Genomic DNA, 112429 nt, shown 5'->3' on the forward strand with positions numbered 1-112429 from the left:
CGCCATGGACGGCTTCGAGATCCACGACCCGCGCTTTCGCGCCTTCGTGCTGCCGAACGCTCCGTTGGAGACCCTCGCGGAAGGGTTTCGCTGGTGCGAGGGCCCGGTCTGGTTCGGCGACCGGGACGAACTCCTGTTCAGTGACCTGCCCAACGACCGGGTGATGCGCTGGAGCGAGCACGGCGGCCTCAGCGTCTTCCGCGCGCCGAGCGGCTTCGAGAACGGGCATGCCCGCGACCGCGAGGGGCGGCTGCTGTCGTGCTCGCACCGCGGGCGCTGCATCACCCGGACCGAACTCGACGGCACCGTCACGATGCTGGCCGACCGGTACGAGGGACGGCGCCTGAATTCGCCCAACGACATCGTCTGCCGGTCCGACGGGACGATCTGGTTCACCGATCCGCCCTACGGCATCCAGACGGATTACGAGGGCGGCAAGCAGGTCTCCGAACTGCCGGCACGGGTCTACCGCCTCGACCCGACAACGGGCGACCTCACCATCGTGGCCGACGATTTCGAAGGGCCGAACGGCCTGTGCTTCTCGCCCGACGAGACCCGGCTGTACATCGCCGAAAGCGGCCTGCAATTCGCCGATGCGCCGACGCGGCACCTGCGGGTGTTCGTGGTCGGCGCAGGCGGCAGCCTCTCCGGCGGGCGGGTGTTCCATACGGTCGAGCCCGGCTTCGCCGATGGGTTCCGTTGCGATACGGACGGGAACCTATGGTCGAGCGCCGGCGACGGGGTCCACTGCATCGACCCGTCCGGTGCGCTGCTCGGCAAGATCCTGACGCCCGGCCCCGTCGCCAATCTCGCCTTCGGCGGTCGCGAACGGTCGCGCCTGTTCCTCTGCGCCGGCCAGCGCCTCCAAGCGATCTACCTCAACCAGCGCGGAGCGCGCCTGCTGTGAGGCCCCGCGTCACCCGTCTCCTCGGCCTCAGTCGCACGGTGGCGGATCTCGCCCGAACGGAGGCGTTCTACCGCGACGGGCTCGATTTCCGCCGCCTCGGCCCCGTCGAACGTATCCCGAGCGCCGTACTGGATGCGCTCGGCCTTCCCGAGGCCAGCGGGGGGCGGTTGCGTATGGGGCTTGGGGACCAGAGCATCGAGTTCCTGGCCTTCGATACGCCCGGTCAGCGCTACCCCATCGGTGCCCTGGCCAACGATCCGTGGTTCCAGCACGCCGCCATCGTGGTCGCGGACATGAACCGCGCCGTCGCGCGCCTCGACGCCTTCGCACCCGTGCCGATCTCGCGCGGCGGTCCGCAGCGCCTGCCGCCCACCTCCGGAGGCGTCACAGCCTGGAAGTTTCGCGATCCCGACGGACATCCCCTGGAGCTCCTGGCCTTTCCGGAGGGTGCGGGCGCCCGGCGTTGGGTCGAAGCCCCCGGCCTGTTTCGCGGCATCGATCATTCCGCCATCACGGTCGCGGACGCGGAATCCGCCATCGCATTCTTCCGCGACGCCCTCGGGCTGCACCTCGACGGACGGAGCCGTAACAGCGGGCACGAGCAGGCCGCCCTCGACGGCTTGGACGAGCCCGTGGTCGACGTGATCGCGCTCCGGCCCGACGCGGAGGCGGTGCCGCACGTCGAACTCCTGCATTACCGCGCGCCCGTTCCCACCGCCGCCCGCCGGCCCTTCACGGCCCGCGACCGGTTCACCTCCCGGCTCCGCTTCGGCCTCCGCGACCTGCCGGCCCTTCGCGACCGGCTCGCGCGCGACTGGCCGCACGTTCCGCTTCACGCCGCACGCGACGGCAGCGTGATCGGTCTCGCGGGGCCCGACGCCCACGGAATCCTGCTCATCGCGGAGGGCTGAGGCTGCCCCACATCACATGAGCCCCGTGCAGGGCTCGGCCTTGACGCGCCCGGCCCCACGCGTCCAATGCCCGGCTTCGGAGTCCCTCGCGGAACTCCTCGGGGCTACCCGCCCCAATCCGGGCCCGTGAGGGGCCGCGGGAGGTCCGCGAGAGCCGCTCAGATCGGGACGCCCGCCGATGCCACCGCTCCTCGCCCTGCCGTTTCCCGCCATCGATCCGGTGGCGGTGGCCATCGGGCCGCTCACCATCAAGTGGTACGCGCTATCCTACATCGCGGGCCTGCTTGGCGGCTGGTTCTACGCCCGCCGGCTCGTGGCCATCGACCGGCTCTGGGGGGCCGGCAAGCGGCCGAGCCTCGACGACATCGACGATCTCATCGTCTGGGTGGCGCTCGGCGTCGTACTCGGCGGGCGCATCGGCTACGTGCTGTTCTACAACCTGCCCCTCTACCTGAACGACCCCCTGGAGATCCTCGCCATCCGCAACGGCGGCATGTCGTTCCATGGCGGGTTCCTCGGGGCGGTGCTGGCCATGGGTCTGTTCGCGCGCTCGCGGAATCTTGCGCCCTTCAACCTGTTCGATCTCGCCGCCGTCACCGTCCCCATCGGGCTGTTCTTCGGCCGCATCGCGAATTTCGTGAACGGCGAGCTGTGGGGCCGTATCGCCCCGGACTTCGATTATGCCGTGGTGTTTCCCTCCGGCGGCCTTCTGCCCCGCCACCCGAGTCAGCTCTACGAGGCGGCCACGGAAGGCGCCCTGCTGTTCGGGGTGATGGCTGTGGCGGTACGGGTGTTCGGCTTCCGCAGGCCGGGGCTTCTCAGCGGGATCTTCGTCCTCGGCTACGCCCTCGCCCGGACGTTCTGCGAGTTCTTCCGCGAGCCCGACCGGCAGCTCGGCTACCTCTTCGGCACCGAGGGCTGGCGCACCGGCGGAATCACCATGGGGATGCTGCTCTGCGTGCCCATGGCGCTGGTCGGCATCGCCACCATTCTGCTCGCCGCCCGTGGCGTGACCGCACCGCGGGAATCCGTTTCCAAGCGGCCCGATCCGACGTGACGACGCCGCTCTTCGCAATTCTGCGCGACGAGATCCTCGCCACGGGGCCGATGCCGCTGGCGCGCTACATGGACGTCTGCCTCAGCCATCCGGTCCATGGCTATTATCGCACGCGCGATCCCCTCGGCGCGGCCGGGGATTTCACCACCGCGCCGGAAATCTCGCAGATGTTCGGCGAACTCGTCGGCATCTGGATCGCCGCCACCTGGGGTGCCCTCGGCGCGCCCGCCGACCTCGCACTGGTGGAACTCGGCCCCGGGCGCGGCACCCTGATGCAGGACGCGCTCCGGGCCCTCGCCCGCGCCGCCCCGGATCTTCGCCCCCACCTCCACCTCGTCGAGACGAGTCCGGTGTTGCGGGCGGCGCAGGCCGAACGTCTCGCCGCCGTCCGGCCGACCTGGCACGAGACGGTGGAGACCGTGCCGCCGGGGCCCGCCCTGGTGGTGGCCAACGAATTCTTCGACGCCCTGCCGGTGCGCCAGTTCCAGCGTACGGAGCGTGGCTGGTTCGAGCGCTGCATCGGCCTGACACCCGAGGGGGAGCGCCTCGCCTTCGGGCTCGGCGCGGAGCCCGATCCGCGCATCGTGCATCAAGCCCCTGTCGGCGTGATCCTCACCCTGCCGGGCGCCGCCCTCGACACCGTCCGCATCCTCGCCCGGCGCCTCGTGCGCGACCGGGGCGCCCTGCTGTCCATTGATTACGGTCATACGCAGCCGGCCTTCGGCGATTCGCTCCAGGCGGTGGCGCAGCACCGCTTCGTCGATCCCCTGGCGGCACCGGGGGAAGCCGACCTCACCACTCACGTGGATTTCTCCGCCCTGGCTCGGGCCGCCTCGGCCGAAGGCGCCCGGGTGCACGGACCGGTCGACCAGCGTGATTTCCTCCAGGCCCTTGGCCTCGGCGCGCGTGCCGAGCGCCTGGGAGCCGGCGCAACGCCGCAGCAGGCGGTTCGGATCGCCGCAGCCGTCTCGCGCCTCACCGATCCGGCCCGGCGCGGCATGGGCAGCCTGTTCAAGGCGATGGCGGTCTCCGATCCCGCCTTGGCCGCCCTGCCCGGACTTCCGACGCCCGACCGTTGACGCCCGCGTCCGAGGCCGCGGCTTCGCGAACCCTGCGTTTCCGGCAGCCGCCCGCCACCGTCGGATGTGATCAAGCCCCGCCTTGCAGGGACGGTAACCCGCGCTTCACCGATCCGTACGGCCGGGCTGGGAGGGAGATCGCACGACGCCCGGGTGGCCCCGGGCGCCGCGCGTCCACCGAGCCCGTTTCAGAAACTCACGGCGCGAACCCGGCGCACCTGCGGGATCGCGTCGATCTGCTTCAGCACCGCATCCGACACCGGCGCATCCACGGCGCACAGGCAGATGGCGCTGCCACCTTCCTCCTCGCGGCCAAGGTTGAACGTCGCCACGTTGACGTTCGCTTCGCCCAGGATGCTGCCCAGCCGCCCGATGAAGCCCGGCTTGTCGTGATTGCGCACGTAGAGCATGTGGCGCGCGAAGGCCGCGTCGATGGCGATGGAGCGGATCTCGATCACCCGGGGCTTGCCGTCGTGGAACACGGTCCCGGCCGCGTCGCGCGGCATGTCCTCGGCGTCGACAGTGATGCGGATCACCGATTCGAAATCCGTGACCGCGCCCTCGCGCTTGATCTCGTCGACGACGATCCCCCGCTCCCGGGCGAGCGCCGGGGCCGACACCATGTTGATGTCCTGCAGGAACGGCCGCAGCACACCCGTGATGGCGGCGGAGGTCAGCGCACGGGTGTTCATGGAGGCCACCGCCCCCTCGTAGATGATGCGGATGCCCTTGATCGGCGCCTCCGTGAGCTGCCCGAGGAACGAGCCGAGCTTTTCGGCGAGGGCCACGAACGGCTTCAGGCGCGGCGCCTCGTCGGCGGAGATGGAGGGGAAGTTGATGGCGTTGGTGATGGCGCCCTGGAGCAGGTAGTCGGACATCTGCTCGGCCACCTGCAGGGCGACGTTCTCCTGGGCCTCGTTGGTGGAGGCGCCGAGATGCGGCGTGCAGATGACGTTCGGATGCCCGAACAGCGGGTTCTGCTTGGCGGGTTCGGTGACGAACACGTCGAGGGCCGCGCCGGCGACATGACCGGAATCGAGGGCGGCCCGCAGGGCGACCTCGTCGACGAGGCCGCCGCGTGCGCAGTTGACGATCCGCACGCCGCGCTTGGTCTTGGCGATGGCCTCGGCCGACAGGATGTTGCGGGTCTTGTCCGTCATCGGCACGTGCAGGGTGATGATGTCGGCCCGGGCCAGCAGGGCGTCGAGCTCGACTTTCTCGACGCCGAGCTCCACGGCACGCTCCGGCGACAGGTAGGGATCGTACGCCACCACCTTGAGCTTGAGGCCGATGGCCCGGTCGGCCACGATGGCCCCGATGTTGCCGCAGCCGATGATGCCCAGGGTCTTGGCCGTCAGCTCCACGCCCATGAAGCGGTTCTTCTCCCACTTGCCGGCCTGGGTCGAGGCGTCGGCCTGGGGCAGCTGGCGGGCCAGGGCGAACATCAGCGCGATGGCGTGCTCGGCCGTCGTGATGGAATTGCCGAAGGGCGTGTTCATCACGATGATGCCGCGGGCGGTCGCCGCCGCCACGTCGACATTGTCGACGCCGATGCCGGCCCGGCCGATCACCTTGAGGCGACCCGCCTCGGCGATGACCTTGCTGGTGACCTTGGAGGCCGAGCGGATGGCGAGCCCGTCGTAATGGCCGATGATCGCCGTGAAGGCGTCCTTGTCCTTGCCGAGGTCGGGAATGAAGTCGACGTCGATGCCGCGGTCGCGAAAGATCTGCACGGCCGCATCGGAGAGAGCGTCGGAAATGAGCACCTTGGGAGCAGCCATGATGGCCTCCGGGTTCTAGGAAAAGGGATTTTGGGGTTTGGCGCAGGGCACCTCGCCCCTTTCCTGCGGATGACCGTTTTCACACGGATCGCGGGCAGCGCGGGCCCCCACACATTCCAGGAGAGGGACAGGGTGAGGTGTGTGACCTTTTCGGATGGTTCGCACACCTCACCCCAACCCTCTCCTTCCAGGAGAGGGGGCCGGCCGCGCCTTTCATGAACCCCTTCGGGCCTTCAGAACGGCGACGGTGCGGGTGTACGAATCCGGCATCCTCCCCCGCAGAGGGGGGGGCGGCCCTACGCGGCCTGCGCGAGCTTCGCCTTCTCGGCGGCGAACGCCCAGTCGAGCCACGGCATCAGCGCTTCGAGGTCCGAGGCCTCCACCGTGCCACCGCACCAGATGCGCAGGCCCGCCGGGGCATCGCGATAGGCGCCGATGTCGTAGGCGATGCCCTCGCGGTCGAGGGTGTCGGCGATCCCCTTGGCCACGGCCTCGACGGCCTTTTCACCCTTCGCCAGCACGTCCGGATCGGTGATCACGAGGCACACGCCGGTGTTGGTGTAGGTGGCGGCATCGGCGGCGAGATGGCCGATCCATGGGGTGCGGGCGACCCAGTCGTGGACCACCTTCGCGTTGGCGTCGGCACGGGCGAAGAGCGCCTCGAGGCCGCCGATGCTCTTGGCCCAGTTCAGCGTGTCGAGGTAATCCTCCACTGCCAGCATCGAGGGCGTGTTGATGGTGTCGCCCTTGAAGATGCCCTCGATGAGCTTGCCGTCCTTGGCCATGCGGAAGACCTTCGGCACGGGCCAGGCCGGCGTATTGCCCTCGATGCGCGCGACGGCACGGGGCGAGAGCACGATCATGCCGTGCGCGGCCTCGCCGCCCATGACTTTCTGCCAGGAGAAGGTCACGACATCGAGCTTGTCCCAGGCGAGCGGCATGGCGAAGGCGGCCGAGGTGGCGTCGCAGATGGTGACGCCCTCGCGGTCGGCCGCGATCCAGTCGCCGTCGGGCACGCGGACGCCGGCGGCGGTGCCGTTCCAGGTGAAGATCACGTCGTTGTGCCGGGTATCGACGGCGGACAGATCCGGCAGGATGCCGTAATCCCCCACATGGACCTTCGGAGAAATCTTGAGTTCCTTGAGGGCGTCCGTGACCCATTCGAGGCCGAACGCCTCCCAGGCCACGACCTCGACGGTGCGCGTCCCCAGCATCGACCACATGGCCATCTCGACGGCACCGGTGTCGGAAGCCGGAACGATGCCGATGCGGTAATCGGCCGGCACCTGCAGCACGGTGCGGGTGAGGTCGATGGCTTCCTTGAGCTTGGCCTTGCCGATCACCGAGCGGTGGGAGCGCCCGAGGGCGGCGCCTTCGAGGGCCTGGAGGCTCCAGCCGGGGCGCTTGGTGCAGGGACCGGACGAGAAATTCGGCACGCGGGGGCGCGTGGTGGGTCGGCTCATGGTGGTCATCCTTACAGATGAAAGCTCCTCGTTGGGGAGGAGTGGCCCGCCCGGAGCAGTGAACCGCGCGCGGCGTCGGGGCAAGTTTCTTTTTATGAAACTCAGTTGGCTTTCGATAAAAGCCGTTTGAGGCAGCCTACAGACGGCTTATTCGCCCCACCATGACTTGTGTCTCACCGCTCGGACGGGTCGAGCAGGTCCGGCCGGCGTTCGCGGGTGAGGCGGAGGGCCTCCTCGCCGCGCCAGCGCGCGATGGCACCGTGATTGCCGCCGGTGAGCACGTCCGGGATGGTTCGCCCCTCCCAGTCCCGGGGCCGGGTGTAGTGCGGGTATTCGAGGCGCCCGCCCTCGAAGCTCTCCTCGACGCCCGAGGCTAGCTTGCCCATGACGCCGGGGAGCAGGCGCACGCAGGCATCGAGCAGGGTCAGGGCTGCGATTTCGCCGCCGGACAGGATGTAGTCGCCGATGGAGACCTCCTCCAGGCCGCGTCCGGCGATGACCCGCTCGTCGACGCCCTCGAACCGGCCGCAGACGACGACGACGCCCGGCCCCGCGCTCAGGGCGCGCACGCGGGCTTGGGTCAGGGGTTTTCCGCGCGGGCTCATGAGCAGGCGCGGGCGCGGATCGTCCCCCGGGGCCGCCGCGTCGAGGGCCGCCGCCAGCACGTCGCAGCGCAGCACCATGCCGGCCCCGCCCCCGGCGGGGGTGTCGTCCACGGCGCGGTGGCGGCCGAGGCCGTGCTCGCGAATCTGGCGAGCCTCCAGGGTCCAGGTGCCCCGCGCCAGGGCTTCGCCCGAGAGGGAATGGCCCAGCGGCCCGGGAAACATCTCGGGGTAGAGGGTGAGGAGGGTGGCGCGCCAGGCCGTGCGGTCTTGAGCCGTGCTGTCTTGGTCTGCGGGGTCCTGAGTCGTGCTGTCTTGAGCAGTGCGGTCTTGAGTCATGATGCTCCATGACGCGGGCTGGGGCGGCGGGTCAACGCACGACGGGCGGGCACCTTTGCCGGCCGGGGCCGGTTGTCCCGGCATGATGCGCTTCGCTCCGCTTGCCGCCGCTCTCCTCGGCCTCCTTCCCGTGCCGGCGCACGCCGCCGAGCCCCTCGGGCCGCCGGGTCTCCCGGCCGCCGCCTTCCCGAAACCCGACCGGCCGGTGGCGGAGATCATCGCGCCGCTCTGGGCCCAGGAAGGGCAGCGCGACCGGGTCGACGAGGTCGGGCAGGTCGCGCGCCTCATGGGGATCGGGCCGGGCCAGACCGTGGCCGATATCGGTGCGGGCAGCGGCTACTACACCGTGCGGCTTGCGACGCGGGTCGGCCCGCAGGGCCGCGTGCTCGCCGAGGACGTGACCCCGGATTACCTCGCGGGCCTCGAACGCCGCGTGGCGACGCTCCCCAACGTCACGGTGGTGCGGGGCGAGGCGCACGACCCCCGTCTGCCCCCGGTCTCCGTCGATGCCGCGGTTCTCGTTCACATGTACCACGAGATCACCCAGCCCTTCGGCCTGCTGCACAATCTGGCGGCGGCGATGAAGCCCGGCGGCCGGGTCGGCATCGTCGACGCCGACGCGATTCCCTCCCGCCACGGCACGCCGCCGGCCCTGCTGCGCTGCGAACTCGCCGCCGCGGGCTACCGGGAGACCGGCTTGCAGGTTCTCGACGGGGGCGTCGGCTACCTGGCGATCTTCGCGGCCCCCGCCGCCGCGGACCGGCCGGAGCCCGCCGCGATCCGGCCCTGCCGGGACACGGCGACCCGCACCGCCCCGACGCCGCGCTGAGGGCGGTTCACCCTTCGGTAGCGGGCTTGGCGCTACGGTCCCGACGAACTTTTCGACGGGAGGCGCGGCGTGATCCTCGGCCTGTGGCTCGACTTTCCGGTCTGGCTGATCTTCACCAGCCTGGGCGGTGTCTTCGCGGGAGCCACCGGGCTCCTCGTGCTCCTGACCAACTCGCGCCGGACCCGGCCAATCCTGTTGCGCCTCGGCACCGGCATGGTGCCGGCCTATTTCACCGCGATCTCGGTGCTGCTCGCCCTGCTCACGGGTACCGTCGCCAACGATGCGTGGGAGCGCCAGCGTCAGGCGGGGCGGGTGGTGCAGAACGAGCGCTCGAACCTCCTGGCAGCCCACGATCTCAGCCTCGCCACGGTGTCGGACATGAGCGAGATCCGCGCCGCCCTCGTGACCTACGCCAACGCCCTGATCCTGGACGAATGGCCGAAGATGACGGACGGGCTGTCGTCGCCCGTGGCGGGGGCCGCCCTGGGTCGCCTGATGGCGGTGTCGGCCGACCCCAAGCACGAGGCGGCGGGCCGGGCCGCCCATGCCCTCCTGCTCGACGCCGTGATGAACCTGCGTACGGCCCGGGGTGAACGCCTCGCGCTCAGCGACGCCCAGGGGGATCAATCGAAATGGCTGACCCTGATGGTTCTGGCCGGGCTGACCCTCGTCGCCATCGGCCTCGTCCACCTCGAACGCCCCGTGGCGCAGGCGACGACGCTCATCATGTTCTCCATCGCCATGGTTACGACTTTGGGGGTCGTCGCCCTACACGAGCGCCCGTTCGACGGCCCCATGGCGCGGGGCTCGGCGCCCATCGAGCGGGCGCGGGCGGTGATGATCGAGGGGCGGGGTTAGGGCGGGCGCCTCAGGGCTGGTGTGCCCGTCGCGATGTTGTTCGCGCTGTCCTGCCCTTCATCGAAGGACCAGGAACAGAGTGGCATGACAGGAAGCGAGATCGCCCGGATTCATGCGATCGAGGATCGCCGCTGTGCGGGAGCGCCGTTCCGGCCCTAGACGGGCTCCTCCGGCGGGCGCGGCCCGGCCGGAGCGAACAGGTCGTCGGGGGGATCGATCACGACCCGGCCGCCGGCGATGTCGAGTTCCGGCACGAAGGCCTTGGTGAAGGGCAGCAGCGCCGTCGCGCCGCCGAGCGCCGGCTTGATCTCCAGGAGATCGCCGCCGCCGTAATTCGGCACGTCCGCGACGGTGCCGAGGCGGGTGCCGGCGGTATCGACCACGTCGAGGCCCACGAGGTCGGCGGTGAAGAACTCGTCCGCGTCCGCCACGGTGCCGAGACGCTCGCGGGGGAGGTAAAGGGCGAGGCGGTTGAGGCTTTCCGCCCCCGTGCGGTCGGTCACACCCTTGACCCGCACCACGAGGAGGTCGGGCGCGGCACCGCCGGCCTGGCGCACGTCGGTGAGTTCGATGCGGCGGCCGTCGGCGCCGAGGAGCGGGCCGTAGGACGCGATGGCCTGCGGGTCGCCGGTGTAGGATTTCAGGCGGATCTCGCCGTTGAGCCCATGCGCCCGGCCGAACTCGCCCATCTGGACGAGGCTCGGATCGGTGGCGGGCAGGGGCGCATCGGCATCGGGCCTCAGTCGGTGGGCCGAAGTCGGTACGCTCTCGCCGATGCGTCCGGGACGCGCGCGGCGTCCGCCGTCCCCGTGGGGCGTGTGACCGGGGGGACGGCGGGCCATCGCTGGCGCCTCAGGCCGCGGCGTCTTCGGCCGGGGCAGCGGCCTTCTCGGCGCGCTTGGCGGCGCGCTCCTTGGCCTTCTCGCCCGGCTCGGCCTTCTGCGGGTTGTTGCGCACGGGGCGCTTGGCGAGGCCGGCGGCGTCGAGGAAGCGCAGGACGCGGTCGGTGGGCTGGGCGCCCTTGGCGAGCCAGGCCTGGATCTTGTCGGACTCCAGCACGATGCGGGCCGGATCGTCCTTGGCCTTCATGGGATCGTACACGCCGACCTTCTCGATGAAGCGGCCGTCGCGGGGCGCGCGGGCGTCGGCGACGACGATGCGGTAGTACGGGCGCTTCTTGGCGCCGCCACGGGTGAGACGGATCTTGAGGGACATGGTGTCTACTTTCTCTCTTCGATTGCGTTGTGATTGGCCGCAATCGTCTGGTGGTGCCGGATGACTTCCTTGACCACGAAGGTCAGGAAGGTCTCGGCGAAATCGGGATCGAGCTTGGCGTCGATCGCGAGTTTGCGCAGGCGGGCGATCTGCATCGACTCCCGCCCGGGATCGGAAGCGGGCAGGCCCTTGCGGGCCTTCAGTTCGCCGACCCGCTGGGTGCAGCGGAACCGCTCGGCGAGCAGGTAGATCAGGGCGGCATCGAAATTGTCGATGCTCTCGCGCAGGCGCACGAGTTCGGGGTCGATCCCCTGCGCCGCCATGGTCTCGGGGCCGCTCATCTCTTTTTCCCCGGCAGAAAGCCGCCGAGGCCGGGCAGGCCCTTGCCGCCGAGCCCCGGAAGGCCCGGCATCTTGCCCCCACCGCCGAGGCCCGGGGGCATCGGGGGCAGCTTGCCGCCGAACTGCTTCTGCATGTCGGCGATCATCTCGGGCGTCGGCTCCGGCATGCCCGGAGGCAGGCCCGGCATCCCGCCGCCGCCCATTCCGCCACCCATGCCGAACATGGAGCCGAGGGCCTGGCCGATGCCGCGCTTGCCCGAACCCATGGCCTTCATCATGTCGGCCATGGTCCGGTGCATCTTGAGGAGCTTGTTCAGCTCCTCGACCTTCGTCCCCGAACCCGCCGCGATGCGCTTCTTGCGGGAGTTCTTGAGGAGGTCGGGATTCTTGCGCTCCTGCGCGGTCATCGACGAGATGATGGCCCGCTGGCGGGCGAACATCTTCTCGTCGAGGTTGGCGTTCTCGACCTGCTTCTTGATCTGACCCATGCCCGGAAGCATGCCCATCAGGCCGCCGATGCCGCCCATCTTCTCCATCTGGGCGAGCTGCATCGACAGGTCGTCGAGGTCGAACTTGCCCTTGCGCATTTTCTCCGCGGTGCGGAGCGCCTGCTCGTGGTCGATGGTCTCGGCCGCCTTCTCCACGAGGGAGACGATGTCGCCCATGCCGAGGATGCGGTTGGCGACGCGGGAGGGGTGGAACTCCTCGAGCGCATCGACCTTCTCGCCGGTGCCCACGAGCTTGATCGGCTTGCCGGTGACGGCGCGCATGGACAGCGCCGCGCCGCCGCGCGAATCGCCGTCCATGCGGGTGAGCACGATGCCGGTGACGCCGAGGCGCTGGTCGAAGGCCCGCGCGGTGACGACCGCGTCCTGGCCGGTCAGGGCGTCGGCCACCAGCAGGACTTCGTGCGGGTTGGTGGCGGCCTTGACCTCGGCCGCCTCCTGCATCAGCGCCTCGTCGAGGGTGGTGCGGCCGGCGGTGTCGAGCATCACCACGTCGAAGCCGCCGAGGCGGGCCGCGTCCATGGCGCGCCGGGCGATCTGCACGGCCGACTGGCCGGCGACGATGGGCAGGCTCTCGACCTCGACCTGACGCGCCAGGATCGCCAGCTGCTCCATGGCGGCCGGGCGCCGGGTGTCGAGGGACGCGAGCAGCACCTTGCGCTTGTCGCGCGAGGCCAGCCGGCGGGCGATCTTGGCCGTCGTGGTGGTCTTGCCCGAGCCCTGGAGGCCGACCATCAGGATGGCGACGGGGGCGGGCGCGTTGAGGTCGATGAGCCCGACATCCGAGCCCAGCATCGCCGTCAGCTCGTCGTTGACGATCTTGACGACCATCTGGCCGGGGGTGACCGATTTGACGACGACGGCACCGACAGCCTTCTCGCGCACCTTCTCGGTGAAGTCGCGCACCACTTCGAGGGCGACGTCGGCCTCGAGCAGGGCGCGCCGGACCTCCCGCAGGGCGGCCGTGACGTCGGCCTCCGTGAGGGCGCCGCGGCGCGTCAGCCCCGAGAGAATGCCGGACAGGCGATCGGACAGGCCTTCGAACATGCGTCAGGCTCCCTGGACCAGGATCGTCACGGCGAATCCCGTTCCGTCACGTCTCGTCACGCCGTCGCGCATCACTGGTTGACGCCTGCGCTCGCCGCCCGGCGTGCCTGGAGGGCGTTCTCGAAGCTGCGCACCGCACGGGCGAACTTGTCCCGGCATTCGGGATTGCAGAAGCCCACGACGGCGCCGTTGTAGAGGGTCAATGCATCGGCCGAAATCGGCTTGCCCGACCAGGGGCAGACGTCGTTGACCGCGTCCGCGAGGCGCAGCGGTGTGTTCGACGTGTCGGGCGTGGCGTTGGGCATGCGGCTTTCGAACGAACGAGGGATCGACGCCCTCTACCCCAACGCGAATCTCGCCCGAGGGCGCATCGCGCTGTCGGGCGTTGACCTCCGGCCTCATGGGGCCGGTCGGCGTTCGTGCTGACGATCGGATCGTCGGAATCGATTGGGCTCGGTTAGGACGCCGACACCCGCGAGTCAAGTTTCTCAAACGGTGAAGCGGGTTCCGACCGTGAACGGATCGGCTTCCTACGGTCCGCAGAATGCATGCCCCCTCCCCCGAAGCCCCGGCGAACATGGTACGTGCGCCGGCATCGCGCTCGCACAGGCTGGCCTCGCCGAGGCGTTCTGACGTAAAGGCTCGGCCTCCCGCCCGGCCCCTCACCTCTCGGACGCGCGCCATGAAGATCGACGGCCAGCCCTACCGCACCATCTTCCCCGATGCCGACGGCGCCGCCGTGCAGGTGATCGACCAGACCCGACTGCCCTTCGCGTTCGAACTGAAGCGTCTCGCCTCCATGCACGAGGCCGGCACCGCCATCCGCACCATGGTGGTGCGCGGCGCGCCCCTCATCGGCGTGGCGGCGGCCTACGGCCTGGCGCTCGGCCTCGCCGAGGATTCGTCCGATGCCGGCATCGAGCGGGCGGTGGAGTTCCTCGCCGACACGCGCCCCACGGCCATCAACCTGCGCTGGGCGCTCGACCGGGTCGCGGCCAAGCTGCGCACGGTGCCGGAGACCGAGCGTGCCGCCTTCGCGTTCGCCGAGGCCGGGCGCATCGCCGAGGAGGATGTGGAGAGCTGCCACGCCATCGGGGTGCACGGCGCCAAGATCCTGGCCGATCTCCACGCCAGGACCGGCCGCACCGTCAACGTCCTGACCCATTGCAACGCCGGCTGGCTCGCCACCGTCGATTGGGGCACGGCGCTCGCCCCCATCTACGTCGCGCACGATGCCGGCGTGCCGGTCCACGTGTTCGTGGACGAGACCCGGCCGCGCAACCAGGGCGCGGCGCTCACGGCCTTCGAGCTCAACGCCCACGGCGTGCCCCACACGGTCATCGCCGACAATGCCGGCGGCCACCTCATGCAGCACGGCCGCATCGATCTCTGCATCGTCGGCTCCGACCGCACCACGGCCTCGGGCGATGTCTGCAACAAGATCGGCACCTACCTGAAGTCCCTGGCGGCCTCGGACAACGGCATCCCGTTCTACGCCGCCCTGCCGTTCTCGACCATCGACTGGACCCTCGACGACGGCGTGGCCCAGATCCCCATCGAGGAGCGCGACGGCCGCGAGGTCTCGCACCTCACCGGCCGCCTCCCCGACGGCGCCTTCGCGACCATCGAGGTGGTGTCCCCCGGCAGCCCCGTGGCCAACCCCGCCTTCGACGTCACCCCGGCCCGCCTGGTGACGGGCATCATCACCGAGCGCGGCGTGGCGCGCGCGAGCGCGGACGGGTTGCTGTCGCTGTATCCGGAGCGGCGGGCGGCGGCGTAGACGCCCTCAACTCTCGTCTTCGGCCTGATTTCTGGGCGTCAGACCAAGAAAAACGACGAGCGCACGATCGAGCCGAACGCTGTCCACGGCGTCGAGCGTCCCGCGACGCCGTCCAAGCTTCGATTTCGGAACGGTCGTGATTTTGTCGACCATCAGACGGGATACAGCGCGCAGGCCGTTGCTGGGATTCGGCATCACGGCGAGACGGATAAGGGGCACATCTGTCGGGTCGGTCGTGAACGCACAGATCGTGATGGAGTCGGTCGCGTCGAACCGATCCTCTTGAAGGATGACGACGGGTCGGGGTTTTCCAGCATAGTCCTTTCCGCCCGAGACGGTCCAGATCTCGCCGCGTTTCACGCATCGTCCCAGCGCGAGACCGAATCGATGAAATCCTGGTCGTCGGCTGCCTCCGCACTCGATGCAACGGCCGCGGCCTGCCGATGGGCTTCCGCTTCGAAGGCGGCCGCACGCGGATCGGGGACCCAGATCCGCACCGGCCGCAACCCCTGACGGCGGAGCCGATCGTGACGCTCCCGGATCGTCTCCGTGGTGCGTTCGGTCTTCGAAGCAACACTCACGTTCCATCTCCCCTGAAGACATCGAGTGTGCGCCGCCTCGACGTGAATGCCAAGGCACACGATTGGTCGGAGAGACACACGACGCAACAGGCCGCCTCCGCGCTCAGTGAACGGGCGCCCACTGCCAGAACACCGACCCGGTGAACTCGAACACCTTGGTGCCGTGCTGGTTCACCGCCGTGTTGTGGTGGGTCGCGAGGCCCCAGCCGGGGCGGGAGGCCGATCGGCGCTTGGCCGTGAGGGCGCAGGCATACCGCAGGGTGTCGCCGGCATAGACCGGGGCGAGCCAGCGCATGTCGCGGAATCCCGGCGAGGGTCCGAGCTGCGGCACCGGGCCCGACCGGGCGGAGAGCGCCATGTCGCGGGCGCGGGTGATGTGGAGGCGCTTCATCCAGACGGCGGCCGTGTGCCAGCCGGATGCGCAGAGCGCGCCGAAATGGGTCTCCCGAGCCGCGGCCGGATCGAGGTGGAAGGCCTGCGGATCGTAGGCCTTCGCATAGGCCACAATTGCTTCGGGCGTGAAGAGGTGATGCCCGAGGTCGCGGGCGACCCCGATGGGGGCATCCGCGAGGAAATCGAGCTGCACCGCGTCGGTCCCCTCCGCGGGTGCGCTCGGCTCGATGGGATTGACCACACGCGGCGGCAGCGGCGTGGCCCCCCGGCGGGCGAACATCACCGTGAAGGCCTGGGTCATCACCGCCTCGTCGCGGCCGTTGCGCAGGGTCAGGTCGAACCGCACGAAGCCGCGGTCGGGCTTGGTGTTCGAGGCCCGGCAACTGTCGACCTTCACGGAGATGCCGAGGGTATCCCCTGGCAGCACCGGCCGCAGCCAGCGCAGCTGCAGGACACCGGGCGAGCCCATGGAGGTCGCGCCCCGGAAGACGTGCTTCTGCAGGAGCCGCATGCCGAAGCCGGCGCTCTGCCAGCCCGAGCCGATGAGCTGCCCGACGAAAGTCGCCTCGGCCGCCGTCTCGTCGAGGTGGAACGGCTGCGGATCGAACTCGCGCGCGAAGGCGACGAGCTCCTCGCGGGTCACGGTGATCGGCCCGCCCTCGATGACGGCGCCGGGGGTGAAATCCTCGAAAGCGATACCGGTCATGCGCCCGCTCAGTTGGCGAAGCGGAAGTGCAGCACGTCGCCGTCCTGAACCACGTACTCCTTGCCCTCGAGACGAAACTTGCCGGCCTCCTTGGCGCCGCTCTCGCCCTTGAGGGCGACGTAGTCGGCGAACGCGATGGTCTCGGAACGGATGAAGCCCTTCTCGAAGTCCGTGTGAATCACGCCCGCCGCCGCCGGCGCCCGCGTGCCCTTCTCGATGGTCCAGGCGCGGGCCTCCTTCGGGCCGACCGTGAAGTAGGTGATGAGGCCGAGAAGCTCGTAGCCGGCGCGGATGACGCGGTTGAGGCCGGGCTCGGCCAGACCCACCGCCTCGAGAAAGTCGCCCTGATCGGCGACCGGCATCACCGCGATCTCGCTCTCGATCTTGGCCGAGACCACGACCGCCTTGGCGCCCTCGGCCTTGGCCTGCGCCAGCACCGCGTCGGAATAGGCGTTGCCCTTGTCGGCGTCGCCCTCGTCGACGTTGCAGACATAGAGGACGGGCTTGGCCGTCATCAGCCCGAGGGTCTGGAACAGGGCCTCCTCCTCGGGCTTGCGGGGAACGAGGCGCGCCGGCTTGCCCTCGCGCAGGAGCGGCAGGGCGCGGTTCACGAGGTCGAGGGCCTCCTTGGCTTCCTTGTCGGCGCCCTTGGCCTTCTTCTCCAGGGCGAACAGGCGCTTCTCCAGGCTGTCGAGGTCGGCGAGCATCAGTTCGGTCTCGATGGTCTCGATGTCGGCCTTCGGATCGACCTTGCCCTCCACATGGGTCACGTCGCCGTCGGTGAAGCACCGCACCACGTGGGCGATGGCATCGACTTCGCGAATGTTGGCGAGGAACTGGTTGCCGAGGCCCTCGCCCTTCGAGGCGCCGCGCACGAGGCCGGCGATGTCCACGAAGGTGAGCCGCGTCGGGATGATCTCCTTCGAGGCGGCGATCTTCGCCAGATCGTCGAGGCGCGGATCCGGCACCGCCACCTCGCCGACATTCGGCTCGATGGTGCAGAACGGATAGTTCGCCGCCTGCGCCGCCGCCGTCTGCGTCAGCGCGTTGAACAGGGTCGACTTGCCGACGTTCGGCAGGCCGACGATACCGCACTTGAAGCCCATGATGTCAGTTCCGTTGAAACACGTCGTTTGGCGACGCTTGAAAGGGATCGATGAGGGTCAGCCCCTCGAAAACCGTGCCGTGTCCCATATCCTCGGTGAGGAAGAACCGGCAGCCGGCCAGCGAAGCACCTGCCACGAGCAGGCAGTCGAACCATTGATATCCAAGCCGGTTTCGGACGGACCATGCCAATTCCACGTCCTCCTCCGAGATCGGACGATCGCCCCAGCTTCGCAGGGCCGCGATGTCCGAGCGAATGTCGTCCGCTGAGCGATGGCTCTCCTTCTTCAGGAGCCACCGAGTCAGTTCGTTGAGAACCTGAAGATTGGTGCGCGCCCGCCCGCTCGCTCCGACCGTTCCAAGCCAGGAGCGAGCCCGCTCGCGCTTCGTCGCATTGCGGTCGTCTCGTGCGTAGATGAGAACGTTCGTATCGATGAAAACGAGATCAGTCGTAGAGATCATCGCGTGAAGGAGCCTTCCCGTTCTCATCGGTGAGGGGGAGAAGGGGCCCGGCCAGGAATTGCTCGAGCGCTTCGAGCTGATTGAGCGGACGTCCAACTCGGACTTCGACCGTCTCGGCGATGAATTTCGACAAGCTCTTACCGTCCCGCGCCGCCGCCACACGAGCGCGTTGCAGAACCGCGTCGTCCATTGTCACCGTGACATTCTTCATCGCCCGCTCCCCAGTTCCGCACCCGATATCGTGTCCCCGTGTTTTCGTGTCAATTCGCAGCCTCAAGCGGGCTTGCCCGAACTCGCCCGTTCGCCGACGCCCTTGACGTCGTCCCAGCCGCGCCCCGCCATGGCGAGGTGAACCTTGTTCTGGAAGCTCGCATCCTCGCCCGCCGCCAGCAGGGCGATGTGGTCGGCGATGGCCCGGTTGAGATCGTCGAGCCAGGGCCCCTCGTCCTTGGCGAAATCGTTGAGCACGTAGGCGTGGACCAGGGCCTTGTCGCCCGGATGCCCGATGCCGAGGCGGACCCGGTGATAGTCGTTGCCGCATTGGGCCGTGATCGAGCGCAGGCCGTTATGCCCGGCATTGCCGCCGCCGAGCTTCACCCGGACCTTGGCCGGGGCGAGGTCGAGTTCATCGTGCAGCACGATCACGCTGCCGAGGGGGATCTTGAAGAAGCGCTGCACCTCGGCGACGGACCGGCCCGAGTCGTTCATGAAGGTCTGCGGCTTGAGCAGGACCGCGCGCTCGGTTCCCAGGACCGCCTCGGCGATCTCACCCTGGAACTTCTTCCGCCACGGACCGGCCCGGTGCACCCGCGCGATCTCGTCGAGGGCGAGGAAGCCGATGTTGTGGCGGTTGCGGGCGTAGCGGGCGCCCGGATTTCCGAGGCCGACGATCAGGCGCATGGCGCGACGTTTCCTGCCGAACGAGGGAGAACCGGACCAGCGAGGGAGTCTGGGAACAGGTGAAAAGGGTCTGTAAACAGGAATGCCCCGACCTCGCGGCCGGGGCATCCTCAGGGACGTGAAACCGGGGGGAGCCCCAGTTTCAGTCCTCCTTCTTCTCGTCCTCGGCGGCCTCGGCGGCCTCCTCGATCTTCTCTTCGGCGGCTTCGGCCGACTGGGCCTCGGCAATGGCGGCCTCTTCGGCCTCCACCTCGGCGCCGAGCACCGTCGGCGGCACGACGTTGGCGACGGTGGCGTCGGGTTCACCCGTAAAGGTGGCGCCAGCCGGCAGCTTGACGTCGGCGATGTGGATGGCGTCGCCGATCTCGCGGCCGGTCAGGTCGATCTCGACGGCCTCGGGGATCGCATCGGGGGCGACTTCGAGGGCCAGGGTGTGCAGCACGATGTTGAGGGTGCCGCCGCGCTGTTTGATGCCGGGGGCCGCGTCCTCGTTGATGAAGTGCACCGGCACCTCGACGGTGATGGACTGGCCGGCGACGACGCGCAGGAAGTCGACATGCAGCGGCACGCCGTTGACCGGGTCGAGCTGGAAGTCGCGCGGGATCGCACGGGTCTTCTTGCCGCCGGCGTTGATCTCGAACAGCGTGGTCTTGAAACCGCCGGCGTAGATCAGGGTGCGGGTGCGGATGAGGTCGATGGCGATGGCCTGCGGGGCCTGGCCGCCGCCGTAGATGACGGCGGGAACTTGGCCCTGGCGACGAACGGCCCGGGCGGCCCCCTTGCCGACCCGGTCGCGTGCCACGGCCTCAAGCGTCTTGACTGCGCTCATGGCGTGATCCTTCAAAGATTGAAACAAGCCGGGGAACAACGAAAGGCCGCCCGAAACGGACGGCCAAACCGAACCCCGATTCGCGCCCGTGCCTCCAAGGGTGTCTGGCGGGCGCGGGTCGCCTATAGCCTGGGGGGCGCCCGGGTTCAAGGACCCGCCCCGCACGACGCCGGAGGGACAGTGGCCCCCGGATGGACGCGAACGCGTCGGCTTCAGGCGAAGGTGCCGGGGGCAGCGCCGCCCGGACTTCTTCTGTCGACGCCGTTCGGATAAGCCTCATCGAGATCCTGGAGAGGCCCCGCGATGTTCCCCAAGCCCCACGCCGCGCTCGTGCCGAACACCTTCGCGTTCGAGGAACTGCCGCTGGTCAAGCCGACGGGGTTTCGCGAATACGATGCACGCTGGCTGTTCCCGCAGGACATCAACCTGATGGGCGTGCAGGCGCTGGGCCTCGGCATCGGCACCCTCGTGCACGAGATGGGCGTGCGCCCCGACATCGTCACGGGCCACGATTTCCGGGCCTACTCGTCCTCCATCAAGCTCGCCCTCATCGCCGGCATGCAGGCGGCGGGCCTGCGGGTGAAGGATGTCGGCCTCGCCCTGTCCCCCATGGCGTATTTCGGGCAGTTCGCCCTCGATTGCCCGTGCGTGGCCATGGTCACCGCCTCGCACAACGACAACGGCTGGACCGGCGTGAAGATGGGCGCCAACCGGCCCATGACCTTCGGCCCCGAGGAGATGGGCCGCCTGAAGAAGATCGTGCTGGGTGGAACCTACCGCTACCGGGATGGGGGCGCCTACGAGTTCGTCGAGGGGTTTTCGCAGGTCTACCTCGCCGATCTGAAGGCGCGGGCGAAACCGATCTCGCGAAAACTCAAAGTGGTGGCCGCCTGCGGCAACGGCACGGCCGGAGCCTTCGCGCCGCAACTTCTCGAGGCCCTGGGCGTCGAGGTGATCCCCCTCGATGTCGACCCGGACTACACCTTCCCACGCTACAATCCGAACCCCGAGGACATGGCGATGCTGCACGCCATCGCGGCGCGCGTGAAGGAGACGGGGGCGGATGTCGGACTCGGCTTCGACGGCGACGGCGACCGCTGCGGCGTGGTCGACGACGAGGGCGCGGAGATCTTCGCCGACAAGATCGGCGTCATGCTCGCCCGCGACCTCGGCAAGCTGCATCCCGGCGCCACCTTCGTGGTCGACGTGAAGTCGACGGGGCTCTACCACACCGACCCCGAGCTCCAGGCCCTGGCGATCCGGACGGATTACTGGAAGACGGGGCATTCCTACATCAAGCGCCGGGTCAACGAGCTCGGGGCGCTTGCCGGCTTCGAGAAGTCGGGGCATTTCTTCTTCAACGAACCGATCGGGCGAGGCTACGACGACGGGCTGCTCACCGCCATCGCGGTGATCGAGATGCTCGACCGCAATCCAGAGCGTTCCATGGCCGACCTCTACCGGGCGCTGCCGAAGACCTGGGGCTCGCCGACCATGTCGCCCCATTGCGCCGACGAGGTGAAGTACGGGGTGGTCGAGGCCGTGACCGCGCGGTTCCGGGCGATGTTGGACGCGGGCGAGACCCTCGCGGGCGCCAGGATCACGGACCTCGTCACCGTCAACGGCGTCCGTGTCGCGACCGAGGACGGCACCTGGGGACTGGTGCGGGCCTCGTCGAACAAACCCGAACTCGTGGTGGTGATCGAGAGCCCGATCTCGGAGGACCGCCTCCACGCCATGTTCGCGGCGGTGGACGGGGTGCTGCGCGAGAACGACGGGGTCGGTGCCTACAACCAGACCCTCTGAGGAAGCGAAGGGGGAAGGCGGTCTACTTCCCGCCGACTGCCATGGCACGGCGGGCTTCGGCCTGGCCGCTGACTTCGCCGAAATAGCGCGTCGAGTCGCCGAGCTGCGCCGAGGGCTGGCAATTGGGCGTGCACGAATACGATTCGCGCTCCAGGCCACGCTGCACCGTGACGACGGCGGCCTGGGGCGCCTGCACGCTGATGGTGGATTCGGCCAGCATGTTGCCGCCGCGGTCGAGGGCGATGAGGTTGGTCGAGCCGAAGCTCTTGCCCGTGAGGATGAGGACGCCGTTCTTCTGAAGGGACACGTCGGCGATGATCGGATTGCCGACGATGACCGTCTGTGTGTTCTCCGGCAAGCGGATCACCTTGGCGTTGTCCACCGTCACCGTCACCAAAGTCGGCGCCTGCGCGGCGGCCGGTCTGAGGGCGGCGGCGAGCAGAAGGGCGGCGAGCAACGGAACCACCGCACGGGACGCGGTGGATCGGAAAGCTGGGGAACGGTCGTCCATGGGGATCACTCGTGCCTGGGGACCGCACCCGCGCGGATTGGGAGCGGCGGTCGACCGCGTTCGTCGAGCCGACGGATCACCAAAACACAGGGAGGGTAAACAGGCCCCTAAGGACGGGCCGTGACCGGGCACGACACCGGCGAACCGCCTCCTCCATCATCTTCGCAGACGGTCTAGTCTTTACGATAGCTTTACCATGCTGCGATCGGACCGGACGAGCCCAGGTTTCGGCGAGTCGTTTAACCGATTTGCAACGTGGGACGGGCAATGTCGTTTCTGTCGCCGGACGAAACGTGACGATCTTCGACGGCACCTGATTTCCTCTCGGTCGAACAAGGATCCTGCGTCATGACGAACATCTTCAAGCGTTTTGCCTCCGACGAGTCCGGCGCCACCGCCATCGAGTACGGCCTCATCGCCTCGCTCATCGCCGTCGCGATCATCGCCGCCCTCAACGTGCTCTCGACCAAGATCAGCGGAACCTTCCAGTACGTCGGCAACAATCTCAAGCAGAGCTGAAGCCGAAGCGGCGATCGGCACGACGGGGCCCCGCATCCGCTCCAGCGGACGATGCGCGGAAGAGATCCGAAAAGGAGGCGCGTTCCCGAGTTCGCGCCTCCTTTCGTTGTCAAACCCCCATTCTACTTCTGACTACTTCTGAAAGCCCCACCATGGGTACAGCGAGCATGGGTACGGCGAGCGTTCTGTTCGTCTTCCCGTTCCTGATGGTCTACGCTGCCGCCAACGATCTCCTGACGATGCTGATTCCGAACCGGATCACCCTCGCGCTGATCGCGGGCTTTGCCATCCTCGCCGCGAGCTTCGGGTTCGGATGGACCGAATTGGCGGTGCATGCCGGCGCCGGGGCCCTCGTGCTGGCCATCACCTTCACCCTGTTCGCCCTCGGGCATATCGGTGGGGGCGACGCAAAGCTCGCGGCGGGCACCGCCCTTTGGATCGGCTTCGACCATCTGCTCGATTACTTCACCCTCACGGCCCTTGCGGGCGGCGTGCTCACGGTGGCAATTCTCGCCCTGCGCTCGCAGCCCCTGCCGGTGTTCGTCGGGTCGACCCTGTCGCGCATGCCGTTCCTCCTCCACCTCCACGACAAGCGCACGGGCGTGCCCTACGGTATCGCGCTGGCCTTCGCGGCGGTGATGGTCCTGCCCGAGACGGCGATCTGGACGCGGGCCCTCGGTCTCTGATCGACGCGGACGAACGGCATCGCCTTCGCGGTGACCGGCGGACCATGCAATTCATCAGGAATTCTTAACCCTAATTTGAGGAATCCGGGACCATCGTGACGGGGCGCGGCACTCGGCCGTCCCACAGGTTCATCCCCGGCAATGAAACCCGCTCGCCTTGCCGTCCTCGCCATCGCCCTGGTCACCGGCGGCCTCGCCGCCTACCTGATGAGCGGCGACGACAAACCCCCGGCTCCCGTGATCCTGGCGGCGCCGCCGCCGCCGGTCCTGCCGACGACCGACGTGCTCGTGGCCGCGGCCGAGCTGTCGATGGGGCAAAGCCTCCAGGCAGCGGATCTGCGCTGGCAGCCCTGGCCCGATCAGGCCATCACGCCCGGCTACATCACCCGCACCAGCCAGCCCAAGGGCCTGGAAGACATCACAGGTTCCATCGCCCGCTCCGGGTTCCTCTCCGGCGAGCCGATCCGGCCCCAGAAGCTCGCCCGCTCGGACGGTGGGTTCATGGCCGCCATCCTGCCATCCGGCATGCGCGCCGTGGCCATCGTCACCGATTCGCGGGGATCGAGTTCCGCCGGCGGCTTCATCCTGCCCAACGACCACGTCGACCTCATCCGAACCTACCGCGACGAGGAGGCCATGCAGGCCGGTGGGTCCGAGACACAGATCTCGGAGACCATCCTCACGGACATCCGCGTGCTCGCCGTCGGCCAGATCGTCCAGGAAAAGAACGGCAGCAACGTCGTGACCGGCGAGACCACGACCCTCGCCCTGACGCCGGCGCAAGCCGAGATCGTCACCCTGGCCCAGAAGGTCGGCCAGCTCTCCCTGTCCCTGCGCAGCCTCGTCGATTCCGGGCGCGCCACCGAAGTGGCACCGGACACCCGCGGCGAGGGTGGCGTGACGGTCGTGCGCTTCGGCGTCTCCAAGCAACAGTCGCGGCGCTGATGGCTCCGGCGAACGCGATGACAGGGGTTTCACCGATGATTGTCCGATCCCGGAGCGCCACCCGCCAACTGCCGATCCTGGTGGTGCCGGTCCTTGCGAGCCTCCTCGCCGGTCCGGTCACGGCTCGGCCGGTGCCCGACCTCGCTCCGGCGCCCGTGCTCGCCGTCGGCTCGAACGAGGCCGCGACCTCGCGCAAGATCGAGCTGACCATGGGCCGCTCCATCGTCATCGACCTGCCGCGCGACGCCAAGGAGGTGTTCGTCGCCAACCCGAAGGTCGCCAACGCCGTCGTGCGCTCGACCCGCAAAGTGTTCGTCATCGGCATGGAGGACGGCGCCACCTCGATCTTCATCATGGACGGCGAAGGCCGACAGATCACCGCCCTCGACGTCACCGTGGCGCGCGACCTCCAGCTCGGCGCCCTGCGCCAGATCCTGACGCAGAGCATCGCGAATGCCCGGTTCGACATCCGCACCGCCGGCAGCTCGATCATCCTGTCCGGCAGCGTCAACTCCGCGGCGGAAGCCTCCCAGGCCATCGACATCGCCAACGCCTTCGTGGGCCAGTCCGGCTCTGCGGGCGCGGGCGGCGCCTCGGCGGGCGCCGCCGCAGGCAGCACCCCGACCCGGGGCACGGTGATCAACAACATCACCATCCGGGGCCGTGATCAGGTGATGCTGCGCGTGACCGTGGTCGAGGTCGCCCGCACGGTGCTGAAGCAGTTCGGCATCAACATCAGCGGCAACTGGTCGGGGCTGAACCTCGTCAACAATGCACCGTTCGCCCTCAACGGCAGCGCCTTTCCCAACGGCAACGCCCTCAGTGGCACCGTCACCGGTACGGGTGGCGCGAGTCTCACGGCGACCCTCAGGGCGTTTGAGCAGGCCGGCGTCTCCCGTGTGCTCGCCGAGCCCACCCTGACGGCAATTTCCGGCGAAGCGGCGAAGTTCACTGCGGGCGGTCAGATTCCGGTACCGTCCACCCTCTCGTGCGTTCAGAACGTTGGCGTACAGACCTGCACACCTTCCATTGCGTTCAAGCCTTACGGCGTCAGCCTGACTTTCACCCCCGTGGTACTCGCCGAGAACCGAATTTCGATCCGGGTCGGCACCGATGTTACCGAGATCGATCAAACGAACTCGATCAACCTCGGCCAGGGTGGCACGAGCTTTCCCGTACCGGGCTTCACGGTGCGCAGCTCCGAGACCACCGTCGAACTCGCCTCCGGCGCCAGCATGATGACCGCCGGCCTGATCCAGCAGCGCAACAAAGCCACCATCTCGGGGCTGCCGGGGCTGATCAACCTGCCGATCATCGGTGCCCTGTTCCGGTCGCGCGACTATCAGCGCCAGGAGACGGAGCTGATGATCATGGTCACCCCCTACATCGCCAAGCCCATGGAGGCGCGCCAGCCCGCGCGGCCCGACGACGGCTTCGTCGACGCCCAGGACGCGCAGGGCATCCTGCTCGGACGCCTGAACCGCCTCTACGGCGTCGCGGGCGCAAGTCCGCTCGGACCGGCCTATCGCGGCCGGGTCGGCTTCATCACCGACTAGTCCTACCCGCTCAAAGACCCGGCCCCCGTTCCGCCAGGACCCCTTCCATGCCCGCGTCTCCCACGCCAAAGTCTTCCACGCTCAAAGCCCTGGCCGCAATCAGCGCCCTGACGGCGCTCCTCGGCGCGTGCCAGAACCGTGCTCCGGCGACGACGGGCTCGCTCTATCCCACGGACTACCGGGCACGGCACCCCATCGCCCTCACGGATGCCGGCCGCAGCCTCGACGTGTTCGTCACCGGCACCGGCCACATCGATCCGCGCCAGGCCGCCGACATCGACGCGTTCTTCGTCGACTTCCGGCGCTACGGCCGCGGCACCCTCGTCCTCGACATGCCGCGGGGCGTCGCCCCCGCCATGGGGGCCGCCGTCGAACGCACGGGCGCGGCCATCCGCCGAATGAGCGCCGAGGGCGGCTTGGCCCCCGGACAACTCGTGGTGACGAGTTACGCGGTCGCAACTCCGACCCTCGTCGCCCCCTTGCGCCTCAGCTTCCAGCGGATGGAGGCCAAGGTCGCGGGCCAGTGCGGATTGTGGCCGCAGGATCTCGGGGTCGGCGACGCCGCCTTCAACGGGCGCAACGAGGCCCATTGGAATTTCGGTTGCTCGACGCAGTCGAACATCGCCGCTCAAGTCGCCGATCCCATCGATCTCGTGCGCGGCCGTCCCGAGGGGCGCATCGACACCGTCCGCCGCACCAAGAACATCGAGAAATTGCGGACCGGCAATGATCCGTCAATTCCCTGGCGCCAGGATGGCAAGGCCGACGTGAAATCCCAGGTCTCGCAGTAGCCCCCGGGCGCGGCGCCTGCTCCGGGGTGCCGCGGCCGAAGACGTGCCGATCGACCGAAACCCGCGACTCCCGAATGCGCCCTTCGGGGCAACCTGAACCGGAACCAGAGCCATGGTGGACCCGAACCAGACACCCGAGCGCCTCATCGCCCCGGTGCCGCGGATCACGATCCAGGCCTTTTGCGAGACCCAGGACACGGCCGTCGTGATCGAAGCCGCGAGCTCCGACCGGCGGATGCAGAAGGCTCACGTGAAGGTGCAGATGGGCGGCGGCGCCGCAGCCGTCGAAGCCTATCGCCATGCGCCGACCCCGAACGTCATCGTCATCGAGACGCAAGGGGCCAAATCACGCCCGATCGAATGCCTCGATTCCCTCGCCGAAGTCTGCGACGCCGGCACCAAGGTCATCGTCATCGGCCACGTCAACGACGTGATGCTCTACCGCCAGTTCCTTCAGCGCGGGGTGAGCGAGTACCTCATGGCGCCCGTGGATCCGATCATGCTGATCCAGGCGGTGTCGGACCTGTTCTCGGCCCCGGGCGCCAAACCCGTCGGCCGCACCATCGCGGTGGTGGGTGCCAAGGGCGGCGTCGGCGCGTCCACCCTCGCCCACAACCTCGCCTGGACCATCGCCCGGGAGCAGGACACCGCGACGGTGATCGCCGACCTCGATATCGCCTTCGGCACCGCGAGCCTGAACTTCAACCAGGATCCGCCCCAGGGCATCGCCGAAGCGGTGTTCTCGCCCGAGCGCCTCGACGCGAACCTCCTCGACCGCCTGCTGTCGAAATGCGCCGACAACCTCACCCTTCTCGCCGCGCCCGCGACCCTCGACCGGACCATCGACCTGTCGGAGCAGGCCATGGACGCGGTCATCGACCTCCTGCGCAACACGGTCCCGTGCGTCGTCCTCGACGTGCCGCATGTCTGGACCGCCTGGTCGAAACGGCTCCTCGTCTCGGCCGACGAGATCCTGATCGTGAGCGCACCCGAACTCGCGTCCCTGCGCAACACCAAGAACCTTCTGACCTTGCTCCAGCAGAACCGCCCGAACGACGCCAAGGCGCGCGTCGTCCTCAACGGCGTCGGCATGTCGAAGCGCCCCGAGATCAGCGTCGCCGAGTTCGCCAAGGCCCTCGACGCCCCGATCACCGCGAGCCTGCCCTTCGAGCCCGCCCTGTTCGGAACGGCGGCGAACAACGGCCAGATGATCGCCGAAGTGCAGGCCGGGGCCAAGGTCACGGACGTGTTCTCGGCACTGGCCGCCACCCTCGTGGGGCGTTCCGAGACGCGACGCCCGCGCGCGAACCTTCTCGAGCCGCTCCTGGCGCGGCTGCAGCGCCGCAAGGCGTCGTGATGCGCGATCCGCATCGTCGCCCGGTCCCAGCTCCCTCGACCGGAGACATCCCCCATGTTCGGTAGGCGACACGGCTCGGCGGCCGCTCAGGTCGCCCCCATGCACCTCGCCCCGCGTCCAGTCGCGACCCAGCCGATCCACCAGGAACCGGCGGGGCGCCCGCGCGTCGAGGTGCCGGTGCCCGTCCAGCCCGTGGTCGAGGCGGCAAAATCCGAGGATTACTTCCGCACCAAGAGCATGATCTTCGGCGCGCTGATCGAGGCCATCGATCTGGCTCAGCTCGCTCGCCTCGATGCCGAATCCGCCCGTGAGGAAATCCGCGACATCGTCTCGGAGATCATCGGTCTCAAGAACATCGTCCTGTCGATCAACGAGCAGGAAGACCTGCTCGACGACATCTGCAACGACGTCCTCGGCTACGGTCCGCTCGAGCCGCTTCTGATGCGCGACGACATCGCCGACATCATGGTGAACGGCGCCAACCGGGCCTTCATCGAAGTCGGCGGCAAGATCCAGCTCACGGGCGTGCGGTTCCGCGACAATCAGCAGCTCATGAACATCTGCCAGCGGATCGTCAGCCAGGTCGGCCGACGCGTCGATGAGGCCTCGCCGATCTGCGACGCGCGTCTCCCGGACGGCTCGCGCGTCAATATCATCGCGCCGCCGCTGGCCATCGACGGACCGGTTCTGACCATTCGTAAATTCAAGAAGGACAAGCTCACCCTCGACCAGCTCGTCACCTTCGGGGCGATTTCGCCGGAGGGCGCGCGCATCCTGCAGATCATCGGCCGGGTGCGCTGCAACGTCGTCATCTCGGGCGGCACGGGCTCGGGCAAGACCACCCTGCTGAACTGCCTCACGGCCTACATCGACCACGACGAGCGCATCATCACCTGCGAGGACGCGGCCGAGCTGCAGCTCCAGCAGGCCCACGTGGTGCGCCTCGAGACCCGGCCGGCCAACATGGAGGGCTCGGGCCAGGTCACCATGCGCGATCTCGTGAAGAACTGCCTGCGCATGCGGCCGGAACGGATCATCGTCGGCGAGGTTCGCGGCCCGGAGGCCTTCGATCTGCTCCAGGCCATGAACACCGGCCACGACGGCTCGATGGGCACGCTACACGCCAACTCGCCCCGCGAGGCCCTGAGCCGCCTCGAATCGATGATCACCATGGGCGGGTTCACCCTACCGTCGCGGACCCTGCGCGAGATGATCTGCGGCTCCATCGACATCATCGTTCAGGCCACCCGCCTGCGTGACGGTTCGCGGCGCATCACGCACATCACCGAGGTGATGGGGATGGAGGGCGACGTGATCATCACCCAGGATCTGCTCCTCTACGACATCCTCGGCGAGGATCAGAACGGCAAGCTCATCGGGCGGCATCGCTCCACCGGTATCGGACGGCCGCGTTTCTGGGAACGGGCGCGGTACTACGGCGAGGAGAAGGCCCTGGCTGCGGCCCTCGACGCCGCCGCCGTACTGGAGGAGGGCAGCCTGTGAGGCACCCGTTCTTGAGCGACGGGGTCCGTCGCATCCCCACGGTGACGCCTTGAACGCCAACCTGCCCCTCGCCGCCGGGCTCGCCGCCCTGGCCGCCGGCGCAGTCGCCTGGGTCATGCTGACCCCGCTCATGACGGGCGAGAAGCGCGCGAGCCAGCGCCGCCGGGCGATCAGCGTGGTGACGCCGGGGGCGAGCGCGCGCGCGGTCACCACCAGCCGGCGCGAGCAGGTGGCGAAGAGCCTCAAGGAGATCGAGGCCAAGAAGGCCGGCACCCGCGCCAGCCTGGAGCTCAGAATCGCCCAGGCCGGCCTGACCTGGAGCCGGGAGCAGTACTACGTCGTCTCGGGCGTGCTCGCCTTCCTGTTGGGCCTCGTCGCCTATCTGACCATCAGCAGCATTCCGGCGACCCTCGCGGCGATCTTCGCGGGTGGACTCGGTCTGCCGATGTGGTTTCTCGCCCATTGGCGCAAGCGCAGGGTCGCGCGCTTCATCGCTGAGTTGCCAACCGCCATCGACATCATCACGCGCGGCGTGCGCGCCGGTATTCCCGTGAGCGACTGCTTCCGCATCATCTCGCGCGAGGCCGAGGAGCCGATCCGCTCCGAGTTCCGGATCGTGGTCGAGTCGCAGACCCTCGGCCTGTCCCTGGGCGAAGCCCTGGTGAAGATGCACGAGCGCGTCCCCGTCTCGGACGTGAACTTCTTCGCCATCGTCATCGGGATCCAGGCGAAATCCGGCGGCAACCTTTCGGAGGCCCTGGCCAACCTTTCCCGGGTGCTGCGCGAACGCAAGAAGATGGCCGGCAAGATCCAGGCGATGAGCATGGAGGCCAAGGCGTCGGGCGGCATCATCGCGGCGCTGCCGTTCGTGGTCGCGACCCTGACCTACATCGCCAGCCCGGACTACATCGCCCTGCTGTGGACGACGGATATCGGCAAGATCGGCCTCGTCGCCTCGGCGATCTGGATGTCGCTCGGCATCTTCACCATGAAGAAGATGATCAGCTTCGACTTCTGACGGGAGCGCGACCGCGCGAAAGCCTGAAAACCATGCTGGACGTCCTCGCCCACAAGCTCATCGATCCGCGCTTCCTCGGAATGGCGCTCGCCGGAATCGCGGCGGCAGCCACCGCCTTCGCCCTGCTCCAGCCCCTGATCGAGCCCGATCGCCTGGGCAAGCGCATGAAGATGGTCGGGGAGGAGCGCGACGAGCTGCGCCAGCGCGAGCGCGAACGCCTGTCGAACACCGCCGCCAAGGCGACCCTTCGGGTGGCGCCGAAAGCCTACATGAAGCGCGTGGTCGAGCAGTTCAACCTCAGCCGCTGGCTCGGAACCGAGACGGCGCGACAGCAGCTCCTTATGGCCGGCTACCGCTCCCCAGGCGCCGAGACCGGGTTCCTGTTCTTCCGCATGGTGACGCCCATCGCGATGCTCGTGGCGTCGATCCTCTACCTGTTCGTCCTCAACGTCATCGACCAGCCCGTGGCGATCCGCGCCATGATGGTGATCGCCGCCGTGCTTCTCGGCATCAAGATGCCCGAGCTCTACCTCCACAACGCCACCAAGAAGCGCCAGACCGAGATCCGGAAGGCCTGGCCCGACGCCCTCGACCTCAGCCTGATCTGTGTCGAATCCGGCATGTCGGTCGAGCACGCTTTCCGGCGGGTGAGCACGGAGATCGCGACCCAGTCCATCGTGCTCGCCGAGGAGCTCGCGGTGATGACCGCCGAACTGTCGTTCCTGCCCGACCGGCGCCAAGCCTTCGAGAATCTCGCCAATCGCACGGGCCTCGACCCGGTCAAGGCGGTGACCACCGCCCTCATCCAGGCCGAGCGCTACGGCACGCCCGTCGGCCAGGCCCTGCGTGTGCTCTCCCAGGAGAGCCGCGACACCCGGATGAACGAGGCCGAGAAGAAAGCCGCGGCCCTGCCGCCGAAGCTCACCGTGCCGATGATCCTGTTCTTCCTGCCGGTGCTGTTCGTGGTGATCCTCACCCCGGCGATGATCCAGGTGTTCAAGTAAGCGTCGGACGGGGGGCCGCAGGCGGCCCGTCGCTTCCGGAACGCGATCGCTCGATAGTTCCGTGAGGGCGCCGATCTCAAGTGTCGATCGGTCACCAAATCTCCGGTTCCGATCTGTTACGTGACGAGTCGGACCGGAGGAGTCCACACCCGTTCGTCGAGGTCCGGACAAGCGATGCCCGAGCCGTCGAGGCATCACGGGCAAGAGCCCGCGGCTTTCGTCGTTCTCATCCAGCCGGATCGCGACGTGACCCTATTCGATCCGGCTGGCATCGTCGAAAGGTCCGACCGTCGGGATCCCTCATCGCGTAGGTCGCCGCTCGACGGACGATTTCCGCAAGGACCGCACGTCTCGATCTCCGCCAGTCTCGATCCTGGTTCGGCTCGCGCTTCCTCGAACGAACGCGAGCGTGGGAGCCGGTCCGACCGGCTGCGAGACGGACAATGATGTCATTATCCGCCTTGTCGCACTCATCGACGACGTCATCAGCCGGGGTAGGCTGTGTGGGGGATACACCGAGCCCACGCCGACTTGGCCGTGGGGCATTCGATCGGGGGGAGACAGAGAAACGATTTTTGGTTCAATACTGAGATATTGCAGCAATCGTGAGGGTGATTGCTTTTTCCGACACAGCGTCTTCGGTCAGCCGCAAACACAAACTCATCCTGAAATATCCCATCAATCACCGAACAATGGAGAACGGAGTTCAATTCCGATTTGTTTAACAACTATAGGTTATCGATGGTGGTGCACCACCAGCGAGTAGCGATCGACCCAATGATCAGCAGCAAGCCCGTCCTCGACGATCGTACCGCTCGCCTGCAGCAACATCTGGTTTCCATTTCCGAAGCCATCGTGCGCACTCGCCGGGAAATCGCCGAACTGCAACAGGAGCATGAGGCCGGTCGAGCCTGCGACGAACTGCAAGCCGTGGTTCTCGGCACGGAGCAGGCCACCGACAGCATCCTCACCGCCTCCGAGACCGTGGACGGCCTCGCCCGTGGGATTGCCAGACGGACGCAGGACGTTGCGACCCGGGCGGACGCCGAGGCCATCCAGCGCCAGATGCAGGCCATCTTCGAGGCCTGCAATTTTCAGGATCTCACGGGGCAGCGGATCTCGAAGGTCGTTCGCACCATCGCCTATGTCGAGGAGCGGGTCGGTGAGATGCTGCGCCTCTGGACGGGTCAAGCCGGGACAACGGGGTCGGCCAGACCGGCAGCCCGCAAGGCGGTCGGCGCTAGGCCGGACGAAGAACAATCGCTGCTGAACGGTCCCGCACTGCCCGGCACGGCTGCCGTCAGCCAGGACGCCGTCGACGCGATGTTCCCGTAAGACCACCACACGAGGACTTGCCGATGGGCCGGATGCCGCAGATCGCCGGCATGACAACGCGGATCGCTCCCGCGATTGCGCGGGTGGTCAAGCCGGTGGCAGCATCCGTCGCACCCGGTTTCCGGTCCGCCCGGGTCTGGATCGGGCTCGGAATCCTGGCACCTCTCGGCATGCTCGGCGTCTGCGTCGTGATGCTGATGGAACTTCGTCAGGACGCTTGGGACAAGGCGGAGCAAACCTCCCGAAACCTGCTGCAGGTGATCGAGCGCGACATCGATCGCAACATCGAGATCATCGACTTGGCGTTGCTCGGCATCGTCGACAATCTCAAGCTGCCGGGCTTGAGCGAGATTGCGCCGCAGTTCCGCCAACGCATCCTGTTCGACCGCGCCGTCAATGCCAAGGACCTCGGCGTGATGCTGGTGCTCGACGAGAACGGCGATGTGGCCTTCGACGCCGCGAGTTGGCCAGTGCGCCGCCTCAACAGCGCCGAACGCCCCTACTTCCAGGCCCACAAGGCCAACCCCCACCTGGGCCTCCAGATCAGCCGGCCGCTGATCTCACAGCTCAGCGGCACACCGATCGTCGTGCTCAGCCGGCGGATCGACAAGGCCGACGGCTCCTTCGGCGGCGTCGTGCTCGGCAGCCTGTCGCTGCACTACTTCAACCGCCTGTTCGACCGGATCAAACTCGGACGGGCAGGGACGATCAACCTATTCCTGCACGACGGCACGCGCCTCGTGCGCCATCCCGAGCCCAATTCGGTGCTCGCCCCGAACTTCGCGGATTCGCCGAACGTCCAACGCTTCCTGCGCGAGATTCGCGGAAGCTTCGTCGGCATCACTCCGAGCGACGGGCTCGAGCGATTGTACACCTTCACGCAGGTGGCCGACTTACCGCTGATCCTGAACGTCGCCCTCCACACGCAGGAAATAGAGGGCGAGTGGCGGGCGAAGGCTCTTGTGATCGGCGCCCTCGTACTGGTCCTGTGCGGCCTCACGGTCGGGCTGTCGCTCCTGGTCGGATGGGAACTCAGGCGCCGCGCTGCCGCGGAAGCCGAGTTGGCCTGCCTTTCCCGCACCGATGCGCTCACGGCGCTGCACAACCGGCGCAGCTTCGAGGAGTCGTCGGAACGGATCTGGGACGAGGCGCGCCGTCGCGGCGGCGCTGTGGCCTTGCTCGCCATCGATGCCGATCACTTCAAGCGCTACAACGACCGTTACGGGCACGCCGTCGGCGATCGAGTTCTGCAGGCGCTCGCCCGCGCCCTGGAGCGGAGCGCACGTCGCCCGAACGATCTCGTCGCCCGCGTCGGTGGCGAGGAATTCTCCATACTCCTGGCGGACATCGAACCGGAGGGAGCCGCCTGGATCGCCGACCGGGTACACGCGGCAGTCGGCGAGCTCGTCGTCTGGGCTGATGGCGTCGATGTCGGACCGGTCACCGTGAGCATCGGCCTCGCCTTCAGCCTGCCATGGAAGGGCGGTACGCCCGAAGACCTGTTCGGTCTGGCCGACGCAGCCCTTTACGAAGCGAAGGCGAACGGCCGCAACCGGACCTGCTACACGGTGATGGGCATCAAGAGCAGGCATGCGGCCTAGGCCGAACAAAGCGTACCCGCCTGTTACCCGGTCGCACATAAGATCAGTAGCCACCGAAAAACGACCGGACTAGCTATAGCCCCAGCCCGTCTCGATACTTGAGACGCAGCGTGCGAGAGCGAAAATTGCTCTCGCCAGACAAGCGCGGAGTGCATCTGTGGCCTTGTACTATTTCGACATTCACGATGGCACATCACATTTCGATGCGGTCGGCATCGAGTGCTCCGGCCTCGACGAGGTGAAATCGCAAGCGATGCGAGTCCTGCCCGAAATCGCGCGCGAGCAGGCCTGCAACAGCAATGATCGGCTCGCCTATACGATTCTGGTGAGTGATGAGGATCACAAGGCCGTCTATTCGGCGACCCTGGTGCTTGTCGGACAGTGGTTGATCCACTGACGTTCGTGCTGAACGGGGGCGATATCGCTTGGTCCGGCTGCGGAACGGTTCGAGCCGGCAGGGTGCCTTTGGGGGGAAGTACTACGGCAGTCCATGTCGTGATCGGCAACAGCTGTTCTCGGGCTATATGTGGAACACAACGCGCGTTCCGCCCAGTATGAGTGGCATGCCGAGCGTCGAACCTATCGGAAGCCCATCACATGCCCGCGCTTCCTTTGCCGAGGCGACGCGCATGACGATGGCGAGTGCCGGGGCGCCCGCCCTGAAGACCAATGTCCAGGCCTCGCATCGTCAACGCCTTACATCGCATGGATCTCCCGGGGACGACCGAACGAGTCGACGCGCAGACAACGTATGGGACACACACCGAACCCGGGACGTACAGTCAATGCCGGAATCCGCAATGGCATGAGACGTTTAGGGACCGAGCCGTCCAGCGGGAAAACCTCGATTGAAACGCGTGTCGCCACCGCGATGGCGGCTTTCCAGCACAACGGCTTTTCCCGCTGATGCCACCGCCTGCATCCACTTCGCCGAGGCCATGCACCTGCGGGGTGGGCGCGGGATCGACCGCCCGATCAGTCGGTGAACCCGCCGGCGATGGGCGCGAACGCCCGCACCAGCACGGGGTCCAGGCGCCCGTCCATCTCCGTCAGGATCGCGTAGGCCTTTGCCGCCGGCATCGGCGGCTTGTAGGACCGCCGCTCGATCAGCGCCGCGTAGATGTCGCAGACCGTGATCAGGCGCACCAGGTCGGGGATCTCCGCATCCTTCAGCCCGTCCGGGTAGCCCGACCCGTCCAGCAATTCGTGATGTGAGCGCACCACGCTCAACATCTCCGCTTCGAACCCCTCCCCGGCAAGCATGGCGTGCCCCTGCCCGGGGTGGAGCCGCATCACCGCCAACTCGGCGTCGTCGAGGCGGCCGGGCTTGTTCAGGATCGCGGGTGGCACATGGATCTTGCCGACATCGTGCACGAGTGCGGCCTTGGTCAGGCGGTGCCGCTCGTGGGCGCCGAAGCCGAGATGCGTGGCGAAGGCCGCCGCGACGCCGGCAACCAGCAGGCAGTGCTGGTGGGTGGCGTCGTCGAAGCGATGCATCGCCCCGATCCAGTCCCGGATGCCGGTTTCCCCGATCGCGCGCGCAACGAGCTCCGTGCCGTTGTCGATCAGGGTCGGCGTGATCGGGCGATCGGCGACGAACACGTCGGTGTAGAACGCGCTGACCCGTGCCGCCTGTGCGGCGATATGCGGAGCGAGCGGCGTCGGCGGCGCTTCCGCCACCCCGAGGGCGGCGCGGATGCGCTGCACGTCGACGGGGGCCGGCAGGATGTGCGTGGACCCCAACTCGACGGCCTGGAGGCGGGTACGGCGGCTTTCGTGTGTCTGGACGACGATCAACGGCCCTTTGATCCGCGAGAGGGCGCGCAGGGCGCGCAGGCGGATCATGGCGCCTTCATCGAGATCGACGACGTCGCAGATCAACGTCGCATACGGCTCAGCCGGAGCCGGATCGGCGTAGAGATCGTGCATCCGGCAGGCCAAAGCCGGCGCGAGCTGGGGGATCAGCGCGGCGTTGCGGCCCGGATCGTCCGTGACCCAGAGGACGCGCTTCGCGCGGTCGGCCGGCGCCGTGCCGATGGCCTCAACCACGACGCAGACCGCGCCGGGTTCCCAAGGACTGATGCGGCGCCCGGTCGGCGGCCTCGGCCTGCTGCTGCGGCGTCAGCGGCTTCGGGGGCAACTTGGCGAGTTGGAGGATCCGCACGCCCGCAAGGCTTCCGGCGCGCCACGCGAGGTTGACCGAGCAGACGTAATCCATGCCGATGATCTTCAGCATGAAATCGTTCGGAAGCTCGATGTGCGCCGGCACGCCGATCTTGGCGCCCGTGCTTGAAACATCCTTCACCGTACAGGGCGTCTCGGCCCCATCGGGGGTCCGAATGAGGCCAATCCAGTTCGTTGTGTTCCGGGGCGCCCGCTGGCGCTCGATCGATCTGTTGGGATTTTCGGGCAACGATCTGCTTCCGACACCAAGTTTCAGACTGGATAGCCATCGCAGAATATGTACACCCCGATTCGTTACTCAATATTTATGCAGTAACGGTCGTCACTTCAGTCCCAGGTATACCCTTGCCAGTCGGCAATCTCAGATTGATTCGCCCAAGGCTCATCTGGGCCGAGGCTTCCTGCCCAACCGACCGCAACCGGGAGTCCAGCCAGATCGGCCCACGCTTCGCTGCGCCTGCAGATGCGCTGTGGCGCCCAGGGGCTAGCCCACATCCCACCGCCGTTGGATCGTGCCGAGCGTAGCCAAGCTTTCGCACCGAGACGGGCCGCAAAGCTCAGGGATGCCGAAGACCGGCGGGCTCGCTTGACCGACCTACTCTCGATCGTGCGATGAACTGGATGGGCAATCCGGAAAATCGGAACGCTCAGACAATAGACAATAGCGCGCCATCCGCTGCCAGCGGAGGTTAAGTGCGCCGAACCTCCCGTCGGACGGGACCGACGGGATCGGTCGGGCGTCAAAGGTCGGGTTATGACAGGCAGCAACATCACGGTCGGGTCGGCCCGCCTCCGGGCGCGCGATCTCCTGCTGGCCTCGACAGCCCTTGTCGGGTTTAGCGTTCAGCCGTGCCAGACCCCGACGGTGCCGCCCGTGGCCGCGACGCTCCTGCGCGAGCGGATCGCCCGCTGGCTGGCCCTCGCCGTCGAGACTCCGGCCGCCCTCGTCGCCCGGCTGAACCCCCTGCGCATCCGGAAGGTGCGCCCGGCGGCGCGGATCGGGCGGCGGCAATTGCGGGAGACCCTACGGGCGGTTGCGGTGTTGGCCGTCCGGGCGCGTGGCGTGCTCGCCCGTTCCGGGCTGGTGGTCCGCGTCCCTCGCCGTCGGGACCGGCATGACCCACGCGCAATCGTCGATTTGGAAAGGGCACAGGCGCCACCACGACGACCGGCGATTACAGCCCCGGAACCAATCGGAATAACGGGACGGCTCCGATCGAAGCGGGCCGGTCTGCCGTTTTCACCGACACGGGCGCCACCGCCATCAACGTACCGGTCGGCCCGATCACGCCGGATAGCTGGACTTTCAGCACCGTTGCTCAGAGCTAGACGATTACCGGCGGAGGCGTGAATTTCGGCGTTGCCGGCCTCGTCAACATCGCCACGAGCGGGGCCATCTGCATCGCCAACGCCATTGGTGTCCAGCCAAACGGCATAGTTGTTTAGGATCGCGTTGACGATCTTGCCCGCCGTTTCCGCCGCCTCGACTGCATTAAGGAAGCGGATAAACTCCTGCGGTGGCGCTTGTAGTCGTGGGTGCGGGTCGTCGGCTTGCCCGGCTTCATCGGCAACGGGTCCTGCGGGCGGGCGGGTCGACGTAGAGCCCAACGACGTCACGCAACTTGGCGGCGAAGGCCGGATCGGTGGAGAGCTTGAACTACCGGACCCGATGCGGCTGCAGACCGTGCCCGCTCCAGCATCCGCTGCACCGACGAAACGCTGATGGCCGCGACCTTGCTCATGGCAGCGGATCGCCTTGCGTCAGAGCCACCACGCGCGCCGCCACCTCCGGCCCCAGCGGCGGGATGCGCGTCGACCGCGTCTTATCCCGCAACCGCCCCCCCGAACGGACTGAACCGTCAGGGCTCAACCACCAGGACAGGCTGACGCGCGCGGTCTTCGGGTACGCGGCGACGCGGGCTCTACGGTCGATCGTCAAAGGCCGAACCGAGCGCTTGCCTTCTCCCTCGAGCCCGAATGCCTCGATCGAGCGGCGCGATCAGCGTCGCTGCCGCGAAGCTCCCGTGGCCGCCCGGCTCACGGCCCGCCGCAGGATTCGCGACAGATCCTCCACCGAATAGGGCTTCTTCAAGAACGGGAAGCCGTGTGTGCCCTCCTCGGCCAGGACATGGCTGTAGCCAGACGCGAGCACCACCGGCATTCCCGGATGGCGATGCCGGATCTCGCGGGCCATATCGATGCCGTTCATCCCCGGCATCACGACATCGGAAAAGATCACGTCGAAGCCCGGGGGGGCCTGCAGCATCTCCAGGGCCTTCTCGGCGTTCATCGCCCAGGCGGTCTCGTAGCCGAGTTCGCGCAAGGCCTGGGTAGCGAAAGCGCCGACCTCCTCGTTGTCCTCGACCACGAGAACCCGCGTCCCATGGCCGTCGGCGAGGGGCTCGGGCTCGTCGTCCGTCTCTTCGGCCATGTGCCGCCCCATCGCGCGGGGCAGGTAGAGGGTGAAGGTGGTGCCGCTACCGGGCGCGCTTTCGACCAGAACTTCGCCACCCGACTGCTTGGCGAAACCGAACACCTGGGACAAGCCGAGACCTGTGCCCTGGCCGACGCCCTTGGTGGTGAAGAACGGCTCGAAGATCCGGTCGAGGTCGCCCTCAGCGATTCCGGTTCCCGTGTCGCGGACCGACACCGCGACGAAGTCGCCCGGGATGCGCGGGTGAGCCCGGACCGCCGGAATGCCGGAGGCGCGCCGCACGCCGATATCGAGGCGACCCTCGCCGCCCATGGCATCGCGTGCATTGATGGCCATGTTGACCAGGGCCGTATCGAACTGGCTCGGGTCGGCATCGATGAGGTGGGGGACGTCCTCGCCCTCGGCGTTCCGGACCGGGGTGACGTCGGTGACGACCCGGATGCGCGCACCCGTCAGGGTTCCGACCATGTCGGCGACGGAAGCGACGCTGCGGCCGACGTCGAACACCTCCGGCGTCAGGGCCTGACGCCGCGCGAAGGCGAGGAGCTGGCCCGTGAGCTTGGCGGCGCGCGTGACCGTGTCGGAGATGGCTCCGATGTAGCGCTGCCGGCGTTCCTCGGACAGGTCCGGACGCTTCAGGAGGTCGGTCGAGGACCGGATCACCGTCAGCAGATTGTTGAAGTCGTGCGCGACGCCGCCCGTGAGCTGACCCACGGCCTCCAGCTTCTGGGACTGACGGAGCTGCTCTTCCAGGGCGCGACGCTCGGTGACGTCGCGGCCGGCTGCATAGAAGTGATCGCCTTGGGGGATCGCGTTCCACGACACCCAGCGATAGCTGCCATCCGCCGCCCGGATCCGCACATCGAGATTGTCGAGAACCTCGCCGGCGCGAAGCTGCCCGAAGGCCGTTGCGGCCGCCTCCTTGTCGTCGGGGTAGACGTAGTCGTCGAAGGACGTATCCACGAGGTCACCCTCGGACCAGCCGAGCATCTCGGTCCAGGCCGGATTGACCGCACGGTAGATGCCATCGAAACCGCAGACCACGAGCAGATCGCGGCTGGCACGCCACACGAGATCGCGTTCCGTGGTCCGTTCGCGGGCGGTATCCCGCAGGACGCCCTCCGCGAGGCGGCGGTCGGTGACGTCGTTGAACAGCAAGGCGAGCCGGTGCTGGACAGGCTCGCCGATGCGCAGGGCCTGCACCTCGAACCAGCGCCCCAGCGCCACGACCCCGCTCTCGAACCGGACGGCCTGCCCCGATAGGGCAACGGCCCCGTAGGTGTCGAGCCAGGTCCGTTCGAGGTCCGGCACCACCTCGCTCACCCACTTGCCCACCACGTCGTCGAGCCCGGTATGACGGGCGAAAGCGGGGTTCGCCTCGACGAAGCGGTAATCGATGGCCTTTCCCTCCGCGTCGAAACGCATCTCGATCACGCAGAAGCCGGCGTCGAGGGCGTTGAACAGGGTCCGGTAGCGCGCCTCGCTCTCGGCGAGCATGCCCTCTTCGGTCCGGAACCGGGTGACATCGAGCTGGCTGGCGAAGAAGTACCGTAGCTGGCCTTCCGGGGTGAAGACCGGGCTGACGTAGAGTTCGTTGCGGAACGTCGAACCGTCACGGCGGTAATTCAGGATCTCGACCACCACATCGCGGCGGGCCGAGATGGCGTCGCGAACGCGCGCGATATCGGCCGGATCGGTGTCCGGTCCCTGCAGGAACCTGCAGTTGCGGCCGATCAATTCCTCGGCCGAGTAGCCGCACAGATCCTGGAACGCCCGATTGGCGAACACGATGGGATTGTCGGGCTGGTTGGGGTCGGTGACGATCTGGGGCATGCGGGTCTTCTCCGCAGCCGTGAACAGGAGGTCGACATCCGCCGCGGACGTCTGCTGACCGCTCTCCGGTCGACGCACATGCGAGATGTTCCGCTCGCGCAGCCGCGCGATCTCAGCCTGGAGTTCGCGGTTCTCGGTGCGTAGGCGCTCGTTCTCGATGTCCATGCCGTCCGCTTCCGTGGGAACAGCGCCGCAACCGCCACGCCCAAACGCAACGGCCGAGAGCGAGAGAGGGTCCGCCTCCGCGCACCCCAGCCGCGCCCGGCCAGTGAGAATCGAGGGAAGTTCGCGAAGCGACGGCTTAGAGGCCTCACAAAACTCCCGATCACCGCCAGCGCTCGCTCTGTGCGCCCCGGTGCAGCGGGAGTTTCGCGAGAGACATTTAGACGATCTCCCCGCTGGCCGATACCGGCACGGGCGAGCCCTGAACGGTCATGGACGTTCCCCGGCAGTCCGTTCCGCCGACGCCCGCGGGGTGACGGATCGTCCCGGGCGCACCGCCGCCGCTCGCACCAGTCCGCCCGCGGGACGCGCCCGCACAGCCGGTGACCGGCGGGACGTCGCTCCTGGGTTTCGCTTCGGTGCTCACTTTGCTGGATCTGCGGACGGGCACCTCCGGACAAGCGCCACGGGTCCCCGCCGATGCATCGTTTCCGTCTTCCGTCTTGACGATCCGGGGGCCTGAGACCGATCGGGAGTGGTTTGCTCATCGCGAGGCGACACGGCGGAGAATGCGAAGTCAGGCGCCGCGCAGGGCCGGGATCGCCGAGCGGAGACGGGAATAGCCGCGCGTGGATTTCGGCCACGCCGCATCGTCCCAGGCCCGCCGCACGCGCAAGCACCCATCCGGCATCGCCGTCGCCGATGGTCCGACCGGAGCCCAGGCCGTCACCACCGGCAGGCCGTCCGCCCACCCGTTCCCGACCGGGGCCCCCGGGCACGCGAAACGCGCCGTCGCCCGGGCCAAAGCATCCGCCATCGCGGCCTCGTCCGCGGCCTTGACACGATCGGACGCACCCTGGGCATGAACGATCAGACCTCCGATCCGGACGATCTTCGTCCCGCGGAGCGGTAGGCTCTCCGGGTGGAGATCGTCGAGGTGCAGGAGCAGCGCGACATCGCCTTCCGGCATCGGATCTGCCTGCGGCAACGCCACCTCCCGCGGCGGCATCGGCTCGTCGAGGGCGTCCGGGTATTCGTCGAGACCGACGGGGTCGAAGCGTCCCTCCGTGTAGCGCCGGATGTTCTCCGCACGGGCGACGTAGTGCTTGCCGCGGGTATGCAGGCCAGCGACCCAGCGCCAGGACAGCGTGTTGCTGGCCGGATCGCCATCGACGAGGTGTCGCATGAAGAATGCGGCCCCGAGCGCCCAGGGCAGGCGCAGGGTGAAGATCCAGATCGAGGCGAACCACATTCGGGCGTGATTGTGCAGCCAGCCGGTCTCGACAAGTTCGCGCGCCCAATCATCGAACCCGTCGATGCCGGCTCGGCCCTCAATGGCCGATTCGTGGATGCGGCGCAGTCCGGGTTCGGCGGCGAGCAGGTCATGCCCATGTCCGACCTCGGCGAGGAAGTCCGTCCAGGCCGCCGGGTGGGTCTCCAGATGTCCCTTGAAGTAGGTTCGCCAGAAGACCTCGGAGACGAACTTCTCCGCTCCGCCATCGCCGAACGCCCGATCCGCGGCGGCCACGACTTCCGCCTCCGTGATCAGGCGCCGGCGCAGATAGGGCGAGAGCATCGATGTGCTCGGCCCGTTGCCCAGCCCCCGGTCGGTGTTGCGGTCCGCAGAGTATGCGGCGCCGGGGCCTTCGAGGAAATCGGAGAGGCGCTCGAGCCCGGCGGCCCGGGTCATGGTGAAGGTACGATGCATCGGTTCGATCTAGGGTCGTCGAGGGCAGCGCCGATGCGACTCAATTCCCGGGAGCGTCCTTGCTCATCGGCCGGGTTCCGCGCTCGTTCGATTGCCTGCCCGAGGCGCGCAATCCGGAGCCCGTCCGAGTCTGTAAGCTCATTCTACCGCGGCACCGGATCTCCCTCGTCGCAGGTGCGCCGCACTCCGGATCGTCAAGCCCTGCGCAGGCGCAGGCCGAACATCCGGAGGGTCGCGAGGAGGATCAGTCCATAGACGATGGCTCCTGCGGTGCCGAGCGCACCGAGGACTACGATTTCGCGCAGATGCGGCAGAGCCGGCACCACACCCTCGACCACCGACAGTCCATAGCGGGCGACAACGGCCAGAGCGGCGCACGCGATGGTGACGCCGACGAGGGTAATGCCGAGCCCCCGGCTCGGTGCCATCCAGCCGCGCCGCCAAGCGAGCACCACCAGAATCGCAAGATTGACCCACTGCCCGATGGCGGTGGCGAGCGCCAGACCGGTGACGCCGTAAGGGCCCGTGAGCACGACCTTGAAACCGACATTGATCGCGATGGCCGAGAGCGAGGCGATGAGGGGCGTCATCGTGTCCTGGCGGGCGTAGAAACTCGGCAGGGCGCTGCGCAGGAGCACCACGGCGGGGAGCGCCAGCCCATAGGCGGCGAGCACCGAGGCGGCGCGTGCCGCATCCTCGGCACCGAACGCGCCACGCTGGAACAGGGCCACCATGATCAGACCCGGCAAGGTCAGGAACGCGATGGTGAAGGGAGCCGATAGGGCGAGCGAGAAACCAGCCGCCCGGTTCTGCGCCGCATGCGCGCCCGCCGCGTCACCGGCGGCGATTCGCCGGCTCATCTCCGGCAGCAGCACGGTGCCGGCCGCGATGGCGATGACCCCGAAGGGCAGCTGGTAGAGACGGTCGGCATACCAGAGCGCCGAGACTGCACCGGTGGGGAGGAAGCTCGCGATGATGGTGTCCGCAAAGGACGCGATCTGGAACCCGGCCGAACCGATCACTGCCGGACCCAGGACCTTGAAAAACCGCGTCATGGTGGGGTCGCGCAGGCTCGGTGGCACGAGGGAGGGCGCGATGCCGGAGCGTCGGCATGCCCACCACAGCAGGGCGAACTGCAGCACGCCGGAGACCGACACGCCCCAGGCGGCGGCGTAGGCCGCGTTCGGGAACAGGAACGCCAGACTGAACGCCACCAACATCGACAGGTTGAGCAGCACCGGCGCGCCCGCCGCCACCGCAAAGCGCCGCTGCGCATTGAGCAGGCCGGAGAACAGCGTCACCAGGGTCATGAACAGCAGGTAGGGGAACGTGATCCGTGTGAGCGAGACGGCCAGGGCGAAGCGTTCGGGATCCTCGGAGAATCCCGGTGCCAGGGCCCTGACCACCCACGGCATCGCCGGCATCGCGAGGGCCAGGAACACGACCTGGACGAGCAGCATCAGGGTGAAGATGCGGTCGGCGAAGCGCCGGGCCGCCCCCGCCTCGGCGGCCTCGGACAGGCCGGCGTAGGTCGGCACGAAGGCGGTGTTGAACGCACCCTCGCCGAAGATCGCACGGAAGTGGTTCGGCAGCCGGAACGCCACCACGAACGCGTCGGCGATGGGACCCGCTCCAAGGATCGCCGCCATCACCACGTCGCGGGCGAACCCGGTGACCCGTGACACCAGCGTCCAGCCGCCGACGGAGAGGATGGAGCGGATCATGGAGACAATCGGGGAGACGAGAAAGGATGTTGCTCTTCGGGGCGCCCGGCCCCTCTTGTGGAGGCGGGCTGCCTTCGTGGGGAATGGCCGCGTGTCGAGGCGCGAACCGAAAGGGACGCCACGAGCCTCGATGGCTCGCGGCGCGCAGTCAAGAAAAGATCAGGCGATGGCCTCGCCGTACATCTTCTCCACGTGCTCCCAGTTCACCAGATTCTCGATGAACGCCTTGAGGTAGTCGGGCCGGCGGTTGCGATAGTCGATGTAGTAGGAATGCTCCCAGACATCGACGCCGAGGATCGGCTTCGCGCCGTGCACCAGGGGGTTCTCGCCGTTGGGGGTCTTCTGGATCTCGAGCTTGCCGTCCTTGACCGCGAGCCAGGCCCAGCCCGAGCCGAACTGACCGATCCCGGCCTGGATGAAGTCAGCCTTGAACTTCTCGAAGCCGCCGAGATCCTCGTCGATCTTCTTTGCAAGGGCACCCGGCACGGCACCGCCGCCATTGGGCTTCATCCACTGCCAGAAGTGGATGTGGTTGTAGTGCTGACCGGCGTTGTTGAACAGCGGCTGGTTGTTGCCGTAGGCGGAGGTCAGAACCTCCTCGACGCTCTTGCCTTCCAGACCCGTACCTTCGAGCAGCTTGTTGCCCGTGTCGACATAGGCCTTGTGGTGCTTGTCGTGGTGGAACTCGAGGGTTTCCTTCGACATGTAGGGGCCGAGCGCGTCATAGGCGTAAGGCAGTTCGGGCAGGGTGAAGGTCATCGGCAAATCTCCGGGTCGTGACGTCAGGGAATGCGAAGGCAGGCAGGACGATCCGCCGGCCATCCGCAGACCCAACGCGCCGATACCTAAGTGGATGCCGACACGGCGGCAACGCCCGAGCGGCCCATGGCCTGTGTCCGGGGTTTCGATTTTGCAAAAGGCCGGCAGGGCCTTACTGTGCGCGCCGCACTCCGGGTGCGGGCGTTTTTCGAGAGTTCCATGATCATTGCGCTGTTCGCGCTTGCCGTCCTGATGATCGTCGGTGGTGTTGCATCGGTCGTTCAGGGGTTTCCCTTCGTGCGCCTTGAGAGCGGTATGGCGATGACCGTCGCCGGCGCGACCACCGCGTCTGCGGGGGCGGTGGTTCTGGGCCTCGCCACGGTGGCGAGCCACCTGCGCGGCCTCGGGCGGCGCCTGGGCGAGGTGCGGGCCGCGACGCCCCCGGTCGAGAGTCTCGCGGCACGCCCACCCGAGCCCGAGGTCTCCGAACCGGCGTTTGCCATGCCGGCCCTCGGCGAAAAGCCGATGCGCCAGCGTCCGAGCCTCGGTGGCCCCGAAAGCCGCGAATTCGGCATGGGCGGCATGGCCATGGGTGGATTGGGGCTCGGGGCCGTCGGCCTCGGAGCCCAGGCACTCGCTGCCGCCGAACCGGACCAGGCGAAATTCGGCGCGGGCCCCCATGGTCGCGGGCCGGAGCCGACCTTCGTTCTCCCGCCCGACATCGACCTTCCTGCCCCTCCGCCCCCAGAGACCGTGGAGCCGCTGCTACCCGATCTCCTGCCGCCGCTGGACGCGCAGGCGCCGAGCGCCGAGGTGCGGCCCCTCGCTCCCGAGCCAACGTTTGCCGAGACTTCTTCTGCCGAGATCTCGCCTGCCGAGCCCCGCTCTGACGAACCCGAATCGGTCGCGGCGCAGGCCGCTCCGCCGGAGGATCGTCGCGCCATGGCCCTGTTCGACACCGGCACCGACGCCCCGGGGGAGCCGGTCCGTCTGTATCCGACCCTGGATACGATGGCCGACATCACCCCCGAGCCCGCGCCGGTGCCCGAAACGCCCGCCGTCGAGGACAAACCGGAGATCGTCGGAACCTATGCGTCCGGCGGCAACACCTACGTGATGTACGCCAACGGTTCCATCGAAGCGGAGACGCCGCGTGGACGCTTCAGCTTCGATTCCCTCGACGAGCTGAAGGCCTTCGTGGAAGCCGGCGGCGAAACCGATGCGCGGGGGGCCGCCTGAGGCGCCTCCTCGTCTCCCCCTTAGCCGCGGGGGTCCAGAACCGTGCTGCGTGCCGGCAACGGCGCCAGCATCCGGAGATGAAAACCGTCCGGCGGATAGTCAATCGTCACGTCCGCCCGGACCTGGGCCGTGAGTACGCGCTGGAGCAGGCGTGAACCGAACCCCTGGCGCGTCGGCGCGCGCACCGTCGGACCGCCGCTCTCGCGCCACTCGAAGCGCAGGGTCCCGGCCGGGCCGTCCGGCACCAGATCCCAAGTGATCACCACGCGTCCATCCGGGGTCGAGAGCGCTCCGTATTTCGCCGCGTTCGTGGTGAGTTCGTGGATCGCCATGCCGATGGGGACGGCGAGTTCGGACGTGAGATCCACGGCCGGACCTTTCAGGTGAATCCGGGCATCCCCGGCCCCGTCCATGTCACCGTCGGCGTAGGGTCGCAACTCGTTGGCGAGCAGGGTGCGCAGGGACGCGGTCTGCCACGTGTCCTCGGTGAGCACCGAATGGGTGTGGGCGAGGGACATGATCCGCCCGACGAAGGCCTCGTAGAAGCTCTCGATGCTGGAGGCCGTGCGGGCCGTCGAGCCGACGATGGCCTGCACGGTCGCGAGGGTGTTCTTCACCCGATGATGCAGTTCGCGGATGAGGAGGGTCTGGCGCTCCTCGGCCATGCGCCGCTCGGTGACGTCCGCCACGACCCCGATGAGCCGGCGCGGCAGCCGGTGGGGGGCATCGCGCTCGAAGCGCCCGGCGAGATCGATGATCCGCCACGCTCCGTCGCTGCGGCGCCGAATCCGCCCCGTGGCCTTGAGCACGGCATCGCCGCGCAGGGCGTTCGTGATCGCGGAGCGGAAGGCCGCCCGATCGTCGGGGTGGAGGATGTGCTCCAAGAACTCGCGCTTGCCCACGGCGCCATCTTCGACGCTGCGCCCGAAGATCGCGAACATGCGCTCGTTCTCCCAGACCGCCTGATCGTCGAGCATGTGCCACTCGAAGATCCCGAGGGCGGCGAGCGACGTGGCGATGCGCAGGCGTTGCTCCCCCGCGCGCAGGGCCGTGCGGGCGACGACCTGTGCGGTGATGTCCTGCACGACACCGACGATGCCGGCGGATACACCGTCATTCCGGCTCGCCTCGCCCCGCAAGCCGAGATGGATCTCGGTTCCGTCGTCGGCCCGGCGCAACCGGCATTGCAGGGCGAAGGGCCCACCCTCCGCCAGGGCGGATCGCACTTGGGTCTCGATCCGCCCCACCTCCTCCGCGTCCAGGCGGCCGCGCAGGGTCGCCCAGGAAAACCGGACGCCTGGCCGGTCGCCGAGGATGAAGGCCGCGCGTCGCGACAGCGAGATGAGGCCGGTCGCCGTATCGAAGCGCCATTCGCCGACGCCGGCCGCAGTGAGGGCTGCCTGATTCTCGACGGCCGGCACCAGGTCGTCGGCGTCCACCGCATCGACCACGACCACTTGGACGCCATTCGTAGGGGGCGAGGACCGGACATGGACATCGAGGATGCCGCCATCGGCGCGATGCCAGCGCCGGATACCGTTCGGGACGGGCAGGGCGGTTTCACCGAGGCGGGTGAGTTCCACCCCCGTGAGCCCCCCGTCGGGGTAGTCCAAGAGATGGCAGAGATGGGGGTTGGCCGTGCGAATACGGCCATCGCCAAGGCCGATGACGAGCAGGCCGATGACGGCCCCAGTGAACGCCACGTCGGCGGGATCGTTCGCGCGCGGTGGAAGCGCCGCCGTCCCGTTGTGATCCGCAACGTCGCTCAAACCGCAACCTCGCTCAACGGCACCCCGCCGCATGCAAGCTTCCCAGAACTTCGGGAAGACCTTCGCCGATCTTGGGAAACCGACGCGCCGAGCGCATGCAAAGCCTTCGGGCGACGGAAGGCAAGAGGGGTTGTGCCCCCGCAATGGGGCCCTTCCCCTGTATAGGGGGGTTCCACCCCTGCAAGAAGGGCTCTGCCCCGGAAACCAGAAGGGCTCTGCCCCGGAAAAGGAATCCCCGTCGGAAAGCCCCTCAATCCGCCGAGGCGCGCCGGAATTCCAGATAGGTGGGCGCACGCCCGGCGATCAGGGCCTTCGCTTCGTAGCGCGTTCCCGGCCAATCGGACCACGCCACGCGCCAATCGTCCGCGCGCACAGCGGTCCAAGTGAGCGCGGGGCAGCGAGCGGCACGCACGAGGGTCCAGCCGGCATAATCGTCGATGTCGCTGGCAAAGCGGAACACGCCGCCGGGTTTCAGGACACGCGCGATCTCACGCAAGGACTCATCCGAGACGAACCGGCGCTTGCGCTGTCGGCGCTTGGGCCAAGGATCGGGATAGAGCAGGTAGACCCGCGCCAGGGCACCGTCGGGGATCGCCGCCAGCAACGCAGTGGCGTCTTCGTCCCACACCCGAACGTTCGAGAGGCACCCGTCGTCGACGGCGCGCAGGAGCTTGACCACGCCGTTGACGAAGGGCTCGGCGCCGATCAAGCCGATGCGCGGATTGGCCGTGGCCTGGGCCGCGAGATGCTCGCCGCCGCCGAAGCCGATCTCGAGCCAGACCTCGTCCACCGGGACCGGGAACAGGCCGATCGGATCGAGGCGTTCGCCCTGTGCCGGCAGAACGACCCGCAGGCTCGGAAGCAATTCTTCCAGGCGCTGCTCCTGGACAGCGCGCAGGCGCTTGCCCTTGCGGCGTCCGAAGAAGGCACGGTCCGCGCCCTCGACGACATCCCCGCCCACGATGGGCGGGAGTTCATCCCGCCCCATGGTCATGGGATCAGGACAGAGCCGACTTGAGGCTGTCGGCGAGATCGACGCGCTCCCACGAGAAGCCGCCATCCGCCTCTGGGGCCCGGCCGAAGTGGCCGTAGGCCGAGGTGCGGGCGTAGATCGCCTTGTTGAGACCGAGCTTCGTCCGGATGCCGCGGGGCGACAGATCGAAGGCGTTCATGAGAACGTCTTCCAGCTTGGCCTCGTCGACCTGACCGGTCCCGTGGAGATCGACGTAGATCGACAGCGGCTTGGCCACGCCGATGGCGTAGGCGAGCTGGATGGTGGCGCGGGTCGCGAGCCCTGCCGCGACGACGTTCTTGGCGAGATAGCGTGCGGCGTAGGCCGCCGAGCGGTCGACCTTCGTCGGATCCTTGCCCGAGAAAGCGCCGCCACCGTGCGGAGCCGCACCGCCGTAGGTGTCGACGATGATCTTGCGGCCGGTGAGGCCAGCGTCGCCGTCGGGGCCGCCGATGACGAACTTGCCCGTGGGGTTCACGTGCCAGACCGTCTCCTCGGAGACCCAATCCTTCGGAAGGGCGGCGAGGATGTAGGGCTCGACGATGGCGCGCACGTCGGCCGAATCCAGGGATTCGTCGATATGCTGGGTCGAGAGGACGATCTGCGTCACGCCGACGGGGCGTCCGTTCTCGTAGCGCACGGTGACCTGGCTCTTGGCATCGGGACCGAGCTTGGCCGCATCGCCCTGCTTACCCTTGCGGGCGTCGGCCAGGTCCTTGAGGATCTTGTGGGCGTAGTAGATCGGTGCCGGCATCAGTTCGGGCGTCTCGTCGGACGCGTAGCCGAACATGATACCCTGGTCGCCCGCGCCCTCGTCCTTGTTGCCGGACGAATCGACGCCCTGGGCGATGTCGGCCGACTGGGCGTGGAGATGGATGGCGATGTCGTTGTTCTTCCAGTGGAAGCCCGACTGCTCGTAGCCGATGTCCTTCACGGCCTCACGGGTGAGGTGCTCGAGGTGCTCGAAGGTCACGGAATCCGGACCGCGCACCTCGCCGGCGATGACGATGCGATTGGTGGTCGCCAGGGTCTCGACGCCGAGACGGGCCTCAGGCATCGCCGCCATGTAGGCGTCCACGACCGTATCGGAGATCCGGTCGCAGACCTTGTCCGGATGACCTTCCGAGACGGACTCGCTCGTGAACAGATAATTGGAACGTGCCATGGACAGCATACCCGGTTTTCGGGTGCGCCTCGTGCGATGCGTCTACCCCGGCCTACGGAAGGCCGGGGTTCTCGCACCGCCCATGGGGACGGTCAAGCCGAAAAACCGGACGCGTTCTTTAAAAAGAACAAAAGTGAGCTTTGATCAGGCCTTGAGTTTGGCATGGAGCGCCTGCACAGCCGCCGCCAATTCCTGACGCCGCTCATCGGAGAAGTGCTCCGACACGTGGCGGGCCACCGCGTCCGCGAGGCCCTGCCAACTGTCGCCTGGAATGTAAGGTTGCTGTGGCGGCTCCGAGAACCCGACGGCAGCCTCCTCGTCCGTGTGAACGAGGTCCTCGAAGAAGTACGTGACCGGCACCCCGGTCATCCGGCTGAAGCTCTCGAGGTGGAGCGCGCTGATCCGGTTGGTGCCCTTCTCGTACTTCTGAAGCTGCGCGGCCGACATGCCGAAGCGCTCGGCCACCCGCTTCTGGGTCAACGACGCCTTCTTGCGTTGCTCGGCGATGCGCCGACCCACATGCACGTCCCGCGCGTCGGTCTTCTGGCCAGCCATTCTGCTCGTTCCGTAACGCGGCCTTCCACCGGATCTCGGAGGAAAAGCTCGGCCATCCCCCGCCGCAACGGGTAAGGGCCACGCGATCCCGCAAGTATGCGGCACGGGCTTCAGTGAATGGTGGCGTCCCCGGCAGGGCTCGAACCTGCGACCCCAGGTTTCATACCACTTCGGCTTCCGCCGCCGCCCCCTTGCGGGCACGTTCGTGGCCTGGACTATCCCTCCACCATGGGCTTCCGAGGAAGCCGTTAGGTGCCGCCCGTCTAGTCTCTACACCTTCCCGTCGCACGCCTCGCGGAGAACGATGGGCTTGGCTCGGGATCGGCGGGGCCCGCTGTGACACGGACCCTCGGGCTTTCCCCGAATTTGAGCGGATCCGCCGCGCGGTTTCCCCTCGCGGCGCCCAATTTGTGTCTAGGAAACCTGTGCTCTGTCCAGCTGAGCTACGGAGACTCACCGGCGTCTTCGTAACACCAACCCCGGATCAGGCCAACCGGGCTGCGCCGCTCCTGTTGCGGGGCTGCCGCAGGGCGGTCGAAACGATAGCTTGGGAACGCGCCGCGCTTGTCCTGCCTCCGCCATCTTCCACAATGCCCGCCGAGGCCACGGGGATCGTTTCACCATGACGGAGCAGCGGCGGCGCGGCGGCGCGTTCGGCACGCGTATCCTGGCATTCTTGGTCTCCGGGGTCTGCGTCTCCGGGGTCTTCGGAGCGGTTCCCGCCATGGCCGTCGCACCAGAATGCAGGACGACTCCGTTCGGTACGACCACCCTGACTGCCGTCGGCCTCCGGGGCGAACTCGTCTTCGCATCCGGCGCCCGCGGGGTCCTCGACGGTCTGCGCTGGCCGGATAATCCTAAACTCGCAGGGGCTGCGGCCGCTTGGCTCGAGACGCAGCGGAGCGTTCCTCTCATCCTCGTGGCGCGTGGAGAGACCGATCGCTGGGGCCGCGCCCATGTCGACGCGAGCGTGGCGGACGGCGCCCTCGATCTCGCCGGCGGCCTCGTGGAAGCGGGCCTCGCCACCGTCGATGCCGGTGAGCGTGACAGCCTGTGTCGCCCCGGCTTGCTCGCAGTCGAATCCGGCGCGCGTCAGGCCGGGCGCGGCCTGTGGCGGGAGGCGGAGCAGGATGCCCAGGACGGTGCCGCCCTGAGACTGCGCCTCGGCGGTTTCGTGGTGGCGCGCGGGCGGGTCCTCTGGGTCGGCGAACGGCCGCGGCGGACCTATCTCGACTTCGCCCGGCGGGGCGAGGACGGACTGACCGTAACCGTGTCGAAACGCACTTGGCGCCAATTGCAGGAACGTGGTTTGAGTGCGGCGACCCTGCGTGGCCGTCTCGTCCGGGTTCGGGGCATCGTCGAGGTCTGGCGCGGCCCGACCCTTGATGTGGCGAGCGCGGACATGATCGAAATCCTGGATACGGCGCAGGGGCGCTGAACGGTATGACGCGGGCGCACAGGATCACGAACGGATTGGCGGCGCCCGCGGGCCGCACCGCCGGCGCATGCGCGACAGCTCTCCTCCGGTCGGCCCTGCTGTCGGCCCTGCTGTCGGGCTGCATCGGCGATCAGACCGGTGCCACCCTGCAGCCCGCCGTGGTCGCCGTGCCGGCGGGGGCGCCGCGCGTCACCGGCCGCGAGCGCACCGCGTCCGACGCCGATCACGCCAAGCTGGTCGCGTCCTTCGGGGGCGAGTATCGCGCTCCTGCCGCGCTGAAACTCCTGACCGAGGTCACCGACCGACTGGTGCGGGCCACCGACCGGCCCGAGGAGACCTATGCGGTGACCCTCCTCGATTCGCCGGTCATCAATGCCTTCGCGCTGCCGAACGGCCGTCTCTACGTCACCCGGGGTCTACTGGCGCTCGCCAGCGACACCTCCGAGATCGCCGCCGTCCTTTCGCACGAGATCGCGCACGTCACCCTGCGCCACGCGACGGCTCGCACGGAACTGGCGCTCCGCTCCCAGCTCGTGAGCAAGGTCGTCGCCGACGTCCTGAACGATCCCGCCACGGGCGCGCAGTTGCAGAGCCAGTCCAAATTCGCCCTGGCGCGGTTCTCCCGCGATCAGGAACTCGAGGCGGACGGCGTCGGGGTGAAGACCCTGGCACGGGCCGGCTACGACCCGTTCGGTGCCGGGCGCTTCCTGCGCTCGCTCAGCCGAACCACCGGCATGAAGACCGGAACCGGGCAGGCGGGCGAACCCGACATGCTCGCGACCCATCCGGGCACGCAGGAGCGCATCACCCTGGTGACGCGGGCGGCACGCCTCATCGGCGCCCCCGGCCTCGGGGTAGACGAGCGCGCGCGCTATCTCGCGGCGGTGGACGGCATCGCCTACGGCGACAATCCGGGCGACGGCCTGGTGCGCGGCCGCCGCTTCCTGCATCCCGGCCTCGGCATCGCCTTCGAGGTGCCGGATGGCTTCACCATCGAGAACACCCGCAACGCCGTCCTCGGCACGACTCCCGAAGGCAGCCGACGCCTCCTGTTCGATCAGGTGGAGAACCCGGCCGGACAGGGTCTCGAAGAGGTGCTGAAGGCGACCTGGAACGATGCCATCGAGCCCGGCTCCCTCGAGAACCGGGCCATCGGTGGAAATCCGGCCGTCACCGCCCTGTCGCGGGGCAAGGACTGGACCTTCCGCCTCGCCGCGATCCGCATGGGCGAGACGACCTTCCGGATGATCATGGCCGCCAAGGGCATGACGGACCCGGACGCGGCCTTCCGACGCTGGACGGAAAGCCTCGCGGCCGTCGGGGCCGCGGAGACCCAATCCCTACGCCCCTTGCGCGTGCAGGTGGTGACGGCCACGCCCACCGACACCGTGGATACGCTCGCGCAGCGCATGCTGGTGTCCGACCGGGCCAGCGACCGCTTCCTCGTCCTCAATGGGTTGGAGCGCGGGGCGACCCTGCGCATGGGCCAGGGTTACAAAATCATCGTCGAGTAGGCGCGCGGCGGGAGACCGGGCGCCAGTGCGCGGCGATCCGGTTTCGCGGATCGCAAAAACGCGTCATCGTCGTGACGCGAATCCGCATCGTGCGTCGCACGCCTTGCAAACCGACCCTGAGACTGTGCCATGCTCGATGCCCTCGGGAGCTTCCTCGACCGAAGCGACCTGTCCCCCCACGGCATCTGCCTGCTGTGGCGGCCGGAGCTGATCTGGACGCACGTCGTCTCGGATTTCGTGATCGGCCTGGCCTACTTCACGATTCCCGTGGCGCTCGGGGTGTTCGTCACGAAGCGCCGTGACGTCGCGTTCGGATGGATGGCCTGGGCCTTCGCCAGCTTCATCCTCGCCTGCGGCACCACGCATTTCTTCGCGATCTGGACCCTATGGGTGCCGGACTACGCCGCCGAGGCCTTGGTGAAGGCGTTCACGGCGGTGATCTCGCTGCTCACGGCGATTCTGCTCTGGCTGCTGCTGCCGCGCGCCCTAGCGCTCCCCTCCCCCGAGACCCTGCGCCGCGCCAATGCGGAGCTCCTTGCCCGTGTCACGGAGCGCGATGCCGCCCTCGCGGCCCTCCAGACGGCGATCCACGAGCGCGAGCAGGCCGAGGCGATGCTGCGGCAGACCCAGAAGATGGAGGCCATCGGCGCCCTGACGGGCGGCGTCGCGCACGACTTCAACAATCTGCTCGGCGTGGTGATCGCCAACCTCGACCGCCTCGAACGCTTTTCCCTCGACAGCGGCGCCGAACGCGCGCGCACGAATGCCCTGAAAGGCGCCGAGCGCGCCGCGAGCCTCGTGCAGAAGATGCTGGCGTTCGCACGGCGCCAGCCCCTGCAGCCGACCCGGTTCGACGTCAACGGACTCATCGGGGATCTGACAGAGCTGCTTCGCGGCGCCCTGAACACCGCCGAGCCGCCGGAAATGGATTTGGCACCCGACCTGTGGCCCGTGCGCGTCGATGCCAATCAGCTGGAGAACGTGCTGCTGAATCTCACCGTCAATGCCCGGGACGCCATGCCGGAAGGCGGGCGGGCAACGATCCGTACCCGCAACGTACCTGCCGCCGAAGCGGGCGGTCTGGTCGGATTGCCGGCTGCCGATCACGTTCTGATCAGCGTCACGGACAAGGGTTGCGGCATGAGCCGGGAGGTCGCCGCGCGCGCCTTCGAGCCATTCTTCACCACCAAGGCCGTGGGCGAAGGCACGGGCTTGGGCCTGAGCCAGGCCTTCGGGTTCGCCAAGCAGTCGGGGGGCCATATCGCCATCGACAGCCGGCCTGGCGAAGGCACCACGGTGCAAGTCTACCTGCCACGCCATTTCGAGGCGGCGGCACGACCCGTGACGCGAATCCTCGAAGAGCCGACGCTGCTGACGACCGCCCTGCCCCCTCCCCGCTTCGCCTGACCGGAGCCGCGACACATCCCATGACCGAAACCGCTCCACGGGTCCTCATCGTCGAGGACGAGATCATGCTCCTCGAAGTGGTCGCCGCAGAACTCGAGGATGCGGGCTTCACCGTCTCCCAGGCGACCACCGCCGAGATCGCTCTCTCGTTCATCGAAAGCGATGCGGCCATCGACGTCCTGTTCACGGATATCCGTCTGCCGGGTGAAATGGACGGCTGGCAGCTCGCCGAAGCGGCACGCCGCCTGCGGCCCGGCCTCCCGATCATCTACGCGACGGGCTTTACCCAGACGCCGCCGCGCCTCGCGGAGGGCAGTGTGTTCTTCACCAAGCCCTACCGCGCCAACGCGATCATCTCCGCGATCCGCACGTTGGGCGGCAGCGGGCCTTAGACTCCCCAGGTCGCCCGCCCGAGGCTGTAGCCCTCAGGCCGCGGCCAGCGACAGCGACATGGATTCCTTCTTCATCAGCTCGCGGTAGAACCCGTCGAGATGCGTGAGCTTGTCGGGCGAGCCGTCCTGGATGATGCGGCCGCCTTCCAGCACCACGATTCGATCGAAGTCCTTCAGGGTCGAGAGGCGGTGCGCGATGGCGATGACCGTGCGGCCCTTCATGAGGTTGGCGAGGGCGTGACGGATCGCTTCCTCGGACTCGGCATCGAGGGCCGACGTCGCCTCGTCGAGAAGCAGGATCGGCGAGTCTTTGAGGATCGCCCGCGCGATGGCGATGCGCTGGCGCTGGCCACCCGAGAGCTTCACGCCCCGATCACCCACGATGGTGTCGAACCCTTCCGGCAGCGCTTCGATGAAATCGGTGCAATGCGCCGCGGCGGCCGCCTTCCACACGTCCTCGTCAGAGGCGTCGGGCCGGCCGTAACGAATGTTCTCCCGCAGGGTCCGGTGGAACATCGACACGTCCTGCGGCACCACCGTGATCGCCTCGCGCAGGGAGTCCTGCGTGACGCGGTGGATGTCCTGTCCGTTGAGGAGAATGCGCCCGCCCTGCGCGTCGTAGAAGCGTTGGAGCAGGGAGAACAAGGTGGATTTGCCGCCGCCCGACTTGCCCACGAGACCGACGCGCTGGCCGGGCTGGATGGCGAGGTCGAAGTCGGTGAACACGGCGCGCCCGTCGGGGTACGAAAAGGCGACGTGGTCGAACGTGATCTCCGCGCCGGTCCCCGACAGGGGCACGGCTTCCGGGTGATCGGTGAGATCGTGGGGTTGCAGCAGGGTGTGCAGGGCCTCCGACAGGCGGGCCGTGTGCTGGGTCGCGTCCACGAGGGCGACGGCGAGATCGCGGGTGGCGGCGAGGATGCGGATCCCGAGCGTGCAGACGAGAACCACCTGCCCGTTCGATGCAGCCCCCGCCTCCCATAGGGTGATGGCCCAATAGAGCAGTCCGAGCACGGCCAGCACGGTCAGGATCGCGTGCACGATACGCAGCTTCTCGAGATAGAGCAGCGACGAACGGCGCGAGCGCATCTCGACACCGATGGTCCCGTCGAAGCGGGTGTATTCGCGCTTGAACGCCGAGAAGGCGCGCACGAGGGGCATGTTGCCGACGAGATCCACCATCTCACCGTCGACGGAAGCCGCCTTGGCGGCAAAATCGTGGTGCAGCGGCTTACCGGCGGCCGCCATCTTGAACATCAGCAACACGACGGCGGCGAAGATGCCGGCGAGCACCAGGGCCATCGTGAGGCTGACGGTGCCGATGTAGAGGATCGACAGGAAGGCGGCGACGCAAGGCGGCATCACGTTGAACACGAACATGTTCTCGACCGTGAAGATCGCGTTCGAGGTCGCGGTGATGCGCGAGGCCAGGGTGCCGGGCTGGCGATCGGCGAAGAACGAGGGCGAATGCCCGGTCATGTGGCGGAACAGGTCGCGGCGGATGTCGCCGGTCACGCCGACGAACGTGAACGACCCCGTGAGGCTGGCGACGCGCCAGAGCATGTTGTCGGCGGCGATGAACGCGACGAGCAGGGCGAGCGCGCCCCAGATCAGGCCGGCCTCGGGCCCCTTGCTCAGGGCATCGACGACCCCCTTGAGGGCGTAATCCGTGCTGACGGAGAAACCGACGGCGCCCAGCACGGCGCACAGGATCACGAGATGCGGCAGTGCCCGGCGGCGCAGGTAGCGCGCGACGAAGGCGAACGGCCTGTCTGCATAGACGCACAGGTCTTCCATCGCGGTGACAATCCCGTTTTCCAGCAGACCCGCGCCTGCCGTCCCTCGAACGAAGCCCGTGCGCGATCCGCACGCGACTTATGTGCCCCCAAGGATCGCAACGCGAAGCTCGGTCGAGCGTTGCACGCTAACGTCCAGCTTCGTCCGTTCTCAGGGAAGAAACCTGAACGCGGCTTGAGCGGCAAGCGAATTCAATGCCGCCCAGTCCCCACCCCGAGGATTAAGCGACGGTGGACCGTCGGGTCTCGGGCATGATCAGAGCGATCATCACGAAGCCGGCGAAGCCCACCGCGGCGAGGCCCAGGAAGGCCGAATGGCTCCCCAGGCGATCGGCCATGATGCCGGCGAGCGATGTGGACAGGGCGGCCCCGATCCCCATGGCCGTGCCGACGGCACCGAGCGCGAGGTTGAAGCGCCCGGTGCCCCGGGTGACGTCGGATACCACGAGGGGCACCATCACGCCGAACACCGCGGCCGAGATTCCGTCGAACACCTGGATCGCCACGAGGAGTTCGGGGCTGCTCGTGTAGGCGAACAGCAGACCGCGGATCGGCAGGGCGGCGAACCCGATGAGGAGGAGCGGGCGGCGGCCCCAACGCTCGGCGGCGCGCCCGACGGCCGGCCCCGAGACCGCGAGCACCACCTGCGGAACGACGATGCAGGCGGCGATGAGGGCGGTCGCGGTTTCGCTGGCGCGCAGGGTCAGCATGCTGCCCACCAGGGGCAGCATCGCCGCATTGGCGAGGAAGAACAGCATCATGCATCCGCCGAAGCACATCAGTGCCCGATTCGCCAGCAGGGCGCGGACGACACCGTCGCGCCGGGGCGCGACGGCCCCAGGGGCGGGACCCGGCGCCTTGGCCACGGTCACGGGGCCGATCTCGTCGGCCCGGATGAACGACAGGGCCACCAGCGTCGGGATCATCAGGAAAGCGGTGAGGTAGAACACCGCGTCGTTGGAAAGATAGTAGCCGCAGGCTCCCATGCCGGCGGCGGCGACGGCGTTGCCCAGGGCCGAGAAGCTCGCGTTGCGCCCGAGGCGCTCACCGGCCCGGGCATGGCCGACGAGACCGATGCTGATGGCGGCGATGGCCGGCGTGAGGATGCAGCTCGCCGCCGAATGGGCGGCCATGGCCAGAATGACGATGAGGAAGTTCGGCCACATGGCCAGGGCGAAGGCGCTGAGCGCGATGGCGACGACCGAGAAGCCGGCGGCGAAGCGGAGCGACCGCATGGCATCGACGAAGGCCCCGCCCGGGACCTGACCGAGCAGGCTGACGAGGCTGCCGATGGTCAGCGCGAAGCCGATGTCCGACTGGGTCCACTTCGCCTGGGTGAAGTACACGGCGAGGAACGGCCCGAACCCCGTCTGGAGGTTGGCGACGAAGAACGCGAACCCATCGAGGCCCCGGCTGCTGGTGCGCGAGATCGCCTTCATGTCGGCGGGACCCTCCGCGGCATCGGCCAGGGCCTCGCGCCGAGGCATCGGGCGCGGCCGGAATTCGGACCGGACGACCTCCCTCGGCTTGAGGGGGCGCCGGTCCTTCGGGAGGGGAACCGTCATTTGTCCGGCGTTCTCTCTGCCGGTTTCTCGGGCATCTTCTCGGCGGTCGGAGCCGGGGGCGCGACGGGCGCGGCAGCCGGGGCCGCAGCGGGTGTTACGGGGGCGGCAGCCGGCGGCTCGCCCTCGGGGACAGCCGGGCTCGCCGGCCCAAGGACCACGATGGGCTCGCCCGCCTTGTATTCCGGCGAGACGCGGACCTGATTCCGGGACAATTGCAGGACGAGGCGCGTCGGCTTGCCGTCCGAGGTGAAGCGCATGGAGCGCCAATCCACCGCGATCTTGCGTGAGCCGACGCCGAGGAAGCCGCCGAAATCGATGATGGCGGCGCGGGGGCGGCCGTCCTTGTCGAGGATGATGTCGATGATCCGGCCCATGTCCTCGCCGGTGGCGCTGCGCACGGCCTTGCCGAGCACGCCCTCGTAATCCGCCGTGTCGAGGACCGTGGCGGGAGTCCCCGTGGGCAGAACCGGCGCTTGGGCCGGAGCCGGGTTCGCAGCGCCCGTCGGAGCAGGTGCCGGCTGGACGGAGGTCGGCGCCGGGGGCGCCTGCGGTGCAGGCGGAGCGGCCCCATTCGGCCCTGCGGGCGCAGCGGGTACCTCGGCGGGTTTGCTGCCGGGGGGCGTATCCTCGGCGAAAGCGGAGGCGGCCCCGAGGCTGATCGTCGTCGCGGCGATCATCCGGACAAATCTGAACACGTGCGTTCCCCGAGCGATGATCGCGCCGGCCCTTGGGCAGGACACGGACCCATCCGGCGGGTTCCCACAACGGAGCGGGTCCCATGTCCGGGTCTCGTGTCACTGCGCAACGACCAAGGCGAAGTTGTGAAGGCGAGATCCGGTAAGGACCATCGGCCAAAAATCTGTGGGCAAAAACCGGGCCGACTCCGCGGATCCGCGCAGGGTCCCGCACAGCTCTGCCATTCCGCCTTGCGGTTCGCAATCGGCCAATTCGAGGGCCTAGTGCGGCTGCGTCCCAGCGCCTCGCGGCGCGGTCCCGGATCTCGCTGGAATCCGATCTCCCGACCTGTGTCGTCGGGATCGATCCGCCTCGTCTGGTTTTCGTCAAACCCGCGTCGTACACACGCGAAACTTCGCCCAGACCCCACCGTGTGGGGGTGCCCGATCGTCCGAGGACTTGAGCCGATGCCCTTCATTCGAAACGCCAGCGCCGCGGCGCTCCTCGCCGCAGCCCTCGCGGGCTGCCAGGCGCTCGGCAGTAGCGGCGGCGTGATGCCGGAGAGCGATGTCGGCCCGCCGCCCTCGATGCGTGGCTCGGTCCCGAACGCATCGGGTCCGCGCTCGGCCCGCGTCGATGCCGATGGAAACCAGATCCAGACCACGCCGACGCGGCGACTCGATCTGCCTCGCTCGGCAGGCGGCGTCGCCCGCGCGTCCGCGTCGGAAGAGCGGCGCATTCGCCGTGAGGACATCGAAGGCAGCGCGGACGGGCGTTCGGGCTCGGGCAGCGGTGGAATGACCCCCAGCCTCGGTTCGGGCGGCGTCGGCGTCGGCGGCAAGTTCTAAGGCCACCCGGGATCTGCGCGTCCAAGGGCTGGCGCTCGATGCGCCGGCCCTTGTCCTAAGGCAGTTCAGATCGCGGAGCGACGGCCGCCGTAATAATCGTCGAGGCGTCCGCCGAAGGCGGGATCGGCGAACGGATCTTCGCCGGCCCCGTGCGTCGGAGCTCGGGCGAGGGTATCCTTGTCGATGTCGACGACATACCCGCCGAGTTCGACGCTGTAACGCAGCGAGCGCCACGGCAGCGGATGGTAGCTCTCACCGAGACCAAGGAAGCCGCCGAACGACAGGACCGCGTAGGCGACCTGTCCCGAAACCTTGTCCACCATGAAATTATGCACGGTGCCGAGATGCGCGCCGTCCGCGTCGTAGGCCGCCGTACCCTCGACCTTATCCGAGGCGATGAGGCGCGGCGTCTCGTCGATGGCGACCCCTTCGCCCTTGGGATCGAGTTCGAGGGTCCCGGCTGGCCTGATCGGGCGCTCATTGGGAAGATCGGTCGGCATTTCGTCGCTCCGGGATGTCTGGAACGGCAAACGCGCGAGCGCCCCGCCCCGGTTCCCGGATCGCTCTCCCCGGACGGGTGCCTCAGATGTACCCGGCGCCGTGCGGCGCGTCCGAGACGGTGCCGGACTCGGACGCGATGACGGCTCCGAGACCGCCGATGAGAGCGAGGGCCGCACAGAGGGCGAGGGCGAAGACGGCGATGATCATGGCCGGACCCTCGGCCTCGGAGGCTTAACCGTCCGTTTCCGGAAGGCGCAAAGGCCGCGTCGGGCGGTCGATCCATCGAGGGCGAAAATTAGTTCGTTCCGCGCGGGCAAGGACGAACCGCGTAGTCCGCCGCGCACCCTCGGCTGAAGCCGGCCGTATTCCGGCGAGGTCGGTCGCCGCCGGAACAAGGGATCGCCGTACACCTCCGCCCTACCGGCCGGCGTTGCGAGAATTAGAGAAAACCATTGCAAGTCATGGCCTTGGCTCGGCATCGCGCGAGCGCTACCGCCCGCTGGAATCGCTGGCTTCGTGCTCGGACAAGGCAAAGTACAACGCCGACACCGATCAAGATCTCGAATGTGCGCCTTGAACTTCTCCACGTGCGCCGGGAGCGATCCTGTTGATAGGGCGCGCTCCCTGTGGACGGCTCCCAAGCACAGGGCGGATTTCCCTTGGAACGGTCGCAACACTGCTTAGTTGTTGCAGCTATGCGCTCCGAGGCCTCGTGCCGTGGGCGTACCGGCGCTCGCTGCCGAACCTCTGGAGGAAATCCATGGCCAAGACCACGACCAAGAGTGCCACCAAGAGCGCGGACAAGAGCGCCGCGACTGGCGACGAGAAGCCGGCCGCCGAGAAGACCGCCGCAAAGGGCAAGAAGGTCGCCGCCCCCAAGGGCGAGGGCGCCAAGCCGAACGCTCTCCAGCAGCCGCTCAAGCCGTCGCCCGAACTCGCGGCCGTTGTCGGTGATGCTGCCCTGCCCCGTGGCGAGGTCGTCAGCAAGGTCTGGGAATACATCAAGAAGCATGAGCTTCAGAACCCGGAGAACAAGCGCGAGATTCTGGCCGACGACAAGCTCAAGAAGGTCTTCGGCAAGGACAAGTGCACGATGTTCGAGATGAACAAGCATCTCGCCGCCCATCTCAAGTCCGCCTGATCCTGAGGGACGTCGCGCCGGCCCCGAACACGGGCCGGCGGCCGATGCCGGACCGAGCCGTCGCGAGGCCGTGACCCTCGCGACGATGGGCATACTGTCGGCCGGATTTTCCGCAACGGGTAGCCAGCCGTTATTCGCCGATACGACGGCCCACCCGGCGCCTTTCCGGCAGATCGCCATGGTGCTGTTTCCGGGGATGACGGCCCTGGACGTGGTCGGGCCCCAGGCCCTTTTGGCTGGTCTCGCGGGTCCGAGTTTCCATCTGGTGGCCGAGCGGATCGGCCCCGTCGCCAGCGATACCGGACTCGAGATCGTCGCGACCGCGGACTTCGAGACCTGTCCGCGGGACCTCGATGTCCTGATCGTGCCCGGCGGCGATGGAACGCCCGACCAGATGCGCAATGAGCGGCTGCTCGCTTTCCTGCGCGATCGCGCCGGGCGGGCGGCCTGGGTCACGAGCGTCTGCACCGGGTCCCTGATCCTCGGCGCGGCGGGCCTGCTGACGGGATACCGGGCGACCTCGCACTGGTGCGTGCGCGATGGGGTCCTGCCCCTCTTCGGTGCGATCCCCGTGGATGAAAGGGTGGTGTTCGACCGCAATCGCGTGACGAGCGCCGGCATCTCGGCCGGTCTCGATTTCGCCCTGGCGCTGTCCGCGCGCCTGCGCGATCCGGACTACGCCCGGACCAGCCAGCTCGTGGCGGAGTACGCTCCGCAGCCCCCCTTCGCGGCCGGCACGCCACGCACCGCCGGAGCCGCGATCACGGCTTCCGCCACCGGCATTCTGAAGGATCTGATCGAGGGCTCGTTCGCCGCTGCCCGGGCGCGTTGATGGCCCTCGCGTGGGACAACCGCCATGGGCGCACGGCGACCGGCTGGTACATCGGATAATTTGCGTTAACGTCGCGGCTATCTCACGGATTTCCAACAGCGAGACGTTGCATGGCCGGCGGTTTGGCGGACGACCTCATCCGGACGAAATCCCTCGAACGGCTGAACTCCGATGCCGAGGGCGGCGAGCACAAGCTCGCCCGCACCCTCGGGCCGTGGAGCCTGATCGCGCTGGGGATCGGCGCGGTGATCGGTGCCGGCCTGTTCTCCCTCACCGGCATCGCGGCGGCCGAACACGCTGGCCCGGCCGTGGTGATCTCGTTCGCCATCGCGTCCATCGCCTGCGCGTTTGCCGGCATGTGCTACAGCGAGCTCGCCGGCATGATCCCCGTGGCGGGCTCGGCCTACACCTACGCTTATGCCACCATGGGTGAACTCGTCGCCTGGATCATCGGTTGGGATCTCGTCCTCGAATATGCGGTCGGGGCCGCCACCGTGTCGGTGAGCTGGTCGAGCTATGTCACCCGCTTCCTGCGTGACACCCTCGGCATCAACCTTCCGCCGGGCCTCGTCCATTCGCCGTTCGAGACCTACACCGTCGATGGCGTGACGGCGCACGGCCTCGTCAATCTGCCGGCGATCCTGATCATCGTGGCGGCTTCGGCGCTCCTGATGATCGGCATCCGCGAGTCGGCCCGGGTCAACGCCGTCGTGGTGATGATCAAGCTCGCCGTCGTGGCAGTCGTGGTCGGCGTGGGCCTGTTCTACATCAAGGCGCAGAACTACGTGCCGTTCATCCCCGAGAACACTGGCACCTTCGGCGAGTACGGCTGGAGCGGGATCATGCGCGGCGCGGGCGTCGTCTTCTTCGCCTATGTGGGCTTCGACGCCGTATCGACGGCGGCGCAGGAGGCCAAGAACCCCCAGCGCAACATGATGATCGGAATCCTCGGCTCCCTTGCCATCTGCACGGTCATCTACATCCTGTTCGCCGGCGTGCTCACCGGCCTCGTGCATTACGACCAGATGAGGGGCGATGCGGCGCCCGTGAACACCGCCATCGCACAGACGCCGTTTCCGTGGCTGCGCAGCCTCGTGACGCTCGGCGTCATCGCGGGCTTCTCAACGGTGATCCTGGTGCTGCTGCTCGGCCAGAGCCGGGTGTTCTACTCCATGAGCCAGGACCGGCTGCTCCCGGGCTTCTTCTCCAAGATTCATCCCACCTGGAAGACGCCGTACCGCTCGAACCTGTTCTTCATGGTTTTCACCAGCGCGCTCGGCGGCTTCCTTCCGATCAGCCAGCTCGGCCACATGACCAGCATCGGTACGCTGCTGGCTTTCATGCTCGTCTGTGCCGGCGTGATCATCCTGCGCCGGACCCAACCCGATGCACGACGCGACTATCGCACGCCCCTGGTCCCCCTGGTGCCGATCCTCGGTATCGTGAGCTGCTTTGCCATGATGGTGTCGCTGGATGGCGAGACCTGGCTGCGCCTGCTCGTGTGGCTCGCCATCGGCTTCGTGATCTATTTCAGCTGGAGCCGCCGTCACAGCCGCATCGGCCGCGAGCAGGCCGGCACTTGAGGCGCGCTTCCATCGTGCGGCAGGACAACGGAACGTCTGACCGGCCGCCCATGGGCGACGGGTCAGCCTCCTTGGATATGCGATGAGCAACCTCCCCTACTACGATGATACCGGCTTGAGTGCGGCGTTCTACGATGTTGTCTCGAGCGCCTATCCCTTTCGGGGCGATATCGACTTCTATGCGGACCTCGTGGGCCCCGCCGGATCGTCGGTCCTCGAACTCGGCTGCGGCACCGGCCGGATCGTGATCGCCCTGGCGGAGCGCGGCTACGGCGTCTTCGGCGTCGACCTGGCGCCTGCGATGATCCAGCGCGCCGCCATGAAATGCGAGCGCCTGCCGCCGGAGGTGGGAAGCCGCATCGCCCTGATGCAGGGCGACATGACCCGCATCGTGTTGGACCGCCAATTCGATGGAGCGATCATCCCGTTCTACGGCTACGCGCATCTGGGCACGCCCACCGCGCGAGCGGACGCCCTGGCGGTCGTCGCCCGGCATCTGAAACCCGGCGGCAAGGCGGCGATCCATCTGCCCGCCCATGCCATGCTGCGCCAGCCCCTCGGCGACGAGGAACTGTCCGGTCCGTACAATGCGGCCGGGGACAGCGTCCGTATCCGCGTGGTCGCGCGAACGTTCGCAGAGGACACCGGCCGATTCCGTCAGGTGATGGAGTATACCCTGATCGATCCCGCCGGGACGATCACACGGCAGTCGCGGGAAGAACTCGTCTATCATGCCGTCGATCGAACCGAGATCGTCAGGAATGCGGAGCGGTGCGGCCTCAGCCTCGCGGGTGTGCTGGGCGATTTCGACGGTTCGGACACCGGACGCGAAGCCATCTACGTATTCGTGCGCCGAGAAACGGCTCACACATCAGTCGAGTCCTACGGAGTGCCAGATTAGATTGCCGCTGCTGACGACGCGGTTCGTGCCGAGCCAATCCTATCCGTCGGGCTCTTCGGCAGATCGTCATTCGCGCATTGAGGCCGATGATCGAACCGACGACGGCCCAGGATCGTTGTGGTGCTTAGTTGGGGAGAGAACACACGATGAGAACTCTTTTTGCAGTGGCGGCTGTCGGCATGAGCCTGCTGGTCCCGGTGGATCTCGCACAGGCTCAGCCTTACGGCGGGCGGGATTACGGTTATGACCGGCGCGACTCGGGCTATGGCGATCGTGATTATGGGCAGAGACGCCGTGATCGCGACGACGATTACGACGATCGCGGACGCGGGTCGCGTGGTCGCGATTCGGGCTATGCGGATCGGGGCGGTGGTGGCGGGTTCGATGAGCGGTCCTACGTGCGGTGCAACCCCGACGTCGCCCAAGCCCTGCGTGCCGGCCAACTGACCTCGGCGCTGGCGCATTATCAGAAGTTCGGCCGTCGCGAAGGCCGCCGGCTGAGCTGCTGATCGGTTGGCTCGGAAGCCCCGCTGGTCCTCCCTCGCGGCAAGAAGTGTCGGAGATGGGGACCAATCCGGCCGTCGTTCGTTGACCTCATGAGCTGGCCCCGTCGGCGCGACACGCCGCGGGGCCTCCAGCGCAGCAGATCAAGGAGACGGCCATGAAGGCTTTCATTCTCGCAAGCACCCTCGTTCTCGCACCCCTGGCCCTGTCGGCCTCGGCTCAGGCCCAGGGAACCGTACGCGGCGCGGAACGCGGCGTGGAGGACGGCAATCGCGCGGCCGGGCCGGTCGGTGGCATCGTCGGCGGTGCGGTCGGAGCCGCGACGGGCACGGTCGGTGGTGTCCTCGGTGTCGATCCGGATCGGCGCGAAGAGCGCATGGAGCGCCGCGAGGAGCGCGGCACGGTGCGTGAGCGTCGCGACCGCTGACAACGCCGTCGGTCCTTCGCGAAGGACCGGCCACTGATATTCGGCTTGGCCGGCTCGGGTTGGATACGTCCGCCCGGGCCGGCCATGTCCGTTTTCCAGAAGATCGGATCCGAAGCGGCACGCCGGCCTTCGGAAAAGCCGATATGGAACAGGGTTCCTAATCCAAGCTCAATCGATCACCTCGACGATGCGGCGCGTCGCCGGGTCGACCAGAACCGGATGATCGTTGACGATGGTGTAGTTCAAACCCTTCAGGGCGAATTCGGGTGGGACGTCGTAGTACACGACACCGTTCGGAGGCAGCACCGTTCCGACCTGAATCGGCCCTTTGTGGGCGAAGGAGGGGCGTCGTTCGCCCTGCGTATAGATGCGGAAGCGCTCGCGCCGATCGATCCCCAGGATCTCGTTGGCTGTGCCGACGGCGCCCCCGATGGCGCTGCCGACGGCCGCTCCGAGGGGGCCGGCGATATTGCCGCCCCGTTCTGCGCCATCCTGCGCGCCGCGTGCGAGGCCCTGAGCTTGGACCGCCGAGGCAGCACCGATCGCGAACGCGATGGCTGCGATGATTTTGAGGGGCATCCGGTTCCGGTTCTCCATGCGGGCTGTCTGTGTAGGGGTCGGTCGGGGTCCATCGCGGGCCCGCCCGCGAAAGGCCCGAAACCGTCGATCCCCGAGGGGCCGTGCCCACCATTTCAATGCGTACGGCCGGCGTTCGCGCTCAATACTCGATCACGTCCTCCAACGCGTAGTGCTTCACCGTTTTCCGGTTGGCGATGAGTTCGTCGATGGACGGCTCGCCCTTCATGGCACGCGCGATGGCGAGCTTCGTCGCCTCGTAGTTCGTACGGTAGAGGTCCTTGTGGTCGAGATTCGTATCGTCGGCGCAGCGCGGGTCGAGCCAGATCATGATGATCATGCAGAGATCGTCGAGGCCATCCTTCGGCAGCACGCCTTCGATGACGCAGTCGATGATGGCATCGCCCGTTGCGGCCTGAACCACGCCGCCGAGAAGTTCGACGTACTCGGCCGTGTGGATGGTGGCCTTGGTGGTCATCATCGTCGCCGGGCGCACGAGCTGGTTGAGGTCGCGCACCACGAACATCCGGGTGTGCCCCTGAACCTGCCCCATCATACCCGCGAAGGCGTGGCCGGCGGGTCCACGGGTGGAGCCGATGAGCACCTCTGGCATGGCATCGGTGTACTGCCCTTCGGCGGCGAGCACGGTGGCTTCGCCGGTGCGGAACCAGATCTCGGACATGGGTGTCTTTCTCGAAGGTTTGTGGACCCGGCGATGAACCGGGCGGGTCGGGGCGCACAAACACCACCGGGTGGCGCGACGTCAATCGCCGGGCGAGACTGGCCTGATCGCAGGGGATCGGTCATGCAGGAATGGCGGGACGCACCCGCCACGAGGGTGACGAGACGATGAGCCGAGGGTCACACGACCGGGACTGGAGCCTGTCGGTCGCGGAGAGCGCGGATGGCGTACAGCTCGAGATCGGCCTGCCCGATGTCGCCGGTCAGCCATTCACCGCGATCCTCGCCCTCGACCGGGACGAGGCCCGCATCCTCGCGCGTGCCTTGTTGGCCGCATCGGGCGACGCCATCGAGCGGACGTTCCAGCATCCGCCCGAAACCTGATCCTCCGGGGCCGAGCCTTCAGAGCCCGACGCGGTTGCGACCCGGCAGGCGCGGGACTTTGGTCCCGCGTGGCTCGATCGGACCGGCACAGGTGTAGGCGAACTCCGTCTGGAGATCCGTGAACACGGTCTCGCCGGTGATCCGGCAATCCTCCCGCACGGTTTCGTCGAGATAGGTGCGGGCCGCATCGCGAAACCGCTTGGTTCGGGTCAGGGCCGGGTCGCCGCCCTCGAGCCGGTCGTCGATCCCGCAGCCGGTGACCTCCCGCAGGGAATTGGAGACGATGAGCATCTTGCGCAGGCGTCGCTGGTCGTAGACCTCGTAGGGATCCTTGCAGCCGATGGTGACCACCTGGGGGGTCAGGCTGACATAGGTCTTCGACAGGTAGGAGAAGCCGGTGCAGCCCGAGGCCAGCAGGCCGAGGGTGATGACCGCCAGCGCCGCGGGCATCTTGGTCGACAGCACGGGGCTGGTCAGCCGGTACACGATCGGGGCGCCCTTCCGTCTGGCCTCGCCAAAGTCTCGGCGGGCATTGAAGCGCAGCCGACCCCACGGTCAAGCCTTGCCCGGACACACTCCCGCGCGTTTCGACGTCCGGACCATCATCGCCCCTCCCCGCAAGCGAGGAGGGGCTTCGTACCCTATTCCGCCGCCGCTGCGAGATAGCGGGCCGGATCGTAGTTGAGGATCGGCCCGAGCCAGCGCTCGACTTGCCCCAGATCCATGCCCTTGCGGAGCGCGTAATCCTCGACCTGATCGCGCTCGACCTTGGCGACGCCGAAGTAATGCGCCTCCGGATGGGCGATGTAGAGGCCCGACACAGAGGAGCCCGGCCACATGGCGTAGGATTCCGTGAGTTTCACACCGATGCGCGACTCCGCCTTGAGGAGATCGAACAGCGTCACCTTCTCGGTGTGGTCGGGTTGCGACGGGTAGCCGGGGGCGGGCCGGATGCCGGCATATTCCTCACGCACGAGGTCCTCGGGCGCATAGGTCTCATCGGCGCCGTAGCCCCAGAAGTCCTTTCGCACACGCTCGTGCATGCGCTCGGCGAGGGCCTCGGCGATGCGGTCGGCCAGCGCCTTCACCAGGATCGAGCGGTAATCGTCGTTGGCCCGCTCGAAGCGCTCGGCGATACGAACCTCCTCCAGGCCAGCCGTGACCACGAAGCCGCCGACGTAATCGGCGATACCGGTGTCGGCGGGAGCGACGAAATCCGACAGGCAAGTGTTGGCACGTCCGTCGCGCTTCGACAATTGCTGGCGCAGGCCGTGGAAAGTCGCGAGCTTTTCGGAGCGGCTCTCACCGGTGTAGAGGGCGATGTCGTCGCCGATGCTGTTGGCCGGCCAGAAGCCGATGATCGCCTTCGGGTTGAACCAGCGCTCGGCGACGATCTGCGCGAGCATCTCCTGCGCATCGTCGAACAGGGCCTTCGCTGCCGGCCCCTGGTTCGGATCCTCGAAGATCGCCGGGTAGCGGCCCTTGAACTCGTAGGTCTGCAGGAACGGCGTCCAGTCGATGTAGGGCACGAGATCGGCGACCTCGTAGGAGGAGTAGACCCGCGTGCCGGTGAAGCTCGGCTTCTTCGGCTGGTAGCCCGACCAGTCGATCCGGAACGGGTTGGCGCGGGCTTTCGCCAGCGGTAGGCGCTGCTTGTCGAGCTCCGAGCGGGCGTGCGCGTCGGCGACCTTCCTGTACTCGGCCCGGACCTTCTCGATGGTCGAATCCCGTGTCTCCTTCGACAGCAGGCTCGACACCACGCCGACGGCGCGGCTGGCATCCGTCACGTAGACGGTCTGGCCCCGGTTGTACGAAGGGTGGATCTTCACGGCGGTATGGACGCGGCTGGTCGTGGCCCCACCGATGAGCAAGGGAACCGAAAAACCCTCGCGCTCCATCTCGGCGGCCACGTGCACCATCTCGTCGAGCGACGGGGTGATGAGGCCGGACAGGCCGACGATGTCGACGTTCTCGCGCTTGGCCACGTCGAGGATCTTGGCCGCCGGCACCATCACGCCGAGGTCGATGATCTCGTAGTTGTTGCAGGCGAGCACGACGCCGACGATGTTCTTGCCGATGTCGTGGACGTCTCCCTTCACCGTCGCCATCAGGATCTTGCCGGCGGCCTGGCGCTTGCCGTCACCGCCATTGGCGAGCTTCTCCGCCTCCATGAACGGCTCGAGATAGGCCACGGCCTGCTTCATCACGCGGGCGGATTTCACCACCTGCGGGAGGAACATCTTGCCCGAACCGAACAGGTCGCCGACCACGTTCATGCCGGCCATCAGCGGGCCCTCGATGACGTGGAGCGGGCGCTCGACGCCCAGGCGCGCCTCCTCGGTATCGGCGAGGATGTACTCGGTGATGCCGTTGACCAGGGCGTGCTCGATGCGCTTCTGCACCGGCGCCTCGCGCCAGGACAGGTCGGCGGTCTTCGCCTGGACGCCGCCGCCGGACTTGAAGCGCTCAGCCGCCTCCAGCAGGCGGTCGGTGGAATCGTCGCGGCGGTTGAGGACCACGTCCTCGCACAGCTCGCGCAGTTCGGCCGGAAGCTCGGCGTAGATCGCGAGCTGGCCGGCATTCACGATGCCCATGTCCATGCCGACCTGAATCGCGTGATACAGGAACACCGCGTGCATGGCCTCGCGCACGGGCTCGTTGCCCCGGAAGGCGAAGCTGAGATTCGAGATGCCGCCCGAGATGTGGGCATGGGGCAGGGTCTCGCGGATGGTCTTCGTCGCCTCGATGAAGGCGACGCCGTAGCCGTTATGCTCCTCGATGCCGGTGGCCACCGCGAACACGTTCGGATCGAAGATGATGTCTTCCGGCGGGAAGCCGATCTCCTCGGTCAGAACCCGGTAGGCCTTGGTGCAGATCTCGACCTTGCGCTCGTAGCTGTCGGCCTGGCCCTGCTCGTCAAAGGCCATCACCACCACGGCGGCGCCGTAGGAGCGGCACACCTTGGCGTCGGCGATGAATTTTTCCACGCCCTCCTTCATGGAGATCGAGTTCACGATCGCCTTGCCCTGGACGCACTTGAGCCCAGCCTCGATGACGTGGAACTTCGAGGAATCGATCATCACCGGCACGCGGGCGATGTCGGGCTCGGCGGCGACGAGGTTGAGGAACTCGACCATGGCCTTCTCGGAATCGAGCAGGCCCTCGTCCATGTTGATGTCGATGATGCTGGCGCCCGCCGCCACCTGATCCCGGGCGACGTCGAGGGCCGCCGCGTAGTCGCCGGCGGTGATCAGCTTCCTGAACTTGGCCGAGCCCGTGACATTGGTGCGCTCGCCGACATTCACAAAGGGGATCTCCTTCGTCAGGGTGAACGGCTCCAGGCCCGACAGGCGCATCAGGCGTGGCACTTCCGGGATCGCACGGGGCTTGCACCCCGCGACGGCTTCAGCGATGGCGCGAATGTGGTCCGGGGTGGTGCCGCAGCAGCCGCCGACCATGTTGACGATACCGGCGCTGGCGAACTCGCCCACCAGTTTCCCCATGGCTTCGGGACTCTCGTCGTAGAGACCGAATTCGTTGGGCAGGCCCGCATTCGGATAGGCGCAGACCAGGGTGTCGGCGATGCGCGACAGCTCGGAGATGTGGCCGCGCATCTCCTTCGCGCCGAGTGCGCAGTTGAGGCCGATGGTCAGGGGCGCGGAGTGGCGGAGCGCATTCCAGAACGCCTCCGGGGTCTGGCCCGAGAGGGTGCGGCCGGAGAGATCCGTGATCGTGCCCGAGATCATGATCGGCAGGACCATGCCCCGCTCCTCGAACACCGCCCAGGCGGCGGCGACCGCCGCTTTGGCGTTGAGGGTGTCGAAGATGGTCTCGATGAGGATGAGTTCGGCGCCCCCGTCCATCAGGCCGCGCACCTGCTCGATGTAAGCCTGACGCACCTCATCGAAGGTCACGGCGCGGTAGCCGGGATTGTTCACGTCCGGCGAAATCGACAGGGTGCGGTTCGTCGGGCCGATGGCGCCGGCCACGAAGCGGCGGCGGCCGTCCTGCTTTTCGGCCAGGGCGGCGGCCTCGCGGGCGAGGCGCGCGCCCTCCGAATTGAGCTCGTGGATGATCGATTCCATGCCGTAATCGGCTTGGGCGATGGTGGTCCCCGAGAACGTGTTGGTCTCGCACATGTCGGCGCCGGCGAGGAAGTAGTCGAGGTGGATCTGCCGGATCGCATCGGGCTGCGTCAGGATCAGGAGGTCGTTGTTGCCCTTCTGGTCGTGGCCGTGATCCGTAAAGCGGCTGCCGCGAAAGTCCGCCTCGCCGTAGCCGAGGCGCTGGATCACGGTGCCCATCGCCCCGTCGAGGACGAGGATCTTTTCCGCGGCGCGCGCACGGAGCGCGGCTTCGATCTCTTTTCCATCGACGGGTCGCAGGTCGGTCATGGTGTATCCTTGGAGACGCTGGGTCCCATCAAACCACCTCGTGCTGAGGTGCCGGAGCGAAGCGGAGGCCCCGAAGGAGGGCTCCCGTTCGCACATTGGTGCTGGTGTCCTCCTGCGAGGCCCGCCGACGCGGGCGCCTCAGGATGAGATTCTGGGATGGTCGAATGCGTGCGCTCAGGCCGCCTTCGCCGCCGCCACCTTCGGGGCCTGCGAACGCAGACCGAGGAGATGGCAGATGGCGTAGACGAGGTCGGAACGGTTCATCGAGTAGAAGTGGAAGTCGTTGACGCCGCGATCGACGAGATCGAGCACCTGTTCGGCCGCCACCGCCGCCGCCACGAGGCGGCGGGTGTCGGCATCGTTGTCGAGCCCCTCGAAGCGGGCGGCGAGCCAGTACGGCACCGAGGCGCCGGTGCGGCGGGCGAAGTTGGCCGATTGCTTGAAGTTCTGGACGGGGAGGATGCCCGGGATGATCGGGATATCGATGCCCGCCGCCCGCACCTTGTCGACGTAGCGCAGGTAGATCTCGTTCTCGAAGAAGAACTGCGTGATCGCCTGATCGGCGCCGGCGTCGACCTTGGCCTTCAGCGCGTCGATGTCGGCGTCGAGGCTGGCGGCCTCGGGATGCTTTTCAGGGTAGGCCGAGACCGAGACCTTGAAGTCGCCGATGCGCTTGATCCCGGCGACGAGGTCCGCGGTCTGGGCGTAGCCGCCCGGATGAGGACGATAGGTCGTACCGACGCCGTCCTGAGGGTCGCCGCGCAGGGCCACGATGTGGCGCACGCCGGCATCCCAGTAGGATTGCACGACGGCGTCGATCTCCTCGCGGGTGGCATCGACGCAGGTGAGGTGGGCGGCGGGCCTGAGACCCGTCTCCCGGACCATGCGGGCCACGGTGTTGTGGGTGCGCTCACGGGTCGATCCGCCGGCACCGTAGGTCACCGAGACGAATTTCGGCTGTAGCGGCGCCAGGCGCTCGATGGACGACCACAGGATCTTCTCCATCTCGTCGGTCTTCGGCGGGAAGAACTCGATGGAGACGCTGATCGGACGGTAGCCGTCGCGGCTGGCGCGGTGTTGGGAGGCGGTGGGCATCGGGGTCGTCCTCAATGTCGGTCGGTTCAGACGGATCGCGAACAGGATGTGACGTGCGTCGGTCAGGCGACGGCCCGCTCAAGCCCGGCCTCTTCGGCTTCGGAGGCGAGCCAGAGCGTCACGGTGAGCTGGTGGTGGGCCAGGGCCGGCGGAGGGGCGAGATCGCGGGTGGTGACGGTGGACAGCCCCGCATCGTTGAGCCAGCCCGTCACCTGCTCGGGTGCGAAGCCGAGGCGGCGATGGGCCTGGGTTTCACGCAGGAACTCGAGATCGTGGGGCGCGAAATCCACCACGAGGAGACGCCCCCCCGGCGCCACGAGCCGCACGGCTTCGCGCAGGGCGCGAGCCGGATCGTCGAGGTAATGCAAGACCTGGTGAACCAGCACCAGATCGAAGCTGCCGCGCCCGAACGGCGGAGCATGGATGTCGCCCTGCCGCAGATCGACCCGCGACAGGCCGGCCCGCTCAAGGTTGGCGCGCGCCACCGACAGCATGGCATGGTTGGAATCGAGGCCCGTCGCCCGGCTGGCCCGGCCGGCGAGCAGTCCGAGCATCCGGCCGGTGCCGGTGCCGAGATCGATGAGGTTGTGAATCGGCCGGTTGCCCAGCGCATCGAGCACGGCGGCCTCGACGGTGGCCTCCGGCACATGGAGCGAGCGCAGGTGATCCCACTTCGGAGCGAGACGCGCGAAGAAGGTCTGGGCCGCCTCGGCGCGCTGCGCCCGCACGGCTTCGCGTCGCGCCCGATCCTCGGAGATCGGAGCACTTCGGGAGTCGAGCCCGGCGATGAGGGGGTCGACGAGGCCGGCGCGGCCATCGACGAGGCGAAAGAACGCCCAGGCTCCTTCGCGATGGCGCTCCACGAGACCGGCTTCCACGAGAAGCTTGAGGTGCCGGGAGATGCGCGGCTGCGACTGACCGAGGATGTCGGTGAGGTCGGAGACCGACAATTCCCCGTCCGCCAGCAGGGCGAGGATACGCAGGCGCGTCTCTTCGGCCGCCGCGCGCAGCACGCCGAGGGCATGCGTGAACGGCACCGATGAGTCCGCTATGGGGCCTGCGATAGACATAAAGATATGTTTATGTGCAATTCTTGCCCCTGACAAGGGGTCTCGTCTCCTCACGGCGCGTCAGGCGCCATCGGTACCAGGGTCCCACAGCCAGGCCGCCCCTCTGACTCCGGAGGCGTCGCCATGCAGGCTCGGACGAATGGGCGTGTCGAAGCGGTCCGAGAACACGTGCGGGGCAGTGAGCTCCGTCAGGCCCTCGAACAACTCGGGCAGACGCGACAGCCCGCCGCCGATCACGATGATATCGGGATCGAGGATGTTGACGACTTGCGCCAAAGCCCGGCCGAGGCGGTCGCGGTAGCGCGCGAACGTTTCCTGCGCGACGGGATCGCCTGCGCGCATCGCCGCCACGACGGCTTCGGCGGTGATGGGCCGCCCGCTGCGCCGGGCATGGTCGGCGGCGAGTGCGGGTCCGGACAACCACGTTTCGATGCAACTGGAGCGGCCGCAATAGCAGGCGGGTCCCGGGCGCTCGTCGTCACGGGGTGCGGGGAGAGGATTGTGGCCCCACTCGCCGGCGATACGCAACCGCCCGGCGAGGGCTCGTCCTTCGAGGGCGATGCCGGAGCCGACGCCGGTGCCGAGAATGATCGCCCAGACCACGGCGGCACCGGCACCCGCCCCGTCGACGGCCTCCGACACGGCGAGGCAATTGGCGTCGTTCTCGACGCGCACGGGGCGGCCGAGGGCGTGAACGAGGTCGTCGGCGAAGGGACGGCCGTTCAGCCATGTCGAGTTGGCGTTCTTGACCAGACCGGTGGCCGGCGCGATGGCCCCCGGCATTCCGACCCCGACACTGCGGACGGGGCCGGTGCGGGATTCGAGGCCTTCGACCAGGGCCGCGATGGCCGCGAGGGTGCCTGAGTAATCGTCGCGTGGCGTGGGGACACGGGCCTCGGCCCGCATCATGCCCGCCGCGTCGAGGACGACCCCGGCGATCTTGGTGCCGCCGAGGTCGATTCCGAGGCGCAAGACGTTCCGATCAGCGTGCGGGAACGGGGATGGGCGCCGACGCCGCGGACGGCGTGGTGATCGGGTCCATGTTGGGTGCGTGATCCGAGATGTCCGTACCGATGGCGATGGGGTTGTCCATCACCTGACGCAGCTTCTCCCGGTCGAGTTCGCCCTCCCAGCGGCTGACCACGACGGTTGCGACGCCGTTGCCGATGAGATTGGTGATGGCCCGGCACTCGGACATGAACTTGTCGACACCGAGGATCAGGGTCATGGCGGCCACCGGCACCGGGTTGTTGGGAATGGCCGAGAGCGTGGCCGCCAGGGTGATGAAGCCGGCGCCCGTCACACCGGAGGCCCCCTTCGAGGTCAGCATCGCCACGAGGATGATGGTCGCATACTGGCCGAACGACAGGTCCGCGCCCACGGCCTGGGCGAGGAACAGGCTCGCCAGGGTCATGTAGATGTTGGTGCCGTCGAGGTTGAACGAGTACCCCGTCGGGATCACGAGTCCGACCACGGAGTCCGAGGCACCGAGCCGGCGCATCTTCGTCATCATGTGCGGCAGCACCGTCTCGGAGGAGGAGGTGCCGAGCACGATCAGGAGTTCGTCCTTGATGTAGGCGAGGAACTTGAAGATCGAGAAGCCGGCGATCCGGGCGATGCCGCCGAGCACGATCACCACGAACAGGAAGGCGGTGACGTAGAAGGTGCCGACGAGCCAGGCGAGATCGACGACCTTGCCGATGCCGTACTGACCGATGGTGAAGGCCATGGCGCCGAAGGCGCCGATGGGCGCGAGCTTCACCACGAGGCCGATGATGCGGAAGAAGATCTGCCCCATCGTGTCGATGGCGTGGGTGATGGCCTCGCCGCGCTTGCCCATGCCGGTGACGACGACGCCGGTGAGGATCGAGATCAGCAGTACCTGAAGCAGGTCGCCGGTGGCGAACGCATCGAAGAAGCTCTTCGGGATCAGCGCCATGATGTGGCCCGTCACGGAGTCGTCGGCGGCCAACTTTGCGTATTTCTCGACGGCCTTGCCATCGAGCTTCGTCACGTCGGCGTTGAAGCCGGCGCCAGGCTTCACCACCTCGCCGACGAGGATGCCGATGAGAAGCGCGATGGTGGACACCACCTCGAAATAGACGAGGGCCTTCAGGCCGACGCGGCCGACCTTCTTCAGGTCACCGATGGATGCGATACCGTGCACGATGGTACAGAAGATGATCGGCGCGATCATCATCTTGATCAGAGCGATGAAGGCGTCGCCCAACCATTTGACAGACTTGCCCCATTCCGGATGGAGGTAGCCGAGCAGGATGCCGAGCGCGATGGCGATCAGCACCTGGATGTAGAGAACCTTGTACCAGGGCTCGGCCACCCGGGGGGGCTCGGCCGCCGTGCCGTGTGTCATCGCCTGGGCCATGGTTCCCTCGCCCGTGCACTGAACCGCGCACGCTTTCGTGTTTCTTGCCCACGACGCTAGCGAAGTTGCGTGCACCACTCAATCGCACAGGCAGGGATGAAAGTGACATTCTCAAACGTGCCACCTTCATCAGGCCGATCGGGGACGCCGATCAGGTCTGGTTGCGGCGCGGGCGGACAGTCCAGCGTTCGAATTCGCCCGCAGCCTCTTCGGCACGCGCCGGCTGGGCGGGCTCGCCCTCCGGCGGCAGGGGCTGCGGATTGCCGAGTGCCTGCGACAGGCTCTCGATGACCTCGTCGATGCGGGCGTCGTTCTGGCCAGCCTCCGGGTGAGCAGGCTCGGGCGCCGCGACCGGCGCAGGGGCCGCGGCCTGCGGGCTGGGCTGGGCTGCGGTTCCGCCCCCGGCGACCCGGCGCAAGGCCTTCATCATCCCGTCCTCGTCCGCCGGCTTCGCGGCGGCACCCGACGCGCCGCCGTAGCGGCCGAAGCCGAACCGGGGCTCGACGAGGTCGAGCACCGCTTCCAGGGCGGCGTTGCTCAGGGCGATCTCGCCCGGCTGAGGTACGCCCTGGAGGGCGACGGCATGGCGCTCGTACGCCGCGTCGCCGGACACCTCGGGGCCGAACCAGACCGGCACGGAGAAGCCGTTTGCGTCTCCGATCTCGTCGAAGGTCACGCTCACGAGGTCGAGATTGCCCGGGGCGACGTAACGGTCGACCCGCGCCTCACGGCCGGCACCGAGCGCGATCACCGTGCGGTCGTACTGCGCCTTGCCGCTGCAGACGTCGAGGAGGGCGTCGCCATGGGCGCGCGGCACGTCCGTGCGCTCCTCGCTCGAAGCGCCGTTCTGATCCGTGTTGACGAGGACGAGATGGCATTGCTGGCCATCGACCCGAACGTACGAGACCCGTCCGGCCTGGGGCGCGAAGTAGCCCTCAGTGACCCGTGCGCCACCACGCTCCTTGCGGATCAGGCGAACGAGGGACGGGGCGACGAGGAACCGGCGGACGATGCTCATTGCGGACTCTCCGGAGGTCTGTTCGTCCCACGGTCGAAGATCCGCCGGACTGACAATCGAGGGCGTCTCGATCCGGAAAGGAATGCGTCAGGCATCCCCTTCCCAGACCGAAGCTGCGGTATTCATTTAAAAATTGACTCTCGGGACTAAGCAAAACACCACAGAAATCAAGATCGCGCGCCGGACCACCCCCGCGATCCACCGCGCCGTCCCCAGCTCAGCGGGTCATACGACCTTCGGAACCGATCCGTCTCACGCCTCGGGTTCGAAGCGGAGCGAAACCCCGTTCATGCAGTAGCGCAGGCCGGTGGGGGCGGGTCCGTCATCGAAGACGTGGCCGAGATGGCCCTTGCAGCGGGCGCAATGGGCCTCCGTCCGGGTCATCCAATGGCTGCGGTCGACCTGGGTCTCGACCGCGTCGGGGAACGGCGCGAAGAAGCTCGGCCAGCCGGTGCCGGATTCGAACTTGGTGCCGTTCTCGAACAGCGGGGCATCGCACCCGGCACAATGAAACACGCCCGGACGTTTCTCCGCGTTGAGGCAGCTCGTTCCGGCGCGCTCGGTGCCGTGCCCACGCAGGACACGGTACTGCTCGGGGGAAAGAATCTCGCGCCATTCGGCGTCGGTGCGGGTGTCGGCGGTCGGTGCGGTCATGATCTGATCCATCGAGAGGAAACGGTGTGTCCCCTAGATAGGGTCCCGACCCCGCCCCGAGGAGGCCGGGCGTCAGGCCACGGCGCCGAGGGTGTCGGCCATCCGGGCCCGGCGTGCGCCCATGGGCAAGGGAGCGCCCGTGGTGGTGTCGTGCGCGGTCTGGTGCTCCATCTCGGCGTTGATCTCGCCGCCGAGCAGCACGATGGTCGTCGAGATCCAGATCCACGTCATGAAGCCGATGGCCGCCCCGAGGGATCCGTAGGTCTCGTTGTAGTTGCCGAAGCTCGAGACGTACCAGGAGAACAAGATCGAGGCGATGAGCCACAGCACGCCGGCGACGGCGCCGCCGACGCCGACCCAGCGCCAGCGCGGCCGCTCCCGGCTCGGCCCGTAGCGATAGAGCAGCGACAGGCCGCCGAGCACCACCACCAGCATGGCGGGCCAGCGCAGCTGCGCCAGAAGCCAGGCGGTGTCGCTGAAGCCCACGAAGGTGAACACGAGGGGCAGCACGACGATGCTCGACAGCGCGAAGATCGTGAACAGCAGGGCGCCGATGGTGAAGGTGAGCGAACGCAGGTTCAGCATCACGAACGAGCGCTTCTCCTCCTCCTCGTAGACCACATTGAGGGCATCGAACATCGCCTTCATGGCGGCGTTGGCGCTCCAGAGGGAGATGAGAAGACTCGTGAAGAAGGTCAGCCCCAGGGACCCTCCGCCCTTGGCGGCGATGCGCTTGACCTGATCGCCGATGATCTCGATGGCCCCCGACGGCAGCACGCCCTGCAGGCTCGCCAGATGCTCGTTGATGGATCCGACATCGGCGACGAGGCCGTAGCAGGTGACCAGGGCGGCAATGGCCGGGAACAGGGACAGGAGGGTGTAGAACGTCACCCCGGCGGCGACCGACAGCACCCGGTCCTTGTTGAACTCGAGGTAGACCCGGAACAGGATGTCCTTCCAGCCCTTGGAGGTGATCTCCATCGGGGTCCGGGCGGCGCGACCGCGCTCGACCTGCGTGGCCGCGACCCATTCGGCGGAGCGCCCGCTGTGGGAGCGCGCCTCCTCCTCCCGGCACCGGTCGGGCTCGGGCGCGGCGGCGGGCCGATCCCGTCGTGGCCGCCCGCTCGTGCCGGCCGCGAGGGCGACGAGGGCCGCCCCCATGGCCAGGGTCCACAGCACGGAAGCCGCGCCGCTCGAAGCGGTCGCCGGTTCGGGGGAGGAAGACATCGCAGCGTGGACCGGTTGGTTCAGGAAGCCAAGCTTGAGCTTACGCTCGGACAAACGTCAACGCGGATGCGGACGTTCCAAAGGTGCCGCAGGCGTGGATCTTCCAGGCGTGCCGCAGGCGTGGATCTTCCAGGCGCGCCGCAGGCGTGGATCTTCCAGGCGCGCCGCAGGCGTGGATCTTCCAGGCGCGCCGCAGGCGCCTGCGTCAGGTGCGAAAAAGATCCGCATGGGTTTCCCGCAGGACGTTCTTCTGGACCTTGCCCATGGCGTTGCGCGGCAGATCCTCCACGAACAGCACCCGCTTGGGGCACTTGTAGCGGGCGAGTCGCGCCTCGAGGGTGCGCAGGATCGTGGCCTCGTCGGGAGCGCCCTCCCGGGCGACGACCACGGCCGCGACGCCTTCACCGAAATCGGCATGGGCCAAGCCGATCACCGCCGATTCGACCACACCCGGCAGGGCATCGATCTCGTTCTCGACCTCCTTCGGATAGACGTTGTAGCCACCGGTGATGATGAGGTCCTTTCCGCGCCCGACGATGTGCACGTAGCCGTCGGCGTCGATCTTGCCGAGGTCGCCGGTGATGAAGAACCCGTCGGCCTTGAACTCGGCCGCGGTCTTCTCCGGCATGCGCCAGTAGCCCTGGAACACGTTGGGGCCCTTCACCTCAATCATGCCAACGGCGTCGGTGCCGAGTGCGGCCCCCGTCTCGGGGTCCACCACCCGGACAACGACGCCCGGCAGCGCCGATCCGACGGTGCCGGCGACACGGGCCCCGTCATACGGGTTCGAGGTGTTCATGTTGGTCTCGGTCATGCCGTAGCGCTCGAGGATGGCGTGGCCCGTGCGGGCCTGCCAGTCGCGGTGCGTGTCAGCGAGGAGGGGCGCCGAGCCGGAGACGAACAGCCGGATCGTCTTCGTGGCAGCGGGATCGAGTCCCGGCTCCCTGAGAAGGCGGGTGTAGAAGGTCGGCACGCCCATCATCGCCGTCGCACGCGGCATCAGCCCGAGAACCTGTGCCGCATCGAACTTCGCCAGGAACAGGAGCGTGCCGCCCGTGGCCAGAACGGTGTTGGTGGCGACGAACAGGCCGTGGGTGTGAAACACCGGAAGGGCGTGCAGCAGCACGTCGTCGGCCGTGAAGCGCCAGAACGCCGCCAGGGTCCGGGCGTTCGAGGCGAGGTTCTCGTGGGTGAGCATGGCGCCCTTGGAACGCCCGGTGGTGCCGGAGGTGTAGAGGATGGCGGCGAGATCGTCGGCCCCGCGCGCCACGTCGGTGAAGTCATCCGCCGCCGCATCCGCCGCCGCGACCATGCTCCCGCGCCCGGATGCATCGAGGGTCCGCACCTGCGCCACGCCGGCATCGCGCGCGATCGACTCCAAGGCCCCGTGCTTGCCCGGATCGCACACGAACACCGAGGGTTCCGCGTCCCCGAGGAAGTAGGCGACCTCGTGGGCGGTGTAGGCGGTGTTCAGCGGCAGGAACACCGCCCCGGCCCGCACGGTCCCGAGGTACAGGAACAGGAATTCCGGGCTCTTCTCGGCCTGGACCGCGACCCGGTCGCCGGGCTTCACCCCAAGCCCGACGAGGGCCCCCGCGTAAGCGGCCGAACGCGCCAGCAGGTCGGCGTAGGTGAAGTGCGTGCCGTCTCCCGTCTCGACGAAGGCTTTCGTGGTCGGATCGGCAGGCAGGTTGGCGCGGACGAGATCGAAGAGGTGATTGGGCATGCGGGCTTCAGGTGGCTTTCGGTCGAACTCTCACGCGTCGGCGAGAGCCACGGCGCGGGTGGGCGGCAGATTGTTGCGCAACTCGCGGCTCACCACGCTGGAAGCGGCGACGGTCCCGAGGTTGGCGTAGGTCTCGTGGTTCTTCTCGATGGCCGCGAGGTCGTAAAGGTAATTCACCATCAGCCCACGGGACTGGGCCAGCCCCTTGGCCGAGACGTCGCCGAGGAAGTTCAGGCGTTCCAGCCGGGCCCCGTTGCCGAGGTGGAACCGGGCGACGGGGTCGAGGGGCTTGCCGCGCTCGTTCTTGGCGCGGAGGAAGTAGGCGGCGGCCGCCGGGATCATCGCCCTGCGGACGGCCTCGCACTTCGTCTTGTCGGCCTGCCAGTCCGGCTCGTCGATGATCCGCAGGGCCTCGACATCCTCGCGGGTCAGCCCCTGCGGCGCGTCGGCCCGGCGCTCGCGGTCGAGCCACGTCGCGAAGCCCGGTACCGGCGACAGGGTGACGAAGGTCTTCAGGCTCGGAATCTCGCGGGCGAGATCCTCCACCACCTGCTTGATGAGAAAGTTGCCGAAGGTGACGCCGGCGAGCCCCTTCTGGCAGTTCGAGATCGAGTAGAAGATCGCCGTGGTGGCCGCGCGCGGCACCAGGATCTCGCGCTCGTGGGCCAGGATCGGGGCGATGGCCGGGGCGATGGCGGCGGTGAGCGCCACCTCCACGAAGATCAGCGGCTCGTCGACGAGGGCCGGGTGGAAGAACGCGAAGCAGCGCCGGTCACGGGGTTCGATGCGACGGCGCAGGTCGTCCCAGTCGGCGATGGCATGGACCGCCTCGTAGCGGATGATCTTCTCGAGGATGTGGGCGGGTGTCGTCCAGTCGATGTGGCGCAGCACGAGGAAGCCGCGGTTGAACCACGAGGCGAACAGATGCTCGAAATCGCTGTCGAGGCTGTCGGCCGCGTCGATGAGATCGGGGTCGGCCTCCTCGTCCCGCAGGGCGCGGCGTAGCCCGAGCAGGTCCTCCCGCATGCGGACCAGCGCGAGGGTGCCGTCCCGGGCGAGGTTGAGGCGGCGGATCAGTTCCTGGCTGCGCGGCTCGGCTGCGTCGTGCAGAACGCCGAGCGCCGCCCGGGTCGGGTCGGCACGGTAGGCCGCGATGGCCTCGTCGACGGCCTCGTGGTCGGCGGCGAACTCGGTGGCGACGAGGCGGAGAAAGCTCGCCCGTTCGGGCCGGGCGAGGCTGGCGTAGCGGTCGAGGATAAGGCGGGCGAGGGCGACGCCCGAGGCTTCGCCGCGGCGGGAAATGAGATCCTCGCAGAGCTTGACGAGTTCCCCCGGATCGGCACGGGCGGCGAGGTCGCCGCGTCCGAACCCGATGAGGTCGCGGCCGCGGTCGCTGATGGTCTGCAGCAGATCGCCGAAGAAAGAGATCGCCGCCATGGAAGCTGCCCGTCCCCGTGCTGGCGCCCGGACCGGGCGTATCCACCCCACGCATCCGCGCAGGGTTCGACGAACCTTCTATGACGGACCCGCTCGAAGGACCAGGGACCGAGGCGGGTTCGAAGTCACGGCCCCCAAGCTTCGGCGAGGGATGGACGAAGGTTCTTTCCGCGGAACCGCCGAACGCCTGCGTGGACTCGGATACGAGAAAAGAACGCCGTATCCCTCAGCTCGCATCCCCGCCGGCAATGATCTCGGCCCGGTCGGCCCGCTCCCGCCAATCCTCGACCCCGTGCTGGCGCGCGAAGCGCAATTCGGCAGCGCGCAGGGCCCGCATGGGATCGCGGGCTCGAACAATGGCAACGGAGCCGACGGGGAACGGTACCCCGAGAATCTCCTTGGCGAACTCGATACGGTAATTCGGCATGCGAGGCTCCGTCATCGGACCCGGCACCGCGCTCCGGTGGAACGAAGCACGGCATCACCCGATCCCGTTCATGATCAGACCGCAAGAATCCGCGTATTCCAAGAGCCTCGCCCGGCTTGTACGCCGTCTTCGGGTGGCCTTGGCCGTCAAATCGTGCAGTCCCTACCTCGAAAACATGAGAACGGGCTCATCCGAAGGTAACGGTCCTGCGACGACGCGTCCGGCCGGCCCGCTCCACCGGCCTTGCCGACACGGCCCGCTGGGCCTTACTCACCCCTCCTCACCCCGATCGGAAGGTTTTCGGCCATGACGCTTTCGGCCATGCCAGAGACGTGCGCTTGGCGCCCGGCGGCGACACGGGGCGCGGCATGAGCGGAACAGCACCGGCGACGGACCACGACTTCACCCTTCGGGCACGCCTCGGCCTCACCCTCATCGCCGGGGGCGCCGTGGCGAACATCTACTACAACCAGCCCCTTCTCGCCCTGCTGGTGAGCGAATTCGGTGACCGGGCGGCAGTCCTGGTGCCGACCGCTTCCCTCGTCGGCTACGGCCTCGGCATTCTGTGCCTCGTGCCCATCGGCGACAGCCTGCCGCGGCGCGGCCTGATCCTGGCGCAGATGCTCGGCCTCGCCGTGGCCCTCCTGGCGGCGGCCATGAGTCCCAACCTCGGAGCGCTCGCAGGAGCGAGCCTCGCCATCGGGTTCCTCGCCTCGGCCGCGCAGCAGGCGGTGCCATTCGCCGCCGAACTCGCCCCCGACGCCACCCGGGGCCGCATGGTCGGCCAAGTGATGACCGGGCTCCTCAGCGGCATCCTCCTGGCGCGGACGGTGAGTGGCTTCGTAGGCGCGCAATACGGCTGGCGCGCGGTGTTCTACGCCGCCAGCGCCGTGGCGCTGATCATCGCCGGGATCGCCGCCGCGACCCTGCCGCGCACGGCCCAGACCAGGCCCCTGCGCTACCGCGCCCTGATGGTGTCGATCCTCCATCTGGTTCGCACCCAGCCGGCCCTGCGCCGCTCCAGCCTGTGCCAGGGATTGCTGTTTGCGAGCTTCAACGCGTTCTGGACGACCCTCGCCCTCCTGGTCGAAGCGCCGCCCTTCGATCTCACGGCGGCCGGCGCCGGGCTGTTCGGCGTCATCGGGGTCGTCGGCGCGTTCATCGCGCCGGTCTCGGGCCGCTACACCGACCGGCGCGGCGCCCGGCCCGTGGTGGTGGCCGGCAGCCTGTTTGTGGTGGCGGCCTTCGTGGTCCTGTGGGCCGGCGGCAACGTCTCCCTCGTGGCCGTGGGGCTCGGCGTTCTCCTCATCGACATCGGCCTCAACGGCGCACTCATCGCCAACCAGACCCGGGTCTACGCCCTCGTCCCGGGCGCGCGCGGACGGGTGAACACGGTTCTTTTCACGGTGATGTTCGTGTTCGGGGCGCTCGGGGCCTTCGCCGGCAGCCAAGCCTTCCTCATGGCCGGCTGGCCCGGCGTCTGCGCCGTGGGCCTCGCCCTCTCGGGCGCCGGTCTCCTCGTCGCGATCCTCGAGCCCGGGACGCCGAAGGTTACCTGAGGACCCGGGAGAGCCGGCACCATTCGGTCCTGTCCGCCGGCAGGCCGAAGCGCAGGCGCGCGGGGGCCGCGGCGAAGCGCCGGACGTAGATCCCGGCGGCGCCGAGTCGCGCGAACAGTTCCGGCCCGTTCGGGAAGTCGGCCGTGCGGAACAGGCGGGTTCCGCCAACCACCCGCCCACCGGCGCGGGCGATCATCCGGTCGAGGCGTCCCGCATCGGCACCGCGCGCGACCGACGCGGCGCGGCGCCACTCGGCATCGGCGAGCGCCGCCCGGCCGATGGCCAGCGCCGGTCCCGACACCGCCCAGGGGCCGAGCGCCTCCGCGAGGCGGCCCGCAAGGGTAGGCTCCGCCAGGGCGAAGCCGAGTCGAATGCCAGCGAGCCCATAGGTCTTGCCGAAGGAGCGCAGGACCACGAGACCCGGCCGGAGATGCGGCCCGAGGGAGTCGACGGTTTCGAGATCCGCGAAGGCTTCGTCCACCACCAGGAGGCCGCCACGCGCCGCCAGCCGATCCGCGTGCGTGCGGAGCGTGGCGCCGTCCCAGGTCCGCCCGTCGGGGTTGTTCGGATTGACCACCACCACGACGTCGGCCTCCGCGTCGAGCGTCGACACGGCCACGACGGAATGGCCGGCCCTCCCCCACGCGGCCGCGTGCTCGGCATAGGTCGGCCCCACCACGGCGACGCGGGCGCGGGGCCACAGGCGCGGCAGGGTCTCGATGAGGATCTGCGTGCCGGGGGCGGCCGCGATCCCGCGCGGATCGGCGACACCGTAGGCCCGGGCCGCCGCCGCGTTCAGGGCCGCGAGGTCGGCCGACGACGGCAGGCGGTGGAACGCGCTGGCCTCGAGGGGCGGACACGGGTAGGGCACCGGATTGATCCCCGTCGAGAGGTCGATCCACGGTGTCGGCGCATCCGGGAACAGGGTGCGCGCCGCGTCGAGATCGCCGCCATGCGCGATGGGGACTGGCTCGCTGACCGAACCCACATGCCCTGGACCGCCTTCACCCATCCGCCCGATACGCTCGCCATCCTGCTGCTCGCCCTGACCGTCGAAGCGGCCGCCGGCTATCCCGACCGGCTCTACAGGGCGCTCGGCCACCCTGTCACCTGGATCGGCGCCCTCATCGGCCGGCTCGACGGGGGGCTGAACACGGGTGGCCAGTACCGCCGCAGGATCATGGGCATGTTTGGGCTGGTCCTGCTTCTTGCCGCGGTGGCCGGGACCGCCTTCGGGCTCACGGCCACCGCGGCGCTGTTCGGCAACTGGGGCGGCCTCGTGGCCCTCGGCCTGCTCTGCGCCAGCCTGCCGGCCCAACGTAGCCTGCACGACCACGTCGCCCGCGTGGCGGCGGATCTTCGTGACGACGGCTTGACGGGCGGGCGCGTCGCCGTGTCGATGATCGTCGGTCGCAATCCCGAAACCCTCAACGAGGCCGGCATCTGCCGGGCCGCCATCGAGAGTCTCGCCGAGAACTTCTCCGACGGGATCGTGGCGCCGGCATTCTGGATCGGCGTCGGCGGCCTGCCGGGCGGCGCGCTCTACAAGGCGATCAACACCGCCGACAGCATGATCGGCCATCGCACCCCGCGCCACGAAGCCTACGGCTGGGCCGCCGCCCGCCTCGACGACTTCGTCAACCTGCCGGCCTCGCGCCTCGCCGGCGGACTCATCGTCGTGGCGGCGCTGTTTCAGAGCGGCGCCTCGCCGGGCGCGGCATGGCGCGCCCTCCGGCGCGACGCCCGACGCCACCGCTCGCCCAACGCCGGGTGGCCCGAGGCCGCCATGGCCGGAGCCCTCGGCCTGCGGCTCGCCGGTCCGCGCGTCTACGGCGCGACCTTAGTCGAGGATGCCTGGATGGGCGATGGCCGCGCCGAGGCGGGCCCGGCCGACGTGGAGCGGGCGCTCGCCCTCTATCGCACGGCGTGCCTCCTGCTGTTCGGCCTCACCGCGGTGACGTTCGCCCTCGTCGCGGTTGCGCTGCTATGAGCACGGCCACGCCGCCCGTCCGTCGGAGATACCGCATGATTCGTCCTTCCCTCGTCGCTGCCGCATGGGGACTGGCGTTCCTGTCGCCGGCCCGGGCCGAGATGCTGCAGCCCGTGGGGCAGCCCTACGCCGTCGCCGAGGGACTGGCGGGCGAGATCACGAAGAAGAAGACCAAGCCGGCCGAGGACATCAGCGGCATCGCCTGCGCGCCGGCCGAAGCCGGTCGGCGCAACTGCGTCGTGGTGGACGACGAGGCGGCGGGCGCCCAGTTCGTCACCCTCCAGGGCACGACGCTGACCCCGGGCGCCGTCGTCGACATCGTCGGCCGCAAGCCGCCCACCACCACCGTCGGTGCGCCCCCGGCCACGGGCGACTGCACCCTGGGCCAAGGCGCGTACCGCGAGATGGACGGCGAGGCCGTGGCGTATGCGGCACCCGACTTCTACGTCACCGGCTCGCATGGCTGCAGCCGTCGGGGGCGGGAGTTCAAGCTCTCCACCGCGATCCTCGCGCGCCTGCGCGCCGACGCCACCGGGACCAGGGTGGAGACCACCTACCGCCTCGGCGACGCCCTGCGGAATGCCGACACGGTGGGCGCGTATTTTCTGAAGGATCTGGAACCCCGCGAGGGCGGCAAACCGCTCTCCGGTCTCAACGTCGAGGGCCTCGCGGTCATCGGCGACACTCTCTACGCGGGTCTCCGCGCGCCCGTCATCGACGGACGGGCCTTCCTCGTCTCCGTACCCGTCGCGCCCCTGTTCGCCCCCGGCGACGCGCCGCTCGACGTCAAGCCGACGACGATCCCCCTCGCCCTCGGGGCCGAGGCCGGCATCCGTGATCTCACCGCCCTGCCGGACGGTCGCCTTCTCGTCCTCTCGGGTCCGACCCGCAACGGCTTGTCGGTGCCTTATGGGTTGTTCCTCGCGGATCCGTCGTCCGGCAAGGTCGCGGCGCTCGGCACCCTTGCGCCATTGGACGGCGACGATTCCAGGGCGAAGCCCGAGGGCATCGTGCGCCTCGGCCCCGGCCGGGTGCTGGTGGTGTTCGACAGTGTACTGAACGGCGGGCCGCGCGAGTATGCGGTGGCGATCCCGTAGGCGGCCGGCTCGGCGCATCAGGACGGGTCGAACCGATATTGCTCCGGCCTGACCGACCGCCGGCGTGCTTCGACGCGCAGTACCGCGGCGGAGCACCGACAGTACCGAGAACCATCAGGCCCGCAGCCCGAGACAACCCGCGAGGACCTAGGCCGGGGCCAAGGCGCGCCAGTGCGGATGCGCGGCGTGGCATCCTGCACGATGAAGCCGCGGGAATTGCCGACGGAGTCGATGACGGCGATGCCGGCGACCGCGCTCGTCTTCCGCAAGGATCGCCCCACGCCTGACCCGCTACGCCGCCAGGACGAGCAGCCGGTCGCAATCCACATGGGCTTCTAGGTGGTCGGCGAGCGCGTCGAGCACGGTCTCGATCCCCGCCTCGTAGGCGTCGCCGCCGGACCGGGCGCCGAGGCGCGCGAGCCACGCGGCGCGCTGCGCGTCGTCGGCGAACAGGCCATGCACGTAGGTGCCGGCGACCCGGCCGTCGGCCGAAATCGCCCCGTCCGGGCGCCCATCGGCGAAACGAACGAGCGGGCGCGCCGCGTCGGGTCCGGTGGTATCACCCAGGTGCATCTCGTAGCCCGAGAACGGTACGCCGTCGGGCAACGAGGTGCCGGTGACGGCCTCGAGGCGCTTGACCGGGGTCATCACCGTCTCGACGTCGAGGAGCCCAAGACCCGGCACCGTCCGGGGCGCGCCCTCAATCCCGAACGGGTCGGCGAGGCGGCGCCCAAGCATCTGGTAGCCGCCGCAGAGGCCGAGCACCCGGCCGCCGCGCCGGACATGGGCGGCGAGATCGATATCCCAGCCCTCGGACCGAAAGACATCGAGGTCCGCGATGGTGGTCTTCGAGCCCGGCAGGAGCACGAGGTCGGCCACGGGGATCGGCTCCCCCGGACGAACCAGAACCACGGAGACGTTCGGCTCGCCCCGCAGAGGATCGAGATCGTCGAAATTGGCGATGCGCGGCAGGACGGGGACGGCCACCACCGTGCGACCCGCCGCGCCTGCTTCGGAGCCGACCAGTCCCAGAACGTCCTCCGCGGGCAGGCGGACGGCGGACGGAAAATGCGGGATCAGCCCGAGGCTGGGCCAACCCGTGTGGCGGGCGATGAGGTCCATGCCGTCGGCGAACAGGCTCGGATCGCCGCGGAAGCGGTTGACGAGGAAGCCCCGGATCATCGCCGCGTCGGCCGGGTCGATCACCGCCTTCGTGCCGACGAGGCTGGCGATGACGCCGCCGCGGTCGATGTCGCCGAGCAGGATCACCGGCGTGTTCGACGCGCGGGCAAAGCCCATATTGGCGATGTCGCCGGCGCGCAGATTCACCTCCGACGCCGAGCCGGCGCCCTCGACCACGACGAGGTCGGCCTCGGCTTTCAGATGGGTGAAACTTTCGAGCACGGCCCCGAGGAGGCGCGGCTTCCAGCCCTGGTAGTCCCGGGCCGCGGCCTGGCCGACCATCCGGCCCTGCACCACGATCTGGCTGCCGGTCTCGCTCTGGGGCTTGAGGAGGACCGGGTTCATATGGACCGAGGGCGCCACTCCGGCGGCCCTCGCCTGAAGCGCCTGGGCCCGTCCGATCTCGCCGCCATCGGCCGTGACGGCGGCGTTGTTCGACATGTTCTGCGGCTTGAACGGCCGCACCCGTAGCCCGCGCCGGGCGAAGGCGCGGCACAGACCGGCGACGATGAGGGATTTGCCGACATCCGAACCGGTGCCCTGGATCATGATGGCGCGGGTCATGACGGCTGGAACCTCAAAACTCGATCCCCTCCTGCGCCTTCACGCCCGCCGCGAAGTGGTGCTTCACGGAGCCCATCTCGGTGACGAGGTCGGCGGCCTCGACGAGGGCCGGCTTGGCGTTGCGGCCGGTGACGATGACGTGGAGGTCCGGTCGGCGTGCCCGGAACGCCGCCACCACGTCGTCGATGGGCAGGTAGTCGTAGCGCAGCGCGATGTTGAGTTCGTCCAGCACCACGAGGCGGATGCTCGGATCGGCCATGAGATCCAGGGCCTTCGTCCAGGCGTGCTCGGCCGCCGCGATGTCGCGGGCCTTGTCCTGGGTCTCCCAGGTGAAGCCCTCGCCGAGGGTGTGCCAGTCGATCTGGTTCCCGAAGGCCTTTAGGGCGTGCTTCTCGCCCGTGTCCCAGGCGCCCTTGATGAACTGCACCACGCCGACCCGCCAGCCGTGGCCCAGCGCCCGCAGCATCAGGCCCAGGGCCGCCGTGGTCTTGCCCTTGCCGGGACCCGTGTTGACGATGAGGAGGCCCTTCTCGATGGTCTTCTCCGCCACCTCGGCATCCTGCACGGCCTTGCGCTTCTCCATCTTCTCCCGATGGCGGTCGGCGGCGTCGCTCATGCGTGGTCTCCAAGTTGGGGTTTCACGATCATCGGCAGCCCCGCCACCATGAACACGACGCGGTCGGCCTGTGCGGCGAGGCGCTGATGAAGCCGCCCTGCCGCGTCGCGGAAGCGGCGGGCGAGGGCATTGTCGGGCACGATGCCGAGGCCGACCTCGCTGCCGACCAGGACCACCGGCCCCGGCGCGTCGGCGCAAGCGGAGAGCAGCGCCCCGGTCGCGGCCTCGACGTCGGCCTCCGCCAGGATCAGGTTGGTGAGCCAGAGGGTGAGGCAATCCACCAGTACCGGTCCGCGCGCGGCCGCGACCGCCTCGGGCAGGTCGATCGGCGCGTCCTGCGTGATCCAGTCGGCCGACCTTCGGGTGCGGTGGAGGGCGATGCGGTCGCGCATCTCGTCGTCCCAGGCCTGGGCCGTTGCGAGATACAGCCAGGGTGGCGGCTGCGCCTCGATCACCCCCTCGGCATGGACGCTCTTGCCCGAGCGCGCGCCGCCGAGGACGAGGGTCACACGGGGGAATATCTCGGTCATGTGGGGGACGGCTGCCTCATGGGGCTTCTTTAGCCCGAAACGCCCTTGTGTGGTCAAAGGCGATGCAAACGGCACAGCGGCGCGTTGTCAGGGATCGCGCGACCGCGTAGAAGCATCGGGATCGGACGGTGCCCCGGCGACGGGGTGAAAAGGGAACGCGGTGAGGGGCAAGCGCCTTGAAACCGCGGCTGCCCCCGCAACTGTGAGCGGCGACGGGCCTGCCATCGGCCACCGGAGCGATCCGGGAAGGCGGCAGGTTCCGGATGACCCGCGAGCCAGGAGACCTGCCGTCCGGCACCGGGGACCTTCGTCCTCACCTTCGACCACGGCCGCCGGCGGGGCGGCCAGGAGATCAACCGATGTCGACCAACACCCTCGTTCTGACCGGCACCCGCACCAACGAGCGCCTCGGGGCCGTTCTCGTCGCCGCGTTCCTCGGCCTCGGCCTCGTGTTCATGGCGGGCTTCGCCCCAGCGATGGCGCTCCACAACGCGGCGCACGATTTCCGCCACACCCAGAATTTTCCCTGCCACTGAGCGCCTGGCGCCTGAAGGCAGACACCCCATGATCATCCGGCTCGTGTCGGCGGCCCTGGTCGCCGGCTTCCTCGCGGCTATCGTCGCGACGGGCCTGCAGCTCGCCCTGACCTCTCCGCTCATCATCGCGGCCGAGCGTTACGAGACGCAGGCTCAAGCCCCCGTATCGCCCCCCGCGCCGGGATTCGCATCCCTCGTGGTGCGGGTGCATGGCGGACACGATCACGGCGCGAAGGACCCGGGCGTGTCCGGCGGCGAGACCGCGCCCGCCTGGCAGCCCGGACCCGGACTGCCGCGCATGGCGTTCACGGCGCTCGCCACCCTGGTGGGCGGCGTCGGCTATGCCCTGCTGCTCGGCGCAGTGCTGCTGGCCTGCGGGCGCGAACCGACGCCCGAGACCGGCCTGCGCTTCGCCGTGGCGGGCTTCCTCGCCGTCGCCCTGGCGCCGGCCCTCGGCCTGCCGCCGGAACTACCGGGCATGGACGCCGCGCCCCTCGCCGATCGTCAGTTCTGGTGGGTGATGACCGCCGTCGCCACCGCCATGGGGCTCTACCTCATCGCCATCCGCCGCGCGCCGATCTCCATCGCGGGCGGCCTCGTCCTGATCGTGGCACCACACCTCGCCGGAGCACCCGAGACGAGCCACGCGGCTTCCGCCCTGCCGGCGGGCTACGCGGCCCAGTTCGCCGCACGCTCGCTCGGGATCGCCTTCGTGTTCTGGGCGGTCATCGGGCTCGCGTACGGCTGGGCCTGGGCCCTGTTCGGTCGCAAGGCGACGGCGCATGCCTGACGTGGTCACCCTCTACGTTTGCACAGCCTGCCGTACGGCGGGCGACCCGGCGGAACCCCGCGCCGGTGCGCGCCTCCTCGACGCGCTCCGGGAGGCCGTCGGTGAGCACGGCCAGACCGGCCTGCGGATCGAAGGCGTCGAGTGCCTCTCCGTCTGCAAGCGGCCATGCACCGTGGCGGTGGCCTCGGAAGGGCGCTGGACCTACGTCTACGGCGACCTCGACGCCACCGAATCCGCCCGGATCATCCTCGAAGGGGTCGGCCTCTACGGCGAGACGCCCGACGGCGTCGTGCCGTGGAAGGCGCGGCCCCAGGAATTCCGCAAGGGCGTCGTCGCCCGCATCCCGCCGCTCGCGGCGCACCCTAGTACGGACGCCGCCGAATGACCCTGGTCGAGAAGATTCCCTGCACCATCGTCACCGGCTTCCTCGGGGCCGGCAAGACGACCCTCGTGCGCCACCTCGTCGAGAACGCGAACGGCCGGCGGCTCGCGATCATCGTCAACGAGTTCGGCGATATCGGCTTCGACGGCTCGTTTCTCGCCGCCTGCGGCATCGAAGGCTGCCAAGACGAGGACATCGTCGAGCTCGCCAACGGCTGCATCTGCTGCACCGTGGCCGACGACTTCGTGCCGGCCCTGAACAAGCTCCTCGACCGAGCCGACCCACCCGAGCACATCCTTATCGAGACCTCCGGCCTCGCCCTGCCCAAGCCCCTGGTCCAGGCGTTCCAGTGGCCTGCGATCCGCTCGCGGGTCACCGTGGACGGCGTCATCGCGGTCATCGACGGTCCGGCCGTGGCGGCGGGCTTCTTCGCCGACGATCCGGCGGCCTCCGCCGCCCAGCGTGCCGAGGACACGAACGTCGATCACGACAATCCCCTGGAAGAGGTGTTCGAGGACCAGATCCTCTGCGCCGACCTCGTGGTGATGAACAAGGCCGACCTCCTCGACGCCGCCGGCCGCGAGAAGGTCCGCGCCGAGGTTCAGGCCCACCTGCCCCGCGCCGTGAAGATGGTGGAGGCCGAGCACGGCCGCCTCGATCCCCGCGTGATCCTGGGCCTCGGAGCCGCGGCCGAGGACGATCTCGACGCCAGACCCTCGCACCACGGCGAGGGCGAGGACCACGACCACGACGATTTCGACTCCGTGGCCCTGCCCGTCCCGGCCACGGCCACCGCCGAGGACCTGGCGATCCGCGTCGGTCGCGCGGCAGAGACCGCCGGCGTGCTGCGCATCAAGGGGTTCGCCGAAGTCACGGGCAAGCCCATGCGCCTCGTCGTGCAGGGTGTCGGCACCCGCATCGCGCATCACTACGACCGACCCTGGAAAAGCACGGAAGCCCGCGACGGCCGCCTCGTCGTCATCGGCCTCAAGGGATTCGATCAGGCGGCGGTCGCCGCCGCCCTGGCCGGGTGAGCGCCATGGCGGTACGGAACGGCCGCGCGGCGGCGGCCCTGGGCCTTGCCGTACTCCTCGGACTGGGGGGCTGCTCCGACACGCGCCCGCCGGCGCCCGACACCGCCAATCCCCTCGCGCTGGCCCAGCCCGCCCGCAACACCGCAGCCAAGCTCGCCTATACGCACGACCTCACCATCGGCCTGCCGCCCGATCGGGTGGCGGCGCATTTCGCGGCGGCGCGTGACCGCTGCCTGACCGATGCGGGCCTCGGCTGCATCCTCGTCACGTCGTCCATCGATGACGGTCCGCGTCCGCAGGGGCGACCGCAGGCGCAGATTCAGGTCCGGTTGCCGCACGAGTCCGTCGCCCCCTACGTGGCGTTCCTCACGGCTCCCCTGCCGGGCGAGGCGGCGGGCGATGTGGTCCTGCGGCGTCAGGCGACACGGGCCGACGACCTGACCACACCCATCGCGGACGGAGGACGCCGGCTCGCCCAGCTCGCCGCCTATCGCGCGCGTCTCGACGAACTGTCCGCGAAGGCGGACACGCGCGTGGAGGACCTCATCCGCATCGCCCAGGAACTCTCCAAGGTCCAATCCGAAATCGAGGAGGGGGAGGCGAAGCAGCGCGGCCTGCAACGGCGCGTCGATACCGAAATCGTCTCGGTTTCGCTTCGCTCGGACAGCGCGCGAGCGGGTGCCTTCGCCCCCGTCGAGGAAGCCTGGAGCCAGGCCGGCCAGACCTTCGGCGCCAGTGCGGGCGCCGCCCTGCGCTTCGCCGTCGCCAGCCTGCCCTGGCTTCCCGTGGCGGCGATCGGACTGTTCCTCGTCCGCGCCCTCTGGCGGCTGCGCCGGCGCAGACGCGCCCGGATCGGCCGGCCCCTCACGGAGGCGCGGCTGTGAGGTCGCGCATCCCGCCATGCATCTGATCCGCGTCGATACGGTTTCCCTCGACGAGGGCGAAGCCGCCATCGATCTCGGTCAGGCGCCGGGCGACATCGTGTTCCTGTCGTTCACGGATTCCGACCTGTTCGGCGTCGCGGGCGCGTTCGCAGCGGCATTTCCGCAAGCCGGCGAGGGTCCGGCCCCGACCCTGCGTCTGGCGAAACTCGCGAAGCTCCGTCACCCCATGTCGGTGGACCTCTACGTCGACGGGGTTATCGCGCGGTCGAAATGCGTCGTGATCCGATGCCTCGGCGGGCTCGATTACTGGCGTTACGGCATCGAGCGTGCCGCTGCCGCCGCACGGGCGAACGGCGTTCGCCTCATCGTCCTGCCGGGCGACGACCGGCCCGACGATCGCCTGGATGCCTTCTCGACGGCGCCCGACCTCGCACCCGTCCTCGACGCCTATTTCCGGGCGGGCGGCGCCGACAACCTGCGCCGGATGCTCGGGCGGATCGCGGCCGAGATCGGATTTCCCGGCACCGTGGAGGAGCCGCAGGCCCTGCCGCGCGGCTTCGTCTGCTGCCCCGGCTGCGGCCCCATCGACCGCGATCGGGCTCTAGCCGCCGGCCGGCCCTTGCAGGCGGGCACGGTGCCCCTGGCGCTCCTCGTCGTCTACCGCTCGGCGATCCTGTCGGGGGATGCCGCGCCCCTGGCGGCCTTGGGCGATGCACTCCGGGCCCGCGGCCTGCAGGTGCTGGTGGTCGCCGTCTCGAGCCTCAAGGACCCCGCGGCCCTGGCGGCGTTGCGCGACACCATCGCGGCGCGAAAGCCCGACCTCGTCGTGGCCGCGACCGCCTTCTCGGCCCGCGAGGATGCGGGCTTCGTCCTGGACGGCGCCGATTGCCCGGTGATCCAGGCCTACACCCTCGGCGCGGCCCACGCCGCGTGGGACGCCTCGGCCCGGGGGATGTCGGCGGCCGACCTCGCCATGCAGGTGGCCCTGCCGGAATTCGACGGCCGGCTCTCGGGCTTCCCGATCTCGTTCAAGGAGGACGGTCCCGAAATCGACGGCTTCTCCGAGCGCCGCGCACGTCCCTACGCGACGGGAATCGCGGCGCTCGCCGACCGGGCGGCGGCCTGGGTGCGTCTCGCCCGCCTGCCCCGGGTGGAACGGCGGCTCGCCGTGGTGCTGTCGGACTACCCGGCGCGCGGCGGCCGGGCCGGCTTCGCCGTCGGCCTCGACACCCCCGAGAGCGCGCGAGCTATGGTGGAGGACCTCGCGGCGGCGGGCTACGCCGCCGGCGCCCTGCCGCAAGCCGACGCGGTGATGCGCGCGCTCACGCACGGGCCACGCGATTTTTCGGTGTCCCTCGACGCGTATCGGGCGTGGTTCGCGGGGTTGCCGGAGGCCGATCGGGCCGCGCTGATCGCGTCTTGGGGGGAGCCAGAAGCCGATCCCCTTATCGTCGACGGCGCCTTCCATTTTTCGATGGTGTGCCCGACCTCCCACCCACACCCTCATCCTGAGGTGGCGGAGCGGAGCGGAGCCCTCGAAGGAGGGGTCCAGTTGGACCTGCGATGCCTGGAACCCTCCTGCGAGTCTGCTCACGCGGCACCTCAGGATGAGGTTGGAGGTGGAAAGCGTGTTCGCGATCCGAACGGCCGCGTCGCCCTGTTCCTCCAGCCCGATCGTGGCCGTGCCGCCGACCGCAAGGCCGGCTATCACGACCCCGATGCGGTGCCGACCCACGCCTACCTCGCCTTCCATCTCGGCCTGCGCGAGAACTTCGACGCCCTGATCCATCTCGGAACCCACGGCACCACCGAGTGGCTGCCGGGCAAGGCCGTGGCCCTGTCGCCGAATTGCTGGCCCGCCCGCGCGATCGGGTCCCTGCCGGTGGTGTACCCGTTCATCGTCGACGATCCCGGCGAAGCCGCCCCCCTCAAGCGCCGCCTCGGCGGCGTGGCGCTCGGCCATCTCACGCCGCAGACCGAATGCCCGGGTCTCGACCCGGAATCGGCACACCTGCGCGAACTCGTGGAAGAGTACTCGGCGGCGAGCATCCTCGATCCGCGCCGCGCTGCGATCATCGCCCGCACCATCCTGGACGAGGCGGAGTCGGCCGGACTGCTGGCCTCGGCGGGCATCGATACCGGCACCCCCATGCCGGATGCCCTGGCGGCGCTGGACGCCCATCTGTGCGATCTCGGCGAGGTGACCACCCGCGACGGGCTCCATGTCTTCGGCCGGGCGGCGCCTCAGGCCTCCGAAGCCGTGGCCGCCTGCGCAGCGGCCGAGCGCGACGGACTGCTCGCCGCCCTCGACGGTCGCTTCGTCGCCCCCGGTCCCGCCGGCTCGCCCTCGCGCGGCCGTACCGACGTGATGCCGACGGGGCGCAACCTCACCACCCTCGACCCGCGCAGCCTGCCGACGCGGGCCGCCACGACCCTGGGCGCCAAGGCCGCCGATGCCGTGGTCCGCCGCTACCTTCAGGACGAGGGCGAGTATCCCGCCCGCATCGTCATGGATCTGTGGGCGTCGCCGACGCTCCGGACCGGCGGCGAGGACGTGGCTCATGCATTGGCCCTCATGGGCGTACGCCCGGTCTGGGACCACGCCTCCACCCGTGTCACCGGTTTCGAGGTCTTGCCCCTGGCGCTCCTCGACCGGCCGCGCATCGACGTGACGGTGCGGGTCTCGGGGGCGTTCCGCGACACCTTCCCGGATACCCTCGCGCTCCTCGCCCGCGCAGCCGATTCCGTCGCGGCGCGTCACGAGGAGGACGCGGAGAACCCCCTCGCGGCCGCGCGCCGCCGGGGCGAGGCGACGCCCCGCGTCTACGGCGCGGCACCGGGCCGCTACGGCGCCGGCGCCGGCGAGCTCGCCCTCGACGGGGCCTGGGAGGAGCGCGCGGATCTCGGCCGCGCCTACCTCGACGCCACCTCGCATGCCTATGGGGGGGCATCGGACGTGGCCGATGCAGGCTTCGCCGCCCGCGTCGCCCAGGCCGATGCCTACGTCCATGCCTTCGACATCGCCGAGCGCGACCTGCTCGACGGCGACGCCGCCGTCGAGGCCATGGGTGGGTTCGCCGCCGCAGCCGCTCTCACAGGGGGCCAGCCGACCCTCTACAGCCTCGATGTCGCGACCCCGGATGCCCCGAAGGCCCGGACGGCCCGCGAGGACGCGGCCCGGCTGATCCGCGGAAAACTCGCCCATCCGCGCTGGATCGCGGCGCAGCTGCGTCACGGCTATCGCGGCGCCCAGGAACTGGCGCAGGGAATCGACGCGGTCTTCGTCCTCGCCGCCACCACGGACGCCGTGTCGAATGCCGATCTCGACCGGCTCTACGGCGCGATGATCGCCGACTTCGACACCTTCGATGCCCTGCGCGCTGCGAACCCCGAGGCCGCCCGCGCCATCCTGGAGCGATTCGACGAGGCCCGCCGCCGGGGTCTGTGGACGACGCGGCGCAACGCCATGGCGGCCGACGAGCTGATGCCGGAGGCGATTGCGGCCGACGAACGCTTGCCGGAGGCGGCCGAGTGAACGTCGCCCGCCGCGTTCTGCCCGAGGCCGCGAGCCGGCGCGGCTGGTGCCCGAGCCTCGCCCGCCCGATGCAGACGGGCGACGGGCTCCTGGCGCGGGTCCACCCGCCGCTCGGGCACCTCACCGCCGCCCAGGCGCGGGCCGTGGCCGAGGGCGCACGCCGCTTCGGCAACGGCCATATCGACGTCACCGCACGAGCCAACCTTCAGATCCGGGGCGTCACGCCCGAGACGCAAGGCACGCTCGCCCCTCACCTCACGGCCGTAGGCCTGGGGGATATCCGTGCCGATGGCGGCCCGCAGCGCCTGACCCTGACCGCGCCGCTGTTCGGACTCTCCGATTTGGCCGAGGCCGTGGAAGCCATCGGCCGCGCGATTCCCGGCCTGCCGCCGAAGGCCCTGGTGGCCATCGAGGAAACGGGCGCCTCCGGCCTCGGTCGGGCGGATGCGGACATCCAGCTCCGAATGGTCGCGCCGGACGGCATCGCCTGGTCTCTCGCAGGACCGGACGGACCGATCTGGTTCGCGCCGGTGACAACGGCGCGGGCACTCGCGCACGTGTCCGAGAGCCTGATTGTGCTGGCCGGGAGCGGAGCCCGGCGCATGCGCGACCTCGATACCTCACGCCGCAATCGTCTCGCCGGCACGGCGATGCCGGCCCCCTCCCCTATTTCATCCCTGGCGCCTGGACTGCACGATCTCGGAGACGGCCGGACCGCCCTTGCCGTCGAGACCGCCTTCGGACGCTGCACCGCCGACGCCCTCGATCGCCTCGCCGCATGGAGCGAGCGGCTCGCATCGCCCGGCCTCGCGCTCAGCCCGACCCGGGGCTTCGTGTTCGTGGGCCGCGACCGCGATGACGTCGATCGTGCCCGTCATGCCCTCGGCGGAGACGGATTTATCCATGAAGCCGACGATCCGCGCGGCCATGTCGCGGCCTGCCCCGGAGCGCCGGCCTGTGCCTCGGGCTCGACGCCGACACTCATCGACGCCGCCCGCCTCGCCGAGGCGCTCAAGGGCACGAGCATCGATGCCCACGTCTCCGGCTGCGCCAAGGGCTGCGCCCATCCGGGAGCCGCCACCCTCACCCTCGTGGGCCGGTCCGGTCGCTACGGCATCGTCCTTCACGGCCGTCCCGATGGCGAGCCGACGATGCAACTCACTTTCGAGGCCGCGCTGGACCGCGTAAGGAGTGCCGATCCGAGCCAAACCCTCGCCCAAGCCTTCAGGACCACGACACCATGAGTTCGCGCCTCGATTACCTGCGCGACGGGCAGGCGATCTACGCCCGCTCCTTCGCGATGATCCGCGCCGAGGCGGACCTCGCCCGCTTCCACGGCACCGCCGAGCGGGTGGTGGTGCGGATGATCCACGCCTGCGGCATGACCGACCTCCCCCGCGACGTGGAGGCGTCGGACGACTTTGCGAGTCGCGGCGAGGCCGCGTTGAAGGCCGGCGCACCGATCCTTTGCGATGTCCGCATGGTGGCCGACGGCGTCACCCGCGCCCGCCTGCCCGCGAACAACCAGGTGATCTGCACCTTGAGCGATCCACGCGTGCCCGAACTGGCCGCCGCCATGGGCACGACCCGCTCGGCCGCCGCCATGGAATTGTGGCGCGAGCACCTGCCGGGCAGCGTCGTGGCGGTCGGCAACGCCCCGACCTCCCTGTTTCGCCTCCTCGAACTCCTCGACGAGGGCGTCGCCCCGCCGGCCGCGATCATCGGCATTCCCGTGGGTTTCGTCGGCGCGGCCGAATCGAAGGAAGCCCTCGCCCGCGATGGGCGCGTCCCCTTTATCGTGGTGCATGGCCGGCGCGGCGGTAGCGCCATGACGGCGGCCGCCATCAACGCCCTGGCGCAGGAGATCGAATGATGGAGGCGGGCGCCCCCCTCCCCCCCACCGCGCCTCTCGAAGACGTGGCGAGCCCCGTGGCGAAGCTCACCGGCACGCTGTTCGGCGTCGGCATGGGTCCTGGGGAACCCGACTACCTCACCGTTCGGGCCATGAAGGTGCTGCAGGCGGCGCCTGTCCTCGTGCATTTCTGCAAGAAGGGCCGGCGCGGCAACGCCCGCACCATCGCGGACGCGGTGCTGACGTCCGACCCGGCGCGCGAGTTCCCCCTCGCCTACCCGTACACCACCGAGCTGCACCCCGATCATCCCGACTACGTCGCGGCCCTGGCGGGTTTCTACGACGACGCGGCGGGCCAACTGGCCGACCACCTCGGCGCCGGGCGCGACGTGGCGATCCTCTCGGAAGGCGACCCGTTCTTCTACGGCTCGTTCATGCATCTGTGGCGCCGCCTCAAGGACCGCTTCCCCGTGGAGGTGGTGCCGGGCGTCACCGGCATGTCCGGGTGCTGGACCCGGGCCGGAACCCCCATCACTTGGGGCGACGACGTGCTCACGATTCTGCCTGCGACCCTGCCGCAGGCCGCCCTCGTCGCGCGGCTGGCGCAGACCGACGCCGCCGTGATCATGAAGCTCGGCCGCCATTTGCCGAAGGTGCGCGCCGCCCTGGCCGAAGCCGGTGTGCTCGAGCGCGCCGTCTATGTCGAACGCGGCACCATGACGGGCGAGCGCGTGGTGGCCTTGCGCGACAAGCCCGACGACGTGGCGCCCTACTTCTCCATGGTGCTCCTGCCCGGCGAGGGCCGCCGGCCGTGACCGGCTCCGTCACGGTGGTCGGCCTCGGGCCGGGCGACCCCGACCTGCTCACCCGGTCGGCCGAAGCGGCGCTCGCCCGCGCGCAGGACCTCATTGGCTACATTCCCTACGTCGCACGGGTTCCCGAGCGTCCGGGCCTGACCCGGCACGCCACCGACAACCGCGTCGAGGTCGACCGCGCCCGCCATGCCCTGGAGCTCGCCACAGCCGGACGTCACGTGGCGGTGGTCTCCGGTGGCGACCCCGGCGTCTTCGCCATGGCGGCGGCGATCTTCGAGGCGGTCGAGGCCGGCGATCCGGCCTGGGCGCAGCTCGACATCACCGTCGAACCCGGCATCACCGCCATGCTGGCCGCCGCCGCCCGCCTCGGCGCGCCGCTCGGCGGGGATTTCTGCGCCCTGTCGCTGTCCGACAATTTGAAGCCCTGGGAGGTCGTCACCGCCCGGCTCGAGGCGGTGCTGCGGGCCGATTTCGTGGTGAGCCTCTACAATCCGATCTCGAAGGCCCGGCCCTGGCAGCTCGGCCGCGCCCTGGCGCTGACCGCCGAGATCCGCGCGCCCGACACCCCGGTGATCTTCGCCCGCGCCGTCTCGCGCCCCGACGAGGCGATCCGCGTCCTCACCCTGGCCGAGGCCCGCGAGACCACCGCCGACATGGCCACCATGGTGATCATCGGCGCCTCGGGCACCCGCCTGATTCCGCGCGGGAACGGGCTCCGGCCCTACGTCTACACCCCCCGCAGCGTGCCGACTTGAGGAGGTGAATTCTCCTCCCCGGGGGAGACGACTCAGCACCCGTCATGGTGTCGCGAGCCATACCAGGGCGCCGCTGACGTCGGTGACGCTTGGAACGTCGGGTTTCGGTGGCCGAGCCACCATGATCACCCGCACCCCGAGATCCCGCGCGGCGGCGATCTTGCCGTAGGTCGCAGGGCCGCCGGAGTTCTTGCTCACCAGAATTTCGATGTTCTGGTCGCGCAGGAAGGCCGCCTCGTCGGCCTCCGCGAAGGGCCCGCGCGCGGCGATCGTCGTGAGGTGCGGGACGTCCAGGCTGACGGATTCGACGGCACGCACCACGTAGGTGTGACGCGGCGCACCCGCGAATGCGCCAATCTCCTGTCGTCCCACCGTGAGGAAGACACGGCGCGGCACCGGTCCGAGGGCCGTCGCGGCAGCCTCCATCGTGGCGACCTCTTCCCAGCGATCCCCCTGCACCGGATCCCAGGCCGGACGGCGGATGGCCAGAAGCGGGGTACCGGTGCGGGTACAGGCCTCGGCCGCGTTGGCGCCCATGCGGGCGGCGAACGGATGGGTCGCGTCGATCACGTGGGTGATGCGGTTGGCCGCAATCCAGGCCGCGAGTCCCTCCGCCCCGCCGAAGCCGCCGACCCGCATCGGCACCGGCTCGGCTTTCGGCGCGGAGGTGCGGCCGGCGAGCGACAGGGTGGCCTCGACGCCCGGCGGCAGAATCCGTACCAGGGCGCTGGCTTCGCCGGTACCGCCGAGAATGAGGAGACGCTTGAGCATGGGACGCCTTCTCCATGAGTGCTGAACCCGTGTCGAGCCGGGCGTGGCTCACCCTGGTGGGCATCGGCGAGGATGGCCGCGCCGGCCTGAGCCCCGCCGCCGCCGCCGCCCTCGACGGAGCCGAATGCGTCTATGGCGGACGCCGGCACTTCGATCTCGCCGGGCCGCTCGCCGCAGAGGCGCGGATCTGGCCGAGTCCCATCACGGATGCCTATCCGGGTATCCTGGCGCGGCGCGGCCGACCGACCTGCATCCTCGCTACAGGCGACCCGTTCCATTACGGCATCGGCGCGGAGATCGCCCGCTTGGTACAGGCGGACGAGATGCGGGTGTTCCCCCAGCCCTCCGCGTTCAGCCTCGCCTGCGCCCGCTTGGGTTGGGCGGTGGCCGAGACCGGCTGCCTCACCCTGCACGGGCGGGCACTACCCAATCTCCTGCCCCACCTCCAGCCCGGCACCCACCTTCTCGTTCTGAGCTGGGACGGCTCGACCCCGGCCGCGGTGGCGGCCCTGTTGACGGAGCGGGGGTTCGGCGCCTCGACCCTCACGGTGCTCGAAGCCATGGGCGGCCCGCGCGAGCGCCGCCGCAGCGCACCGGCCGAAGCCTTCGCCCTCCACGACATCGATCCCCTCAACACCCTGGCGATCGCGGTGGCGGCGGGTCCCGACGCCCGGGTGGTGCCCCTGGCGCCCGGCCTCGACGACGCGTGGTTCGAGAATGACGGACAGCTCACCAAGTCCGACATCCGCGCCGTGACCCTGGCGGCCCTGCGGCCCCGCGCGGGCCAGTGCCTGTGGGACATCGGCGCGGGGGCGGGCTCCATCTCCATCGAGTGGATGCTGCGCCGGCCGGGCCTGCGGGCCGTCGCCGTCGAGGCGAATCCGGCCCGCGCCGCCCGCATCCGGCGCAACGCCGATCTCCTCGGCGTCCCGGGCCTCGTGGTGGTGGAAGGCGCGGCACCCACCGCCCTCGTGGGGCTGGAGCGCCCCGACGCGGTCTTCATCGGCGGCGGCGTCACGGCCGCGGGCCTCCTCGACCGGGTGATGGACGCCCTCGCCCCTGGCGGACGCCTCGTCTCCAACGTCGTCACCCTGGAGGGCGAGGCGGTCCTGCTCGCCGCCTTCGCGCGGCAGGGCGGCAGCCTCAAACGTCTCGTCGTGGCCAAGGCCGACCCGGTGGGCCACCTCCACGGCTGGCGCCACGCGATGCCGGTGACGCAATGGGCGTGGACGAAGCCGTGACCGACCGGCTGGTCGCGGGCCTCGGCTTTCGCCATGCGACGTCCGCGGACGAGATCCTCACGCTTCTCCGGCGGGCTCTGGCAAACCAGAGCGCCCCCCTCGGGTGCCTCGCCACCCCGGCCGACCGGGCGGATGCACCCGCCATTCGGGCCGTCGCCGGGGCCCTCGGAGTTCCCCTGGTCGCCGTCGCGGCGGACGCCATGATCGCCGTGGACGCCCGGGTCCTCACCCGGTCCGCCCGCATCGCGGCGACGCGCGGGGTCGGCTCCGTGGCGGAAGCCGCCGCCCTTGCGGTGGCGGGCGCCGCCGCGACCCTCATCCTGCCCCGCATCGCGAGTGCCGGGGCGACATGCGCCCTTGCGCTGGCCCGCGAATCCGTCACTCAGGCACCATGACCGTCCATTTCATCGGCGCCGGCCCGGGTGCCGCCGACCTCATCACCGTGCGCGGCCGCGATCTCATCGCCCGCTGCCCCGTCTGCCTCCATGCCGGGTCCCTGGTGGCACCCGAGATCCTGGGCTGGTGCCCGCCGGGCGCGCGCATCGTCGACACCGCGCCCCTCGACCTCGACGCCATCGTGGCCGAATGCGCCGCCGCCCACGCGGCCGGGCACGACGTCGCCCGCCTGCATTCGGGCGACCTCTCGATCTGGAGCGCGCTGGCCGAACAGACCCGGCGCCTGACCCAGGCCGGCATTCCCTACACGGTGACGCCGGGGGTGCCGTCCTTCGCCGCCGCGGCGGCCCTGCTCGGGCGCGAACTCACCGTGCCGGGGCTGGCCCAATCCGTCGTCCTGACCCGCACGTCGGGCCGGGCCAGCGCCATGCCGGAGCGCGAGACCCTCGCGGCCTTCGCGGCGACGGGCGCGACCCTGGCCCTCCATCTCTCGATCCACGTCATCGATCGGGTGGTCGCCGAACTGACGCCGTTCTACGGGCCGGACTGTCCCACCGCGGTGGTGTTCCGCGCCACCTGGCCCGACGAGCGGGTTCTGACCGGAACCCTGGCGACCATCGCGGCCGCCGTCGCGGAGGCGGGCTTCGAACGCACGGCCCTCATCCTCGTCGGCCCGGCCCTCGACCCGGCCGAGTTCCGCGAGAGCGCCCTCTATTCGACGGCGTACGACCGGCGCTTCCGGCCGCAGGCGGGAACGCGAGCGGCCGGCACGGCGGCGGGAGAAACCGCATGAGCGTGCCCGGCCTCCTCGTCGCCGCGCCCCGGTCGAGTTCCGGCAAGACCACCGTGACCCTCGCGCTGATGCGGGCGCTCAGCCGGCGCGGCCTCGCCGTGCGCGGCGCCAAATGCGGCCCCGATTACATCGATCCGGCGTTCCACGCCGCCGCCACGGGCTTTCCGAGCTTCAACCTCGACAGTTTCGCCATGCCCGAGCCCATGCTCGACGCCGTGGCGGGCCTCGCCGGCACGGGCGCCGACCTCGTGGTCGCCGAGGGCTCCATGGGGCTGTTCGACGGGATCGTCGCCGGCGCCGGCCGCACGGGGGCCAATGCCGACATCGCCGCCCGCTACGGCTGGCCCGTGCTCCTCGTCCTCGACGTATCGGGGGCCGCGCAATCGGCGGCGGCCGTGGCTTTGGGCTGCTCGCTGTACGATCCGCGCATCCGCATCGCGGGGGTGATCCTCAACAAGGTCGCGAGCCCCCGTCACCGTCGCCTCGTCGAGGCGGGGCTGGCGCGGGTCGGCCTGCCGGTCCTCGGCGCCCTCATGCGCGACGCGACCCTGACCCTGCCCGAGCGCCATCTCGGCCTCGTCCAGGCCCGCGAGACCAACGATCTGGAGGTCCGCCTCGACCGGCTGGCGGATCTGGCGGAAGCCGGTCTCGACCTCGACGCGATCCTGGCCGCCGCGGGCGGCGCCGCGCCGCCGCCCCGCGCGGGCGCCCTGCCGAACCCGCCGGGCCAGCGCATCGCCGTGGCGTCGGACGCGGCGTTCTCGTTCCTGTATCCGCACATGGCGGCGGGCTGGCATGCGCAGGGGGCCGAGCTCGTCCCGTTCTCGCCGCTCGCCGACGAGGCGCCTCCGACCTCCTGCGATGCGGCGTGGCTTCCGGGCGGCTATCCAGAGCTTCACGCCGGCCAGCTCGCGGGCGCGTTAACCTTCCTCGGCGGTCTGCGCGACTTCGCTGTGCAAAAGCCGATCCACGGCGAGTGCGGCGGCTACATGGTGTTGGGGGAGAGCCTGGAGGATGCCGACGGGGTCACCCACCCCATGGCCGGCCTGCTCCCGGTCGCGACGTCCTACCGGACGCGCAAGTTGCACCTCGGCTACCGCGTCGCGACCCTCATCGCCGACGGTCCCCTCGGGGCCGCGGGCACGCGCCTCGTCGGCCACGAATTCCATTATGCGAGCGAGCGCACGCTGGCCCCCGAGGCGGAAGCGGCCCTGGCCAGCGTCACCGATGCGGAAGGTGTGGCCCGCGGCCTCGCCGGGCATCGACACGGGCGCGTGACGGGCAGCTTCTTCCACCTGATCGGATAGCCCGCCGAAACCGGGCCGTCCGATCCAGGGCTCAAGCCTGTTCGACGACGGCGTCCGGCTCCGGAGCCTGCTTGCCCATCTTCGAGATCGTCCGAACGATGGAGAGAGCATCCTTGCGGAGTTGGTCGTTCTCGATCAGCGCGTAGGCACGCAGCAGTTCGATGGCGCCCTGGGCACTCAGGAAGCCGAAGACGTCCGACTGGGTGCCGCCGGCATCGTCATCCTCAAAGAACGCCGAGACCGGGACTTCGAGGAGTCGGGCGATCTCGCGCAGGCGCCCGGCACCGACGCGGTTCTGGCCCTTCTCGTACTTCTGAACTTGCTGGAACGTCACGCCGACGGCGGTGCCGAGCGCGGTTTGACTCAAGCCGCGCGCCTTGCGGAGGGCGGTGATCCGCAACCCGACGAGGCGATCAACATCGGTGGTCTGCTTGGGCATCATATCTCGATTCAGTCCTTAGGTTAGATGGACGCTGCCGCCTGGACCAACGACGGAAACTGATCGAAAGGAAGAGTGACGCACTGTGTCGTACGACCCTCGATTGAGTTCGAGCGTCCGATCCATGATAACGTGCGCTTTAGTGGATCGACGGAGAAGCTCAGCGCACCGTCCCCGCTTCGCGCTTACAGTCATTTTACTCGATTTCGGCCGAAACCCCATCGCGGCGGTAGCTTGACCACAAAGCCGGCCCGAAAGGCAAGCGTTCCCTTGGGACGAAGGGCGCCTTCATGGCCGGCTCGGCAAGATGATGGACGTCATGGCGTGGTACTTCCGGTTGTCGCATCGGCCGGGCTAGGATGTCGGTCAACCCGAACCTCATCGGGAAACGCGGAACCTTATCATGTATATCGCTATGAATCGCTTCAAAGTCGTCAAGGACTCCACCGATGATTTCGAGCAGGTTTGGCTCGGGCGGGACAGCCAATTGGGCGAGATGCCGGGCTTCGTGGAATTCCATCTGCTCCGCGGTCCCGAGCACGAGGACCACGTGCTGTACGCATCACACACGGTCTGGGCCTCGAAATCCGATTTCGAATCGTGGACGCGCTCGGAGCAGTTCCGCAAAGCGCATGGCCGGGTGCCCACGACGAAGCCGCTCTACCTCGGTCATCCGCAATTCGAAGGCTTCGAGACGATTCAGACCTTGGGCGGCGCGTCGAACACCCCGGCCTGACATCCCCCCGAGGGTTCTTCGACGGGACCGGCGCCGGAGTGCCGGTCCCGTTCGGACAGGATACGGCTCACCGGGCCAGCCGCGGCAGGAAGACCGCCGCGAGGCCGATGAGCGGCAAGTAGGCGCAGAGCGCATAGACCGCGGTGATGCCGGCGTGATCGGCCACCTCGCCCAGAACCGCGGCGCCGAGCCCGCCCATGCCGAATGCGAAGCCGAAGAACAATCCACCGACCAGACCGATCCGGCCGGGCAGGAGCTCCTGCGCGTAGACGAGGATCGCCGGCATCGCCGAGGCCAGGATCATCCCGATGGGCACCGTCAGCACCACCGTCCAGACGAGATCGGCGTGCGGCAGGGCCACGGTGAAGGGCAGGACACCCAGGATCGACCCCCAGATCACGGGCTTGCGTCCGAAGCGGTCGCCGATGGGACCGCCCAGGATGGTGCCCGCCGCCACCGCGCCGAGGAACACGAACAGGTAGATCTGCGACTGGGCCACGGAAACGCCGAAGCGCTGGATCAGGTAGAAAGTGTAGTAGGACGAGAAGCTCGCCAGATAAAAATATTTCGAGAAAATCAGCGTCAACAGGATTGCGATGGTGAGACCGACCCGCCGGCGCGACAGGACCCTTGCAGCGGGGGCACCGGCGCGGGTGGCGGGACGCGGGACTGCGCGAAGCCGTCCGGCGTACCATTGTCCCACGAGGGCGAGCACGCAGATCCCCGCGAGCGCGACGAGGGAGAACCAGGCGACGCTCCCCTGCCCGTGCGGCACCACCACGAAGGCCGCCAGCAGGGGTCCGAGTGCCGTGCCGGCATTGCCGCCGACCTGGAACACCGACTGGGCGAGGCCGTAGCGTCCGCCCGAAGCGAGGCGGGCGACGCGGGTCGCCTCGGGATGGAACACCGCCGAGCCGAAGCCCACGAGGCCGGCCGCCAGGAGAAGCAGTCCGTACGCCCACGCCACCGACAGCAGGAGGAGGCCGACGAGGGACGAACCCATGCCGAACGCCAGGGAAAACGGCAGCGGCCTGCGGTCCGTGTAGATGCCGACCACCGGTTGCAGCACCGACGCGGTTACCTGGAACACGAAGGTGATGAGGCCGATCTGTCCGAAATCGAGCCGGAACTGGGTCTTCAGGAGCGGATAGATCGCCGGCAGGAGGGATTGCACGAGATCGTTGAGGAGGTGCGACAGGCTGAGCGCCCCGAGAACCGCGAAGGCCGGACCGGGCACGCCCGCGCCCGCGGCACGGTCTCGCACGGCCGGCGCCTGCGGCGGGTCGCCGATGGCTGGTTCGATGGCTCCTGTCATGGGCGATTCCCGACGCATTCCTGGCCGCGGCATACGGGCGGCCGCCGCCCCGATGAGCGCCATCGGTGTCGCGATCATGACCGTGCCGGAAGCCGCCGATGCGAAGGGCCGGGCGAGGCTCGGAGAACGCCGTGCCGTCGCGCCCATCACCCGTTTCGTCTCGGTAAAGCCGACCCCGGATTGAACCGAACCGACGACGATGGTCCATGCTCAGCCCGCGAACACGCCTCTAGAGTCCCGAACTGTGGAAGACCAGGGCCGGCGGCAATCACGCCGAGACTTGTCCGTGGATAAGTTTTCGTTCGATTGCGGGACAAAGGCAGGATGGTTAATCACGAGCAGGCGGCCGCATCATGTCTCTTGCGGCGGGCGGGAAGGTCCGGAGATTGCGCAGCGATCCCACGAAACCTCGATCGCTCCGGTCACCGGCGCGATTTGGGACACTTTCCGCCTCACGACGGGACATGGCACTCCAGATGTTTCAGGAACCGATCCAGAAGATCTACCAGACCGCGCCGCAGGCGGTGCCGATGACGACCGATGCGCGTCGCGATGTCTGGGCGGCACTTCTGCCCCGGCGCAGGCGTGCCGCCTTCCGCCTCGGCATCTCCACGGCCGTGGCGATGGCCGACCTTCTGACCATCGTCGGCACCGCCTACGCGGTGGATGTCGCGTACTCGTTCGGGGTGCTGGGCGAGTTCCCGCCGAGCGGCGTGAGCGGCGGATCGCAGATCGCCGGCCTCGTGGCGATGATCGTGCTCCTCACCAACCTGACGCGGGAGGAGTACAGCATCGAGACCGCCCTCTCCCACGGTCCGCACCTGCGACGCGCGGCGACCCTGTGGGTTTCGGCCTGGGCCGTGGTGCTGATCCTCGGCTTCGTGACGAAGACCACGAACGACTTCTCGCGCATCGTCTCCCTGGGCTTCTTCCTCGCCGGACTTCCGACGATGCTCGCCGTGCGCTTCGGCATGACCGCCCTGGTGCGCCGGGCGATCACCCCGGTCTCGGCTTCCGTCAACCGCATCCATCTCGTCGGGTTCGAGGAGGACATCGCCCGGTTCTATGCCCACAACGATACGGACGCATTGGGTCTTCGGGTCATCGGAACGAGCTACCTGCGGCGGATCGAGGCCGGGGACGACGCCCTCGCCCGTGAGACGCGGATCGCCGAGGACCTCGACCTCGCCGTCTCCGTGGTGCGCTTCCTGCGCCCGGACGACGTGTTCATCCTGGTCCCGTGGTCCGACGCCAGCGACATCGAGCGCTGCATCGACGCGTTCCTGCGCGTTCCCGCGGCCCTTCACCTGCGCCCGGGCTCGGTGATGGACCGCTTCCCCGACCTGAAGCCCGGCCGCGTCGGGCGCCTTTCGGGGCTGAGCATCGGGCGACGCCCCCTCCAGGCCGGCGAAATCCTGCTGAAGCGGACCGTCGACCTCACCCTGGCGACAACCGCCCTGGTGATGTTGGCTCCGCTGTTCGCCGCCGTGGCGGTCCTGATCAAGCTCGACAGCCCGGGCCCGGTGTTCTTCCGCCAGCGGCGCTACGGCTTCAACCAGCAGCCGTTCGGCGTCTACAAGTTCCGCAGCATGAAGACGGAGGGCGATTCGGTCTTCCGTCAGGCCTCGCGCAACGACGCGCGCATCACCCGCATCGGTGCGGTGCTGCGCCGCTCCAACATCGACGAGCTGCCCCAGCTCATCAACGTCCTGCGCGGCGAGATGGCGTTGGTCGGTCCCCGCCCCCATGCTCTCGCCCACGACCGCAGCTTCGAGCGCCGGATCGCCCACTACGCTCGCCGTCACAACGTGATGCCGGGCATCACCGGCTGGGCACAGGTGAACGGCCTGCGGGGCGAGACCCTGACCGACCTCGACATGGAGCGACGCGTCGCTCACGACCTGTACTACATCGACAATTGGTCGATCTGGCTCGATCTCAGGATCATGGTCCAGACGGTGGTCTCGCCGCGCGCCTACAACAACGCGTTCTGAAGACAGGAGCGTCCGGTGCCGGCCTCGATCAGCCCGCGGCGGGCTTGCCGAGGCAGGCGCCGCACTCGCCCTCGACCTCGAGGATGCGGCTCGACGGCTTGAAGCCCACCTTGGCCAAGGTGCGGCCGAGCTGATCCTCGATCTCGGGCGAGGTGGTCTCGTCGATGGAGCCGCAGTTTCGGCAGATCAGGAAGACGAGGCCGGCGCCATCCGTGTGCGTATGCCCGCACGAAACGAAGGCGTTGCGGCTGGCGATGCGGTGGACGAGGCCGTTCTCCGTGAGAAAATCGAGGGCCCGGTAGACAGACACGGCCGCCACGCGCTTGCCCGATCCGCTCAGGCGCTCGGCGATGTCGTAGGCGCCGAGCGGACGCGCCTGCGACGCCACCACAGCGAGGACGTCCCGGCGCAGGCGGGTGAACTGGAGGTCGCGCGCCCGGCACATGGCCTCTGCCCGCGCCAGGGCTTCGCCGGGGCCGTTATGGCGGCAACAGCCTGCCTCGGTGTGCGTGCCCGCGTGATCCTGCATGGGCTCCCGATCCCCGTGAGAGTGCCTCACGATACTCCCGATCCCCGCCGGTTCTCGCCCTAGGCCTGGCGGTGCAGCGGGAGTTCTGTGAGAGACACTGAGGCGAGCCGGCGGCTCCGGCCCGTTGAACTCGTGGGATGTTACAGTGTATCAGCGCGCAACGTAAGCCGACGCGCCCGTCCGGTCCGATTGACCCTTCCCGTGACCCGCTCCAATCCCCTGCCCCGCCTCTCGCTGTTCCAGGCGGGGGCGCATCTCCGCTTCGCTCTGGCCGCGGTGCTGGCCGCCCTGCTCTGGGGCGCCGTGCTGTGGGTGTTGGCGTGAGCCCGCCGACGGGCGCCATCGCGCTCCACGGCCTGACCCTCGGCTACGATCGCCACCCGGCCGTGCACCACCTCGACGGCACGATCCAGCCCGGCGCGCTGCTCGCCCTCGTGGGTCCCAACGGGGCCGGCAAATCGACGCTTCTGAAGGGCATCGTCGGCGAAGTCCCGTGTCTCGACGGCCGGATCGACCGCTCGGGTCGCGCCGATGCCATCGCCTACCTGCCGCAATCGGCGGAGATCGACCGGGGCTTTCCCTTGCGCGTCCTCGACCTCGTGGCCATGGGATTGTGGCACCGGATCGGGCCATGGCGCCGGGCTGCGCCCTACCGCGACACCCTGGTGGAGGCGCTGTCCGCCGTCGGCCTCGTCGGCTTCGAGGATCGGCCGATCGGCACCCTGTCGGGCGGCCAGTTCCAGCGCGCCCTGTTCGCCCGCCTCATCGTCCAGGATGCCCGCATCATTCTCCTCGACGAGCCGTTCACCGGCGTCGACGGACGCACGAGCGCGGATCTCCTGCGCCTCATCGGTGCTTGGCACCGCCAGGGCCGGACCATCGTCGCCGCCCTGCACGACCTCACCCAGGTTCGTAGCCACTTCCCCCAGACCCTGCTGCTGGCCCGCGAACCGGTGGCATGGGGCCCGACGGACGCGGTGCTGACCGCGGACAATCTCGCCCGCGCGCAAGCCCTGTCGGAGGCGTGGGACGAGGATGCGGCGATCTGCGGCCGGTCGGCCGGCGGGGTCGCCGACGCCCATCCGCATGCCCACCCCCACACGCATGCCCACCCGCACAGCCACGGACAGGCTCGGGACCACGCCCATCGGGACGCTCCGTGATCGACACCCTGATCGATGGCCTGTTCGGCCCGTTCGTCGAATTCGGCTTCATGCGACGCGCCCTCGTGGGGTGCCTCGCCCTGTCCCTTTCGGCTCCGCCCGTGGGCGTGTTCCTGATGCTGCGGCGCATGAGTTTAATGAGCGACGCCATGAGCCACGCCG

General features: G+C 68.8%; 110 protein-coding genes, 1 pseudogene and 1 riboswitch (1 of these 112 running past the window's edge). Of the genes and pseudogenes, 56 read left to right on the forward strand and 55 right to left on the reverse strand.

Going from position 1 to position 112429, the window contains the following annotated elements; translation table 11 throughout:
* The first annotated feature begins 4 nt into the window (after positions 1-4).
* From ASF52_RS07535 to ASF52_RS07550, 4 genes are all read left to right on the forward strand, one after another.
* Positions 5-907: an SMP-30/gluconolactonase/LRE family protein gene (locus ASF52_RS07535; RefSeq protein WP_056170070.1), complete on the forward strand. Its 903-nt coding sequence runs from the start codon at positions 5-7 to the stop codon at positions 905-907.
* On the forward strand, positions 904-1818 hold the full coding sequence (locus tag ASF52_RS07540) for a VOC family protein (protein WP_056170074.1): 915 nt from the start codon (positions 904-906) through the stop codon (positions 1816-1818). Before ASF52_RS07535 ends, ASF52_RS07540 begins: the two co-directional genes overlap by 4 nt.
* Before the next feature lie 178 nt (positions 1819-1996).
* Positions 1997-2875 carry a prolipoprotein diacylglyceryl transferase gene (lgt, locus tag ASF52_RS07545; protein WP_056170077.1) on the forward strand — a complete coding sequence of 293 codons (879 nt, stop codon included), beginning with the start codon at positions 1997-1999 and terminating at the stop codon, positions 2873-2875.
* 50 nt (positions 2876-2925) lie between these two features.
* The gene (locus tag ASF52_RS07550) at positions 2926-3954 is read left to right on the forward strand and encodes a class I SAM-dependent methyltransferase (protein ID WP_056170678.1); all 1029 of its coding nucleotides are present in this window, start codon (positions 2926-2928) and stop codon (positions 3952-3954) included.
* Positions 3955-4142: 188 nt separating this feature from the next.
* Here the strand turns inward: ASF52_RS07550 and serA are convergent, their stop codons facing one another.
* From serA to trmD, 3 genes are all read right to left on the reverse strand, one after another.
* Positions 4143-5735 (reverse strand): phosphoglycerate dehydrogenase, encoded by a 1593-nt coding sequence (serA, locus tag ASF52_RS07555; RefSeq protein WP_056170081.1) that lies wholly within the window; start codon positions 5733-5735, stop codon positions 4143-4145.
* A 296-nt stretch (positions 5736-6031) separates the two neighbouring features.
* On the reverse strand, positions 6032-7198 hold the full coding sequence (locus ASF52_RS07560) for a phosphoserine transaminase (protein WP_082483454.1): 1167 nt from the start codon (positions 7196-7198) through the stop codon (positions 6032-6034).
* A gap of 173 nt (positions 7199-7371) precedes the next feature.
* Positions 7372-8139, reverse strand: a complete 768-nt coding sequence (gene trmD / locus ASF52_RS07565; RefSeq protein ID WP_082502556.1) for a tRNA (guanosine(37)-N1)-methyltransferase TrmD — start codon at positions 8137-8139, stop codon at positions 7372-7374.
* A gap of 82 nt (positions 8140-8221) precedes the next feature.
* Between trmD and ASF52_RS07570 the strand changes: the two genes are divergently transcribed.
* Together ASF52_RS07570 and ASF52_RS07575 are read left to right on the forward strand one after the other, a co-directional pair.
* Positions 8222-8968, forward strand: a complete 747-nt coding sequence (locus ASF52_RS07570) for a class I SAM-dependent methyltransferase (RefSeq protein WP_056170684.1) — start codon at positions 8222-8224, stop codon at positions 8966-8968.
* 69 nt (positions 8969-9037) lie between these two features.
* Complete coding sequence (locus ASF52_RS07575) at positions 9038-9826, forward strand: bestrophin-like domain (RefSeq protein WP_056170087.1); 789 nt, start codon at positions 9038-9040, stop codon at positions 9824-9826.
* Positions 9827-9981: 155 nt separating this feature from the next.
* Here the strand turns inward: ASF52_RS07575 and rimM are convergent, their stop codons facing one another.
* The 5 genes from rimM to ASF52_RS07600 form a co-directional block, all read right to left on the reverse strand.
* The gene (gene rimM / locus ASF52_RS07580) at positions 9982-10515 is read right to left on the reverse strand and encodes a ribosome maturation factor RimM (RefSeq protein ID WP_443136667.1); all 534 of its coding nucleotides are present in this window, start codon (positions 10513-10515) and stop codon (positions 9982-9984) included.
* Between the two features lie 163 nt (positions 10516-10678).
* Positions 10679-11041, reverse strand: coding sequence for a 30S ribosomal protein S16 (rpsP, locus tag ASF52_RS07585; protein ID WP_056170094.1), 363 nt, complete (start codon positions 11039-11041; stop codon positions 10679-10681).
* A gap of 5 nt (positions 11042-11046) precedes the next feature.
* Positions 11047-11382, reverse strand: coding sequence for a chorismate mutase (locus tag ASF52_RS07590; RefSeq protein WP_443136662.1), 336 nt, complete (start codon positions 11380-11382; stop codon positions 11047-11049).
* Positions 11379-12935, reverse strand: coding sequence for a signal recognition particle protein (gene ffh / locus ASF52_RS07595; protein WP_056170097.1), 1557 nt, complete (start codon positions 12933-12935; stop codon positions 11379-11381). The genes ASF52_RS07590 and ffh overlap by 4 nt, the downstream gene beginning before the upstream one ends.
* 71 nt (positions 12936-13006) lie before the next feature.
* Positions 13007-13240: a hypothetical protein gene (locus ASF52_RS07600; RefSeq protein ID WP_056170100.1), complete on the reverse strand. Its 234-nt coding sequence runs from the start codon at positions 13238-13240 to the stop codon at positions 13007-13009.
* A gap of 377 nt (positions 13241-13617) precedes the next feature.
* Between ASF52_RS07600 and mtnA the strand changes: the two genes are divergently transcribed.
* On the forward strand, positions 13618-14715 hold the full coding sequence (gene mtnA / locus ASF52_RS07605; protein WP_056170103.1) for an S-methyl-5-thioribose-1-phosphate isomerase: 1098 nt from the start codon (positions 13618-13620) through the stop codon (positions 14713-14715).
* A 6-nt stretch (positions 14716-14721) separates the two neighbouring features.
* On the opposite strand, the gene ASF52_RS07610 is transcribed toward mtnA, so the two are convergent.
* The 8 genes from ASF52_RS07610 to ASF52_RS07645 all read right to left on the reverse strand — a co-directional run bounded on the left by ASF52_RS07610 (position 14722) and on the right by ASF52_RS07645 (position 19690).
* Positions 14722-15075, reverse strand: coding sequence for a type II toxin-antitoxin system PemK/MazF family toxin (locus ASF52_RS07610; RefSeq protein ID WP_056170106.1), 354 nt, complete (start codon positions 15073-15075; stop codon positions 14722-14724).
* Complete coding sequence (locus tag ASF52_RS07615) at positions 15072-15296, reverse strand: antitoxin MazE family protein (protein ID WP_056170108.1); 225 nt, start codon at positions 15294-15296, stop codon at positions 15072-15074. Before ASF52_RS07615 ends, ASF52_RS07610 begins: the two co-directional genes overlap by 4 nt.
* Before the next feature lie 103 nt (positions 15297-15399).
* Positions 15400-16395: a MaoC family dehydratase gene (locus ASF52_RS07620; RefSeq protein WP_056170111.1), complete on the reverse strand. Its 996-nt coding sequence runs from the start codon at positions 16393-16395 to the stop codon at positions 15400-15402.
* Positions 16396-16403: 8 nt separating this feature from the next.
* On the reverse strand, positions 16404-17501 hold the full coding sequence (ychF, locus tag ASF52_RS07625) for a redox-regulated ATPase YchF (protein WP_056170114.1): 1098 nt from the start codon (positions 17499-17501) through the stop codon (positions 16404-16406).
* Between the two features lie 4 nt (positions 17502-17505).
* Positions 17506-17961: a PIN domain-containing protein gene (locus ASF52_RS07630; protein ID WP_056170117.1), complete on the reverse strand. Its 456-nt coding sequence runs from the start codon at positions 17959-17961 to the stop codon at positions 17506-17508.
* Complete coding sequence (locus tag ASF52_RS07635) at positions 17945-18172, reverse strand: hypothetical protein (RefSeq protein ID WP_056170121.1); 228 nt, start codon at positions 18170-18172, stop codon at positions 17945-17947. Before ASF52_RS07635 ends, ASF52_RS07630 begins: the two co-directional genes overlap by 17 nt.
* A gap of 62 nt (positions 18173-18234) precedes the next feature.
* Entirely contained in the window at positions 18235-18861 is a 627-nt protein-coding gene (gene pth, locus ASF52_RS07640) for an aminoacyl-tRNA hydrolase (RefSeq protein WP_056170124.1), read from the reverse strand.
* A 142-nt stretch (positions 18862-19003) separates the two neighbouring features.
* The gene (locus ASF52_RS07645) at positions 19004-19690 is read right to left on the reverse strand and encodes a 50S ribosomal protein L25/general stress protein Ctc (protein WP_056170127.1); all 687 of its coding nucleotides are present in this window, start codon (positions 19688-19690) and stop codon (positions 19004-19006) included.
* 303 nt (positions 19691-19993) lie between these two features.
* Here ASF52_RS07645 and ASF52_RS07650 point away from each other — a divergent pair, with 303 nt between their 5' ends.
* Complete coding sequence (locus ASF52_RS07650) at positions 19994-21496, forward strand: phosphomannomutase/phosphoglucomutase (protein ID WP_056170129.1); 1503 nt, start codon at positions 19994-19996, stop codon at positions 21494-21496.
* 22 nt (positions 21497-21518) lie between these two features.
* Here ASF52_RS07650 and ASF52_RS07655 read toward each other — a convergent pair whose 3' ends face one another.
* Positions 21519-22007 carry a pilus assembly protein N-terminal domain-containing protein gene (locus ASF52_RS07655; protein WP_056170134.1) on the reverse strand — a complete coding sequence of 163 codons (489 nt, stop codon included), beginning with the start codon at positions 22005-22007 and terminating at the stop codon, positions 21519-21521.
* Positions 22008-22355: 348 nt separating this feature from the next.
* Here ASF52_RS07655 and ASF52_RS21915 point away from each other — a divergent pair, with 348 nt between their 5' ends.
* From ASF52_RS21915 to ASF52_RS07710, 12 genes are all read left to right on the forward strand, one after another.
* Positions 22356-22526, forward strand: coding sequence for a Flp family type IVb pilin (locus ASF52_RS21915; protein ID WP_082483432.1), 171 nt, complete (start codon positions 22356-22358; stop codon positions 22524-22526).
* Positions 22527-22678: 152 nt separating this feature from the next.
* Entirely contained in the window at positions 22679-23212 is a 534-nt protein-coding gene (locus tag ASF52_RS07660) for an A24 family peptidase (RefSeq protein ID WP_244473738.1), read from the forward strand.
* Between the two features lie 141 nt (positions 23213-23353).
* Positions 23354-24157, forward strand: coding sequence for a Flp pilus assembly protein CpaB (gene cpaB, locus ASF52_RS07665; protein WP_056170140.1), 804 nt, complete (start codon positions 23354-23356; stop codon positions 24155-24157).
* Positions 24158-24192: 35 nt separating this feature from the next.
* On the forward strand, positions 24193-25713 hold the full coding sequence (locus tag ASF52_RS07670) for a type II and III secretion system protein family protein (protein ID WP_056170143.1): 1521 nt from the start codon (positions 24193-24195) through the stop codon (positions 25711-25713).
* A gap of 47 nt (positions 25714-25760) precedes the next feature.
* Entirely contained in the window at positions 25761-26504 is a 744-nt protein-coding gene (locus ASF52_RS07675) for a CpaD family pilus assembly protein (protein WP_056170146.1), read from the forward strand.
* 112 nt (positions 26505-26616) lie between these two features.
* Entirely contained in the window at positions 26617-27861 is a 1245-nt protein-coding gene (locus ASF52_RS07680) for an AAA family ATPase (RefSeq protein ID WP_056170149.1), read from the forward strand.
* Positions 27862-27915: 54 nt separating this feature from the next.
* Positions 27916-29364, forward strand: a complete 1449-nt coding sequence (locus ASF52_RS07685) for a CpaF family protein (RefSeq protein WP_056170152.1) — start codon at positions 27916-27918, stop codon at positions 29362-29364.
* A gap of 49 nt (positions 29365-29413) precedes the next feature.
* Positions 29414-30382: a type II secretion system F family protein gene (locus tag ASF52_RS07690; protein ID WP_056170153.1), complete on the forward strand. Its 969-nt coding sequence runs from the start codon at positions 29414-29416 to the stop codon at positions 30380-30382.
* A gap of 32 nt (positions 30383-30414) precedes the next feature.
* A complete protein-coding gene (locus tag ASF52_RS07695; RefSeq protein ID WP_056170156.1) occupies positions 30415-31386 on the forward strand; it encodes a type II secretion system F family protein in 972 nt (323 codons plus the stop codon).
* Positions 31387-32127: 741 nt separating this feature from the next.
* Positions 32128-32721: a protein phosphatase CheZ gene (locus ASF52_RS07700; RefSeq protein WP_244473739.1), complete on the forward strand. Its 594-nt coding sequence runs from the start codon at positions 32128-32130 to the stop codon at positions 32719-32721.
* A 32-nt stretch (positions 32722-32753) separates the two neighbouring features.
* Entirely contained in the window at positions 32754-34322 is a 1569-nt protein-coding gene (locus ASF52_RS07705) for a GGDEF domain-containing protein (RefSeq protein WP_244473740.1), read from the forward strand.
* Positions 34323-34479: 157 nt separating this feature from the next.
* Positions 34480-34719, forward strand: coding sequence for a DUF6894 family protein (locus tag ASF52_RS07710; RefSeq protein ID WP_056170163.1), 240 nt, complete (start codon positions 34480-34482; stop codon positions 34717-34719).
* Positions 34720-35297: 578 nt separating this feature from the next.
* On the opposite strand, the gene ASF52_RS07715 is transcribed toward ASF52_RS07710, so the two are convergent.
* The 7 genes and pseudogenes from ASF52_RS07715 to ASF52_RS07740 all read right to left on the reverse strand — a co-directional run bounded on the left by ASF52_RS07715 (position 35298) and on the right by ASF52_RS07740 (position 45126).
* Complete coding sequence (locus ASF52_RS07715) at positions 35298-36371, reverse strand: HD-GYP domain-containing protein (protein ID WP_244473741.1); 1074 nt, start codon at positions 36369-36371, stop codon at positions 35298-35300.
* Positions 36364-36627 (reverse strand): hypothetical protein, encoded by a 264-nt coding sequence (locus ASF52_RS07720; protein WP_056170165.1) that lies wholly within the window; start codon positions 36625-36627, stop codon positions 36364-36366. Before ASF52_RS07720 ends, ASF52_RS07715 begins: the two co-directional genes overlap by 8 nt.
* Positions 36628-37937: 1310 nt before the next feature.
* A pseudogene (locus tag ASF52_RS23160) lies at positions 37938-38251 on the reverse strand (IS630 family transposase); the annotation flags it as partial.
* 254 nt (positions 38252-38505) lie between these two features.
* The gene (locus ASF52_RS07725; protein ID WP_056170169.1) at positions 38506-40938 is read right to left on the reverse strand and encodes a hybrid sensor histidine kinase/response regulator; all 2433 of its coding nucleotides are present in this window, start codon (positions 40936-40938) and stop codon (positions 38506-38508) included.
* A gap of 574 nt (positions 40939-41512) precedes the next feature.
* Positions 41513-42643 (reverse strand): FAD-binding domain-containing protein, encoded by a 1131-nt coding sequence (locus tag ASF52_RS07730; RefSeq protein ID WP_244473742.1) that lies wholly within the window; start codon positions 42641-42643, stop codon positions 41513-41515.
* 194 nt (positions 42644-42837) lie between these two features.
* The gene (murJ, locus tag ASF52_RS07735; RefSeq protein WP_056170172.1) at positions 42838-44367 is read right to left on the reverse strand and encodes a murein biosynthesis integral membrane protein MurJ; all 1530 of its coding nucleotides are present in this window, start codon (positions 44365-44367) and stop codon (positions 42838-42840) included.
* A gap of 159 nt (positions 44368-44526) precedes the next feature.
* Entirely contained in the window at positions 44527-45126 is a 600-nt protein-coding gene (locus ASF52_RS07740; RefSeq protein ID WP_056170175.1) for a superoxide dismutase, read from the reverse strand.
* Positions 45127-45345: 219 nt separating this feature from the next.
* Between ASF52_RS07740 and ASF52_RS07745 the strand changes: the two genes are divergently transcribed.
* The gene (locus tag ASF52_RS07745; RefSeq protein WP_056170178.1) at positions 45346-46365 is read left to right on the forward strand and encodes a hypothetical protein; all 1020 of its coding nucleotides are present in this window, start codon (positions 45346-45348) and stop codon (positions 46363-46365) included.
* Positions 46366-46385: 20 nt separating this feature from the next.
* On the opposite strand, the gene ASF52_RS07750 is transcribed toward ASF52_RS07745, so the two are convergent.
* The 4 genes from ASF52_RS07750 to ASF52_RS07765 form a co-directional block, all read right to left on the reverse strand.
* Positions 46386-48167, reverse strand: coding sequence for an HWE histidine kinase domain-containing protein (locus ASF52_RS07750; protein WP_082515229.1), 1782 nt, complete (start codon positions 48165-48167; stop codon positions 46386-46388).
* 217 nt (positions 48168-48384) lie between these two features.
* Positions 48385-49128, reverse strand: coding sequence for a tRNA (guanine(46)-N(7))-methyltransferase TrmB (gene trmB / locus ASF52_RS07755; RefSeq protein WP_082515230.1), 744 nt, complete (start codon positions 49126-49128; stop codon positions 48385-48387).
* 4 nt (positions 49129-49132) lie between these two features.
* Positions 49133-50311, reverse strand: coding sequence for a methionine adenosyltransferase (gene metK / locus ASF52_RS07760; protein ID WP_056170702.1), 1179 nt, complete (start codon positions 50309-50311; stop codon positions 49133-49135).
* Between the two features lie 144 nt (positions 50312-50455).
* The gene (locus ASF52_RS07765) at positions 50456-50866 is read right to left on the reverse strand and encodes a helix-turn-helix domain-containing protein (protein WP_056170185.1); all 411 of its coding nucleotides are present in this window, start codon (positions 50864-50866) and stop codon (positions 50456-50458) included.
* Between the two features lie 622 nt (positions 50867-51488).
* Between ASF52_RS07765 and ASF52_RS07770 the strand changes: the two genes are divergently transcribed.
* The 4 genes from ASF52_RS07770 (at position 51489) to ASF52_RS07785 (ending at position 55617) form a co-directional block, all read left to right on the forward strand.
* On the forward strand, positions 51489-52304 hold the full coding sequence (locus ASF52_RS07770; protein WP_056170187.1) for a hypothetical protein: 816 nt from the start codon (positions 51489-51491) through the stop codon (positions 52302-52304).
* 5 nt (positions 52305-52309) lie between these two features.
* Positions 52310-53818 carry a M48 family metalloprotease gene (locus ASF52_RS07775; protein WP_082515231.1) on the forward strand — a complete coding sequence of 503 codons (1509 nt, stop codon included), beginning with the start codon at positions 52310-52312 and terminating at the stop codon, positions 53816-53818.
* Positions 53819-53947: 129 nt separating this feature from the next.
* On the forward strand, positions 53948-55225 hold the full coding sequence (locus ASF52_RS07780; RefSeq protein WP_056170190.1) for a sensor histidine kinase: 1278 nt from the start codon (positions 53948-53950) through the stop codon (positions 55223-55225).
* Between the two features lie 20 nt (positions 55226-55245).
* Positions 55246-55617, forward strand: a complete 372-nt coding sequence (locus tag ASF52_RS07785) for a response regulator (protein ID WP_056170193.1) — start codon at positions 55246-55248, stop codon at positions 55615-55617.
* A 33-nt stretch (positions 55618-55650) separates the two neighbouring features.
* Here ASF52_RS07785 and ASF52_RS07790 read toward each other — a convergent pair whose 3' ends face one another.
* The 3 genes from ASF52_RS07790 to ASF52_RS07800 all read right to left on the reverse strand — a co-directional run bounded on the left by ASF52_RS07790 (position 55651) and on the right by ASF52_RS07800 (position 59673).
* A complete protein-coding gene (locus tag ASF52_RS07790; protein ID WP_056170195.1) occupies positions 55651-57414 on the reverse strand; it encodes an ABC transporter ATP-binding protein in 1764 nt (587 codons plus the stop codon).
* 220 nt (positions 57415-57634) lie between these two features.
* Positions 57635-58978: an MFS transporter gene (locus tag ASF52_RS07795; protein WP_056170198.1), complete on the reverse strand. Its 1344-nt coding sequence runs from the start codon at positions 58976-58978 to the stop codon at positions 57635-57637.
* Complete coding sequence (locus tag ASF52_RS07800; RefSeq protein ID WP_443136663.1) at positions 58975-59673, reverse strand: PRC-barrel domain-containing protein; 699 nt, start codon at positions 59671-59673, stop codon at positions 58975-58977. The genes ASF52_RS07795 and ASF52_RS07800 overlap by 4 nt, the downstream gene beginning before the upstream one ends.
* A 447-nt stretch (positions 59674-60120) precedes the next feature.
* Between ASF52_RS07800 and ASF52_RS07805 the strand changes: the two genes are divergently transcribed.
* Entirely contained in the window at positions 60121-60501 is a 381-nt protein-coding gene (locus tag ASF52_RS07805; RefSeq protein ID WP_056170204.1) for a hypothetical protein, read from the forward strand.
* Between the two features lie 65 nt (positions 60502-60566).
* On the opposite strand, the gene ASF52_RS07810 is transcribed toward ASF52_RS07805, so the two are convergent.
* Positions 60567-61001 carry a PRC-barrel domain-containing protein gene (locus tag ASF52_RS07810; protein WP_056170207.1) on the reverse strand — a complete coding sequence of 145 codons (435 nt, stop codon included), beginning with the start codon at positions 60999-61001 and terminating at the stop codon, positions 60567-60569.
* A gap of 82 nt (positions 61002-61083) precedes the next feature.
* Positions 61084-61209, reverse strand: coding sequence for a hypothetical protein (locus tag ASF52_RS23445; RefSeq protein ID WP_274533785.1), 126 nt, complete (start codon positions 61207-61209; stop codon positions 61084-61086).
* Positions 61210-61762: 553 nt separating this feature from the next.
* On the opposite strand from ASF52_RS23445, the gene ASF52_RS07815 reads away from it, so the two are divergent.
* From ASF52_RS07815 to ASF52_RS07840, 6 genes are all read left to right on the forward strand, one after another.
* The gene (locus ASF52_RS07815) at positions 61763-62143 is read left to right on the forward strand and encodes an SWIB/MDM2 domain-containing protein (protein WP_056170210.1); all 381 of its coding nucleotides are present in this window, start codon (positions 61763-61765) and stop codon (positions 62141-62143) included.
* 178 nt (positions 62144-62321) lie between these two features.
* Positions 62322-62975: a DJ-1/PfpI family protein gene (locus tag ASF52_RS07820; protein WP_056170213.1), complete on the forward strand. Its 654-nt coding sequence runs from the start codon at positions 62322-62324 to the stop codon at positions 62973-62975.
* Positions 62976-63085: 110 nt separating this feature from the next.
* Positions 63086-64558 carry an amino acid permease gene (locus tag ASF52_RS07825; RefSeq protein WP_056170215.1) on the forward strand — a complete coding sequence of 491 codons (1473 nt, stop codon included), beginning with the start codon at positions 63086-63088 and terminating at the stop codon, positions 64556-64558.
* Positions 64559-64640: 82 nt separating this feature from the next.
* Positions 64641-65459, forward strand: coding sequence for a class I SAM-dependent methyltransferase (locus ASF52_RS07830; RefSeq protein WP_056170218.1), 819 nt, complete (start codon positions 64641-64643; stop codon positions 65457-65459).
* Between the two features lie 146 nt (positions 65460-65605).
* On the forward strand, positions 65606-65968 hold the full coding sequence (locus ASF52_RS07835) for a hypothetical protein (RefSeq protein WP_056170222.1): 363 nt from the start codon (positions 65606-65608) through the stop codon (positions 65966-65968).
* A gap of 152 nt (positions 65969-66120) precedes the next feature.
* Positions 66121-66390: a hypothetical protein gene (locus ASF52_RS07840; RefSeq protein ID WP_056170224.1), complete on the forward strand. Its 270-nt coding sequence runs from the start codon at positions 66121-66123 to the stop codon at positions 66388-66390.
* A 168-nt stretch (positions 66391-66558) separates the two neighbouring features.
* On the opposite strand, the gene ASF52_RS07845 is transcribed toward ASF52_RS07840, so the two are convergent.
* Both ASF52_RS07845 and fae read right to left on the reverse strand, forming a co-directional pair.
* Entirely contained in the window at positions 66559-66969 is a 411-nt protein-coding gene (locus tag ASF52_RS07845) for a DUF1236 domain-containing protein (RefSeq protein WP_056170708.1), read from the reverse strand.
* 139 nt (positions 66970-67108) lie between these two features.
* The gene (fae, locus tag ASF52_RS07850; protein ID WP_056170227.1) at positions 67109-67648 is read right to left on the reverse strand and encodes a formaldehyde-activating enzyme; all 540 of its coding nucleotides are present in this window, start codon (positions 67646-67648) and stop codon (positions 67109-67111) included.
* Between the two features lie 131 nt (positions 67649-67779).
* On the opposite strand from fae, the gene ASF52_RS07855 reads away from it, so the two are divergent.
* Complete coding sequence (locus ASF52_RS07855) at positions 67780-68031, forward strand: hypothetical protein (protein ID WP_056170232.1); 252 nt, start codon at positions 67780-67782, stop codon at positions 68029-68031.
* Positions 68032-68049: 18 nt separating this feature from the next.
* Here ASF52_RS07855 and ASF52_RS07860 read toward each other — a convergent pair whose 3' ends face one another.
* From ASF52_RS07860 to ASF52_RS07915, 12 genes are all read right to left on the reverse strand, one after another.
* Positions 68050-68481 carry a hypothetical protein gene (locus tag ASF52_RS07860; protein ID WP_056170711.1) on the reverse strand — a complete coding sequence of 144 codons (432 nt, stop codon included), beginning with the start codon at positions 68479-68481 and terminating at the stop codon, positions 68050-68052.
* Between the two features lie 191 nt (positions 68482-68672).
* Positions 68673-72425, reverse strand: coding sequence for a methionine synthase (metH, locus tag ASF52_RS07865; protein WP_056170235.1), 3753 nt, complete (start codon positions 72423-72425; stop codon positions 68673-68675).
* A gap of 174 nt (positions 72426-72599) precedes the next feature.
* The gene (gene metF / locus ASF52_RS07870; RefSeq protein WP_056170238.1) at positions 72600-73520 is read right to left on the reverse strand and encodes a methylenetetrahydrofolate reductase [NAD(P)H]; all 921 of its coding nucleotides are present in this window, start codon (positions 73518-73520) and stop codon (positions 72600-72602) included.
* 62 nt (positions 73521-73582) lie between these two features.
* Positions 73583-74590 carry an ArsR/SmtB family transcription factor gene (locus ASF52_RS07875; RefSeq protein ID WP_056170241.1) on the reverse strand — a complete coding sequence of 336 codons (1008 nt, stop codon included), beginning with the start codon at positions 74588-74590 and terminating at the stop codon, positions 73583-73585.
* Between the two features lie 60 nt (positions 74591-74650).
* Positions 74651-75562, reverse strand: coding sequence for an ROK family protein (locus ASF52_RS07880; RefSeq protein WP_056170244.1), 912 nt, complete (start codon positions 75560-75562; stop codon positions 74651-74653).
* A gap of 10 nt (positions 75563-75572) precedes the next feature.
* A complete protein-coding gene (locus tag ASF52_RS07885) occupies positions 75573-76973 on the reverse strand; it encodes a dicarboxylate/amino acid:cation symporter (protein WP_056170246.1) in 1401 nt (466 codons plus the stop codon).
* Positions 76974-77124: 151 nt separating this feature from the next.
* On the reverse strand, positions 77125-77991 hold the full coding sequence (locus tag ASF52_RS07890) for a hypothetical protein (RefSeq protein WP_056170249.1): 867 nt from the start codon (positions 77989-77991) through the stop codon (positions 77125-77127).
* A 252-nt stretch (positions 77992-78243) separates the two neighbouring features.
* Complete coding sequence (msrB, locus tag ASF52_RS07895; RefSeq protein ID WP_244472967.1) at positions 78244-78645, reverse strand: peptide-methionine (R)-S-oxide reductase MsrB; 402 nt, start codon at positions 78643-78645, stop codon at positions 78244-78246.
* Between the two features lie 72 nt (positions 78646-78717).
* Complete coding sequence (locus tag ASF52_RS07900; RefSeq protein WP_056170713.1) at positions 78718-79872, reverse strand: YihY/virulence factor BrkB family protein; 1155 nt, start codon at positions 79870-79872, stop codon at positions 78718-78720.
* Positions 79873-80077: 205 nt separating this feature from the next.
* Positions 80078-81598, reverse strand: coding sequence for a malonate--CoA ligase (locus ASF52_RS07905; protein WP_056170256.1), 1521 nt, complete (start codon positions 81596-81598; stop codon positions 80078-80080).
* A 30-nt stretch (positions 81599-81628) separates the two neighbouring features.
* Complete coding sequence (locus tag ASF52_RS07910; protein WP_056170260.1) at positions 81629-83035, reverse strand: malonyl-CoA decarboxylase; 1407 nt, start codon at positions 83033-83035, stop codon at positions 81629-81631.
* A 226-nt stretch (positions 83036-83261) separates the two neighbouring features.
* Entirely contained in the window at positions 83262-83462 is a 201-nt protein-coding gene (locus ASF52_RS07915) for a hypothetical protein (protein ID WP_056170262.1), read from the reverse strand.
* A 368-nt stretch (positions 83463-83830) separates the two neighbouring features.
* On the opposite strand from ASF52_RS07915, the gene ASF52_RS07920 reads away from it, so the two are divergent.
* Positions 83831-85021, forward strand: a complete 1191-nt coding sequence (locus ASF52_RS07920) for an MFS transporter (RefSeq protein ID WP_056170266.1) — start codon at positions 83831-83833, stop codon at positions 85019-85021.
* Here the strand turns inward: ASF52_RS07920 and cobD are convergent.
* The gene (cobD, locus tag ASF52_RS07925; protein ID WP_056170715.1) at positions 85014-86033 is read right to left on the reverse strand and encodes a threonine-phosphate decarboxylase CobD; all 1020 of its coding nucleotides are present in this window, start codon (positions 86031-86033) and stop codon (positions 85014-85016) included. The two genes, ASF52_RS07920 and cobD, sit on opposite strands and share 8 nt — an antisense overlap.
* Between cobD and cbiB the strand changes: the two genes are divergently transcribed.
* Positions 86010-87011: an adenosylcobinamide-phosphate synthase CbiB gene (gene cbiB, locus ASF52_RS07930; protein ID WP_056170269.1), complete on the forward strand. Its 1002-nt coding sequence runs from the start codon at positions 86010-86012 to the stop codon at positions 87009-87011. The genes cobD and cbiB overlap by 24 nt on opposite strands.
* 35 nt (positions 87012-87046) lie before the next feature.
* Positions 87047-88108 carry a DUF3616 domain-containing protein gene (locus tag ASF52_RS07935; RefSeq protein ID WP_244473744.1) on the forward strand — a complete coding sequence of 354 codons (1062 nt, stop codon included), beginning with the start codon at positions 87047-87049 and terminating at the stop codon, positions 88106-88108.
* A gap of 291 nt (positions 88109-88399) precedes the next feature.
* On the opposite strand, the gene ASF52_RS07940 is transcribed toward ASF52_RS07935, so the two are convergent.
* The 3 genes from ASF52_RS07940 to cobU are packed head-to-tail and all read right to left on the reverse strand — an operon-like array spanning position 88400 to position 91000.
* Entirely contained in the window at positions 88400-89854 is a 1455-nt protein-coding gene (locus ASF52_RS07940) for a cobyric acid synthase (RefSeq protein WP_200937386.1), read from the reverse strand.
* Positions 89855-89867: 13 nt separating this feature from the next.
* Positions 89868-90470, reverse strand: coding sequence for a cob(I)yrinic acid a,c-diamide adenosyltransferase (cobO, locus tag ASF52_RS07945; protein WP_056170271.1), 603 nt, complete (start codon positions 90468-90470; stop codon positions 89868-89870).
* A complete protein-coding gene (cobU, locus tag ASF52_RS07950; protein WP_200918732.1) occupies positions 90467-91000 on the reverse strand; it encodes a bifunctional adenosylcobinamide kinase/adenosylcobinamide-phosphate guanylyltransferase in 534 nt (177 codons plus the stop codon). The genes cobO and cobU overlap by 4 nt, the downstream gene beginning before the upstream one ends.
* Before the next feature lie 109 nt (positions 91001-91109).
* A riboswitch (cobalamin riboswitch) is annotated at positions 91110-91306 on the forward strand.
* Between the two features lie 53 nt (positions 91307-91359).
* Here cobU and ASF52_RS07955 point away from each other — a divergent pair.
* From ASF52_RS07955 to cobJ, 10 genes are read left to right on the forward strand one after another with little or no spacing between them, the layout of a single operon-like run.
* Positions 91360-91536, forward strand: coding sequence for a CbtB domain-containing protein (locus tag ASF52_RS07955; RefSeq protein ID WP_056170275.1), 177 nt, complete (start codon positions 91360-91362; stop codon positions 91534-91536).
* Between the two features lie 28 nt (positions 91537-91564).
* A complete protein-coding gene (locus tag ASF52_RS07960; RefSeq protein ID WP_056170278.1) occupies positions 91565-92326 on the forward strand; it encodes a CbtA family protein in 762 nt (253 codons plus the stop codon).
* Positions 92319-92711 (forward strand): DUF1636 family protein, encoded by a 393-nt coding sequence (locus tag ASF52_RS07965; protein ID WP_056170281.1) that lies wholly within the window; start codon positions 92319-92321, stop codon positions 92709-92711. The genes ASF52_RS07960 and ASF52_RS07965 overlap by 8 nt, the downstream gene beginning before the upstream one ends.
* The gene (gene cobW / locus ASF52_RS07970) at positions 92708-93742 is read left to right on the forward strand and encodes a cobalamin biosynthesis protein CobW (RefSeq protein ID WP_056170284.1); all 1035 of its coding nucleotides are present in this window, start codon (positions 92708-92710) and stop codon (positions 93740-93742) included. Before ASF52_RS07965 ends, cobW begins: the two co-directional genes overlap by 4 nt.
* Before the next feature lie 5 nt (positions 93743-93747).
* Entirely contained in the window at positions 93748-94626 is an 879-nt protein-coding gene (locus ASF52_RS07975) for a DUF4349 domain-containing protein (RefSeq protein WP_056170724.1), read from the forward strand.
* A 16-nt stretch (positions 94627-94642) separates the two neighbouring features.
* On the forward strand, positions 94643-98161 hold the full coding sequence (gene cobN / locus ASF52_RS07980; protein ID WP_056170289.1) for a cobaltochelatase subunit CobN: 3519 nt from the start codon (positions 94643-94645) through the stop codon (positions 98159-98161).
* Complete coding sequence (locus ASF52_RS07985; protein WP_056170291.1) at positions 98158-99405, forward strand: hypothetical protein; 1248 nt, start codon at positions 98158-98160, stop codon at positions 99403-99405. Before cobN ends, ASF52_RS07985 begins: the two co-directional genes overlap by 4 nt.
* Positions 99402-100034, forward strand: a complete 633-nt coding sequence (locus ASF52_RS07990; RefSeq protein ID WP_056170295.1) for a precorrin-8X methylmutase — start codon at positions 99402-99404, stop codon at positions 100032-100034. The genes ASF52_RS07985 and ASF52_RS07990 overlap by 4 nt, the downstream gene beginning before the upstream one ends.
* On the forward strand, positions 100034-100828 hold the full coding sequence (locus ASF52_RS07995) for a precorrin-2 C(20)-methyltransferase (protein ID WP_056170299.1): 795 nt from the start codon (positions 100034-100036) through the stop codon (positions 100826-100828). Before ASF52_RS07990 ends, ASF52_RS07995 begins: the two co-directional genes overlap by 1 nt.
* A complete protein-coding gene (cobJ, locus tag ASF52_RS08000) occupies positions 100825-101583 on the forward strand; it encodes a precorrin-3B C(17)-methyltransferase (RefSeq protein ID WP_056170302.1) in 759 nt (252 codons plus the stop codon). The genes ASF52_RS07995 and cobJ overlap by 4 nt, the downstream gene beginning before the upstream one ends.
* Positions 101584-101625: 42 nt before the next feature.
* Here the strand turns inward: cobJ and ASF52_RS08005 are convergent, their stop codons facing one another.
* Positions 101626-102354 (reverse strand): cobalt-precorrin-6A reductase, encoded by a 729-nt coding sequence (locus tag ASF52_RS08005; RefSeq protein ID WP_056170305.1) that lies wholly within the window; start codon positions 102352-102354, stop codon positions 101626-101628.
* A 14-nt stretch (positions 102355-102368) separates the two neighbouring features.
* Here ASF52_RS08005 and ASF52_RS08010 point away from each other — a divergent pair, with 14 nt between their 5' ends.
* Genes ASF52_RS08010 through ASF52_RS08025 form a run of 4 tightly spaced genes read left to right on the forward strand, consistent with a single transcriptional unit; the run spans position 102369 to position 106091 of the window.
* The gene (locus ASF52_RS08010; RefSeq protein ID WP_056170307.1) at positions 102369-103595 is read left to right on the forward strand and encodes a bifunctional cobalt-precorrin-7 (C(5))-methyltransferase/cobalt-precorrin-6B (C(15))-methyltransferase; all 1227 of its coding nucleotides are present in this window, start codon (positions 102369-102371) and stop codon (positions 103593-103595) included.
* Positions 103574-103990 (forward strand): cobalamin biosynthesis protein, encoded by a 417-nt coding sequence (locus ASF52_RS08015; RefSeq protein ID WP_056170311.1) that lies wholly within the window; start codon positions 103574-103576, stop codon positions 103988-103990. Before ASF52_RS08010 ends, ASF52_RS08015 begins: the two co-directional genes overlap by 22 nt.
* The gene (gene cobM, locus ASF52_RS08020; protein WP_056170314.1) at positions 103987-104784 is read left to right on the forward strand and encodes a precorrin-4 C(11)-methyltransferase; all 798 of its coding nucleotides are present in this window, start codon (positions 103987-103989) and stop codon (positions 104782-104784) included. Before ASF52_RS08015 ends, cobM begins: the two co-directional genes overlap by 4 nt.
* A complete protein-coding gene (locus tag ASF52_RS08025) occupies positions 104781-106091 on the forward strand; it encodes a cobyrinate a,c-diamide synthase (RefSeq protein WP_056170317.1) in 1311 nt (436 codons plus the stop codon). Before cobM ends, ASF52_RS08025 begins: the two co-directional genes overlap by 4 nt.
* Positions 106092-106122: 31 nt before the next feature.
* Here ASF52_RS08025 and ASF52_RS08030 read toward each other — a convergent pair whose 3' ends face one another.
* Positions 106123-106533 (reverse strand): helix-turn-helix domain-containing protein, encoded by a 411-nt coding sequence (locus ASF52_RS08030; protein WP_056170320.1) that lies wholly within the window; start codon positions 106531-106533, stop codon positions 106123-106125.
* A 400-nt stretch (positions 106534-106933) separates the two neighbouring features.
* Between ASF52_RS08030 and ASF52_RS08035 the strand changes: the two genes are divergently transcribed.
* Entirely contained in the window at positions 106934-107266 is a 333-nt protein-coding gene (locus ASF52_RS08035; RefSeq protein ID WP_056170323.1) for an antibiotic biosynthesis monooxygenase family protein, read from the forward strand.
* Positions 107267-107333: 67 nt separating this feature from the next.
* Here the strand turns inward: ASF52_RS08035 and ASF52_RS08040 are convergent, their stop codons facing one another.
* Positions 107334-108581, reverse strand: a complete 1248-nt coding sequence (locus ASF52_RS08040; protein ID WP_156630002.1) for an MFS transporter — start codon at positions 108579-108581, stop codon at positions 107334-107336.
* 52 nt (positions 108582-108633) lie between these two features.
* Here ASF52_RS08040 and ASF52_RS23450 point away from each other — a divergent pair, with 52 nt between their 5' ends.
* Together ASF52_RS23450 and ASF52_RS08045 are read left to right on the forward strand one after the other, a co-directional pair.
* Entirely contained in the window at positions 108634-108765 is a 132-nt protein-coding gene (locus ASF52_RS23450; RefSeq protein ID WP_274533786.1) for a hypothetical protein, read from the forward strand.
* 292 nt (positions 108766-109057) lie between these two features.
* On the forward strand, positions 109058-110575 hold the full coding sequence (locus ASF52_RS08045; protein WP_082515247.1) for a sugar transferase: 1518 nt from the start codon (positions 109058-109060) through the stop codon (positions 110573-110575).
* A 28-nt stretch (positions 110576-110603) separates the two neighbouring features.
* Here ASF52_RS08045 and ASF52_RS08050 read toward each other — a convergent pair whose 3' ends face one another.
* Complete coding sequence (locus ASF52_RS08050; protein ID WP_056170326.1) at positions 110604-111104, reverse strand: Fur family transcriptional regulator; 501 nt, start codon at positions 111102-111104, stop codon at positions 110604-110606.
* Between the two features lie 201 nt (positions 111105-111305).
* Between ASF52_RS08050 and ASF52_RS23455 the strand changes: the two genes are divergently transcribed.
* The 3 genes in view from ASF52_RS23455 to ASF52_RS08060 are tightly spaced (at most 50 nt apart) and all read left to right on the forward strand, a layout consistent with a single transcriptional unit that may run on beyond the window.
* The gene (locus ASF52_RS23455; RefSeq protein ID WP_274533787.1) at positions 111306-111428 is read left to right on the forward strand and encodes a hypothetical protein; all 123 of its coding nucleotides are present in this window, start codon (positions 111306-111308) and stop codon (positions 111426-111428) included.
* Positions 111425-112267, forward strand: coding sequence for a metal ABC transporter ATP-binding protein (locus ASF52_RS08055; RefSeq protein ID WP_056170330.1), 843 nt, complete (start codon positions 111425-111427; stop codon positions 112265-112267). The genes ASF52_RS23455 and ASF52_RS08055 overlap by 4 nt, the downstream gene beginning before the upstream one ends.
* A gap of 50 nt (positions 112268-112317) precedes the next feature.
* Positions 112318-112429: the beginning of a metal ABC transporter permease gene (locus tag ASF52_RS08060; protein ID WP_082515248.1), read on the forward strand. The gene runs 713 nt beyond the window's last position; the window shows 112 of its 825 coding nt (coding positions 1-112); it begins with the start codon at positions 112318-112320; its stop codon lies beyond the right edge, outside the window.

This window comes from Methylobacterium sp. Leaf112 (assembly GCF_001423295.1).
Taxonomy (GTDB): domain Bacteria; phylum Pseudomonadota; class Alphaproteobacteria; order Rhizobiales; family Beijerinckiaceae; genus Methylobacterium.

Bases quoted from the DNA above. Each gene is read 5' to 3' on its own strand.
- ASF52_RS08035 (WP_056170323.1), top strand. From the start codon at position 106,934: ATGTATATCGCTATGAATCGCTTCAAAGTCGTCAAGGACTCCACCGAT.
- ASF52_RS07535 (WP_056170070.1), top strand. From the start codon at position 5: ATGGACGGCTTCGAGATCCACGACCCGCGCTTTCGCGCCTTCGTGCTG.
- serA (WP_056170081.1), bottom strand. From the start codon at position 5,735: ATGGCTGCTCCCAAGGTGCTCATTTCCGACGCTCTCTCCGATGCGGCC.
- ASF52_RS07935 (WP_244473744.1), top strand. From the start codon at position 87,047: ATGATTCGTCCTTCCCTCGTCGCTGCCGCATGGGGACTGGCGTTCCTG.
- cobU (WP_200918732.1), bottom strand. From the start codon at position 91,000: ATGACCGAGATATTCCCCCGTGTGACCCTCGTCCTCGGCGGCGCGCGC.
- ASF52_RS08045 (WP_082515247.1), top strand. From the start codon at position 109,058: ATGTTTCAGGAACCGATCCAGAAGATCTACCAGACCGCGCCGCAGGCG.
- cobW (WP_056170284.1), top strand. From the start codon at position 92,708: ATGACCCTGGTCGAGAAGATTCCCTGCACCATCGTCACCGGCTTCCTC.
- ASF52_RS07960 (WP_056170278.1), top strand. From the start codon at position 91,565: ATGATCATCCGGCTCGTGTCGGCGGCCCTGGTCGCCGGCTTCCTCGCG.
- ASF52_RS23450 (WP_274533786.1), top strand. From the start codon at position 108,634: ATGAGCGCCATCGGTGTCGCGATCATGACCGTGCCGGAAGCCGCCGAT.
- ASF52_RS07845 (WP_056170708.1), bottom strand. From the start codon at position 66,969: ATGCCCCTCAAAATCATCGCAGCCATCGCGTTCGCGATCGGTGCTGCC.
- fae (WP_056170227.1), bottom strand. From the start codon at position 67,648: ATGTCCGAGATCTGGTTCCGCACCGGCGAAGCCACCGTGCTCGCCGCC.
- ASF52_RS07705 (WP_244473740.1), top strand. From the start codon at position 32,754: ATGCCGCAGATCGCCGGCATGACAACGCGGATCGCTCCCGCGATTGCG.
- mtnA (WP_056170103.1), top strand. From the start codon at position 13,618: ATGAAGATCGACGGCCAGCCCTACCGCACCATCTTCCCCGATGCCGAC.
- ASF52_RS07835 (WP_056170222.1), top strand. From the start codon at position 65,606: ATGAGAACTCTTTTTGCAGTGGCGGCTGTCGGCATGAGCCTGCTGGTC.
- ASF52_RS07840 (WP_056170224.1), top strand. From the start codon at position 66,121: ATGAAGGCTTTCATTCTCGCAAGCACCCTCGTTCTCGCACCCCTGGCC.
- ASF52_RS07990 (WP_056170295.1), top strand. From the start codon at position 99,402: ATGAGTTCGCGCCTCGATTACCTGCGCGACGGGCAGGCGATCTACGCC.
- cobD (WP_056170715.1), bottom strand. From the start codon at position 86,033: ATGGGTGAAGGCGGTCCAGGGCATGTGGGTTCGGTCAGCGAGCCAGTC.
- trmB (WP_082515230.1), bottom strand. From the start codon at position 49,128: ATGACCATGGGGCGGGATGAACTCCCGCCCATCGTGGGCGGGGATGTC.
- ASF52_RS07730 (WP_244473742.1), bottom strand. From the start codon at position 42,643: ATGCATCGTACCTTCACCATGACCCGGGCCGCCGGGCTCGAGCGCCTC.
- ASF52_RS07815 (WP_056170210.1), top strand. From the start codon at position 61,763: ATGGCCAAGACCACGACCAAGAGTGCCACCAAGAGCGCGGACAAGAGC.
- ASF52_RS07770 (WP_056170187.1), top strand. From the start codon at position 51,489: ATGACGGAGCAGCGGCGGCGCGGCGGCGCGTTCGGCACGCGTATCCTG.
- ASF52_RS07655 (WP_056170134.1), bottom strand. From the start codon at position 22,007: ATGGACGACCGTTCCCCAGCTTTCCGATCCACCGCGTCCCGTGCGGTG.
- ASF52_RS07765 (WP_056170185.1), bottom strand. From the start codon at position 50,866: ATGGCTGGCCAGAAGACCGACGCGCGGGACGTGCATGTGGGTCGGCGC.
- ASF52_RS07885 (WP_056170246.1), bottom strand. From the start codon at position 76,973: ATGGCCCAGGCGATGACACACGGCACGGCGGCCGAGCCCCCCCGGGTG.
- pth (WP_056170124.1), bottom strand. From the start codon at position 18,861: ATGCGCCTGATCGTCGGCCTCGGAAATCCGGGCGCCCGCTACGCCCGC.
- ASF52_RS07725 (WP_056170169.1), bottom strand. From the start codon at position 40,938: ATGGACATCGAGAACGAGCGCCTACGCACCGAGAACCGCGAACTCCAG.
- ffh (WP_056170097.1), bottom strand. From the start codon at position 12,935: ATGTTCGAAGGCCTGTCCGATCGCCTGTCCGGCATTCTCTCGGGGCTG.
- ASF52_RS23445 (WP_274533785.1), bottom strand. From the start codon at position 61,209: ATGATCATCGCCGTCTTCGCCCTCGCCCTCTGTGCGGCCCTCGCTCTC.
- ASF52_RS07910 (WP_056170260.1), bottom strand. From the start codon at position 83,035: ATGGCGGCGATCTCTTTCTTCGGCGATCTGCTGCAGACCATCAGCGAC.
- ASF52_RS07940 (WP_200937386.1), bottom strand. From the start codon at position 89,854: ATGACCCGCGCCATCATGATCCAGGGCACCGGTTCGGATGTCGGCAAA.
- ASF52_RS07900 (WP_056170713.1), bottom strand. From the start codon at position 79,872: ATGTCTTCCTCCCCCGAACCGGCGACCGCTTCGAGCGGCGCGGCTTCC.
- ASF52_RS07645 (WP_056170127.1), bottom strand. From the start codon at position 19,690: ATGAGCGCAGTCAAGACGCTTGAGGCCGTGGCACGCGACCGGGTCGGC.
- metK (WP_056170702.1), bottom strand. From the start codon at position 50,311: ATGGCACGTTCCAATTATCTGTTCACGAGCGAGTCCGTCTCGGAAGGT.
- ASF52_RS07550 (WP_056170678.1), top strand. From the start codon at position 2,926: ATGCCGCTGGCGCGCTACATGGACGTCTGCCTCAGCCATCCGGTCCAT.
- ASF52_RS07635 (WP_056170121.1), bottom strand. From the start codon at position 18,172: ATGAAGAATGTCACGGTGACAATGGACGACGCGGTTCTGCAACGCGCT.
- cobM (WP_056170314.1), top strand. From the start codon at position 103,987: ATGACCGTCCATTTCATCGGCGCCGGCCCGGGTGCCGCCGACCTCATC.
- ASF52_RS07695 (WP_056170156.1), top strand. From the start codon at position 30,415: ATGCTGGACGTCCTCGCCCACAAGCTCATCGATCCGCGCTTCCTCGGA.
- ASF52_RS07810 (WP_056170207.1), bottom strand. From the start codon at position 61,001: ATGCCGACCGATCTTCCCAATGAGCGCCCGATCAGGCCAGCCGGGACC.
- msrB (WP_244472967.1), bottom strand. From the start codon at position 78,645: ATGACCGCACCGACCGCCGACACCCGCACCGACGCCGAATGGCGCGAG.
- ASF52_RS07905 (WP_056170256.1), bottom strand. From the start codon at position 81,598: ATGCCCAATCACCTCTTCGATCTCGTCCGCGCCAACCTGCCTGCCGAT.
- cobO (WP_056170271.1), bottom strand. From the start codon at position 90,470: ATGAGCGACGCCGCCGACCGCCATCGGGAGAAGATGGAGAAGCGCAAG.
- ASF52_RS07825 (WP_056170215.1), top strand. From the start codon at position 63,086: ATGGCCGGCGGTTTGGCGGACGACCTCATCCGGACGAAATCCCTCGAA.
- ASF52_RS08005 (WP_056170305.1), bottom strand. From the start codon at position 102,354: ATGCTCAAGCGTCTCCTCATTCTCGGCGGTACCGGCGAAGCCAGCGCC.
- rimM (WP_443136667.1), bottom strand. From the start codon at position 10,515: ATGGGCGAGTTCGGCCGGGCGCATGGGCTCAACGGCGAGATCCGCCTG.
- trmD (WP_082502556.1), bottom strand. From the start codon at position 8,139: ATGACTCAAGACCGCACTGCTCAAGACAGCACGACTCAGGACCCCGCA.
- rpsP (WP_056170094.1), bottom strand. From the start codon at position 11,041: ATGTCCCTCAAGATCCGTCTCACCCGTGGCGGCGCCAAGAAGCGCCCG.
- ASF52_RS07775 (WP_082515231.1), top strand. From the start codon at position 52,310: ATGACGCGGGCGCACAGGATCACGAACGGATTGGCGGCGCCCGCGGGC.
- ASF52_RS07805 (WP_056170204.1), top strand. From the start codon at position 60,121: ATGCCCTTCATTCGAAACGCCAGCGCCGCGGCGCTCCTCGCCGCAGCC.
- ASF52_RS08015 (WP_056170311.1), top strand. From the start codon at position 103,574: ATGGGCGTGGACGAAGCCGTGACCGACCGGCTGGTCGCGGGCCTCGGC.
- ASF52_RS07685 (WP_056170152.1), top strand. From the start codon at position 27,916: ATGTTCGGTAGGCGACACGGCTCGGCGGCCGCTCAGGTCGCCCCCATG.
- ASF52_RS08025 (WP_056170317.1), top strand. From the start codon at position 104,781: ATGAGCGTGCCCGGCCTCCTCGTCGCCGCGCCCCGGTCGAGTTCCGGC.
- ASF52_RS07660 (WP_244473738.1), top strand. From the start codon at position 22,679: ATGGGTACAGCGAGCATGGGTACGGCGAGCGTTCTGTTCGTCTTCCCG.
- ASF52_RS07620 (WP_056170111.1), bottom strand. From the start codon at position 16,395: ATGACCGGTATCGCTTTCGAGGATTTCACCCCCGGCGCCGTCATCGAG.
- ASF52_RS07560 (WP_082483454.1), bottom strand. From the start codon at position 7,198: ATGAGCCGACCCACCACGCGCCCCCGCGTGCCGAATTTCTCGTCCGGT.
- ASF52_RS07700 (WP_244473739.1), top strand. From the start codon at position 32,128: ATGGTGGTGCACCACCAGCGAGTAGCGATCGACCCAATGATCAGCAGC.
- ASF52_RS08050 (WP_056170326.1), bottom strand. From the start codon at position 111,104: ATGCAGGATCACGCGGGCACGCACACCGAGGCAGGCTGTTGCCGCCAT.
- ASF52_RS07630 (WP_056170117.1), bottom strand. From the start codon at position 17,961: ATGATCTCTACGACTGATCTCGTTTTCATCGATACGAACGTTCTCATC.
- ASF52_RS07570 (WP_056170684.1), top strand. From the start codon at position 8,222: ATGATGCGCTTCGCTCCGCTTGCCGCCGCTCTCCTCGGCCTCCTTCCC.
- ASF52_RS07855 (WP_056170232.1), top strand. From the start codon at position 67,780: ATGGCGGGACGCACCCGCCACGAGGGTGACGAGACGATGAGCCGAGGG.
- ASF52_RS07860 (WP_056170711.1), bottom strand. From the start codon at position 68,481: ATGCCCGCGGCGCTGGCGGTCATCACCCTCGGCCTGCTGGCCTCGGGC.
- ASF52_RS07740 (WP_056170175.1), bottom strand. From the start codon at position 45,126: ATGACCTTCACCCTGCCCGAACTGCCTTACGCCTATGACGCGCTCGGC.
- ASF52_RS07975 (WP_056170724.1), top strand. From the start codon at position 93,748: ATGGCGGTACGGAACGGCCGCGCGGCGGCGGCCCTGGGCCTTGCCGTA.
- ASF52_RS07955 (WP_056170275.1), top strand. From the start codon at position 91,360: ATGTCGACCAACACCCTCGTTCTGACCGGCACCCGCACCAACGAGCGC.
- ASF52_RS07780 (WP_056170190.1), top strand. From the start codon at position 53,948: ATGCTCGATGCCCTCGGGAGCTTCCTCGACCGAAGCGACCTGTCCCCC.
- ASF52_RS07890 (WP_056170249.1), bottom strand. From the start codon at position 77,991: ATGAGCATCGTCCGCCGGTTCCTCGTCGCCCCGTCCCTCGTTCGCCTG.
- cobN (WP_056170289.1), top strand. From the start codon at position 94,643: ATGCATCTGATCCGCGTCGATACGGTTTCCCTCGACGAGGGCGAAGCC.
- lgt (WP_056170077.1), top strand. From the start codon at position 1,997: ATGCCACCGCTCCTCGCCCTGCCGTTTCCCGCCATCGATCCGGTGGCG.
- ASF52_RS07680 (WP_056170149.1), top strand. From the start codon at position 26,617: ATGGTGGACCCGAACCAGACACCCGAGCGCCTCATCGCCCCGGTGCCG.
- ASF52_RS07915 (WP_056170262.1), bottom strand. From the start codon at position 83,462: ATGCCGAATTACCGTATCGAGTTCGCCAAGGAGATTCTCGGGGTACCG.
- ASF52_RS07675 (WP_056170146.1), top strand. From the start codon at position 25,761: ATGCCCGCGTCTCCCACGCCAAAGTCTTCCACGCTCAAAGCCCTGGCC.
- ychF (WP_056170114.1), bottom strand. From the start codon at position 17,501: ATGGGCTTCAAGTGCGGTATCGTCGGCCTGCCGAACGTCGGCAAGTCG.
- ASF52_RS07995 (WP_056170299.1), top strand. From the start codon at position 100,034: ATGGAGGCGGGCGCCCCCCTCCCCCCCACCGCGCCTCTCGAAGACGTG.
- ASF52_RS08040 (WP_156630002.1), bottom strand. From the start codon at position 108,581: ATGACAGGAGCCATCGAACCAGCCATCGGCGACCCGCCGCAGGCGCCG.
- ASF52_RS07745 (WP_056170178.1), top strand. From the start codon at position 45,346: ATGATCATTGCGCTGTTCGCGCTTGCCGTCCTGATGATCGTCGGTGGT.
- ASF52_RS07795 (WP_056170198.1), bottom strand. From the start codon at position 58,978: ATGACGGTTCCCCTCCCGAAGGACCGGCGCCCCCTCAAGCCGAGGGAG.
- ASF52_RS08030 (WP_056170320.1), bottom strand. From the start codon at position 106,533: ATGATGCCCAAGCAGACCACCGATGTTGATCGCCTCGTCGGGTTGCGG.
- ASF52_RS07820 (WP_056170213.1), top strand. From the start codon at position 62,322: ATGGTGCTGTTTCCGGGGATGACGGCCCTGGACGTGGTCGGGCCCCAG.
- cpaB (WP_056170140.1), top strand. From the start codon at position 23,354: ATGAAACCCGCTCGCCTTGCCGTCCTCGCCATCGCCCTGGTCACCGGC.
- ASF52_RS07965 (WP_056170281.1), top strand. From the start codon at position 92,319: ATGCCTGACGTGGTCACCCTCTACGTTTGCACAGCCTGCCGTACGGCG.
- ASF52_RS07830 (WP_056170218.1), top strand. From the start codon at position 64,641: ATGAGCAACCTCCCCTACTACGATGATACCGGCTTGAGTGCGGCGTTC.
- ASF52_RS21915 (WP_082483432.1), top strand. From the start codon at position 22,356: ATGACGAACATCTTCAAGCGTTTTGCCTCCGACGAGTCCGGCGCCACC.
- ASF52_RS07750 (WP_082515229.1), bottom strand. From the start codon at position 48,167: ATGCGGCGGGGTGCCGTTGAGCGAGGTTGCGGTTTGAGCGACGTTGCG.
- ASF52_RS07600 (WP_056170100.1), bottom strand. From the start codon at position 13,240: ATGCCCAACGCCACGCCCGACACGTCGAACACACCGCTGCGCCTCGCG.
- metH (WP_056170235.1), bottom strand. From the start codon at position 72,425: ATGACCGACCTGCGACCCGTCGATGGAAAAGAGATCGAAGCCGCGCTC.
- murJ (WP_056170172.1), bottom strand. From the start codon at position 44,367: ATGATCCGCTCCATCCTCTCCGTCGGCGGCTGGACGCTGGTGTCACGG.
- ASF52_RS07920 (WP_056170266.1), top strand. From the start codon at position 83,831: ATGAGCGGAACAGCACCGGCGACGGACCACGACTTCACCCTTCGGGCA.
- ASF52_RS07875 (WP_056170241.1), bottom strand. From the start codon at position 74,590: ATGTCTATCGCAGGCCCCATAGCGGACTCATCGGTGCCGTTCACGCAT.
- ASF52_RS07785 (WP_056170193.1), top strand. From the start codon at position 55,246: ATGACCGAAACCGCTCCACGGGTCCTCATCGTCGAGGACGAGATCATG.
- ASF52_RS07590 (WP_443136662.1), bottom strand. From the start codon at position 11,382: ATGAGCGGCCCCGAGACCATGGCGGCGCAGGGGATCGACCCCGAACTC.
- ASF52_RS07670 (WP_056170143.1), top strand. From the start codon at position 24,193: ATGATTGTCCGATCCCGGAGCGCCACCCGCCAACTGCCGATCCTGGTG.
- metF (WP_056170238.1), bottom strand. From the start codon at position 73,520: ATGCCCACCGCCTCCCAACACCGCGCCAGCCGCGACGGCTACCGTCCG.
- ASF52_RS07790 (WP_056170195.1), bottom strand. From the start codon at position 57,414: ATGGAAGACCTGTGCGTCTATGCAGACAGGCCGTTCGCCTTCGTCGCG.
- ASF52_RS08010 (WP_056170307.1), top strand. From the start codon at position 102,369: ATGAGTGCTGAACCCGTGTCGAGCCGGGCGTGGCTCACCCTGGTGGGC.
- ASF52_RS07650 (WP_056170129.1), top strand. From the start codon at position 19,994: ATGTTCCCCAAGCCCCACGCCGCGCTCGTGCCGAACACCTTCGCGTTC.
- cbiB (WP_056170269.1), top strand. From the start codon at position 86,010: ATGCCCTGGACCGCCTTCACCCATCCGCCCGATACGCTCGCCATCCTG.